This window comes from Pseudomonas sp. T8 (genome assembly GCF_024610635.1).
Classification (GTDB): domain Bacteria; phylum Pseudomonadota; class Gammaproteobacteria; order Pseudomonadales; family Pseudomonadaceae; genus Aquipseudomonas; species Aquipseudomonas chlororaphis_I.
Map to the genome: position 1 here is coordinate 2558416 of NZ_CP102374.1, position 115343 is coordinate 2673758.

91 protein-coding genes (1 of these 91 running past the window's edge) are annotated in these 115343 nt (G+C 62.4%); 40 read left to right on the forward strand and 51 right to left on the reverse strand.

All coding sequences use genetic code 11. The annotated features are described in order from the left end of the window. Positions 1 to 599 carry the 5' portion of an NCS1 family nucleobase:cation symporter-1 gene (locus tag NRG23_RS11445; RefSeq protein WP_016702299.1) on the reverse strand. 850 nt of this gene lie to the left of the window's left edge, so the window shows 599 of its 1449 coding nt (coding positions 1–599); the start codon lies at positions 597 to 599; the stop codon falls past the left edge of the window. 437 nt (positions 600 to 1036) lie between these two features. Then, positions 1037 to 1873, reverse strand: coding sequence for a S1 RNA-binding domain-containing protein (locus NRG23_RS11450; RefSeq protein ID WP_023968236.1), 837 nt, complete (start codon positions 1871 to 1873; stop codon positions 1037 to 1039). Positions 1874 to 2224: 351 nt separating this feature from the next. Here NRG23_RS11450 and NRG23_RS11455 point away from each other — a divergent pair, with 351 nt between their 5' ends. From NRG23_RS11455 to NRG23_RS11475, 5 genes are all read left to right on the forward strand, one after another. Next, positions 2225 to 2413, forward strand: a complete 189-nt coding sequence (locus NRG23_RS11455; protein ID WP_016702300.1) for a hypothetical protein — start codon at positions 2225 to 2227, stop codon at positions 2411 to 2413. 197 nt (positions 2414 to 2610) lie between these two features. Beyond that, the gene (locus tag NRG23_RS11460) at positions 2611 to 3324 is read left to right on the forward strand and encodes a TorF family putative porin (RefSeq protein ID WP_101281979.1); all 714 of its coding nucleotides are present in this window, start codon (positions 2611 to 2613) and stop codon (positions 3322 to 3324) included. Between the two features lie 80 nt (positions 3325 to 3404). Then, positions 3405 to 4274: a DUF6279 family lipoprotein gene (locus NRG23_RS11465; RefSeq protein WP_257374632.1), complete on the forward strand. Its 870-nt coding sequence runs from the start codon at positions 3405 to 3407 to the stop codon at positions 4272 to 4274. A 144-nt stretch (positions 4275 to 4418) separates the two neighbouring features. Continuing rightward, entirely contained in the window at positions 4419 to 5156 is a 738-nt protein-coding gene (locus NRG23_RS11470) for a thioredoxin family protein (RefSeq protein ID WP_257374633.1), read from the forward strand. A 131-nt stretch (positions 5157 to 5287) separates the two neighbouring features. After that, positions 5288 to 6235: a GyrI-like domain-containing protein gene (locus NRG23_RS11475; RefSeq protein WP_124301237.1), complete on the forward strand. Its 948-nt coding sequence runs from the start codon at positions 5288 to 5290 to the stop codon at positions 6233 to 6235. 72 nt (positions 6236 to 6307) lie between these two features. Here the strand turns inward: NRG23_RS11475 and NRG23_RS11480 are convergent, their stop codons facing one another. The 3 genes from NRG23_RS11480 to NRG23_RS11490 are packed head-to-tail and all read right to left on the reverse strand — an operon-like array spanning position 6308 to position 10231. After that, positions 6308 to 7678 (reverse strand): hypothetical protein, encoded by a 1371-nt coding sequence (locus NRG23_RS11480; protein ID WP_257374634.1) that lies wholly within the window; start codon positions 7676 to 7678, stop codon positions 6308 to 6310. After that, a complete protein-coding gene (locus tag NRG23_RS11485; RefSeq protein ID WP_257374635.1) occupies positions 7678 to 9102 on the reverse strand; it encodes a DUF6384 family protein in 1425 nt (474 codons plus the stop codon). Before NRG23_RS11485 ends, NRG23_RS11480 begins: the two co-directional genes overlap by 1 nt. Before the next feature lies 1 nt (position 9103). Further along, a complete protein-coding gene (locus tag NRG23_RS11490) occupies positions 9104 to 10231 on the reverse strand; it encodes a merozoite surface protein 3b (RefSeq protein WP_124339722.1) in 1128 nt (375 codons plus the stop codon). 720 nt (positions 10232 to 10951) lie between these two features. On the opposite strand from NRG23_RS11490, the gene NRG23_RS11495 reads away from it, so the two are divergent. Beyond that, positions 10952 to 11224: a hypothetical protein gene (locus NRG23_RS11495; RefSeq protein ID WP_257374636.1), complete on the forward strand. Its 273-nt coding sequence runs from the start codon at positions 10952 to 10954 to the stop codon at positions 11222 to 11224. 155 nt (positions 11225 to 11379) lie between these two features. On the opposite strand, the gene NRG23_RS11500 is transcribed toward NRG23_RS11495, so the two are convergent. The 8 genes from NRG23_RS11500 to NRG23_RS11535 all read right to left on the reverse strand — a co-directional run bounded on the left by NRG23_RS11500 (position 11380) and on the right by NRG23_RS11535 (position 30770). After that, positions 11380 to 11790: a contact-dependent growth inhibition system immunity protein gene (locus NRG23_RS11500; RefSeq protein ID WP_144241826.1), complete on the reverse strand. Its 411-nt coding sequence runs from the start codon at positions 11788 to 11790 to the stop codon at positions 11380 to 11382. A 68-nt stretch (positions 11791 to 11858) separates the two neighbouring features. Beyond that, positions 11859 to 12497: a hypothetical protein gene (locus NRG23_RS11505; protein WP_038630960.1), complete on the reverse strand. Its 639-nt coding sequence runs from the start codon at positions 12495 to 12497 to the stop codon at positions 11859 to 11861. A gap of 416 nt (positions 12498 to 12913) precedes the next feature. Continuing rightward, positions 12914 to 13102, reverse strand: a complete 189-nt coding sequence (locus NRG23_RS11510; protein WP_100208957.1) for a hypothetical protein — start codon at positions 13100 to 13102, stop codon at positions 12914 to 12916. 506 nt (positions 13103 to 13608) lie between these two features. Continuing rightward, positions 13609 to 13974, reverse strand: coding sequence for a hypothetical protein (locus NRG23_RS11515; protein WP_016702309.1), 366 nt, complete (start codon positions 13972 to 13974; stop codon positions 13609 to 13611). Positions 13975 to 13983: 9 nt separating this feature from the next. Next, on the reverse strand, positions 13984 to 14409 hold the full coding sequence (locus tag NRG23_RS11520) for a hypothetical protein (protein WP_232788608.1): 426 nt from the start codon (positions 14407 to 14409) through the stop codon (positions 13984 to 13986). 5 nt (positions 14410 to 14414) lie between these two features. Continuing rightward, positions 14415 to 27452: a hemagglutinin repeat-containing protein gene (locus NRG23_RS11525; RefSeq protein WP_257374637.1), complete on the reverse strand. Its 13038-nt coding sequence runs from the start codon at positions 27450 to 27452 to the stop codon at positions 14415 to 14417. Between the two features lie 25 nt (positions 27453 to 27477). Beyond that, complete coding sequence (locus NRG23_RS11530; protein ID WP_257374638.1) at positions 27478 to 29184, reverse strand: ShlB/FhaC/HecB family hemolysin secretion/activation protein; 1707 nt, start codon at positions 29182 to 29184, stop codon at positions 27478 to 27480. Between the two features lie 248 nt (positions 29185 to 29432). Next, positions 29433 to 30770 carry a DEAD/DEAH box helicase gene (locus NRG23_RS11535; RefSeq protein WP_009047613.1) on the reverse strand — a complete coding sequence of 446 codons (1338 nt, stop codon included), beginning with the start codon at positions 30768 to 30770 and terminating at the stop codon, positions 29433 to 29435. A gap of 192 nt (positions 30771 to 30962) precedes the next feature. Between NRG23_RS11535 and NRG23_RS11540 the strand changes: the two genes are divergently transcribed. Continuing rightward, entirely contained in the window at positions 30963 to 32261 is a 1299-nt protein-coding gene (locus NRG23_RS11540) for a mechanosensitive ion channel family protein (protein WP_009047612.1), read from the forward strand. A gap of 151 nt (positions 32262 to 32412) precedes the next feature. Here NRG23_RS11540 and NRG23_RS11545 read toward each other — a convergent pair whose 3' ends face one another. Beyond that, positions 32413 to 33285 carry a carboxylate/amino acid/amine transporter gene (locus NRG23_RS11545; protein WP_009047611.1) on the reverse strand — a complete coding sequence of 291 codons (873 nt, stop codon included), beginning with the start codon at positions 33283 to 33285 and terminating at the stop codon, positions 32413 to 32415. An 860-nt stretch (positions 33286 to 34145) separates the two neighbouring features. On the opposite strand from NRG23_RS11545, the gene NRG23_RS11550 reads away from it, so the two are divergent. Further along, positions 34146 to 35351, forward strand: coding sequence for an ISL3 family transposase (locus tag NRG23_RS11550; protein WP_038575043.1), 1206 nt, complete (start codon positions 34146 to 34148; stop codon positions 35349 to 35351). 152 nt (positions 35352 to 35503) lie between these two features. Here the strand turns inward: NRG23_RS11550 and NRG23_RS11555 are convergent, their stop codons facing one another. Together NRG23_RS11555 and NRG23_RS11560 are read right to left on the reverse strand one after the other, a co-directional pair. Next, a complete protein-coding gene (locus NRG23_RS11555; protein ID WP_016704169.1) occupies positions 35504 to 36103 on the reverse strand; it encodes an FMN-dependent NADH-azoreductase in 600 nt (199 codons plus the stop codon). Between the two features lie 149 nt (positions 36104 to 36252). Further along, positions 36253 to 36567 carry a hypothetical protein gene (locus NRG23_RS11560; RefSeq protein ID WP_007920629.1) on the reverse strand — a complete coding sequence of 105 codons (315 nt, stop codon included), beginning with the start codon at positions 36565 to 36567 and terminating at the stop codon, positions 36253 to 36255. Between the two features lie 49 nt (positions 36568 to 36616). On the opposite strand from NRG23_RS11560, the gene NRG23_RS11565 reads away from it, so the two are divergent. The 5 genes from NRG23_RS11565 (at position 36617) to aqpZ (ending at position 42020) form a co-directional block, all read left to right on the forward strand. Next, positions 36617 to 37540 carry a LysR family transcriptional regulator gene (locus NRG23_RS11565; RefSeq protein ID WP_007920628.1) on the forward strand — a complete coding sequence of 308 codons (924 nt, stop codon included), beginning with the start codon at positions 36617 to 36619 and terminating at the stop codon, positions 37538 to 37540. 43 nt (positions 37541 to 37583) lie between these two features. Then, positions 37584 to 38387 (forward strand): alpha/beta fold hydrolase, encoded by an 804-nt coding sequence (locus NRG23_RS11570; protein WP_124301231.1) that lies wholly within the window; start codon positions 37584 to 37586, stop codon positions 38385 to 38387. A gap of 3 nt (positions 38388 to 38390) precedes the next feature. Next, positions 38391 to 38954, forward strand: coding sequence for a peptidylprolyl isomerase A (locus NRG23_RS11575; RefSeq protein WP_007920626.1), 564 nt, complete (start codon positions 38391 to 38393; stop codon positions 38952 to 38954). A 139-nt stretch (positions 38955 to 39093) separates the two neighbouring features. Further along, positions 39094 to 40926, forward strand: a complete 1833-nt coding sequence (locus NRG23_RS11580; RefSeq protein WP_110177413.1) for an ABC transporter ATP-binding protein — start codon at positions 39094 to 39096, stop codon at positions 40924 to 40926. Between the two features lie 395 nt (positions 40927 to 41321). Next, positions 41322 to 42020, forward strand: coding sequence for an aquaporin Z (gene aqpZ / locus NRG23_RS11585; protein WP_009047606.1), 699 nt, complete (start codon positions 41322 to 41324; stop codon positions 42018 to 42020). A 15-nt stretch (positions 42021 to 42035) separates the two neighbouring features. Here aqpZ and NRG23_RS11590 read toward each other — a convergent pair whose 3' ends face one another. Both NRG23_RS11590 and NRG23_RS11595 read right to left on the reverse strand, forming a co-directional pair. Beyond that, positions 42036 to 43160: a GNAT family N-acetyltransferase gene (locus tag NRG23_RS11590; protein WP_257374639.1), complete on the reverse strand. Its 1125-nt coding sequence runs from the start codon at positions 43158 to 43160 to the stop codon at positions 42036 to 42038. Between the two features lie 45 nt (positions 43161 to 43205). Then, positions 43206 to 44093 carry a LysR family transcriptional regulator gene (locus NRG23_RS11595; RefSeq protein ID WP_257374640.1) on the reverse strand — a complete coding sequence of 296 codons (888 nt, stop codon included), beginning with the start codon at positions 44091 to 44093 and terminating at the stop codon, positions 43206 to 43208. Between the two features lie 119 nt (positions 44094 to 44212). On the opposite strand from NRG23_RS11595, the gene NRG23_RS11600 reads away from it, so the two are divergent. The 8 genes from NRG23_RS11600 to mtr all read left to right on the forward strand — a co-directional run bounded on the left by NRG23_RS11600 (position 44213) and on the right by mtr (position 53184). Then, the gene (locus tag NRG23_RS11600) at positions 44213 to 45580 is read left to right on the forward strand and encodes an MFS transporter (RefSeq protein ID WP_028681884.1); all 1368 of its coding nucleotides are present in this window, start codon (positions 44213 to 44215) and stop codon (positions 45578 to 45580) included. Continuing rightward, entirely contained in the window at positions 45561 to 45962 is a 402-nt protein-coding gene (locus tag NRG23_RS11605) for a DUF4440 domain-containing protein (protein WP_257374641.1), read from the forward strand. Before NRG23_RS11600 ends, NRG23_RS11605 begins: the two co-directional genes overlap by 20 nt. Positions 45963 to 45976: 14 nt before the next feature. Continuing rightward, positions 45977 to 46924 carry a flavin reductase family protein gene (locus NRG23_RS11610; protein WP_257374642.1) on the forward strand — a complete coding sequence of 316 codons (948 nt, stop codon included), beginning with the start codon at positions 45977 to 45979 and terminating at the stop codon, positions 46922 to 46924. 13 nt (positions 46925 to 46937) lie between these two features. Beyond that, on the forward strand, positions 46938 to 48239 hold the full coding sequence (locus NRG23_RS11615) for a Rieske 2Fe-2S domain-containing protein (RefSeq protein WP_028681881.1): 1302 nt from the start codon (positions 46938 to 46940) through the stop codon (positions 48237 to 48239). Next, positions 48232 to 48702 (forward strand): aromatic-ring-hydroxylating dioxygenase subunit beta, encoded by a 471-nt coding sequence (locus tag NRG23_RS11620; protein ID WP_009047599.1) that lies wholly within the window; start codon positions 48232 to 48234, stop codon positions 48700 to 48702. The genes NRG23_RS11615 and NRG23_RS11620 overlap by 8 nt, the downstream gene beginning before the upstream one ends. Before the next feature lie 18 nt (positions 48703 to 48720). Continuing rightward, on the forward strand, positions 48721 to 50430 hold the full coding sequence (locus NRG23_RS11625) for an NAD(P)/FAD-dependent oxidoreductase (protein ID WP_257374643.1): 1710 nt from the start codon (positions 48721 to 48723) through the stop codon (positions 50428 to 50430). Positions 50431 to 50466: 36 nt separating this feature from the next. Beyond that, the gene (locus tag NRG23_RS11630; RefSeq protein ID WP_257374644.1) at positions 50467 to 51810 is read left to right on the forward strand and encodes an amidase family protein; all 1344 of its coding nucleotides are present in this window, start codon (positions 50467 to 50469) and stop codon (positions 51808 to 51810) included. A gap of 96 nt (positions 51811 to 51906) precedes the next feature. After that, positions 51907 to 53184, forward strand: a complete 1278-nt coding sequence (gene mtr, locus NRG23_RS11635) for a tryptophan permease (RefSeq protein ID WP_029526995.1) — start codon at positions 51907 to 51909, stop codon at positions 53182 to 53184. Positions 53185 to 53280: 96 nt separating this feature from the next. On the opposite strand, the gene NRG23_RS11640 is transcribed toward mtr, so the two are convergent. The 6 genes from NRG23_RS11640 to aceK all read right to left on the reverse strand — a co-directional run bounded on the left by NRG23_RS11640 (position 53281) and on the right by aceK (position 63462). Next, positions 53281 to 54624, reverse strand: a complete 1344-nt coding sequence (locus NRG23_RS11640; protein WP_028681876.1) for an OprO/OprP family phosphate-selective porin — start codon at positions 54622 to 54624, stop codon at positions 53281 to 53283. 725 nt (positions 54625 to 55349) lie between these two features. Further along, positions 55350 to 55583, reverse strand: coding sequence for an anti-sigma factor (locus NRG23_RS11645; protein WP_009047594.1), 234 nt, complete (start codon positions 55581 to 55583; stop codon positions 55350 to 55352). Continuing rightward, a complete protein-coding gene (locus NRG23_RS11650; protein WP_016702619.1) occupies positions 55577 to 56191 on the reverse strand; it encodes an RNA polymerase sigma factor in 615 nt (204 codons plus the stop codon). The genes NRG23_RS11645 and NRG23_RS11650 overlap by 7 nt, the downstream gene beginning before the upstream one ends. A gap of 100 nt (positions 56192 to 56291) precedes the next feature. Further along, on the reverse strand, positions 56292 to 57413 hold the full coding sequence (locus NRG23_RS11655) for a beta-ketoacyl-ACP synthase III (RefSeq protein ID WP_009047592.1): 1122 nt from the start codon (positions 57411 to 57413) through the stop codon (positions 56292 to 56294). A 336-nt stretch (positions 57414 to 57749) separates the two neighbouring features. After that, a complete protein-coding gene (hrpA, locus tag NRG23_RS11660) occupies positions 57750 to 61643 on the reverse strand; it encodes an ATP-dependent RNA helicase HrpA (protein ID WP_110177401.1) in 3894 nt (1297 codons plus the stop codon). Between the two features lie 97 nt (positions 61644 to 61740). Next, positions 61741 to 63462, reverse strand: a complete 1722-nt coding sequence (gene aceK / locus NRG23_RS11665) for a bifunctional isocitrate dehydrogenase kinase/phosphatase (RefSeq protein WP_009047590.1) — start codon at positions 63460 to 63462, stop codon at positions 61741 to 61743. 198 nt (positions 63463 to 63660) lie between these two features. Here aceK and NRG23_RS11670 point away from each other — a divergent pair, with 198 nt between their 5' ends. Then, positions 63661 to 64575: a DMT family transporter gene (locus tag NRG23_RS11670; protein ID WP_016702617.1), complete on the forward strand. Its 915-nt coding sequence runs from the start codon at positions 63661 to 63663 to the stop codon at positions 64573 to 64575. A 710-nt stretch (positions 64576 to 65285) separates the two neighbouring features. Further along, positions 65286 to 69623, forward strand: coding sequence for an autotransporter domain-containing protein (locus NRG23_RS11675; RefSeq protein WP_257374645.1), 4338 nt, complete (start codon positions 65286 to 65288; stop codon positions 69621 to 69623). Between the two features lie 178 nt (positions 69624 to 69801). Here NRG23_RS11675 and NRG23_RS11680 read toward each other — a convergent pair whose 3' ends face one another. From NRG23_RS11680 to cysK, 4 genes are all read right to left on the reverse strand, one after another. Next, the gene (locus NRG23_RS11680) at positions 69802 to 70188 is read right to left on the reverse strand and encodes a hypothetical protein (RefSeq protein ID WP_009047587.1); all 387 of its coding nucleotides are present in this window, start codon (positions 70186 to 70188) and stop codon (positions 69802 to 69804) included. Positions 70189 to 70421: 233 nt separating this feature from the next. Continuing rightward, positions 70422 to 71285, reverse strand: coding sequence for a DMT family transporter (locus tag NRG23_RS11685; protein WP_103331386.1), 864 nt, complete (start codon positions 71283 to 71285; stop codon positions 70422 to 70424). Positions 71286 to 71631: 346 nt separating this feature from the next. Then, positions 71632 to 72570 carry an aspartyl/asparaginyl beta-hydroxylase domain-containing protein gene (locus tag NRG23_RS11690; protein WP_009047585.1) on the reverse strand — a complete coding sequence of 313 codons (939 nt, stop codon included), beginning with the start codon at positions 72568 to 72570 and terminating at the stop codon, positions 71632 to 71634. Positions 72571 to 72833: 263 nt separating this feature from the next. Further along, positions 72834 to 73808, reverse strand: a complete 975-nt coding sequence (gene cysK / locus NRG23_RS11695; RefSeq protein ID WP_257374646.1) for a cysteine synthase A — start codon at positions 73806 to 73808, stop codon at positions 72834 to 72836. A gap of 133 nt (positions 73809 to 73941) precedes the next feature. Between cysK and NRG23_RS11700 the strand changes: the two genes are divergently transcribed. The 3 genes from NRG23_RS11700 (at position 73942) to NRG23_RS11710 (ending at position 77195) form a co-directional block, all read left to right on the forward strand. Next, positions 73942 to 75015, forward strand: coding sequence for a DUF748 domain-containing protein (locus NRG23_RS11700; protein ID WP_257374647.1), 1074 nt, complete (start codon positions 73942 to 73944; stop codon positions 75013 to 75015). A 143-nt stretch (positions 75016 to 75158) separates the two neighbouring features. Further along, a complete protein-coding gene (locus NRG23_RS11705; RefSeq protein ID WP_016705272.1) occupies positions 75159 to 76004 on the forward strand; it encodes a MoxR family ATPase in 846 nt (281 codons plus the stop codon). A gap of 12 nt (positions 76005 to 76016) precedes the next feature. Then, entirely contained in the window at positions 76017 to 77195 is a 1179-nt protein-coding gene (locus NRG23_RS11710) for a VWA domain-containing protein (protein ID WP_007926886.1), read from the forward strand. A gap of 128 nt (positions 77196 to 77323) precedes the next feature. On the opposite strand, the gene NRG23_RS11715 is transcribed toward NRG23_RS11710, so the two are convergent. From NRG23_RS11715 to NRG23_RS11730, 4 genes are all read right to left on the reverse strand, one after another. Next, a complete protein-coding gene (locus NRG23_RS11715) occupies positions 77324 to 78241 on the reverse strand; it encodes a biotin-dependent carboxyltransferase family protein (RefSeq protein WP_257374648.1) in 918 nt (305 codons plus the stop codon). Next, positions 78238 to 78942, reverse strand: a complete 705-nt coding sequence (locus NRG23_RS11720) for an allophanate hydrolase subunit 1 (RefSeq protein WP_103331390.1) — start codon at positions 78940 to 78942, stop codon at positions 78238 to 78240. The genes NRG23_RS11715 and NRG23_RS11720 overlap by 4 nt, the downstream gene beginning before the upstream one ends. Further along, positions 78939 to 79688, reverse strand: coding sequence for a 5-oxoprolinase subunit PxpA (locus NRG23_RS11725; RefSeq protein ID WP_103331391.1), 750 nt, complete (start codon positions 79686 to 79688; stop codon positions 78939 to 78941). The genes NRG23_RS11720 and NRG23_RS11725 overlap by 4 nt, the downstream gene beginning before the upstream one ends. Before the next feature lie 69 nt (positions 79689 to 79757). Beyond that, positions 79758 to 81044: an MFS transporter gene (locus tag NRG23_RS11730; RefSeq protein WP_103331392.1), complete on the reverse strand. Its 1287-nt coding sequence runs from the start codon at positions 81042 to 81044 to the stop codon at positions 79758 to 79760. Positions 81045 to 81184: 140 nt separating this feature from the next. On the opposite strand from NRG23_RS11730, the gene NRG23_RS11735 reads away from it, so the two are divergent. Next, a complete protein-coding gene (locus tag NRG23_RS11735; RefSeq protein ID WP_257374649.1) occupies positions 81185 to 82099 on the forward strand; it encodes a LysR family transcriptional regulator in 915 nt (304 codons plus the stop codon). 297 nt (positions 82100 to 82396) lie between these two features. On the opposite strand, the gene NRG23_RS11740 is transcribed toward NRG23_RS11735, so the two are convergent. The 3 genes from NRG23_RS11740 to NRG23_RS11750 are packed head-to-tail and all read right to left on the reverse strand — an operon-like array spanning position 82397 to position 84247. Beyond that, positions 82397 to 82939, reverse strand: coding sequence for a DUF2937 family protein (locus NRG23_RS11740; protein WP_009047577.1), 543 nt, complete (start codon positions 82937 to 82939; stop codon positions 82397 to 82399). Between the two features lie 11 nt (positions 82940 to 82950). Then, positions 82951 to 83727 (reverse strand): class II glutamine amidotransferase, encoded by a 777-nt coding sequence (locus tag NRG23_RS11745; protein ID WP_009047576.1) that lies wholly within the window; start codon positions 83725 to 83727, stop codon positions 82951 to 82953. Positions 83728 to 83752: 25 nt separating this feature from the next. Continuing rightward, a complete protein-coding gene (locus NRG23_RS11750) occupies positions 83753 to 84247 on the reverse strand; it encodes a hypothetical protein (protein WP_009047575.1) in 495 nt (164 codons plus the stop codon). 101 nt (positions 84248 to 84348) lie between these two features. On the opposite strand from NRG23_RS11750, the gene NRG23_RS11755 reads away from it, so the two are divergent. Together NRG23_RS11755 and NRG23_RS11760 are read left to right on the forward strand one after the other, a co-directional pair. Beyond that, positions 84349 to 86403: a S9 family peptidase gene (locus tag NRG23_RS11755; RefSeq protein ID WP_257374650.1), complete on the forward strand. Its 2055-nt coding sequence runs from the start codon at positions 84349 to 84351 to the stop codon at positions 86401 to 86403. Between the two features lie 103 nt (positions 86404 to 86506). Beyond that, complete coding sequence (locus NRG23_RS11760) at positions 86507 to 86980, forward strand: cyclic nucleotide-binding domain-containing protein (RefSeq protein ID WP_009047573.1); 474 nt, start codon at positions 86507 to 86509, stop codon at positions 86978 to 86980. On the opposite strand, the gene NRG23_RS11765 is transcribed toward NRG23_RS11760, so the two are convergent. Then, positions 86977 to 87282 (reverse strand): hypothetical protein, encoded by a 306-nt coding sequence (locus tag NRG23_RS11765; protein WP_009047572.1) that lies wholly within the window; start codon positions 87280 to 87282, stop codon positions 86977 to 86979. The two genes, NRG23_RS11760 and NRG23_RS11765, sit on opposite strands and share 4 nt — an antisense overlap. A 75-nt stretch (positions 87283 to 87357) precedes the next feature. Here NRG23_RS11765 and NRG23_RS11770 point away from each other — a divergent pair, with 75 nt between their 5' ends. The 4 genes from NRG23_RS11770 (at position 87358) to NRG23_RS11785 (ending at position 89564) form a co-directional block, all read left to right on the forward strand. Then, positions 87358 to 88044 carry a hypothetical protein gene (locus NRG23_RS11770; protein ID WP_063428882.1) on the forward strand — a complete coding sequence of 229 codons (687 nt, stop codon included), beginning with the start codon at positions 87358 to 87360 and terminating at the stop codon, positions 88042 to 88044. Between the two features lie 49 nt (positions 88045 to 88093). Next, positions 88094 to 88459 carry a YajD family HNH nuclease gene (locus tag NRG23_RS11775; protein WP_009042617.1) on the forward strand — a complete coding sequence of 122 codons (366 nt, stop codon included), beginning with the start codon at positions 88094 to 88096 and terminating at the stop codon, positions 88457 to 88459. 165 nt (positions 88460 to 88624) lie between these two features. After that, positions 88625 to 89092, forward strand: coding sequence for an RNA methyltransferase (locus NRG23_RS11780; RefSeq protein ID WP_007926908.1), 468 nt, complete (start codon positions 88625 to 88627; stop codon positions 89090 to 89092). Positions 89093 to 89192: 100 nt separating this feature from the next. Continuing rightward, positions 89193 to 89564: a DUF2892 domain-containing protein gene (locus NRG23_RS11785; protein ID WP_038630915.1), complete on the forward strand. Its 372-nt coding sequence runs from the start codon at positions 89193 to 89195 to the stop codon at positions 89562 to 89564. A gap of 125 nt (positions 89565 to 89689) precedes the next feature. On the opposite strand, the gene NRG23_RS11790 is transcribed toward NRG23_RS11785, so the two are convergent. Next, complete coding sequence (locus NRG23_RS11790; RefSeq protein WP_257374651.1) at positions 89690 to 90928, reverse strand: hypothetical protein; 1239 nt, start codon at positions 90926 to 90928, stop codon at positions 89690 to 89692. Positions 90929 to 90974: 46 nt separating this feature from the next. Then, entirely contained in the window at positions 90975 to 91424 is a 450-nt protein-coding gene (locus NRG23_RS11795; protein ID WP_007926912.1) for a YcgN family cysteine cluster protein, read from the reverse strand. A gap of 280 nt (positions 91425 to 91704) precedes the next feature. Here NRG23_RS11795 and NRG23_RS11800 point away from each other — a divergent pair, with 280 nt between their 5' ends. Continuing rightward, entirely contained in the window at positions 91705 to 92298 is a 594-nt protein-coding gene (locus NRG23_RS11800) for a nitroreductase family protein (protein ID WP_257374652.1), read from the forward strand. Positions 92299 to 92458: 160 nt separating this feature from the next. On the opposite strand, the gene NRG23_RS11805 is transcribed toward NRG23_RS11800, so the two are convergent. The 5 genes from NRG23_RS11805 to NRG23_RS11825 form a co-directional block, all read right to left on the reverse strand. Then, positions 92459 to 93391, reverse strand: coding sequence for a D-2-hydroxyacid dehydrogenase (locus tag NRG23_RS11805; RefSeq protein WP_028681865.1), 933 nt, complete (start codon positions 93389 to 93391; stop codon positions 92459 to 92461). Positions 93392 to 93518: 127 nt separating this feature from the next. After that, positions 93519 to 93812, reverse strand: coding sequence for a YcgL domain-containing protein (locus NRG23_RS11810; protein WP_009047566.1), 294 nt, complete (start codon positions 93810 to 93812; stop codon positions 93519 to 93521). After that, complete coding sequence (gene rnd / locus NRG23_RS11815) at positions 93809 to 94942, reverse strand: ribonuclease D (RefSeq protein WP_257374653.1); 1134 nt, start codon at positions 94940 to 94942, stop codon at positions 93809 to 93811. Before rnd ends, NRG23_RS11810 begins: the two co-directional genes overlap by 4 nt. Positions 94943 to 95064: 122 nt before the next feature. Beyond that, on the reverse strand, positions 95065 to 95748 hold the full coding sequence (locus NRG23_RS11820) for a class I SAM-dependent methyltransferase (protein WP_101281960.1): 684 nt from the start codon (positions 95746 to 95748) through the stop codon (positions 95065 to 95067). Between the two features lie 84 nt (positions 95749 to 95832). Further along, positions 95833 to 97482 (reverse strand): phosphoethanolamine transferase, encoded by a 1650-nt coding sequence (locus tag NRG23_RS11825; protein WP_009047563.1) that lies wholly within the window; start codon positions 97480 to 97482, stop codon positions 95833 to 95835. A 265-nt stretch (positions 97483 to 97747) separates the two neighbouring features. On the opposite strand from NRG23_RS11825, the gene NRG23_RS11830 reads away from it, so the two are divergent. Beyond that, the gene (locus NRG23_RS11830; RefSeq protein WP_028681863.1) at positions 97748 to 98530 is read left to right on the forward strand and encodes a transporter substrate-binding domain-containing protein; all 783 of its coding nucleotides are present in this window, start codon (positions 97748 to 97750) and stop codon (positions 98528 to 98530) included. On the opposite strand, the gene cynR is transcribed toward NRG23_RS11830, so the two are convergent. Then, positions 98503 to 99393 (reverse strand): transcriptional regulator CynR, encoded by an 891-nt coding sequence (cynR, locus tag NRG23_RS11835; protein ID WP_028681862.1) that lies wholly within the window; start codon positions 99391 to 99393, stop codon positions 98503 to 98505. The genes NRG23_RS11830 and cynR overlap by 28 nt on opposite strands. A gap of 111 nt (positions 99394 to 99504) precedes the next feature. On the opposite strand from cynR, the gene NRG23_RS11840 reads away from it, so the two are divergent. The 5 genes from NRG23_RS11840 to NRG23_RS11860 all read left to right on the forward strand — a co-directional run bounded on the left by NRG23_RS11840 (position 99505) and on the right by NRG23_RS11860 (position 104195). Further along, positions 99505 to 100164, forward strand: a complete 660-nt coding sequence (locus tag NRG23_RS11840) for a carbonic anhydrase (RefSeq protein ID WP_009047560.1) — start codon at positions 99505 to 99507, stop codon at positions 100162 to 100164. A gap of 90 nt (positions 100165 to 100254) precedes the next feature. Further along, positions 100255 to 100725: a cyanase gene (gene cynS / locus NRG23_RS11845; protein WP_009042607.1), complete on the forward strand. Its 471-nt coding sequence runs from the start codon at positions 100255 to 100257 to the stop codon at positions 100723 to 100725. Positions 100726 to 100947: 222 nt separating this feature from the next. Beyond that, positions 100948 to 102132: a cyanate transporter gene (locus NRG23_RS11850; RefSeq protein ID WP_257374654.1), complete on the forward strand. Its 1185-nt coding sequence runs from the start codon at positions 100948 to 100950 to the stop codon at positions 102130 to 102132. A gap of 16 nt (positions 102133 to 102148) precedes the next feature. Further along, on the forward strand, positions 102149 to 103072 hold the full coding sequence (locus tag NRG23_RS11855) for a DMT family transporter (RefSeq protein ID WP_257374655.1): 924 nt from the start codon (positions 102149 to 102151) through the stop codon (positions 103070 to 103072). Positions 103073 to 103256: 184 nt separating this feature from the next. Further along, positions 103257 to 104195: a LysR family transcriptional regulator gene (locus NRG23_RS11860; protein WP_257374656.1), complete on the forward strand. Its 939-nt coding sequence runs from the start codon at positions 103257 to 103259 to the stop codon at positions 104193 to 104195. Between the two features lie 24 nt (positions 104196 to 104219). Here NRG23_RS11860 and NRG23_RS11865 read toward each other — a convergent pair whose 3' ends face one another. The 7 genes from NRG23_RS11865 to NRG23_RS11895 form a co-directional block, all read right to left on the reverse strand. Next, positions 104220 to 104582, reverse strand: coding sequence for a 5-carboxymethyl-2-hydroxymuconate Delta-isomerase (locus NRG23_RS11865; protein WP_009047556.1), 363 nt, complete (start codon positions 104580 to 104582; stop codon positions 104220 to 104222). A gap of 94 nt (positions 104583 to 104676) precedes the next feature. After that, positions 104677 to 105606, reverse strand: a complete 930-nt coding sequence (locus NRG23_RS11870; protein ID WP_009047555.1) for a LysR substrate-binding domain-containing protein — start codon at positions 105604 to 105606, stop codon at positions 104677 to 104679. A gap of 93 nt (positions 105607 to 105699) precedes the next feature. Then, on the reverse strand, positions 105700 to 106872 hold the full coding sequence (locus NRG23_RS11875; protein WP_028681858.1) for a fimbrial protein: 1173 nt from the start codon (positions 106870 to 106872) through the stop codon (positions 105700 to 105702). A 188-nt stretch (positions 106873 to 107060) separates the two neighbouring features. Continuing rightward, on the reverse strand, positions 107061 to 110087 hold the full coding sequence (locus NRG23_RS11880) for a GLUG motif-containing protein (RefSeq protein WP_257374657.1): 3027 nt from the start codon (positions 110085 to 110087) through the stop codon (positions 107061 to 107063). A 73-nt stretch (positions 110088 to 110160) separates the two neighbouring features. Further along, positions 110161 to 111846, reverse strand: coding sequence for a ShlB/FhaC/HecB family hemolysin secretion/activation protein (locus tag NRG23_RS11885; RefSeq protein ID WP_257374658.1), 1686 nt, complete (start codon positions 111844 to 111846; stop codon positions 110161 to 110163). 64 nt (positions 111847 to 111910) lie between these two features. Continuing rightward, on the reverse strand, positions 111911 to 112654 hold the full coding sequence (locus NRG23_RS11890) for a molecular chaperone (RefSeq protein ID WP_371920943.1): 744 nt from the start codon (positions 112652 to 112654) through the stop codon (positions 111911 to 111913). A gap of 35 nt (positions 112655 to 112689) precedes the next feature. Beyond that, the gene (locus tag NRG23_RS11895; RefSeq protein WP_198919886.1) at positions 112690 to 115257 is read right to left on the reverse strand and encodes a fimbria/pilus outer membrane usher protein; all 2568 of its coding nucleotides are present in this window, start codon (positions 115255 to 115257) and stop codon (positions 112690 to 112692) included. Between the last annotated feature and the right edge of the window lie 86 nt (positions 115258 to 115343).

The window sequence follows — 115343 nt, forward strand, 5'->3', positions numbered from 1 at the left end:
CACACGATCCAGCCGGCAAGAAGGAACATCACTGCATAGACCACCGGACCCGCCCAGTCGATAAAGCGCCGGATCGACTCCATGCCGGCCCAGAACACCAGGGCCTGGACCAGCCACAGCGCCAGGAAACCGAACCAGCCCAGGTAGGACAGCCCGGCAAAATGCGGCTCGGCATAGGCCGCCATGGCCGGGAAAAAGCGCAACACCACGATGATCAGGGCGCTGGACGCCAGGTAGGTCTGGATCCCGTACCAGGCCACCGCGATCAGGCCGCGGATCACCGCCGGGATATTCGCCCCGAACACGCCGAACGCCAGCCGGCAGATCACCGGGTACGGCACCGCCGCCTGCTGGCTGGGCCTGGCCACCAGGTTGGCGATCAGTTGCACGATGCAGATCCCCGCCAACAGGGCCACCAGCACTTGCCAGCTGGCCAGCCCGAGGGCGAACAGGCTGGCAGCGAATACATAACCGCCGACGCTGTGCACATCGCTCATCCAGAAGGCGAAGATGTTGTACCAGTTCCACTTCTGCGGCAGCGGCCCCAGGTCCTGGTTGTACAAGCGCGGGCTGTAGCCCTTCGGTAGTTGCTCGGTCATTGCAAGGCTCCTTGTTGGACAGGCTCTGCCCCCGCGATTGACCTTGCGACCACACTGCGTACGGGAGCCGGCATGAGTTGTATACGAAGCGCTACGCAGAATGCGTGCCATACCGGAAAAATCTGTAGGCGAACCGCGCTAATCGCTTGTCCATCAAGGGCTGAGGCTTGGCTACACAAAGATGATCAGCAGGCGGAATCAGAAGTAAGCATGCCCGTTGGCTGTGCATGACTGCCTGATATCAGTGCATCGACAAGGGGTGATCGATTGTATACAGCGCCTTTGCGAGTGTTCGGATACACCGGCCCCGACTCCCGCCTCAAGCAGCCAGAAAAAAGGCAATAAAAAACCGCTGCCGGAACCGGCAGCGGTTGTTCGGTAATGCCCTCGTGGCGCGGTCGTGATCTTCGACCGCACCTACGCCCGGGAGGAACGGATCAGGTCAGCTCAATGCGATCGGCATGAATAACGATCTGGCCATTCTTGTACAAGGCGCCGATGGCCTTCTTGAAGTTGCCCTTGCTGACACCGAACAGTCCACTGATCACCGTTGGATCGCTCTTGTCGCTGACCGGCAGTGTGCCGTTGTTTTCCCGCAACTTGGCGAGGATCTTGGCGTTCAGGCTGCTGGCCAGTTCTTCGCCCACCGGTTGCAGGCTGAGGCTGATCTTGCCATCGGCGCGGATCTCTTTGATGAAGCCCTTTTCCTGTTTGCCCGGACGCAGGAACTTGAACACTTCGTTCTTGTGGATCAGGCCCCAGTGCTTGTTGTTGATAATCGCCTTGAAGCCCATGTCGGTGCTCTCGGCCACCAGCAGATCGACTTCCTGGCCGACCTTGTAGGTCACCGGAGCCTTGTCCAGGTAGCGGTCCAGACGGGCCGTGGCGGTGATGCGACGGGTGTGCTTGTCGAGGTAGACGTGCACCACGCAATACTCGCCGGCGGTCAGTTGGCGCTTTTCCTCGGAGTACGGCAGCAACAGGTCCTTGGGCAGGCCCCAGTCGAGGAACACACCGATGCTGTTAACTTCCACGACTTTAAGACTGGCGAACTCACCGACTTGAACTTTTGGTTTTTCGGTAGTTGCAATTAACTTGTCGGCGCTATCCAGATAAACAAAAACATTCAACCAGTCTTCATCTTCACTGGGAATATCCTTGGGAATATAACGATTGGGCAGCAATATTTCGCCATCCGCCCCGCCGTCCAGATATAAACCGAAGTTAGTGTGTTTAACCACTTGCAAACTGTTGTAGCGCCCGACTAAAGCCATTTCCAATACCCTCATTGCGTGGGCGGCATTCTACCCGTTTTTCCGGGCCTGGTTGGCCCGAGTCGCCGGATAGCAGCGGATATTTTCCTGAATGCCTTGATTTTTATGGCTTTGCGCCAGCAACCGGTTCCGCCCGTCAGGCCAACCGGCAGCGGCTTTTGCCTCAGCGCCGCCGAGCAAGCCTTTCTTTTTACCATTGTCTTTATTTAAAACAGCAGCTTATGGGGATATTCCCGAGATCAACTTAGGATTATTCGAGAGTTTTCCACCGTTATTCCAGGAGGATATTTACCAAGCAATTGTCAAGCATTTCATGTATGATGGCTGGCCAAATTAATTTCCTGAAGGTTAATGGCCGCCATGCGTGTAAAAGCATCCAACAGCAAAGCAAAGCCAGCTCCAGCCGTTGAAACCAGCGAATCGATCAACGATCAGATTGCTGCTTTCCTGAAATCCGGCGGCGAGATCCAGCAAATTGCCAAAGGCGTCAGCGGCCAGACTTTCGGCCCGTCCAAGCAGATCAGCCTGGGCAAGAAGTAATCCCCCCGCAACACCTCCTGGTCCCTATGCGCTTTGAGCCTCAAAGCGCTAGGACTAGAGTTCTGAGTCCTTCCCTCCTGTAAAAATCGACGAACGGCCCTCATCCCCGAGGTTTCGCCGGTATCCTTGCACACCTCTAGATCGAGCATTTCAGCAGGTTTCGCGGTTCCTGCTCCTCGCGTTTCATGGAGTGAAGCATGCTCAAACCCTCTCATGTGCTGCTTGCCAGCCTTCTCGCCAGCCCCTTGGTCCACGGGCAGATCTTCCAGCGCGAACTGGGGGATTTCGACCTCAAGCTCAGCAGCACCCCGAGCCGCAGCATGGCCCAGGGCCTGGTCAAACCCTCAGCCACCGGTTCGTTCCATGGCGGCCTGGACCTGACCCACGACAGTGGCTGGTACATCGGCCAGTGGTCGCCGAGCATGGGCCTGGGCGAGAGCGACCTGGAAGTGGACTCCTACCTGGGCTTCAAGCGCCCCTTCGATAAGACCCTGGGTTATGAAGTGGGGATGATCCAGTACAACTACCCGCAACTGGCCCCGCAGGACAGCCAGGAGTTCTACGGCGGCCTGACGCTGCTGGGCAGCCGCTTCGGCGCCGCGTTCAGCCAGGACCCGGACAAGCGCAACAGCACTCTGTTCGCCGACCTGGGCGGCAACCAGCCTTTCGGCATCGGCGTCAGCATCAAGTACACCACTCATCAGCTGGGCAACCCGGTTTCGGTGAGCAGCGGCTACGTCAGCAGTTTCAACGACTGGTCGATCAAGTTCTCCCGCCCCTGGATGGGCATCGACCTGAAACTGATCTACAGCGACTCCAGCCTCAACGGTAGCGATTGTTCGGCCTATTCTGGACATAACGCGCAATGCGACGGTCTGCTCACCTTCAAGGCCGAGCACTCGTTCTATTGAGCGGCTGAACTGCCGGAAGCGTTCCGGGTTCAGATAAGAAACCCATGCCTTACAACCCCAGGCCTTCGCAAGGACTTGCCATGTCGCGCCGGCTGCAACACCTCACCCAGCTACTGCTGCTAAGCCTGGTGCTGACCTCCTGCAATCGGGTCGGCCTGGCTTACCGCAACCTCGATGTGATCATTCCCTGGACGCTCAACGACTACCTGGAAATGAACCGCGAGCAGAAAATCTGGTTCAACGAGCGCCTCAAGGAACACCTGAGCTGGCATTGCGGCACGCAACTGCCCGGCTACCTGGACTACCTGGACCGCCTGCAGCAGATGGTCGAGCGCAATCAGGTCAACGATGCCGAGCTGCAAGAGTTCACCCGCGAAGCCAAGCAGGCCATTGCCCAGACCGCCCGCGCGATCGCGCCGTCGGCCATCGAGTTGTTGCGAGGCCTGGATGATCAACAGGTCGCGGAAATGAAGGCGGCCTTCGCCAAGGACATGCGCCAACGCCGCAGCAAATACCTCAAGTCACCACTGGAACAACAGATCAGGCTGCGCGCCGAACGCATGGACAAACGCCTGACTACCTGGCTCGGCCCCCTCACGCCCGAGCAGACCCGGCGGGTGGCGGACTGGTCGACGTCCCTCGGCGAACAGAACCAGCTCTGGCTTGCCAACCGGGCCAACTGGCAGGCGCAGTTCAGTGCCGCGCTGGAACAACGCCAGAACAGCGACTTCGACAAACGCATCGAGCGCCTGCTGGTGGATCGCGAAAGCTTCTGGACACCGGCTTATCGCCAGGCCTATGCCAACAGCGAACAGGCGTCGCGCAACCTGCTGGTGGACGTGATGGCCCAAAGCACGCCAACCCAGCGCAAGCATCTGCGCAACAAGCTGCAGAATGTGCGCAATGAATTCGAAGCGTTGAAATGCATGAGGACGGCACGCCAGAAGTAACGCCTGAATAGCCGTCCAGCGAGGTGGGGCTGGCGGGCGACCGTTGGGCGGAACCGTCCGGCGGCTGTCGATTTTCCCGCGGGTGAAACGACTAGCCTGTGTAGGCACTGTCGCCGCGCCACCTTTGCCGCAGGAGAAGACGTCATGCACCTCAACGATCATCCGGTCGTATCCCGGGAACAATGGATACAGGCCCGCAAGCAGCACCTGATTCACGAAAAGGCGTTCACCCGCCAGCGCGACCAGCTCAGCGCCGAGCGGCGCGCCCTGCCCTGGGTGAAAATCGACAAGCCCTACCGCTTCCAGGGCCCCCACGGCGAACTGAGCCTGGCCGACCTGTTCGGCGATCACAGCCAGCTGGTGGTCTACCACTTCATGTTCGCCGAAGGCTGGGACGAAGGTTGCCCGGGTTGCTCCTTTCTCTCCGACCATATCGACGGCGCCAACCAGCACCTGGCCCATCACGACATCGCGCTGGTGGCGGTGTCCCACGCGCCCTTCGCCGAGTTCCAGGCGTTCAAGCGGCGCATGGGTTGGAAGTTCGACTGGGTCTCGTCCGCCGGCTGTGATTTCAACTACGACTTCGGGGTCTGCACCCGGGCCGACGAGGTCGCCGCCGGCACCGCCACCTACAACTATGAAAAGACCGACGGCGCCGAAGAAGAGCTGCCCGGCCTCAGCGTGTTCTACCGCAATGAAGCCGGCGAGATCTTCCACACCTACTCCACCTACGCCCGTGGCCTGGACCTGCTGGTGGGGGCCTACAACTACCTGGACCTGACACCCAAGGGGCGCAATGAAGAGCAGATCATGGACTGGGTCAGGCACCATGATCGTTATGACGACAAACCGGCCGCCAGTTGCTGCCATGGCGGTTCCTGAGCGTTAGACCGAGATCGCGAACAAGCCCGCCCCTGTAGGAGCGAGCTTGCTCGCGATCTCGTCCGTCCTGTCACGACAAAAAAACCGGCCGGCGCAAACCCACCGTCTCGCCCCCGGCTAAACTTGGCTCCATGAGCTCTGCCTATCACAGCCTCCACGAATACACCCTGCGCATGAACCGGGTGCTGGAGCATATCGACCAACACCTGGACCAGCCGCTGGAGCTGGCCGAACTCGCGCAGGTCGCGCATTTTTCGCCCTTTCACTTCCATCGCCTGTTCACCGCCTGGGTCGGCGAAACCCTGGGCGACTACCTGCGCCGACGGCGCCTGGCCTGTGCCGCCTATCAGCTGGCCAGCCATCCGGAATTGAGCATTCTGGAGGTGGCGCTGGAGGTCGGTTTCAGCTCCGGCGAAGCGTTCTCCCGGGCGTTCAAGCAGCACTTTTCGGTCACCCCGAGCACCTGGCGCAGCACCGAACCCAAACGCTGGCACCGCCGCCTCAGCGACGTCCGCGAACGGCGCCTGCGCGAATTGAGCAATCCTGATCAGACGCACATCCCGGCCTTCGACGATCCTGACGCCTTCATCCACCTGAAGGAACTCACGATGAACGTCACCCTCAAGGAACTGCCACCGGTCCGCGTCGCCTACCTGCGCTACATCGGCCCCTACGGGCCAGGCATCGGCACCTTCTGGCGCGACACCGTCGCCCCCTGGATGGTCGAAAACAGCCTGCTGGGCCGTGCGCGCTACGGTATCGGCCACGACGACCCCTACGTCACCCCACCGGAAAAATGCCGCTACGACGCCTGCGTCGAAGTCCCCGTCGACTTCAAGGCCAGCGCCCCCGCCGTCGTCACCACCCTGCTCGGCGGCCTCTACGCCGTCGCCCACTACCAGGGCAAAGGCCCCGACATCGCCGACGCCTGGACCGAACTGTGCCGCGACTGGCTGCCCAAGAGCGGCATGCAATTCGATGCACGGCCAGCGTTCGAACGTTATCCGGTGGACGCGAAATACGACATGAAGACGGGGGAACTGGAATGTGAAATCTGTATTCCGGTGAAGGCGTTGTAAGCCGTAACGAACGGAGAAACGACACGGGGCAGCCAACGCTGCCCCGTTTTTTACGCCTCAGGAATACTCGGCCTAAAGGCTGTCGCTGGTAGAGAACCCACCGCCGCCCGTCGATCGGGAGGAACTGAACGAGCTGCTGGAACTTGAGCTACTGCTTGCGGAATTGCTCGGGCGACTGCTGGAACGGCTGCTCGAACCGCTGCTGGAGCCACTGCTCCAAAAGCTCGGGGCCGGCCTGCTGGCGCGGCGATGGCTCCCCACCTCATTCGCCACCTGGGAGAGGGACAGCGCGCCCTGCATGAACCCGGCAACCAGAGAGTCAAGATTCATACCTGCGGAATAGCTGTAGCTACCGCTGATAGACCCACTCGACTGTAATTCACGCTCAAGCTGCTTGGCTCTTGCATAGTCGCGCTCGGTATCCCTGCACTTCATCTCCAGGAACGGCACGCGCAACCGCAGATCATCGAGCTCAGAACGCAAATCACGCACCCTCTGCACCAGCTCGTCGTCCTGCGGCGTCGTTGTCTGCCCGGCCAAGTGCTCAAGCTTGGCATCACTCATCTCGGCCAATTGCCGGGACAACAGCTCAGCAACCTGGGCAAAGTGCTCGTCCCCCTTGGAGACGAACAGCCCCAGGCGCTCATGAACGGCATTGGCCTGAGCCTTGCCGGCCTCCACGGCCTCGCGCTCCGTCTTCAGGCGCGCTTGCAGCACCGACAACAGGGTGCCGGCCAGGGCTTGCTGATACAGCCGCGCCAGCTCGGCCTCCTGAACGGCCCGATGGCTGTCCCGTTGCCACTGGGCGCCCTCATTGGCTTCCTGCATGGCCAGAAGGCTCTGCTCGATCGCGCTGTTCTGCGGGAAATTGCACAGGCGAGCAATCCACCGATCCAACTCCCGAAAAAACGACCGGCCAACATAACGATCCGTACCGAACCCGCGGCCCTTCAAGTAGAGGTACAGAGGCTCGGTCTGAAAGGCCCGAAGCTTGCCGCGACATTCATCACGCAGCTCCTGGTAAGACGCGGCCGCCTCGTTACAGCGCTCGACAGCCTCCGCGAGGATCGCGGCTTGCTGTTGGTACGCCGGCTCTACCGTCAACTGCCGGTCGACATCGGCAACGAGGGCCTCGATTTCCTGGGAAACCGTCGACATCTCCTGCAGGTGCTTGGCAACCCCGGCCTCCGCCACCGCCAATTGCTCACGCAACTCGGACTCGCTCCGCTCCCGCTGGTCCAGCAAACGCTGAACCTCGTCCGACAGCCGAGCCCCACCGGCCAGCTGAAAGTTGGCAATCTGTGGAAAGACGCCAGCGATCTGCTGCTGCAAGCGCAGTTCCTGCTCGTGGGCATTGGACAACTCGAGCTGGAACCTACGCAGTTCTGCCTCGTATCGCCGAGAGTTCTCGCCAAGGGACGCAATCATGCTGCTCGAGTTCATTACCACTCCAGGATGTAATCAGGTTTGGTTTTGACAGGCCCTTTAACGAAGGTAAAGGTCAGCGAGTTGGCCGCCTTTTTACCCATCAAGCGGTCATCGACATGACCATCCAGAAGCTTGTCATTCTTGGCTGCCTGATAGGTTGCCTGGCTGACGCGCACGCCAAAGATCGAGGCATAACGCCGTTCCCCGCTCTCGATACTGGTGATGGGGACCGGGACCACATTGCCTGAGGCATCGCTCGCCTCGGTCAGCAGATACCAGGTCTTGCCTCCAGTCGGATCATAGTTGCGCTCGATCATCGACTTCTCGCCGGTACGGCTGACCACTTCCAGGGTCAAGGGTGTGGCTGCGACGGTCCGCAGTCGTTCGATCTCCTGTAGGCCACGCTCGGCCGCCGCCGTATCCATATCCTTGACGGCCTGATCGACCTTGGCGAACAAGGGTTGGAACTGCTCGGCATCCACCTTGCTCAAGCCCATCTTGCGCAGGTTGCCCCGGGCCTCTTGCAACTGCGTGAGATAGGGACTGACCACGCTTGTTTGCGTTACCAGCGCATCCAGCTGGTCAAGCGCCGACTGGACCGCCGGCAGGCCTTGGGTGTCGGCCTGATCCAATGCGGAGCGCGCCTTGGTTGCCGCGGCGGCAAGCGCCGGATAGGTCGTGCCGAGCACCGCGAACGACGCAGCCGTCACCTGGGTTTTCAGCTTGGTATCAGCCGCCAGAAGCTGCGTAACCGTGTTCAGCTGAGGCTCTAGCGCCTGCAGGTCGGCAGCCTCCTTCTTCAGGTTTTCAGTCACCGAAACCGCCAGCGCGGCATCCTCGGCCCGGCTCTGTGCGGTGACTTTGGGCGGCAGGGTAACCGGCTGCGCCAGGCGAACCTTCTCCAGTGCCTCATGGACAGGTTTAAGCAGCCGGACCGCGGCCGGCACATTGTTGGCCAACGCCTCCGACTCAAGGCCCGACAGGCGTTTTTCCAGGCGATCCAACTGCACGCCCCGAGCATCGGCCTGGGCCCGTGCCTGATCCACCTGAGTCTGGGTGGCCTGCAGGCGCACCCCGGCAAAAAAATCGGCTACCGGCCGCGCCATGAAAATCGCGCCCAGACTCACGATCGAGAACACCGCCAGGGGCATCAGCCATTGAGCGCGAGTGATATAGACCTGCGCCAAGCATTTCGACCATGGGCCCATCGGCTGGGCCTCGTAGGTCAGTCGAGTGGCGAAGAAACTTCGCACGCCCTCCTCGACCAGAGCATCCTCGACCTCGATCCCCCGGGATCGATAAAACTCGCGAATCCGTTCAGCCACCAACTGACGGTGCCTGGGCAGGTCCAGATGTTTCTGCACCTCGGCCTGGCTGTGCCGCAGCTCATCGATGAGGGCCATGGCCCCCATCTGTTCGGTGAGGGAGACACTGCTCACCTTAGAGTCCCTTTTGCAGGAGTGCGCTGAAACGACGCTTGCTGTCCTCGGTGATCGACTCGATCTCGGCGGCCGCCGCAGAAGACTCTTTGCGCAACTCCTGGATCAGGCTCAGGCTGCTGGCCTGGAAGTCGACCACCGCCTCGGCCAGGGCCTTGACCGAACTGACTTTCAGGTTGGTCCCGTAGCCCGCTTTGAGCGCGGCCTCGAGCTGCTCCCCGCCGACCTTGGCCTGGGCCTCGAGGCTGGAGTTGATGCCGTCGTTCATGGCATTGAGGGTCTGGGTGACCTCGGCCAGCCCGCCGGACGACGTGAAGCCCGCCGCCAGGCCGGTGAGCACGATTTCATTGGTGGCGAAAAAGCTCACCGCGCGCTGATAGAGGCGCTCCTTCACCGAGTGGTACTGGCTCAAGCGCGCAAACACCAGCTCGGCCGCGTTGTAGCCCGCCTTCAGCTGATCGGCGATGTCGGTGATGATCTGGTAGCGCTTGTCCTCGTCCTGCAGATTGCGCAGCGCCACATCCCGCGCCAACTCCAGCTTCACCCGTTCGGTCGCCTCCAGCTCAGCCACCTCAAGCGCCGCGCCAGCATCCGCCAGGGTTTTACGCCCGGCATCGAGCTGCGCCTGAGCCACCTTCTGCACCTCACAGGCATCGACCTCGGCCGTCTTCATGGCCAACCGATAGTCCTGATAAGCCTCCAGGATCAGGGTTTCCAACTGGATCTGCTCATTGGCCGACTTCGCCACCGCCAGATAATTTTTGCGAATGTCCTCGAAGCGATCCGGAATCGACCCACGGCGCATGTTCAGCCAGGCCAGCTGGATACGCTCGGAGAATTGCAGCTTGCCGTCGGCCATCCACTCCATCATCTGCTGCGCGTCGGCCTGGATCGAATCGAAACTGGCGGCGATGTCGGCATACCGGGTACTGATATCCATGCTCTGCAGCTTGTCGCGCACCGAGGCATTAAAGACCGTGGACTGTTGCAGGGTGGCGGCGATATTGGTCACCCGGTTGGCGTCATACACCGCCACCTTGTCCAGCAACGCCAGCACAGGTGCATCCTGGACGGGAAAGTTGATACCGACCGAGCGGAGGGCAGACATGGAGCGTTCGAGGTAGTTCATGAGCGTATTCCCAGTGTGGAGCCTTGGTTCAAAAGCTCCATCATCCTTTGACAGGTGAATAGGCGAAGGGGCTTCCACCCCTCGGAATCGGGTACAGACAGGAGCATCGAAAGCGCCGTGCAAAAGACGATGCCGTCTGGAAGTCTGGAGACTATGCGTGCACATCACGCGCAGGGTGTTGCCCGAGACAGACCGCAGCCGGAACCGCTGAAACAGCCGCCACAGGCCCTGCCGAACGGATATGCGCGCCGAATGGTAACAGAGCTTGGGGCTGAAAGTTCTCGTCTGAGCCCGGTGCCTTTAGCAAAGTGCCAGTATTGCCCGAAACCTTTTGCGGGAAGCCGTACTCTGGAAAACGCACGGGGTGTTTTATTGAGTATTGGAGCTGCCCGCCAAGCCGACAGCTTCCTTCTGGGCTAATCAGAAAAGCCCTACAGCCTGCTGTGCACTCCCCTTATTCCCGCCAACCACAGTGCGATTTACAGTCGGTGGGTCGCCCAGATGGCGACCGGGTTTGGCGACCTGACACCAGAACAAATGCAAAACCTCCCGCTTGCAGGTATTTTTGCATCCGCACGATCGCTCTATGACGGCTGTGCGTGGGAGATCTTCGGGTCTGCCGGCTTTACCTCTGGTGTCGGTTCGCCAACCTGCGTACAGCTGTCACCCTCGTTTGGCGACGATGGGTGACGGTTCGGGCACTCAACCAGAGGTGAACCTATGAATCGATACATGCCGATTACTGGCCACGACTGCAATATTCCCTACCTGCTGATCGACACCCAAGCACCTGTCGATGTGCTTCACGATGCAGCGGCTTATCGCATTCGTGCGGTGACTCAGTTGTTGGAAAACTTTGTGGAACCTGAAAATGCTAGAAGCCACCCTATGGTTCTTCAGGAGTTGACGTTGGTCTGCACTATTCTGTTGCGTGACGGTTGCGATCTTCTAGATGTAACAGGGCGAAAATTAAAAGAGCAGATTTCGGCCTAAACAATAGCGGGCGATCTTAAAGTCGCCCGTTTTCCCTTTCGAGATTTAAGCCATTCAATTGTTAGCCCCCACACCCTTCTTTAAAACTAATCAAACCTTAGCATCACCCGACCTGCGCCTTGGGTTAGACCACACGAACCAAATGGCTAGCCAACTTATTTAATCAATGCCTCTCGCAATTTAACTTCCAACCCCTTAGCCACAAGCAACGTCTCAGGCTCCTCTCCCAACAAATGTTCGCCATCAACAAGAACAGATAAAAGCCTTTGAGCCAAAAGTTTATTATCAAACCAATAGATTGATGGCAAATCATTGATCAAGGCCAGCAACTCCCCATCATCAAAGAAACCTGAGAGCAGGTTCTTAGAAAGAATATCAATAGCAATTGGCAGTAATTCTAATGAGAATAAATCCTGCCTCAAAGCCCGACATAGATCCTCAAGCCCAAGCTTTTCAATAGGTATATCGCGAACGGACAAGTACCACTGAGTCAAGGATGAAGGCTCGCTTTCCGGCTGCCACTTAGAGTCCATACCGGCCGATATTGAACGAAATGTCTTTCTCATATCTTCAGTAGTCCAATAGTACCTTTTGCACAGGAGCCGACCTGACCCTTGCCTCCCACTTACTGGAGTCAACCCTGGACTGTTGGTCTGAAATCATCAATCGTCTTGTTTTTTTCTTTCAACAGAGACATGACGAACTCAGGATCAAAACCCATCAACAATTCGATAGCATCGTAAATCTTCCAACGATGTATTTCTGGATGATCAATGATCGAAACAAGGTGCTGTTTAATAGGAGGTACATACTCCAGGTATCTTTCACGCTTCACGAAAGCAAACGCATCGGCTATTTCAAAAGGTTTGCTGCCCGCCAACGCTATGATTTTCGACAAGGGTGAGTAGACCTGGGTTCTCGCCACCTCTCTTCCCCCCCTGTCAGCCATATTGGCAAAATACATGGTCACGGCCATAAGTATCTGACGATAAGTATCATCGTATCCATGCAGTCTATGAGAATAGATGCCTTCGATAATTTCGGGGCTTTCCATGTTCTTCTCCAAGGCAACCAGGCCTTCATGCCCCCCCCAACTGGTCAATAACTTCGCAGCCAGGAAACGCACCACGTCATTATCTGCGTGACGAAGCAAATCCATCACAGCATCCATTCTTTCCTGCGGAATATCCTCCGGGTCCAAGTCTCCTGCATCAGCTGCATAATCTGCATGCTCCGGAATGCTATTAAGCAGGTCGTTTGTTTTCCGATCCATGACAAATACCTATTTATCGATAAATTTAATATAGCCGGCCGGGACACAGCCCTTGATCAAGCACTCGCCATCACGCGTGGCGTTGCTCAAGCCTGCCTCTGCCCTCATCAATAAAGTCTCATTTCTCGTGTGAAAGGTTGTTCGTGTATTTCTCCCGCATCTGCCCTTGATTGCAACTCGGCCGCGATTTCATGGTTGTTCAAGAACCTGGTATTTGGTAATACACCGGAATCAATATCCTGCTGCAATCGCTTCACGTCGATTTCGATTTGATGCGTACCGTAGTCCTTAGGATTCGAGGCAGCGCTCGGGTCGGTTACGGAGATGTTTTGCGGGGCTTTAGGTAACTAAGAATTTTAGAGTTAAATCATGAAGGGCGTCTGGTGATTACGGCAAGACAAATACAACACCCCAGTTCAAGAGCTGAGGTTGCCCTGCCCTGAAAATACTTGACGAACATATTGGGTTAATCCGACCAAGTCTTCAAAAGAAATAGGGCCAAACTCCGGCTCATATTCAGAAAGATAGTCCTCAGGCGACAAACCCAAAGCCCCAGCCTTAGTCTCTACCTCTTTAATTCGCGCAGGCTCTATCACCCAATTCATGCCAGGAAACGCATGGCGCTCATACCCTGTCAAGACCCAATCTATCAGACCTTTATATAAACTAACCGCCCCCCTCAAAGTAGAAACAATACGATCATCCTCTCTTCCAAATCGAAAGGATACATACGAAGGAAGACTCGAGCGATCCTATCTTTCAAAGTGATCTTTCACCCACACCTCTGGCTTGCGCTGCCTATACTCAAGCGCACTCAAATCATAAAGTACATTCAGCAACTCACCTTCTGCATCTAAAACCCTAACAAGGATCATTATTGCAGCCCTTTAACCTTATCCGATATCAATATTCCATCAGAATTGATATTTCTGATATGTTGCTCCCAATCGTTTTACAGCATCCTTGGTTATTCGCTCGACATACCGCTCCATTGACTGGCGTACCATCTAGCTTGAAAAGCCTACTAATCTGGCCAGCATTTGCCTGCCCCCCTCCAAAAGATTACTTGCATTACATGGTACGGACGGAGGATTGACTCCTTTTGCACCAACTACCCAAAGCGCTTAATCAAATACTCCCTATATCTTTTGGGTGAGGCATCAATCAACCTCGCAACATTTTGTCCACCGACAGAATACACATCAACTACAGCCTCAACAAAGTAATACTGCTCCCCTGGCAACTCGCTCAGAACTTCACTATTCGATTCAACAAAGAAAATCATTTCTTCAAAAGATCGAAGATGGGCAAGGTAGCGAGCGATCTCCTCGTATGCTGATATATACAAATTGCTTTCTATAACTCCCTGAACACCATCAAACCCCTCAAGTATTTCAAGAAGTTCCCCCTCAGAAACAAGACACAAAGAGAGCAACCAATTCACAAAGCCAGCAAATACCTTAGCGCTTGAGTGCATTATTCAAGTCTAAACATCATTACTTACATCTACATTCTCAGAAACACTCACCGATAACACATGAAGAACATTTTTAATTTCATCCGGCAATTCCTGAAACTTTTTAAACCCTTTAGGCCTAGCTATCAGCTTATAACCAGCATCACTCACATCGTAACTAAACAAACCTCTTTTCGCCATTTCCACAAACGACTGCAAATAACGATCACGCTGAGCAGCAGAATTAAATTCCTGCAGATTTCTTTCAACAACTTCAAACTCAAAACCATCAGTCAACGAATAAAAATAATCATAAATAACTTCATATTCAAAAACTGACTTCCTTATCGCTACAGGAACAAATCCTCGGCCTCCACTCGCAAAATGCGCAAGCAGCCCATCTTGGCAGCAAGCAAACCAATCCAAATCATTAGTTTCTAAAAACTCATCATCCATCTCCATCATTCCGCTCCAAAAATATTAGTACAGTTTTCACAACGAGGAACAACCTCTCCCGTTCTTGGACGAATAGCAGGAGTAAATTTAATATCGTTAAGCTTAAGAGCAGGATTACTCAAAAGCAGTTCATTAGCAGCTCTAAACTCAGCACAACGCCCTAGAGTGTTTCCACATGCAGTTTTAACACCCAAGCCTCCCAACTTATCTGCATACATCTGTAATTCAGGTGCAATTTTAGTCGGTACTTTCCCGCTGGACATGGTGACTATTTTTCCTGTCAATGGATCTACGGCACCAATCGCGGTTGGCGGTTTATATTTATCAAACGTCCTGATGTATTGCTCTAATTGTTTACTAGCATCATCTAGGAGCTTAGCTGTTCCTCCTCCCACGCTTGTACCGAAGCTTGCATCATTAGCTGCAGCTTTGCCAGTACCTACAGTTTTCGTTTCCCCAGACACCAAGTCGAGTGCTGCTCCCTTCGCAGCTTCACCACCTGATGATCGAGTTTCAGGAACAGCCGCCTTAACCCCATAGAAACCTGCAAGGGTTGAAGTCACTGCCTGCAGGGTCATCGCCAAGTCATAACGCTGCTCAATTTCCTCTCGACTTCTCCCCGACTCTTTAACGATTGCGGTTATAGCAGAGTCCCGGGTAATGCTCCCAGAATCTAACCCTCTCAATACCCTCTCAACGTTAGCAGCGTCGTTCGGAAACAAATCTTTATAAAGCAGTGAATAGCTAACATTTTGACCATATTGCGCTAACGCACTATTTGCCAACGCAACTAGACGTCCACACTCCGCTCCAGCCTTATTGCCCGCAGTACAAGCTGCACGGATTGCAGAATCTCTATCTTGGTCAAGCTTGTTTATAGCTACTAATTCTTTGACTTCCTCAGATGTAATTGTGCCTTGACGCTCTTTAGCTAATAGATCTTTCTTTTTCTGAGCCTCGCGCACACTAAGATAATTATTCTCAACCGCATTCTTCCCAACCTGAGCCGCCGCCACCGCATTCAGCGCATCCTTGCCCACAGCAGAGCCCGCAATACCCGCCGCCAATGTCGACAACGCGGAGATCGTTTGCTTCTGCTCCGGCGTCAGCTCTTCGTTGCTGACGTCGCCATACAGCTGGCTGCGGATCAACTTCGCCGTGACCTCAGCGGCTACAGCGCCACCTGCCCCTGCCAGTGCCGAGTTACCGCCGGCCCTGGCCAGCACTGCGCCCAGCACCGCGTGAGCCATGAGGTTCGCGGCGGCATCGCCCTCGGTCATTTCCTTCACTGTCCGTGCCAGATACGGCGCCGCTGCCCCCGCAGCGGCCGCTCCGATATTCCCACCTGCAATCCCCTGCACGATGGCCGACACAACCTGGGTGGTGCGCTGGAAGCTGCTTCCCACACCGTAATCTTGCTGGACCTGCTGCCTTACCTGATCGGTTGTCGGGTTGACGATCCCCTTGTCCAGTAACTTTTGCCGCGCCGTTTTCGCCGTGTCGCTATTGGCATCTTCTGCCTCGCGGATTTTGTCTGTAGCGATGGTATTGCCAATGCTTTGCGCCAGCGCCACCGAACTGGTGATCAGCTCCATACGCTCGCGCATGGCCTTTTCATCGGGTTTGTCGAGTTTCTTGTTGGCATTGGCCGTGTCGCGATTGAGGCCAACCAAGTCATTGGCGCCCTCAGGATTGCGCACAATAATCGTGCCCTCGCTGACCGCTGACTGGGTCCGGCTATGGTCCGACTCATTGAGCGCCATGCCCATCGGAGCCCCCAGTGTCGTGCCTCCCGAGCCACTGGAAACACTGGCGCTGGCCGATGTGCTTTTGATTTCGCTGGTGTTCTTGATGTCGCTGAGCAGCAACCGATCAGTGATCAGCAGGTTCTTGTCGGCAGAGGCCTCACTCGCGATGACGGCGCCTTGCAAGATGGTGTTCTTGCCGACATCGATCGTGTAGCCGCCCTTGCCCGCATACAGACCACTCTGGTCAGTGACCCCCTTGTAATCGCTGCTCATGTTGCCGGCGGACATGCTCCCGGACGCCGTGACCATCGAGCCGTAGCAGAACGGCGGTACGCAAATGCTCGCGCCAAAACCAGCGCTGCTTTGCTTGCTCTTCTGCGTCTCGGTGTCCTGCCGTGAAGCGATGTTGAGATTGCCGCCGACATCTGCCTGGATGCTGTCGGCATGTACCTGGGCGCCGGCCAAGGTCGTGTCCTTGCCGCTGTTCAGGACCAGTGCACCGGTTTCCAGCGTGCTGTTGACCTGAGTGACCGAGCTGCCCGAACCCATGCCTTTGGCGATCTGTGCCCCCAGGTCCAGGGTGAAACCGTTTTGCTCACCGATGTTGAAGCTGGCACCGATGCTGGTTTTGTTGTTTTTACTGTCGTTTTTTCTCTCAGTGGTGTTCTGCGCACTTTCCAGGGTGATGTCGTTTTTGGCCACCAGCGTGGTACTGCCTGCCTTCAGGTCGCTGCCCACCACATGGATATCGCCTTGGGTATCAGGTGCCTTACCCGTTGCCACGATAGACAGCTCTTTACCCACATTGAGCGTGCTTTGCTTGGCAGTTTCACTGGTGTATTCGCTGGTGCTCTTGCTGTGGGTATTGGCAAGCTCAGTACCGATTTTGATCAACGAACCATTGCTGGCCGTCCCACCTTGCTTGTCTTTGAAACCGGAACGCTGACCATTGGCATCCGAGGCGTACCCGCCAAGGTTGTAGGCATCCATGGCGACCTGGGCCAGCTTCACGGCCTTGAGGCGCGGGTCATCCGCCTCTTTTGCGGCCTTGACCCCATCACGAATACTCCGTGCAGTATCCACAACGGTGCCGCCGATCACACGCCCCACGGCAAGGCTCTTGGACTTGTCGGTAGAGCTCTGGCTAGCGCTCTCCATACCCGCGGTAATGGTGACATTGGAACCTTTAAGGGCCATATCCTTGGTGCTGACCAAATCACTGGCCACCACCTTCAACTCACGCCCCGCCTCAAGCTTCACACTGCCTTCGCTCGAACCCACGGTACTGCCGGTCAAGGTGGTTTGCGCCGCCTTGCCGGTGTGGTTACTGCTGCTGATCGACAAGTGCTGGTTGCCGGTGATGTCGTCCACGCCCAGGTTGTTGGCGGTGAGCACGCCCATCAGGTCGCGGTTTTTCTGCTTGTGCAACTCGCTACGGGTGAAGGTATTTTCAGCCGCGTCGATGGTCAGGTCATTGCCGGCCTGTACGCTCAGGTCTTTGGTGCTGACCAGCGCGGAACCAGTAACGGTGGCATCGTGCTTGGCAACCACGTCCACGGTGTTGCCGGAAATGATGCTGCCGACCGCCTTGGTCTGGGTTTCCGCCAGTTTGTCCTGGACCTTGCTGGCCTTCAGGCCGCCCCAGCTGCTTTTGCTTTTACTGCTCTCGTGGCGCGCACTGTTGGAGTCGCTGACGGCCAGGATTTGCACATCATTACCCGCCGTCAGCCGGGCAGCACCTTTGTCTGCTGCGACTTCGCTGCCTTTGACCAACAAGTCGTTGCCAGCGATCAACACGCTGTTATTACCCGAGGTGACAGAACTGGCGATGTTGGTAGTACTCGCCACCTCATCCAGCCGACTCTTCTTGCCCGACGAGCTCTTCTTGGTCTTGCTGTAGAAGCTGTAGTTGCTGTCTTCCGCGGACTCCAACGCCAGGTTGCCGCCGGCCACCAGATACGCCTCATCCCCCGCACTCACCCGGCTGGCAATCAGCTCCAGATCCTTGCCGGCACTGAGGGCCACGCTGCCACCCGCGGTCACCGCCGTGGAGACCTGGCTGACCTTGTCGGACTGGCCCTTGTACTTCTTGGAACTGGAGTACGAGTGCTGCTCGTCCGCCGCCGAGGCCAGGGTCAGGTTGCCGGTGGCGGCCATGGCGAGGTTGCGTTTGGCGTCGATCTGGCTGGCGATGGCCGACAGATCGCGGCCGCTGTTGATTGTCAGGTCGCGACCGCTGGTGAGCACCGAGCCGTGCTGGCTGGTGCTGGTGTGCAGGGAGTTGGTCCGAGTCTCGTTGTCCTGCTGTTCGACAGCGGTAAGGTTGGCATCCCGGCCGGCGTTGATGGTGGTGTCGCGCGCGGCTTGCAGCACGCCAGCGGCGTTGTTGAAGTCACGACCGGCCTTGAGCGTCAGGTCGTTGGCGGCTTCGATACGCGCGGCGCTGTCGAGGAAGTCACGCCGCTGTTGCAGATCGCCGCCGCTGTTCTGGTGGCTGGTGACCGTGCGTTCATTGATCAGGTCGCCGTTGAGCGCGCTCAGGTTCACATCGCGACCGGCGATGATACCGCCCGCCTTGTTCACCAGGTTGTTGCCCGCCAGCAGGTCCAGGCGATTGCCGGCTTCGATCAGCCCGCTGTTGACCAGGTCGTTGCCGGCCTTGGCCGAGAGGTTGTTGGTGGCGCGCAGGGTGCCGGCGTTGAGCAGGTCCTTGCCGGCGATCAGGCTGATGTCCTGCCCGGCGATCAGCGCGCCGTTGGCGGCCAGGCGGTTGTTGGCGTGGGCCATGTACAGCACCGGCACCAGCACGTTCTCGCCATTCACCTGATGCGATTCGAGCCAGACGATGTCGTGGGTCAGGGCCGCGACCTGCTCGGAGGTCAGCGAGGTGCCGATCGCCAGGTTGAGCTGCTGCTTGCTCTGCAGCGCGTTATCCATCAGGTACTTGAACAGTTTCTCGTCGGAGTTCTGGCCGTCGATGAAACGTTGGCCGGTGCGGGCGACCACCGCCTGCTGGATCAGCCGTTGTTCGTAGAAACCGTCGCCCAGGCGCTTCCAGCTGTTGTCGGGGTTGTAACCCAGGTTCGACAGCAGGTAGTCCGAGCTCATGAACTGTTTCTGGTTGGTCAGCACCGGGTTGGTTTCAACCAGGTATTTGTGCGCTTGAGGGGGATTGTCGAGCGTCGGGATACCCTGGACCCGCACAATGCTGCCTTGCACCTGTTGCGCTGGGGTACGGCTGTATACCGGCCCCTGAGCAGTCGTTCCACTGTCTATCGGGGTCGTGACGCTAATCGTCGGCAGGCTGGCATCGACGCCAGGCTGCACCGCACCAACCTGCGCCAGCTTGCGCTCAGTCGCCGCCACCGGGGCCAGCGAATCGATCTGGATCGCCCGCGCCTGACTCTGGGCCTGGTTCTGCTCGCGCTCGGCGAATCTCAGGCTGATGCTGCCCATGCTCCAGTCCATCGGTGCCGGGTTGCGCTGGGTCGCCGCGGTGTCGCCGGCTCCTTCGCTGCTCAGGCGGAACAGGCCGTGTTGCCCGACCGGCAACGTGAAGCCTGGCAGGGCCAAGGGGTTGACCTGCTGCTTGGCCAGGTCCGGCGGCAATTGCGAGTTGATGTAGATCGGCGTCGAATACTGACTGCCCGCCGAGGTGTCGCCGGTCTTCTTGCCACCACCGACATAGGCGTAATAACCACGTACCACGCCGTTGTCGATCTTCTCCGAGGCATTGAGCTGGACGCTGGCGCCGGACTGGATAATGGCGTCGAAGTGCTTGCCGTCGCTGCTGTCCAGAGCCTTGGTACCACCACCGGCCAGTTTTCGGGTACCGGTCATCAGGGCGTTGAACCGCGCCAGGTCGGCTTCGAAGGTACTGGAGGGCTTTGCACCATTTTTGGCATTGAAGTCAGCCACCGCGGCGACCGCACCCTGGTACTCATCCACGTGGTTGTATTTGATGGTGGTGGTTTCAATGTCCTGAGGCACCACCCCCTGGTTCTTGATGCTGACGGCATTGATCGCCAGGTTGCCGGAGGAAGCGATAAAGCTGCTTTCGTTGCTCAGTTCCTGGGCACCGATGTTCAGCTGCCCGCCGCTGGAGATACTGGAAGCCGCCGTACTGGCGGTCACCTGCAGGCGATCACGCTCGGTGAGCTGCCAGACCGCATTGCGCCGATTGCCATGTTTCTTGACATGGCATACGCCAAAGGGGCCGCACGGCAGTTCGACGATGCTGGCGTAGTACTTCTCGTGTTCCGAGTAGGTGAGGATGTCCATGACGTTCTTCACGGTCATGGCGCGAATGGTCATGTCGCCCAGGCTTTCGATCGTGCCGGAGCGGTTTTCCAGCAGGCTCGACTGGGCCTGCCCGGCATTGGCGGCCACCAGCAGGCTGCCCATGCTGAAAACGTCGGCATAGCGATTGCTGAAGCTGTTGCCCAGCAACTGCATGTCGCCGCCGCTGAAGATCGAGCTGTGTTCGGCATCGCTGACACCGGAATTGAGCAGCGTCCCGAAATTGAGGGTCAGCGCCCCGGCGCTGCCGAGGGAGCCATAGTTATTGATCGCCCCGGCATTGACCGTCAGCCCCTGGGTGGAGCTCAGGCGTCCGCGATTGGTGAGCACCCCGCCGACATTGATCCGGGTGTTGCCACCACCGGCGATAGTCGCGGAGCCTGGCAGGTCGAGCTGGGCGGCGCCGAAGCTCATGTCGCCCAGGCTGGTCAATCGGCCGTTGCCACCGTAGGCACCGGACAGTTGCAGGCTCAGGCTGCCGTCACTGGCGATCAGGCCATCGTTGGTCCAGTTGCCGCCACCGCCTTCGAAGCTGTCGGAGGCCAGCAGTTGGCCGCTGGCACTCTGGTAGAAGTTGTTGACATTGACCTTCAGACGCCCGGCCTGGATGACGCTGGTGTTGCTCCACGAATCGGCCGCGAGGGTCAGCCCCCCTTGGGTGACCAGGGTGCCGCCCGCCCCGCTGACGTTGGCCATCGAGATATCGAATTGCCCTTTGCCGGAGTGCAGCAGGGTACCGCCGGCATTCTGCAAGCTCGTCGCGTTGAGGCCCAGGTCGGTACTGGCCACTTCGATGCGGCCGTTACGGTTGTCCAGCAAGCCGCCGATCTGGAACAGGCTCTTGCCGCCGCTCCCTGCGGCCCGTAGCTGACCCTGAGCGTTGTCGATACTGGCCGCACGAATAAGCAGCGAGGTGTCACTCTCGATAACCCCCAAACGGTTATTCAATGCACCGCTCAAGCCGAGATCGATGCCTTGACCGGCGACCTGCCCGCCTTTGTCGCCGCCGTTGTCGAACGTAGTCGCAGTGACGCCAAGCTGGCCGCTGGCGTAAAGCCCGCCATTGCGGTTATCGAAGCCGGCGGTGTTGACGATGACATCGCCCTGGCGCGCGGCAATGCGGCCCCCGTTGTTGTTCAGCCCGGCCAAGGCACGCAGGTTCAAGCGCTGGGCTTCGATCACGCCACGCTGGCGTTGGTCGTTCAGGTCATAACCGTTGAGCAGCACGCCACTGATGTGGGTTTCAAGCGCGCCCTTGAGGCTCGACAGCACCCCGCCACGGTTGTCGACGCTGGCCGCGGTAATACTGACCGCGCCGTCCTGACCGATGACCTTGCCGCCCTGGTTGTTGAAGTCGCCGCTGATGTTCAGCGTCAGGCCGTTCTGGCTTTGCACCGCGGCCTTGCTGTTATCGAGGCTGGCAGCCGTCAGCTCAAGACCCGCATCACGGCTGTAAATCAAACCGCCCTGAGCATTCTGGACAGCTCCCGCGACACCCAGCGTGGCTTGCTGATTGGCCGCCACGGTGCCGTGGTCACGGTTGTCCAGGCTGTCGGCATTGAAGGTCAACAGATCCTGGCCGATCAGTTTGCCGCCGCGGTTATCGACGTGGGCCGCGTGCTTGAGTAACAAGGCCCCGTCACTGCTGAGGGTACCCAGGGCGTTGTCCAGGTTACCCGCCACATCCAGGGTCAGGGCACCTTTTGTCGCCAGGCTGCCGCCACTGTTGTCCAGGCTGCCGGCGCGCAGATCGACCGATTGCAACGCACTGAGGTTGCCGGCCTTGTTGTTCAAGGTTGCCGCCTTGAGATCAAGCGTGGCACCGCTGTCGAGCAGACCGCCGCCCGCGTTATTCAGCAGGCCGGCGACCGTGAGCGTCTGGCCGCCGACACTGGAGACCACCCCTTCGCCGCTGTTGTCCAGGCTCGCGGCGCTCAGTTTGAGCGTGCCATTGCTGGCCAGGGCGCCGGCGCCGCTGTTCAGCAGGGCGCCGCTGACATCAACGGCCAGGTTGCCCTCCTTGCTGGAGAGCGTCCCGTGGTTGCGGTTGTCCAGGCTCCCCGCCTCGACGGTCAGGCCCTTGATCCCCGACACCAGGCCATTGGCATTCAGCAACTGGCCGGACACGACACCCAGTGCCGCCTCACTGATCAACTTGCCTTGGCTGTTATCCAGCGTGCGGCCCGTCAGCGTGAAGCCTTGACGACTGGACAATGTCCCCTGCTGGTTCTTCAGGTCCTGCAGTTGCTTGATGCTCAACAAGCCTTTGGCATTCAGCTTGCCGAGGCTGTTGTCGAGATCGCCATTGGCCAGGTCCAGGGTCACCGCGCCGTCGCCCAACAGGCGACCGCCACGCTGCGTCAGCCCCGTGACCTTGAGGTTCATGTCACCCTTGGCCGATACCTCGCCGGCATCGCTCGAGTCCAACTGGTGCGCGGTCAGCTCCAGCGCGCCTTTACTGTTGATCAGCCCGCTGTCCGTGTTGTTCAGCGCCTTGGCCGACAGGTTCAGCCAGTCACCGGCCAGAACGGAACCGTGACGGTTGTTCAAGTCACCGCTGGCGATGCTCAAGCCGTTGATGGCGTTGATCAGCCCCTGGTCCTGGTTGGTCAATGACCCCTGTACCGTCAGTTTCAGCCCGGAACGGCTGGTCAATGCGCCGGCGCTGTTATCCAGGCTGGCGGCCTCTACCTCCAGCGCCGAGGCACCGATCTTGCCCTTGATGGAGCTGAGCGCCTGTTCGACCCGCAGGGTCAATGCCTGGTTGCCGAGCAACTGGCCGCCGTCGTTGTTCAGGCTCTTGGCGTTGAGTTCGTAGGTCGCGTCGCTGGAGATTTCGCCGTTGCGGTTATCGACGTCACTGAGGTTTTTCAGCAGCAGCGCACCCGGTGCGTGAATGAAGCCGCCCTGGTTGTTCAGCCGCCCCCGATCCAGGTCCAGGCTCAGGCTGGTGTTGCTGAACAGACTGCCGCCCTGCTGTTCGAGGCTGCTGACCTTCGCGGTCAGTGCCTTGTCACTGCCGATGCGCCCGGCCGCGTTGGTCAGTTTTGCCGCCGTCAGGTCCAGGGTGTCGCCACTGTCGAGGCTGCCGGCCTGGCTGTTATCGAAGTCACCGGTGGTGACCTGTACCGCGCCCTTGCCGCTGATCACGCCTTTGTGGCTGTTGTCCAGGCTGGCGCTGCGCAACTGCACGCCGCCCTCGCTCACCAGCTTGCCGCCCACGTTGGTCAAGGCGCCACGAGCGCCGAGGTCCAGCGCAGCAGCGCTCATGAGACGACCGTCGCTGTTGTCCAGGGCTGCCGCAGCCACATCAAGGGTGCTCTGGCTATCGATCAGCCCTTGGTTGTTTTGCAGGTCGCCCTTGAGGGTGAGGTCCAGGCCTTGCTGGCTTTTGATTTTCCCACTGCGGTTATCGATACGCCCGCCCGTGATCGTCAGGTCGGCCAGCGCATTGATAAAGCCGGCAGCCTGGTTGATCACCTCATCGACCTTGAGCGTCAGCCTGTCATGGGCCTCGACCAGACCCTGGTCGCTGTTATCCAGCTGCTTGCCTGTCAAGCTCAGACCGGCCTGGGTAGAAAGCTCGCCGCCTCGGTTATCGAGCGTATCGACCTTGAGTTTCAGCGCTTTTGTCGCCCCTACCAGACCGCCTTGGCGGTTATCCAGGCTCGCCCCCGTCAGGTCCAGCGCGCCAGTGGCGATCAACTTGCCGCCCTGGTTGTCCAGGGTGCCGATGTGCGCGGTCACATCCTGTTTGCCGGAGATATCGGCAGCGCGGTTGTCCAGGCTGGCGGCGGTGAGCAGCAACGCGCCGTCGGCAACAACGGTGCCGCGCTGGTTAGCAAAAGCCGTATCGACCTTCAGGTCCAGGTCACCGGTGGTGCTGAGCAGGCCATCCGTGTTGTCCAGGCTGGCGCTGTGGCTGTCGATGGAACTGGCGCTGACCAGGCCCTTCACGTTGTTCAGGGCCTCGGCGATGCGCAGTGTCAGCCCCTGGTCACTGATCAGTTTGGCACCGTTGTTGTCCAGGCTTTGCGCTTTCAGGCTGAAAGCCCGGGCGCTGGAAATCTCACCCTTTTGGTTGTCGACACCCTTCAGGTTCTTGAGCAGCAGGGCTCCCGGCGAATGGATGTAGCCGCTCTGGTTATTGAGCTGTCCGTTGTTCAGGTCCAGGCTCAGGGCGGCCTCGCTGAACAGCTCCCCGTGTTGCTGATCGAGCCCGGTCACGCTGGCCGTGAGGTCCTGTGCGCTGCTGATGCTGCCATCGGCGTTATTGACCTGGGTGGCGATCAGGCCAAGTCTGCTTTCACTGCGCAGGCTTCCACCCTGGCTGTTGTTGAAGGTCGTCGCGGTGATTTGCGTGGCGTGCTTGCCGGACAGCAGGCCCTTCTGGCTGTTATCGAGAGGGCCACTGGCAACAGTCAGGCCCTTCTCGGACTTGATGGAGCCGCCCTGATTGAGCAGTTCGCCACGGCTGGTGATCGACAGGTCTTCCACGCTCTCGATACGGCCGGCGGTGTTCGTCAGTTTGCTGGTGCCCAGGGTCAAGGAGCGGTCGCTGTGGACCCGCCCGCGGGTGTTGTCGAGCCCACCGGCCAGGGTGATCTGCAGCCCGTTGTGGCTGTCGATCTCGCCATCGGTGTTATCCAGGCTCTGGCTGTTCAGCGTCGTGGTGCCCTTGCCCTGGATCAGCCCCTTGCTCTGATTGATAAGACGGGCAACCTTCAGTTGCAGATCGCCACCGACCAGGACTCTGCCGCCGTCACTGTTGTCGAGTTGCTGGCCGGCAATTTCAGTGGTGATTCCGCTGGACAGTTTTCCGGCGCGGTTGTCGATGCCCTGAACCTCGAGTTTCAGCGCTTTTGTCGCCGCGACCAGGCTGTTGTCACGGTTGTCGAGAACACTGCCGATCAGCGTCAGGTTGCCTTGCGCCACCAGGGTGCCGCCCTGCTGTTGGAGGGTGTCGACAGTCGCATGTACGTCGCCTTGGCTGGCGATCCGCCCCAAGGCGTTTTGCACGTTCTGGGCCTTCAGCGTCACCGGGCCAACGGCGCTGAGCAAGCCGCCGCGGTTGTCCAGGTGGGTACCGGTCAGGCCGATCCCTGCCTGGCTGGTGATCACGCCTTTGTCGCGATTGTCGAGTTGGCGCACATCGAGCTGCAGGTGCTTGTCGGCGCGTACCTTGCCCCCGCGGTTGTCCAGCAAAGCCGTGTCCAGGGTCAGGCGATCCTGGCCGGTCAGGCTGCCGCCACGGTTGTCGAGACTGCCAGCCTGCAGGTCCACCACACCCTTGGCGCCCAGGTCTCCTGCGCTCTGGTTATCGAACAGGCCCGCGATCCGCGTGGTCAGGCTGCCATCGCTGGCCAGGCTGCCGGCATGGCGGTTATCCAGGCTGGCGGCGCTGATGCTCACACGCTTGGCGGAACCCAGGACACCGCCCTGGTTGTTCAGGGCGCCGCTCAAACCGATGTTCAATGCCACGTCACCGCTGACCTGACCGTCGCTGTTGTCCAGGCTGTTGGCCGTCAGGGTGGTGATGCCGGCGCTGGAGACTTCGCCATCGTGGTTATTCAGATGGCCCAATGTGGCGCTGAGATTGCCGTCGCCGCTGATCAGGCCCCGGCCGTTGAGCACCTGACCGGCCTTGAGATCGATGCTGCCGCTGCTCAGCACCCGCCCCTTGCTCTGGTTATCCAGGGTCGCGGCGCTGACGTTGGCGCTCTGCCCGGCACTCAAGGTGCCGCCCTGGTTGCTCAGGGTTTGCACAGTGTTGACCGTCAGGTTACGGCTGGCGATCACGCTCTTGCCGCTGTTGTCGAGGTGCTGCGCGCTCAGGCTGACATCGCCATTGGCATTGCGGCTGTTGCCGGTTTCGATCCCGGCTTCGATGATGCCGCTGTTGCTCAGGCGGCCGCCGGCGCTCAGGCTGATGCTGTCGCGCGCAGTCAGGTTTTGTCGGTTATTCAGGTCGCCCTGGGTCCGCACATCGAGCGTGCTACCGGCATGGACCGGACCTTGGGCCTCCAGACTGGCCGCCTTGACCTTGATCGCCGTATTGGCCGAGGCCTGGACCATGCTCAGGTGACCGTTGGCATCGAGCTGGATATCGCCGCCACTGGCGATCAGCTTGCCGTCGAGTTTTACCCCCACGCCCGCTTCAGTTCCCACCAGCTTGATCGCCCCGGCATACATCCCGCCCAGGGCCGAAGAGTCGATCGCCAGTTCCGGCTTGGCGCTGCCGTCGTCGGCGCGGGCGGTGGTGTTCAGGGTGCGGGCGTTGACGTCGTTGCGGCCGGTGACGATGCTCAGGTTTTTCGCCTGGATCTCGGCGTTGATCTTGGCGCTGCGGGTGATGATTTCGAAGCGGTCGACGTTGTTGGCGTTGAGCGTCGCGCCCTCGATGGTCACCTGCCCCTGATCGACCTGATAACGGCTGAGCTGGCCGTTTTCGATCACCGGTTTGCCGGTGGTCAGGGTGGCTTTCGGGGTGTTGATGAAGCCGCAGCCGTTGCAGCTGATGCCATAGGGGTTGGCGACGATCACATGGGCCGACTGCCCCGCCACTTCGGTGTAGCCGCGCAGTTGGCTGGGGCTGCCACCGTTGACTTCGTTGAGGATGGTTTGCGCCGCGACGCCCTTGAGGTTCGGGTTGCCGACGATGATCCCGCCCAGTTGGGTGCTCTGCGTGCGGTCGGTGGCGTTGTTGAGGATCAGCCCCTGCTGGCCGACGTTGTAGTCGTGGAACTGGTTGTGCGACAGGCCGCTGCCATTGGGCGTGGCGATATTGACGATGGGTACGCCGTTGCCCGCTTGCCCCAGGCTGGTGCCCGGCGCGCTGACCACGATGCCTTCCGCCTGGGCCCACAGCGGTTGCCAGAACATGGCGTTGGCCAGGATGAACGCCAGGCCGCGCTTGGGCATGCCCCAGAAGTGCTCGCGGGTTTTCAGGGCAGCAGAAGGCTGGCGGGCCAGGAAAGCGAATTGGCGAACATCCATGTCGAAGGTCTCGAAAAAACGCGAATCAGAGGAGGAAATCCAGGCGGAAGTAGATCGGCGCTTCGCGCTCGCTCAGGACATCCGGGCGTTCAAGGGAATGGGCGAAGGTCACGCTGGTCGCCAGGTGCTGGCCGCGGGCGAACAGCTCCAGGGAGTTGCTCGACATACGCCCGTGCTGCTCACCGTTGTAACGGTCGCCACGGATCACGCCCTGGTCGTAGCCCAGGCTGCTGCCGTACTCGGCGAACACCGGACGCAGCCAGCCGAGGGTCACCGGACGGCTCCAGCGCAGGTCGTTGCGCCAGTAACCGCCGCTGTCGCCGGACAGCGACTGATCCTTGTACCCGCGAATCGACGACTGCCCGCCCAGGCTGGTGCGCTGCGGGCTGAACAGCACGTCTTCGCTGCGCTGGCCGGTCATCAGGCTGCTGAAGCTGAACGACTCGCCCCACAGCTTGAACGGCTGCAGGTAACTGAGGGTGGCGGTGTATTTGCGGTAGCGCGCATTCGGCTCGCCGGGTCCTGGGTGGCCATTGTCCTGGGCGTCGAAGGCACCGATGCCGTGCTGCATGCCCAGGTCGAGGTTGACGAAGGCGCCGCCGATACGCCGGCCGTGGTTGATGCCGAACTGGGCTTCGCTGAGGCGATTGCTGCTCAGGGCCAGCTTGCTGTCTTCGATGAAGTTGTTGGTGCGCAGGTAGGCCAGCCCGGCATTCAGCGAGGTCTTGCTCAGCGCATCGCGCAGGATCACCCGCTCGGCGCGCAGCTGGTGGTTCTGGCTGTCGCCGGTCTGCTTGAAGCTGAAACCATTGGCCTGGGCCTGGGAGCGGTACTCACTCTGGCTGTAGGTGTAACTGAAGTTCCACCAGCCCCAGGGCAGGTTGTAAGAGAGCATGGCGTTGTTGGAGGTGTGCTGGTGGTCGCTCATGGCATCGTGGCCACCGCGCAACATCAGCTGGTCGGCCAGCCCCAGCGGGCTGTCCCAGTCGAAGGTGGTGCCCCACTGCTGCTCGCCGGTGCTGCGCTGGCCGTCGTTGCTGCGCGACAGCCCGGCCCGCCAGGGCTTTTGCGCGGTGTTCTTGACCAGCACTTGGCTGCCGCCGACCTCCTTGCCGGGGGCCAGCTCCATTTGCGCCTGGTTCGACGGCAGGCGGTTGAGCTGGTCCACCAGTTGTTCGATTTCCCGCAGGTTGACCAGCGCGCCGACCTGACCGGGAAAGGCCATGGCCAGCTCCCGCTCGGACAGCTGGCTGTCGGCCGCGCCCTTCAAGCCTTCGAGCCGGCCCTCGACCACCAGCACCTTCAAGTGGCCGCCAGACAGGTCCTGCTGCGGCAGGTAGGCACGGCTGGTCACCAGGCCCTTCTCCAGGTAGTAGTCGGTGATGACCTTGAGCAGCTCATTGAGCTGGCTGACGCCCAGGCACTGACCGATATAGGGCTTGAGCAGGCGCGCCTGCTCGGCGGCGGACAGGCTGTCGGCGCCCTTGAGTTCGATGTCCTGGATCGGGAAACAGCGGGTGTCGGCAGGCGCGGTCGGCGCCGTGGGGGCAGCCTCTTTACCGGGCAGGTCCTTGAGTTCTTCCAGGCGCCGGCGCTGCTCTTCGAGCAGGCGGTCCTGGCGTTCGCGGATCAGGTCGGTGTCACCGGGGGTGGGAGCAGCATGAACGAGGTGTAGCGGAGTCAAGCACAGCAAAGCCAGGCACAACCTCCCCGCGAGGGCGGGTGAGTACATGTTCGATCCCTCGAGACGCATTAGTATCAAAATGATATCAATATGTTAATTGGTCATCATTTTGGCGTCAATCATTCATCCTGCCGGCTGGTGCAGGAGAGAGGCTCTGCAACGAGGGTTCCAGCGAAGAACTCAAGTCGTCGAGGGGCCAGAGCCAGTGAAGGCGCGGCCAAGAAGAAGGCCGACAGCTGATCGCCGGCCAATAAAAAGCCCGGACGGGGTCCGGGCTTTTTGTATGGCGCTACGGCTTATTCGGCAGCCGGTGCTGGCTTGCGGCGCTTGAGCGGCGCCATGCCGTCCTGGCTGACCAGGGCATCGCTTTTCGGCCGGTTGGCGGTCTTGCGTTTGGTCGGGGCCTTGGCCACGGTTTTTTTCTTGTCGCCCTTGGCGTCGGTCTTTTTCTTCTTCACACCCGCGGCCTTGCCGGAGGCCTTGACCTTCTTCGGCCCGCTGTAGGTGCCTTTGACTTCCTTGATGGTGCGGCGCTCGAAGTGCTGCTTGAGGTAGCGCTCGATGCTCGACATCAGGTTCCAGTCGCCATGGCAGATCAGCGAGATGGCCAGGCCGTCATTGCCGGCACGCCCGGTACGGCCGATGCGATGCACGTATTCGTCGCCGCTGCGCGGCATGTCGAAGTTGATCACCAGGTCCAGGCCGTCGACATCCAGGCCGCGGGCGGCGACGTCGGTGGCGACGAGGATTTTCACCCCGCCCTGCTTCAGGCGGTCGATGGCCAGCTTGCGGTCCTTCTGGTCTTTCTCACCGTGCAGGACGAACGCCTTGTACTCCTGGGCCACCAGGCGGCCGTAGATACGGTCGGCCATGGCGCGGGTGTTGGTGAAGACGATGGCCTTCTGGTAGGTCTCGTTGGCCAGCAGCCAGTTGACGATCTGCTCTTTGTGCTGGTTGTGGTCGGCGGTGATGATCTGCTGGCGGGTGGTGTCGTTCAGCTGGCTGACCGCGTTGAGCTGCAGGTGCTCAGGGTTGTTCAGGACCTTGGCGACCATCTCGCGCAGGCCCGAGCCACCGGTGGTGGCGGAGAACAGCATGGTCTGCTGACGGTTCGGGCACTCGTCCACCAGGCGCTGCACGTCGTCGGCAAAGCCCATGTCGAGCATGCGGTCGGCTTCGTCGAGGACCAGCACTTCCACTTCTTTCAAATCGAGGTTGCCGGCGTTCAGTTGCTCGATCAGGCGACCCGGGGTGCCGATCAGGATGTCCGGCACCTTGCGCAGCATCGCGGCCTGGACCTTGAAGTCTTCGCCGCCGGTGATCAGGCCGGCCTTGATGAAGGTGAACTGCGAGAAGCGTTCGACTTCCTTCAGGGTCTGCTGCGCCAGTTCGCGGGTCGGCAGCAGGATCAGGGTCTTGATGCTGACGCGGATCTTCGCCGGGCCGATCAGGCGATTGAGGATCGGCAGGACGAACGCGGCGGTCTTGCCGCTGCCGGTCTGCGCCGTCACCCGCAGGTCACGCCCTTGGAGCGCGAGCGGAATGGCCGCTGCCTGCACAGGCGTTGGCTCGACAAATTTAAGCTCGGCCACGGCTTTGAGCAGGCGTTCGTGCAGGGCGAATTGGGAAAACACGGGTGCTACCTCGAAGATATGCAAAAAAACAGCTGCATAGGGTAACGGTTTCGGGCGCGAAGGCCGAGTTTCTTTCACGCAAACCACGGTAAACAATTGGTTTTTGTCAGCGATTCGTCCTTAACGGTAACTTTCGACGGCTTAAATGTTCTAATCGATCCGTCTCGTCTCATAGAGGAAGCTTCTGACCCCATGGATTTCAAACAGCTCTGGCTCAACGTTCAAGACCTCTGGGGGGCGCTCGATGAGCACCCGCTCCTGCATTCCAGCCTGGCCCTGGTCATCCTGCTGGTGGTGGCGCTGCTCGTCGGACGAGTGGCGCGCTACCTCATCCTGCACGCGGTCAAGCTGCTCGGCCGCCAACCGTCCCTGCACTGGCTCAACGACCTGCGCCAGAACAAGGTGTTCCATCGCCTGGCACAGATGACCCCGTCGCTGGTGGTCCAGTTCGGCCTGCACCTGGTGCCGGAGCTGAGCAAGACCAGCCTGGTGTTCCTCGGCAACCTGGCCCTGGCCTTCACCATCCTGTTCCAGGTACTGGCCATCAGCGCCCTGCTCAACGCCCTGCTGGACATCTACGCCCGCACCGAACATGCGCGCACCCGTTCGATCAAGGGTTACGTGCAACTGGCGAAGATGGTGCTGTTCGTGTTCGGCGCGATCATCATCGTCGCCACCCTGATCGACCGCTCGCCGCTGCTGCTGTTGTCCGGCCTGGGCGCCATGTCGGCGGTGATCCTGTTGGTCTACAAGGACACCCTGCTGTCGTTCGTCGCCAGCGTGCAACTGACCAGCAACGACATGCTGCGGGTCGGCGACTGGATCGAAATGCCCCAGGTCGGCGCCGACGGCGATGTAGTGGATATCACCCTGCACACGGTCAAGGTGCAGAACTTCGACAAGACCATCGTCTCGATCCCCACCTGGCGCCTGATGTCCGAGTCGTTCAAGAACTGGCGCGGCATGCAGCAGTCCGGCGGCCGGCGGATCAAGCGCAGCCTGTACATCGACGCCAGCGGCGTGCGCTTCATCAACGATGAGGAAGAGGTGCGCCTGGGCAAGGTCCACCTGCTCACCGACTACATCAGTCGCAAGCAGGCCGAGCTCAAGAGCTGGAACGAAGCCCAGGGCAATGTCGCCGCCATGTCGGCCAACCGCCGCCGCATGACCAACCTGGGCACCTTCCGCGCCTATGCCCTGGCGTACCTCAAGAGTCATCCGGACATCCAGCCGAACATGACCTGCATGGTCCGCCAGATGCAGACCACCGCCCAGGGCATTCCGCTGGAAATCTACTGCTTCACCCGCACCACGGCGTGGACCGACTACGAGCGCATCCAGGGCGATATCTTCGATTACCTGCTGGCGGTGATGCCGGAGTTCGGCCTGAGCCTGTATCAGCAGCCGAGCGGCAACGACCTGCGCGCCGGCCTGCTGCCGGCGGTGCTGGGCGCCAGTCATATCCCCGAAGTGGAAAAACGCGCGCTGTAATTCCCGCCTGATCGCCCCGTCCCCGGGGCGATCAACCCCTCTATCTGCTCAATCTGTAGGAGCGAAGCTTGCTCGCGATCCGCGCAGCGGCCTGACCTCGCGGTGTCTGTCAGATCACTATCGTGGGCAATCGAGCGTCGACCGGCCGCTCCTACAGGGCAGTGGCAGTAGTCGCGGCTTTTACGCCGCGACGGCTGATCCACACCGCCGCCAGGATCACCAGCGCGCCGAGGAACAGGCGCCCCAGTTCCTCATGCTGATTCCAGATCAACAGATTGATCAGCAGCCCCACCGGCACATGCAGGTTGTTCATCACCGCCAGGGTCGCGCCAGTGACCAGGCAGGCCCCCTTGTTCCACCAGTACAGCCCCAGCGCGGTGGACACCAGCCCGAGAAACAGCAGCACGGCCCATTGCAACGGGGCTTCGGGCAGGAAGTCCGGCTTGCCGAACAGCAGGAAGGCCGGCAATACCACCGCCAGCGCCCCCAGGTAGAAGTAGCCGAAACGCCGGTAATGCGGCAGGTCGCTCGGATGGCGCGCCACCAGGTGCTTGTACAACACCTGCCCGGCGGCGTAGGTGAAGTTGGCCAGTTGCAGCAGCAGAAAGCCCATGAAGAAATCCGGGCTGATGCGGTCGTAGCGGATCACCGCCGCCCCGGCCACCGCCACCAGCGCCGCCAGCAGGCCCCAGGGGTTGAAGCGCCGGTTCAGCGCGTCCTCGATCAGGGTCACATGCAGCGGCGTGAGGATGGTGAACAGCAGCACCTCCGGCACCGTCAGCACGCGAAAACTCAGGTACAGGCAGACGTAGGTCACGCCGAACTGCAAGGCGCCGATCAGCAGCATGCCGCGCATGAACGCCGGCTCCACCTGGCGCCAGCGGGTCAACGGGATGAACACCAGCCCGGCCAGCAACACCCGGACCAGCACCGCGAAATAACTGTCGACATGCCCGGCCAGGTATTCGCCGATCAGGCTGAAGGAAAACGCCTGGATCAGCGTGACAAAAAGTAGATAGCCCATTGCTCGCCTCGTCTTGAAGGGAGGCGACGATAGCGGTTTTGCCCCACCCGACGCAAAGCGGTGTATCAGAAATACCGCGGTGCCTGATTTGGCGACGGCTGCGCCGTCGGTCGCAGCCTCGCTGACGCTCGACAGCGGCTACGGGGCAACGGTTGCAGCCGATGGCCCAGTCACTCGCCTCCCCGCTTTTGTAGCCGCTGCCGAGCCCTGGCGAGGCTGCGATCGGCTGCATAGCAGCCGCGAACCCGGCAACCGCGGTGTATCAGAAATACCGCGGTACCTGGTTTGGCGACGGCTGCGCCGTCGAGCGCAGCCTCGCTGATGCTCGACAGCGGCTACGGGGCAACGATTGCAGCTGATGGCCCGGTCACTCGCCTCCCCGCTTTTGTAGCCGCTGCCGAGCCCTGGCGAGGCTGCGATCGGCTGCATAGCAGCCGCGAACCCGGCAACCGCGGTGTATCAGAAATATCGCGGTGCCTGGTTTGGCGACGGCTGCGCCGTCGGTCGCAGCCTCGCTGACGCTCGACAGCGGCTACGGGCCAACGATTGCAGCCGATAGCCCGGTCACTCGCCTCCCCGCTTTTGTAGCCGCTGCCGAGCCCTGGCGAGGCTGCGATCGGCTGCATAGCAGCCGCGAACCCGGCAACCGCGGTATATCAGAAATATCGCGGGGCCTGGTTTGGCGACGGCTGCGCCGTCGATCGCAGCCTCGCCAAGGCTCGGCAGCGGCTACAACGGACGTGACAAATCGCGGGCAAAAAAAAGGTTCTTCACGGAATTCCGGGAAACACAGAAACAAGAACGCCGATTTGATTGATGATGTTCGTGCGAGCAAACACATCTAAAAAACCGGCGTTCTTATGCACGATATTAATACTTTCCTTCCTTTTTGGGAGGGCTTTTCTGTCGTCACGATCAAGCCTGATGGCGATGCCCTACAGATCGATCTGACGCCCCACACCACCCGACTCCCTTCCTGTGGTGGATGCCAAAAGCCCTGTTCAACCACTCACGAGTATTGCGAGCGAGTCGTTCGTGATTTGCCCATTCTCGGCCGTGCAGTGCGCCTCAGCGTTTTGCTCAGACGTGTTGGCTGTCGTGACTGCGGCAAACGCATGGAGACTGTCAGTTGGCTGGATCGCTATGCCCGTATGACGCGCCGCTTGGCCGATGCGGTGATTCAAGCCTGCGAGCGCCTTCCCACGTTACACGTGGCTCAACTGTTTGGGTTGCATTGGGACACCGTTCGGCTGCTAGAGCGTCGCGCCCTGCAAACGGCATTGAGCGATCTGCCGAAGGCGCAACCACGGCGTCTGGTGATGGACGAGTTCGCTCTGTTCAAGGGCCATCGTTACGCCAGTGTGGTGCTGGATGCGGATACACGACGAGTGCTGTGGATCGGCGAAGGCCGCAGCCGTGCGGCGGTCAGGCCGTTCTTCGAAGAGTTGGGACCAGAGGGTTGCGCCCGAATCGAAGCGGTGGCGATGGACATGAACACCGCTTTTGACCTGGAGGTTCGCCGGCACTGCCCCAAAGCGCGCGTGGTCTACGACCTCTTCCATGTGGTGGCCAAATATGGCCGAGAGGTGATTGATCGGGTCCGCGTTGACGAGGCTAATCGGCTACGCCACGACAAGCCTGCTCGTAAGGTCATCAAGCAAGCGCGATGGCTACTGCTACGCAATCCACAGAATCTGAAAACGCCGGAACAACAGGTTCACTTGCAGGATTTGCTGGCGGCCAACCAAGCGTTGATGACGGTCTACTTGATGAAGGCTGAACTCAAAACGCTCTGGACGCCGAATACCGCTTGGAGCTGGAGATCGGCCTGGAAGCAATGGTTGCGCCATGCTCATGAAAGCGAAATACCGGCACTGATCCAGTTCGCCAAACGGCTAAAGAGTTACTGGCGGGGCATCGTCAGCCGCGTTCGCTGGCCGATGCACACCGGTCAGCTGGAAGGAATAAACAATCGCATAAAGGTCATCAAACGAATGGCGTACGGTTACCGGGATAGCGAATTCTTTTTCATGAAGATCAAGAGCGTCTTTCCCGGTATTCCGTGAAGAACCAAAAAAAAGCCCGATCTCGCAAAGCGTTCAATCGGGCAGGAGCACTCAGGAGCAACAAGTGCAAAGGGAGGTTCGATGCGCACACAAACTTGAAGGGGAGCGCAGGGCCTACTAGACCACTGCGCGATTATCTGGCGATTAACGGATTAAGCGACCTGGGCCAGTTTGGCGTTGGCCTGGTTCAGGCCCTTCTCCTGGAAGTCGCCGCCCAGGTTCATGCCTTCGGCGTGAATGAACTCGACGTCGTGGATGCCGATGAAGCCCATCACCTGGCGCAGGTAGGGTTCCTGGTGATCCGCGGTGCTGCCGGCGTAGATGCCGCCACGGGCGGTCAGCACGTAGGCACGCTTGCCGTTGAGCAGGCCCTGGGGACCGGTTGCGGTGTACTTGAAGGTCACGCCGGCACGCAGCACGTGGTCCAGCCAGGCTTTGAGGGTGCTCGGGATGGCGAAGTTGTACATCGGCGCGGCCATCACCAGCACGTCGGCGGCCAGCAGTTCGTCGGTCAGTTCGTTGGAACGCTGCAGCGAGGCCTCTTCGCTCTCGTTGCGCTGCTCGGCGGGTTTCATCCAGCCGCCCAGCAGGTTGCTGTCCAGGTGCGGCACCGGGGTTACCGCCAGGTCACGCACGGTGATCTGGTCGCCCGGGTGGGCCGCCTGCCATTGCTTGATGAAGGTCTGGGTCAGCTGGCGGGAAACGGAATCCTGCTGACGGGCACTGCTTTCGATGATCAGAACGCGGGACATGGGATGTAGCCTCCATCGGGAATGCTGTAGGTCGATGGAGCGCAGATTAAACAGAGTCATATCGATGAAAAAGCGCAAATAACTGCTATAACCAATCAATAAATTCGTTTATAAGCGGAGCAGGTCGCGCACCCTGCTCCGCTTTGCGCTTACTTGGCGGTACAGGTCAGGTCGATGCGCAGCTTGATGATGCTGCGGTTGAACTTGGCCGTGGCGTTCTTGAACTTGCCGGCCGCCACTTCCACCTTGCGCGTGCGCGGGGCTTCGGGGCCGTTGCGGAAGACCACCGTGCAGGCGGCGTCGGTGGTGCCGTAGTTGTTCACCTGGATCGAACCGATGTCAGCATCGGTGTCGTAGGCGGTGTAGTCGATGCTCACGCCTTCGAGGTGTTTCTTCACGTCGATGGGATAGGCGAACGCACTGAGCGGCAGCAGGGCCAGCAACACACAACAGAATTTTCTCATTCGGCAGTCTCCAATAAGGAGCGCCAGCTTAGGACAAGAGGAGCTCCTCATGAAAGCGCCCCGCGTTACCCTCGATCAATGGCGAACACTGCAGGCCGTGGTCGATCACGGCGGCTTCGCCCAGGCCGCCGAGGCGCTGCACCGTTCGCAATCGTCTGTCAGCTACACCGTGGCGCGCATGCAGGACCAACTGGGCGTGCCGCTGCTGCGTATCGACGGGCGCAAGGCCGTACTCACCGAGGCCGGCGGCGTATTGCTGCGCCGCTCGCGGCAACTGGTGAAACAGGCCAGCCAACTGGAAGACCTGGCCCACCACATGGAACAGGGCTGGGAAGCCGAAGTACGCCTAGTGGTGGACGCCGCCTACCCCAGCGCGCGCCTGGTCCGCGCCCTGACCGCCTTCATGCCGCAAAGCCGCGGCTGCCGGGTGCGCCTGCGCGAGGAAGTGCTGTCCGGGGTCGAAGAGGTGCTGCTCGAAGGCGTGGCCGACCTGGCCATCAGCGGCTTCAACATCTCCGGCTACCTGGGCACGGAAATGAGCTCGGTGGAATTCGTCGCCGTGGCCCACCCGGAACACGCCCTGCACCGCCTGAACCGCGAGCTGAATTTCCAGGACCTGGAAAGCCAACTGCAGGTGGTGATCCGCGACTCCGGCCGCCAGCAGCCGCGGGACGTCGGCTGGCTCGGCGCCGAACAGCGCTGGACCGTCGGCAGCCTGGCCACCGCCGCCACCTTCGTCGGCAGCGGCCTGGGCTTTGCCTGGCTGCCGCGCCACATGATCGAACGCGAACTCCGGGAGGGCCTGCTCAAGGTGCTACCGTTGGACCAGGGCGGCAGCCGGCACCCGACCTTCTACCTGTATTCGAACAAGGACAAGCCCCTGGGCCCGGCCACGCAGATCCTCGTCGAGCTGCTGCGCACCTTCGACACCGCGCCGCTGGACGCGCCGTTCGCCGCCCCGGAACAAGCCTGAACCGACACTTGAACCCTCCACGCGCCTGAACAGGAATTCAGCCATGGCCTATTTCGAACACGAAGGATGCACCCTGCACTACGAGGAATACGGCCATGGCGAACCGCTGGTGCTGGTTCACGGGCTCGGCTCCAGCACCCGGGACTGGGAAAAGCAGATCGCCGAGCTGTCCGCCCATTACCGCCTGATCCTCCCCGACGTGCGTGGCCATGGCCGTTCCGACAAGCCCCGCGGGCCCTACAGCATCGCCGGTTTCAGCGCCGACCTGGTCGCCCTGCTGGAGCACCTGAACCTGTCGCGGGTGCATCTGGCGGGGCTGTCCATGGGCGGCATGATCGCCTTCCAGCTCGCGGTGGATCAGCCCGGGCTGCTGAAAAGCCTGTGCATCGTCAACAGCGCGCCCGAGGTGAAGATCCGCAGCGCCAACGACGCCTGGCAGTGGTTCAAGCGCTGGAGCCTGATGCGCCTGCTCAGCCTCGAAGCCATCGGCACCGCCCTGGCCGGCAAACTGTTCCCCAAGCCGGAGCAGGCCGAGCTGCGGCAAAAGATGGCCGAGCGCTGGGCAAAAAACGACAAACGTGCTTATCTCGCAAGCTTCGATGCCATCGTTGGCTGGGGGGTCCAGGAACGACTTTCGCAAGTCGCCTGTCCAACCCTGGTCATCAGCGCCGACCGTGACTACACCCCGGTCGCACTGAAAGAAAGCTATGTGAAACTGCTGCCCGACGGGCGCCTGGTGGTGATCGCCGATTCGCGTCACGCCACGCCGCTGGACCAGCCGCAACGCTTCAACCAAACCCTGCTCGAGTTTTTAACCGCAGTCGACACCACCACCCAGGATCACTGACCCATGCTGAAAAAAATCGCCCTCGTCGCCGGCTCCGTTCTGTTCGCTGCCAACCTGATGGCCGCCCAGCCGGCCAAGGCGCCTCACGTCCTGTTGGACACCAGCTTCGGCAAGATCGAAGTCGAACTGGACCCGGTCAAGGCCCCGATCTCCAGCAAGAACTTCCTCGACTACGTCGACAGTGGCTTCTACACCAACACCATCTTTCACCGGGTGATCCCGGGCTTCATGGTCCAGGGCGGCGGCTTCACCCCGCAGATGGTGCAGAAGGAAACCCGCGACCCAATCAAGAACGAAGCCAGCAACGGCCTGCATAACGTACGTGGCACCCTGTCCATGGCCCGCACCTCGAACCCGAACTCGGCCACCAGCCAGTTCTTCATCAACGTTGCCGACAACGCCTTCCTCGATCCGGGCCGCGATGCCGGTTACGCGGTGTTCGCCAAAGTGGTGAGCGGCATGGACGTGGTCGACCAGATCGTCAACTCGCAGACCACCACCAAACAAGGCATGCAGAACGTGCCGATCGACCCCGTGCTAATCAAGTCGGCCAAGCGCATCGACTAAGGCCCTGTACGGAAAGTGGCTACACCCGCCGACTTTTCGTACAGAGCCCAAGGCTCAGCCGGGAGTCCCGGCGCAGCGCTGACACGGCGCTGCGCCTGCTTACTGATAAGGAGAGCCCGCCACGCGGGCGTCAGATCCCATGCTCTATCGTCGTTTTGAACAGCTGATCGATATTTTCCGCGACGCTCCCACTGCCGCTCCCCCCAACCGCGTACTGCCCTTCTACCTCTATTACATCAAGCAAGTCTGGCCGAGCTTCGTCGCCCTGCTGGTGGTCGGCCTGTTCGTCGCGCTGATCGAGGTGTCGCTGTTCAGCTACCTGAGCACGATCATCGACCTGGCCCAGGGCACGCCCAATGTCGAGATCTTCAAGACCCACGGCCTCGAGCTGGCCTGGATGGCGGTGGTCGCGCTGATCTTCCGTCCGCTGTTCGTCGCCCTGCACGACCTGCTGGTGCACCAGACCATCAGCCCGGGCATGACCAGCCTGATTCGCTGGCAGAACCACAGCTATGTGCTCAAGCAGAGCCTGAACTTCTTCCAGAACGACTTCGCCGGGCGCATCGCCCAGCGCATCATGCAGACCGGCAACTCGCTGCGCGACTCGGCGGTGCAGGCGGTGGACGCGCTGTGGCACGTGCTGATCTATGCGGTCAGCTCCCTGGTGCTATTCGCCGAGGCCGACTGGCACCTGATGATCCCGTTGCTGATCTGGATCGCCAGCTACATCGGCGCGCTCTGGTACTTCGTGCCGCGGGTCAAGGAACGTTCGGTGATTTCCTCGGACGCCAACTCCAAGCTGGTCGGCAGGATCGTCGACGGCTACACCAACATCACCACCCTCAAGCTGTTCGCCCACACCCACTTCGAGCAGAACTACGCGCGCGAAGCCATCGGCGAGCAGACCGAGAAAAGCCAGCTGGCCGGGCGGGTCATCACCAGCATGGACGTGGTGATCACCGCCATGAACGGCCTGCTGATCGTCTCCACCACGGGCCTGGCCCTGTGGCTGTGGACCCAGTCGCTGATCTCGGTCGGCGCCATCGCCCTGGCCACCGGCCTGGTGATCCGCATCGTCAACATGTCCGGCTGGATCATGTGGGTGGTCAACGGCATCTTCGAGAACATCGGCATGGTCCAGGACGGCCTGCAGACCATCGCCCAGCCCATCAGCGTCAGCGATCGCGAGCAGGCGCCGCGCCTGGCGGTGGCCAGCGGCGAAGTGCGTTTCGAGCATGTGGATTTCCACTACGGGAAAAAGACCGGGGTCATCAGCGACCTCAACCTGACCATCCGGCCCGGGGAAAAGATCGGCCTGATCGGCCCGTCCGGCGCCGGCAAGTCGACCCTGGTCAACCTGTTGCTGCGGCTCTATGACCTGGAGAGCGGGCGCATCCTGATCGACAACCAGAACATCGCCGACGTGACCCAGGAAAGCCTGCGCGAACGGATCGGCATGATCACCCAGGACACCTCGCTGCTGCACCGTTCGATCCGCGACAACCTGCTGTACGGCAAGCCCGACGCTACCGACGAGGAGCTCTGGGAAGCGGTGCGCAAGGCCCGCGCCGATGAGTTCATCCCGCTGCTCTCCGACGCCCAGGGCCGCACCGGCTTCGATGCCCATGTCGGCGAGCGCGGGGTGAAACTCTCCGGCGGCCAGCGCCAGCGCATCGCCATTGCCCGGGTGCTGCTCAAGGATGCGCCGATCCTGATCATGGATGAGGCCACCTCGGCCCTGGACTCGGAAGTCGAGGCGGCGATCCAGGAAAGCCTGGAGACCCTGATGCAGGGCAAGACCGTGATCGCCATCGCCCACCGGCTCTCGACCATCGCCCGCATGGACCGCCTGGTGGTCCTGGAAAAAGGCCGCATCGCCGAGACCGGCAGCCATGCCGAGCTGCTGGCCCACGGTGGCCTGTATGCGCGCCTGTGGCAGCACCAGACCGGAGGCTTTGTCGGTATCGACTGACCTGTAGCCCTGTAGCCGCTGCCGAGCCTGCGAGGCTGCGAGGCTGCGATCGGCTTGGGCGGCATTCCGACGAAGCAGTCGCAAACCGGCGAATGCGCTCCTTCAGGCAGATCACGGTTGCAAGATTTACGACCGCTGCGCGGCCGATCGCAGCCTTCGGCAGCGGCTACAAGGGGGCGGCTACTTCAATCACTACCCGCCCATCGCAGGCTGCGCCGGCGTCTACAGAAAAACGCCAGGACCCTTTACATCGGGCCCTGGCGTTTTTTTTCGCACTGGATTTGTAAAAAAAGCCTGCTGTACTGAGCCTAGGTTCTGGACCAGGGCCTGCGGCCAGCCTGCACGGCCGCATCACGGCTTTATCGCATCGATAGTCGACCTAAAAGGATAACTTCATGTCTCTGTTCAAACGTTCAGTCACTGAGTTGTTAGGTACCTTCTGGCTGGTATTGGGTGGTTGTGGCAGCGCCGTACTGGCGGCCGCGTTCCCAGAGGTCGGCATCGGCCTGCTCGGCGTGGCGCTGGCCTTCGGTCTTACCGTCCTGACCATGGCCTTCGCCATCGGCCATATCTCCGGCTGTCATCTCAACCCCGCGGTGTCCGTCGGCCTGGTGGTCGGCGGGCGTTTTCCGCTCAAGGAACTGCCCGCCTATGTCATCGCACAAGTGCTAGGCGGGGTGATCGCCGCGGCGCTGCTGTACTTCATCGCCAGCGGCAAACCGGGCTTCGAGCTGGCCAGCGGGCTGGCTTCCAACGGTTATGGCGAACATTCGCCGGGAGGCTATTCACTGGCCGCGGGTTTTGTCAGCGAGCTGGTGATGACCGGGATGTTCGTGGTGATCATCCTCGGCGCCACCGATAAACGCGCGCCGGTGGGCTTCGCGCCAATCGCCATCGGCCTGGCGCTGACGCTGATCCACCTGATCTCGATCCCGGTGACCAACACCTCGGTCAACCCGGCGCGCAGCACCGGGCCGGCCTTGATCGTCGGAGGCTGGGCGATCCAGCAACTGTGGCTGTTCTGGCTGGCGCCGATTCTCGGCGCGGTGGTCGGCGGTGGTATCTATCGCTGGCTGGGCAAGGAAGACAGCTGAAAACCACCTCGAGGGTCACGCCTGCCGATACGGCAGCGCGGCCCTCGCCTCTTCGGCGTAAGCCAGCACGCCCGCCCGCTCCTGATGGAGAAAATCCTCCACCGCCGCTTTCAAGCCGGGGTGGCGCAGGTAGTGCCAGGACCGGGTGATCACCGGCTCGAACCCCCGAATCAACTTGTGCTCGCCCTGGGCACCGGCGTCGAAACGCTGCATGCCCTGGGCGATCGCATAGTCCATGCCCTGGTAGAAACAGGTTTCGAAATGCAGGCGATCGAACTCCGCCAGGCAACCCCAGTAACGCCCGTAGAAACTGTCGCCACCGATCAGGCTGAAGGCCATGGCCACCGGCCTGGCGTTCTGCTTGGCCAGCACCACGCGGATGGCCTCGGGCATGCGTTCGGCCAGCAGGCTGAAAAAAGCCCGGGTCAGGTAGGGTGACTGGCGCCGCACCGCATAGGTGTTGGCGTAACAGGCGTAGACAAAATCCCACTGCGCTTCGCTGAGCTGCCGGCCTTCGAGCCACTCGAACTCGATGCCTTGCCCCGCCACCTGTTCGCGCTCCTTGCGCATCTGTTTGCGCTTGCGCGAGCTGAGGTTATCGAGAAAATCCTGAAAGTCCCGATAACCACGGTTCTGCCAGTGGAACTGGCAACCCAGGCGCTGCAGCCAGCCGTCCTGCCCGGCCAGGGCGGCATCGGTAAAGGCATCGGTGAAGTTGATGTGGGCGCTGGAAAGCCCTTCGATCTCCAGGTAACCGGGCAGGCTTTGCAGCAGTTCGAGGCCGTCTTCCAGGCTCGCCGCCAGCAGCCGCGCGCCGCTGACCGGGCTGAAGGGCACGGCGCTCAGCAGCTTGGGGTAATACTCGATGCCAGCCCGGGCGCAGGCGTCGGCCCAGCCATGGTCGAACACGTACTCACCGTAGGAATGCCACTTGCGGTAGCTGGGCAACGCCGCGATCAGGCGCCCGTCTTGCACATGCAGCAGGTGCTCGGCCTGCCAGCCGGAACGCGGGCCGAGGCTGCCGCTGTCTTCCAGCGTGCTGAGAAAGGCGTGGCGCAGAAACGGCTGGCCGTCACTGAGCAGGCCGTCCCATTGCTGCGGATCGACGGCGGCCAGGCTGGTCAAGGATTGCAACGGCATTGGGTTCCCCACAAGTGATGCCACGAACGCGCCGAGTATCGCCGATCACTGCCCCAGGTGCAGCAACAGGAAATCGATGAACGCCCGCGACTTGTGCGGCAGGTGCGAGCTGTTGGGAAACACCACGTTCACCGACTGCGAAGGCAAGGCGTAATCGGGCAGCAGGCGCACCAGCCGGCCGCTCGCCAGGTCGTCCTCGACCACCCAGCCGGGCAGTACCGACACCCCCAGGGACGACAGGGTCATGGCGCGAATGGCGGTGGAAGAATTGGACTCGAAATGATTGGGCCCGCTGACCTCGACCTGGCCCAGTTGCGGGTGGTTCAGGGTCCAGTTGGTCGGCCCTTGCAGGTTGCTGTTGGCGATCCACGGCACGCTGTTCAGGTCCAGGGGCTCGACCACCGGATGGCGCACCAGAAAGTCCGGGCTGGCCACCAGGACGATGTCGTAGTCGGCCAGCTTGCGGCTCTTGAAAGCCGAGTCGGCGAGGTTGCCCAGGCGGATCACCAGGTCGAGTTTTTCCGCCACCAGATCATTCAACGAAGAGTTGAAGTTATAACAAAGACGGATCTCCGGATAACGTTCGGTGAACTTGGAAATGATCGGCAGTATATAGCGCTCGCCATACTCGCTAGTTGAACTGAACCGCAACTTACCGGAAATACGATTATGCCCATGCAGGACATTTTCGAAGGCATTGTCGATATCCGCGACAATGCCCTTGAACTCGTTATAAAAGTCCTGGCCTATTTCCGTCAGGGATATATTGCGGGTATTACGGATCAACAGGGTCGCCGACAAAACTTCCTCGAGCGCCTTGACATGCAGGCTGGCCATGGCTTTGCTGATGCACAGGTAATTGGCCGCCTTGGTATAGGAACCGAAATCGACAACCGCCAGGAATGTCTGGACGCGATTTAGATGCGTGTGCATGTTATAGCTCACTGTTTTTGTAAATCATTGTTAAATCCCATCAAACAATGTTTCAAGTATAGGCGTATCGACACCCTCGGTCTATCGCTCCTATGATCCCGCCGCAAAAGGGAGATCATATGACTTATCGCTACAAAGTGGCTCTTATATTCCTCATCGGATTCTTTATCGACTGTATAAACATATTCATGTCGGCCGTGGCTTTACCGAGTATTGCCCATGACATGCACGTCTCGACTTCATCCGTGGCCTGGGTGGCCAATGCTTATATTCTCGGCCTGACCCTGATCATTCCGGTAAGCACCTGGCTGGCCGGACGATTCGGCAGCCGCGAAACCCTCACCGCCTCGATGCTGGTGTTCAGCACCGCCGTATGGATGTGCGGGATGGCCGGCAGCTTCCATGAGCTGGTGATCTGGCGCTTCGTCCAGGGCATCGGCGGCGGCTTGCTGATCCCGGTGGGCCAGGCCCTGACCTTCAACCTGTTCCAGGGCCCGCAGCGGGCCAAGATCTCCACCCTGGTGATGGCCGTCGCCCTGATCGCCCCGGCCATCTCGCCGACCATCGGCGGCGTGATCGTCGACAGCAGCTCCTGGCGCTGGGTGTTCCACAGCAACATTCCGTTCTCGCTGATCGCCGCCGCCCTGTCCTGGTTGTGGATCAAGGAAGCCCGTCCCGCCAGACTGGCGCGCCCGGACATCAAGGGTCTGCTGCTGGTCAGCGCGGCCCTGGGCAGCCTGCTGATGGGCATGTCGCTGTACGGCGGCGACTACCCGCCGCTGGCCGCCCTGAGCTGCCTGATGCTGGGGGTCACCTGCGTGGTGCTGTATGTCCTGCACTACCGCCGCTGCGACAACGCCATCGTCGAGTTGAGCCTGCTCAAGAGCAAGAAGCTCAGCACCTCAATCTTCATCTACTACGCGATTCCCGGGGTGTTCACCGGGGTCAACCTGCTGAGCATCTTCTTCCTGCAGAACAGCCTGCACTTCAGCGCCAAGCTGACCGGCATGTTCATGATCCTCTACGCCGGCGGTGCCTTCATCGCCATGCTGGTCTGCGGCCGGGTCTACAACCGCTTCGGCGCCCGGCGCCTGTTCACCCTCGGCATGCTCCTGCACAGCGCCGGCATCGCCACCCTGTACCTGGTCGACAGCGCCGCCGACCTGCCGATCATCGTCATCGCCTACTGCCTGATGGGCATCGGCGGCGGCATCGGCGCCAACACCGCGCAAACCACTTCGCTGATGGACTTCGAAGGTGCCGATACCCACAAGGGCAGCGTGATCTGGAACATCAACCGGCAGATGTCCTTCAGCATCGGCGCCGCGCTGTTCCTGATGATCTACAACCTGCTGCTCGCCAGCCTGGCGTCTACCCCGGCCTATCACCTGACCTTCGTCATCGCGGCGGTGATGGGTCTGTTACCCCTGTTGCAGATGAGCAACCTGACCACGCAAAAGGAATGTCATGCACAACACAATCGTTGAACAGGCCAAACACAGCATTCATGCGATCCACGAGCTGATCCACGCGGTCTTCACCGACCAGGACGGCAACGGCGCCGCCGCCATCGACCGCCTGCTGCCGGCCTTCGCCGAACACTTCAGCATGGTCACCACCGCGGGCGCCATCGTCAGCCGCGAGCAGGTCGAACAGATGTTCCGCGGCGCCGTCGGTGCCCGCCCCGGCCTGGAGATCCTCGTCAGCGACCTGCACACCGTCTGGCACGAAGGCCACAGCGCGGCGATCCGCTACAAGGAAACCCATCGCCTGGAGCAGAAGGAAACCTCACGCCTCTCGGTGGTGGTGATCCGGATCCATGAGCACTCGGCCCAGTGGCTGTACCTGCATGAAACACCGTTAAGCTGACAGCGAGTCACCCCATGAATTACCAGATCACCCAGTGCCTGATGCTCTCGCCAAGCATCAAGGAAATCACTCTGGCGCCTCTTGTGCCGACCCCCTGCGAGGCCACCGCCGGGGCCCACTTCAAATGGTGGATTCCCCAACTCGAGCAATGGCGTCACTACTCCCGGGTCGAGCTGGCCGAACATGAGCTGCCCCTGGGCAGCCTGGTGTTCGCCATTCGCCTGAACCCCGACTCGCCCAGCAGCGCTTATATCCGCCAGCTGAGCGTCGGCGACCAGGTGCGGCTCGACGGTCCGTTCAATGCCTTCGACTACCAGCTGGACGACAGCGACGGCGCCGACATCGCCCTCGCCGGCGGCATCGGCATCACGCCGTTGACCGGCATCCTCGGGCATCTGCGAGCCCGGCAGCGCCCGGCGCGGCTGCACTATTTCGCCAAGAGCGCGGACGACGCGGCCTACGCCGCACAGATGCGCGAGCTGTTGCAGGACAGCCTGAGCCTGCACTGCTCCGACTCGGCCGAGGGGCGCCCGTCGGTGGCCGCGGTGCTGGGCCAGTTGCAGCCCCGGGATCGCCTGTATGTGTGCGGCCCGCAAGCCATGCTCAACGATGTATTCAGCCATGCCCAGAGCTTGGGCTTTCCTCGCGAACGCATCCACTTCGAAATCTTCAACACCACCCTGGCGGAAGACGAACCCGGCTTCGCCGTGCATGCCGCGGACTCCGGCATCGACCTGCGGGTGCAGCCCGGCCAGTCCCTGCTCGACGCCCTCGAAGAGGCCGGCCTGGAGCCGCTCTACGACTGCCGTCGCGGCGAATGCGGGGTGTGCGAGCTGGACGTGCTGGAAGGTGAAGTCGATCACCGCGATTTCATCATGAGCCCGCAGCAGGCCGCCTGCTGCAACAAGATCTACCCCTGCGTATCCCGGGCCAAAGGCCCAAGCCTGAAACTGGTCATCTAAAGAGAGAACCTCGTTGGACAACTACTTCAACGGCAAGGAAGTGCATCGCACGCTGTTCCTTGATCCGTCGCTCTTCGAGCGAGAACAACAACAGGTGTTCGCCGCCAGCTGGTGCTACCTGGGCCATGAAAGCCTGGTGCCGGAAACCGGCGACTTCTTCACCGGCGACATCGCCGGCCAACCGCTGGCCATGGTCCGGCAGAAAAACGGCGAGATCGTCGTGCTGCACAACCGCTGCCCGCACAAGGGCGTGAAAGTGCTGGCCGAGCCGCAAGGCAATGTCGGGCGCTTTATCCGCTGCCCCTATCACGCCTGGACCTTCAAGACCGACGGCCAGTTGCTGAGCATCCCGGTGAAAAAGGAATACGACGACTGCGACCTCAGCAGCTGCGCCGCCCACAAGGGCATGCAGCCGGTGGCCGCGGTGGAGAACTACCGGGGCTTTGTGTTCGTGCGCCTGAAGGAACAGGGCGTCGGCTTTAGCGAGTTCTTCGGCGACTCGCTGTCGACCCTGGACAACATGGTCATGCGCTCGCCCCAGGGGCAGTTGCGCGCCATCGGCCAGCCCCTGCTGCACCGCCATCGCTGCAACTGGAAGATGGTGGTCGACAACCAGACCGACACCTGTCATCCGATGGTCGCCCACGAATCCTCGGCCGGCGAAGCCATTCGCCTGTGGAAGGAAACCGGGCATGACGGCCAGCCGCCGATGGCCGTTGAACTGTTCTCGCCGTTCATGGCGTCCTACGAGTTCTTCAGCGCCATGGGCATCCGCACCTGGCCCAACGGCCATGGCCATACCGGCGTCAGCAACTCGATCCACAAGGCCTATTCCAGCATCCCCGGTTACTGGGAGCTGATGGTCGAGAGCTACGGCGAAACCCAGGCCGCGGCGATCCTCGACGATACCCGGCACAACACCGTGTATTTCCCCAACCTGATGGTCAAGGGGCCAATCCAGACCCTGCGGGTGATCCGCCCGGTCTCGGCCAGCGAGACCGTGGTCGAGTCATGGATCTTCGAGCTGGTGGGCGCGCCGGTGCAGCTGCTGGAAAGAACCGTGCAGTACAACAACCTGATCAACTCGCCGTGCTCGATGGTCGCCCACGACGACGTGGAAATGTACGAACGGGCCATGGACGGGCTGCGCAGCCAGGCCAACGACTGGGTGAACGTCGCCCGCCTGTTCGAACCGGGCGAATCCCATGAGCAGACCCAGGTGGTGTCCGGCACCAGCGAACGGGCCATGCGCAACTTCTACAACACCTGGCAGCAGCTGATGCAGGCCCCAGACGGATCGACCGCCCATGGATAACTCGCCCCTCGAACAGCTGATCTACCAAGAGATCGCGCTTCTCGACCAACAGGATTTCGACGCCTGGCAACAGCTGCTGTGCGACGACTTCCACTACTGGATTCCGCTGCGCCACGATCAACCCTGCCCGTTGCGCGAATCCTCCCTGCTGTATGAGGACCGTTTCCTCACCACCCTGCGCATCAACCGCCTGGCCAGCGCCCGCAATTTCTCGCAGCAGCCCAAGAGCCGCAGCCTGCACATTGCCCAGCGGCCGGCGATCAGCCTCGACCCGGACGGCCTCAGCGCCCGTTGCCTGACCCCCATGCTGTATTGCGAGGCCCGTGGCGACAGCGAATGGCATTACCCGGTGACCGTGGAGCACCAACTGCTGTGCCTCGCCGGCCAGTGGAAAATCCAGCGCAAGAAAGTCCTCCTGCTCAATCCGTCCCGCGCGTTTGAAAGCCTGCAGCTCATCATCTGATTTCCGAGACCCTTACCTGTGAACTCCTCCCACTCCGGTTTCGAAGAAACCCAAGGCACCCGCTCGTTCCCCAACATCGACCTGTTGTACGACTATGGGCAGTTCCTGCACCGTGCCACCCAGGCCATCGGTCACCTGCCGCCGGCGATCGCCGACAAGCACATCGGCATCGTCGGCGCCGGCCTCAGCGGCCTGATCGCGGCCTATGAACTGCTGCGCGCCGGCGCCACCCGCATCACCCTGTTCGAAGCCTCGAAAGACCACCTCGGCGGGCGTTTCCTGACCCAGTGCTTCGACGAAACCCAACCGCAGTTCATCGCCGAGATGGGCGCCATGCGTTTCCCGCCGAGCGAAGTCGGCCTGTTCCATTATCTGGACCGCTTCGGCATCGGCACCACCGAGGCCTTCCCCGACCCTGGCGTGGTCGACACTGAAATCCACTACCGCGGCGAAACCCACCACTGGCCGGCCGGGGAAAATCCACCGCCGATCTTCAACACCGTGCACCGCGGCTGGAACGCCTTTCTCAAGGAGGGCGTGCGCCTGGACGACGGCACCTTCCTGGCGCCGCCGCTGCTGCTCACCGATCTGCTGGAAAAGCAGCAATACGCCGAAGTGCAGCCGGAGTGGCAACGCTACCTGGACTGCTTTGGCGATCACTCTTTCTACTCGGCCATGGTGCAGATCTTCACCTCGAAAAACCCACCGGGCGGCAAGCGCTGGCGCAAGCCGGAAGACTTCCACCTGTTCGGTTCCCTGGGCATCGGCTCGGGTGGTTTCCAGTCGGTGTACCGGGCCTCGTTCACCGAGATCCTGCGCCTGGTGATCAACGCCTTCGAAGTCAACCAGCGGCTGGTGCCCAACGGCATTTCCACGCTCTGGGAGCGGATCGCCGACGAGGAATTCCATGGCATCGCCCTGCGCGACCGGATCTGCCGCACCCGCATCGAATCCATCAGCAAGGGCGCCGACGGGCAGATCCTGCTGCAGGGCTGCAACGGTGAAACCTATGGCTGCGACCGGGTGATCACCACCGCCACCACCCGCGCCCTGCAAGTCAACATGCGCCTGACCCAGGCCGAGCAGTTCGTCAATCGCGATGTGGCCCGGGCGATCAACGAAACCCACATGGTCGGCTCGTCCAAGCTGTTCATCCTGACCCGCGACAAGTTCTGGCTCAAACATGGCCTGGCGCAGAACATCCAGACCGACACCCTGGTCAAGGGCGTCTACTGCCTGGACTACGCCCCGCAGGATCCCGACTCCTGGGGTGTGGTGCTGATCAGTTACACCTGGGAAGACGACTCGCACAAAATGGTTTCGATGACCGACAAGGTCCAGCGCTGCAAGCGCCTGGTGGACGAACTGGCGATGAGCTCGCCGGAGTTCGCCCGCCACCTGGTGCCGCTGGACGGCGACTACCAGCGTTACGTGCTGGAGTACGACTGGCTCACCGACAAGCAGGCCCTGGGCGCCTTCAAGCTGAATTTCCCGGGCGACGACCTGTACTCCCAGCGCCTGTTCTATCAGTTCAAGACCGCCCTCGACCCGCAGCAGGACACCGGCCTGTACCTGGCCGGCTGCGGCAGTTCGTTTACCGGCGGCTGGGCCGAAGGCGCGGTGCAGACCGCCCTGAACAGCGCCTGCGCGGTGATCGCCAGCCTCGGTGGCGAACTGCTGGAAGGCAATCCGCTGTTCGATCTGCAATCGCACTTCCGCTATTGCTGAGCCCAGGCCCCCACCGACTTTCGTTGAGACTTTTTCATGTACAGCCAGCTTTCGATCGAAGCGCTCGTTGACGGGTTTCGCCAGGGCAAGCTCTGCCTGGACTCCTGGCACCGCGCGCTGCTCGAGCAATACGCCGACGCCGGGCACCTGAACAGCTTCATCAGCTTCGCCCCGCAGGCGTTCAGCGGCGACACCGGCACGCCGGAGCAGCGCCAGGCGCCGCTCTACGGCATCCCGGTTTCGTTCAAGGACAACATCAATGCCAGCGGCCTGCCGACCACCGCCGGCACGCCCGGCCTGGCCGACTACCACCCAGCCGCGGACGCCGGCATCGTCCAGCGCTTCAAGGCGCTGGGCGCGCGGGTCGCCGGCAAGAACAACATGCACGAGCTGTCGTTCGGCGTGACCTCGGCCAACCTGAGCTACGGCGCGGTGGTCAATCCGCGCCACCTGCAACACAGCGCCGGCGGCAGCAGCGGCGGTTGTGCCGCGGCGGTGGCCGCCGGCCTGGTGCCCTGCGCGGTGGGCACCGACACCGGCGGCTCGGTGCGAATTCCCGCGGCCTTCTGCGGCGTGGTGGGTTTCCGCCCGAGCACCGGGGTCTACCCTGGCGACGGCATTGTCCCGGTGTCCCAGACCAAGGACTCGCCGGGCCTGCTGACCCGCAGCCTGGAAGACGCGCTGTTCGTGCACCGGCAGCTGACCGGTGCTTCCTGCACCGCGCCGATCGAGCCCAAGCGCCTGCGCATCGGCATTCCCCAGCAGTTCTTCTGGTCCGAGCTGGAGACCAAGGTCCACAGCGATTGCCGCGCGGCGATCGATTGCCTGGCCGATCAGGGCGTGGAGATGGTGCCGGTAGACGACCGCCTGATCGGCGAGATCAACGAAAGCATCCAGTTCCCGCTGCCGATCTTCGAGTTCTTCATCGACTTCCCGCGCTTCCTGCTGAAGGCCGGCTGCGGCGAGCGGTTCCTCGAGATCCTGGCGCAGATCCGCGACCCACAGATCAAGAAGACCCTTATGGCGCAGTTGGAGAGCCCGGCCATTTCCTATGAGGACTACGTGCAGGCCTTGATGAGCAAGATCCGCCTGGATCGCGAATACGCCGGGCTGTTCCAGCAGCACCGGCTCGACCTGATCGCCTACCCGACCGTCAGCTGCACCGCGCCGCTGCTGAGCGACAGCGGCGCTCAGGAGCATTTCGAGCGTTTCGTACGCAACACCGATCCGGCCAGCAACCTGGCGGCGCCGAGTGTCAGCGTACCGGTGGCCGCCGCCGGCAGCCTGCCGGTCGGGCTGTCGTTCGACGCCTTGCCCGGGCAGGACGACCGGCTGCTGCACATGGCGCAGCAACTGAGCCGCCTGCTGGCTCTGCGCTGAGTCGCCGCCCGGGTGTGCGGGAGCCGGCCTGCCGGTTTCCCGCTGCCCGAGGCGCCCCTCGCTACCTCCAATAACAATTTCATTGCAGGCCTTGCCATGCGCGGTACGTCCATTGCTTCATCCCCTTCAACCTCCCATCGCACGGTCGCCGAACGCCGGCCCTCGGTCATCGGCGGCGCCATGATCATCGGCGGCACCATTGTCGGAGCCGGCATGTTCTCGCTGCCGGTGATGATGTCGGGGCTGTGGTTCCAAGGCTCCCTCGCGGTGCTGGTGCTGTCGTGGTTCTGCACCCTGCACTCGGGGCTGATGATCCTCGAAGCCAACCTCAACTACCGGCCGGGGGCGAGTTTCTCGACCATCACCCGCGACCTGATCGGCCGGCGCTGGAGCCTGTTCAACGGCGCCACCCTGGTGTTCGTCCTGTACATCCTGACCTATGCCTATATCTCGGCCAGCGGCTCGGTGATCCGCCACACCGCCCACACCCTGGGCCTGGAGATTTCCTCGCGCAACGGCGGCCTGCTGTTCGCCCTGGCGGTGGCCCTGGTGGTCTGGCTCAGCACCGCGGCGGTCAGCCGCATCACCACCCTGGTGTTCGGCGCCAAGATCCTTGCCTTCTTCCTGACCTTCGGCGGCCTGCTCGGCCATGTGCAGCCACAGGTTTTGCTCGATCGCGGCAACCCGCAACCGGACTACCTGCCCTATCTGTTCATGACCCTGCCGTTCTGCCTGACCTCCTTCGGCTTTCACGGCAACGTGCCGAGCCTGATGAAGCACTACGGCAAGGACCCGCAGCGCATCCGCAACTGCCTGCTGATCGGCACCCTGATCGCCCTGGTCCTGTACACGGTGTGGATGCTCTGCACCATGGGCACCCTGCCCCGCGATCAGTTCAAGGACATCGCCCGCCAGGGCGGCACCATCGATGTATTGATCAGCGCCCTGGGCGGCATGCTCAACAGCGCCCGGGTCGACCTGCTGCTGACCCTGTTCTCCAACTTTGCCGTGGCCTGTTCGTTCCTCGGCGTCACCCTCGGCTTGTTCGACTACATCGCCGATTCCCTGGGCTTCGACGACAGCCCCCGGGGCCGCCTGAAAAGCGCGCTGGTCACCTTCGCCCCGCCGATCGGCTGCGCGCTGATCTGGCCGGAAGGCTTCATTCTCGCCATCGGCTTCGCCGGCCTGGCGGCGACCGTCTGGGCAGTGATCACCCCGGCCCTGCTCGCCCATGCCTCGCGCAAACGCTTCGCCAGCCCGCTGTACCGGGTCTGGGGTGGCACGCCGATGATCGTCCTGGTGCTGCTGTTCGGCCTGGCCAATGCCCTGGCCCACCTGCTGTTCAGCTTCGACCTGCTGCCGGTCTGGCGTTAGCCGGGAGCCGGGCAAAAAAAACCCCGCCGGAGCGGGGCTGAAACGAAAGGAGCTTTAACGGATGAGAAAGAGCTCTTTACAGCAAGTGCATCGACATCAGAACACGTACTGCGCGCGAACGATGAAGCCGTCGCCGTCGTCGTCGCCGGTACGCTTGGCCGGTGTACCACCGCTGGCGGCCGTGGCGTTGGTGACCTTGTCGGTCTTGGCCTTGACGTAGGTGGCAGAGATTTTCACTGCTTCGTTGGCGTACCAGTTCACACCCAGGTTGTGCACCTTGACTTCGGCATCGCCGACGTCGCGGGTCAGGCTGGCGGTGGTGATGTTGTCGTCTTCGACGGTCATGCTGTCGTAACGATAGAACAGTTCCCAGGCGCCGAAGGCTTTGTTGGCCGGCTTGATGGCGTCGAACTTGCCAACCTTGTAGCCGCGGGATTCGCCGGTCAGGGTGTAGGCGCCCTGCACGTAGAAACCGTGGCCCTTGATGTCTTCGTAGGCGTTGGAATCAGCCTTGGTCTTGCGGGTGATGTATTCACCCTGGATCGAGGCCGGGCCCATGGCGAACGCGGCTTCCAGACCCAGCGCGGTGTCGCGGTCGAAGGAACCGGCCGGCGAAGTCGAGCTGCCGCCCAGCACCGGACGGTTGCCGTTGGTACCGGCATCGTTACCACCCAGAGTCTCGACGCCACGCATGCCCATGCGGGTGCGATAACGGGAATCGAAAGCGGTGTCGGAGACATCGCGCGAAGCCACGTTCACACCGAAGTGCAGGACGTTGCCGGCATCGTGCATCGGGGCGAAGACGAAGCGACCGTTGACCTGCTTGACGCTGTCGCCGTCGGTGTCGTCGGTGTCCTTGCTGAACACGCCGGCCGAGGCATAGAAGGAGTCGGCGAAGGTGCTGGAAGCTTGCAGGCCCATGCCGTTCTGGTGGGTGTTGGCCCAGTCGACCATGTCGTAGGCGATGTTACGTTCCGGCGCGGTGACCCACTTGGAGCTGGTGGCTTTTTCCAGGCCGAAGTCCGGGTCGAAGCGACCAACCTTGATCGACACCGGCTTGAAGCCGTTGTAAGCCAGCGAGGCTTCGTCGAAGTAGCCGTTATCGGAGTCGCCGGTGTTGTGGGAGAAGTCGTAGTTGATGGTGTAGGCCCAGTCGGTGTACAGCACGCCGGACAGTTCGAGGAACGCGCGACGGAAGTAAGCGGCGTCGGCGGTGTCACCGTTCTTGGTGTAGACACCGTCGAAGCGGCTGTAGTCGGCTTGCAGGCGACCACCGAGCTTGAAGCTGAACTCTTTGTCTGTGGTGGCGACCTCAAGGCCGCCCTTGGTCTTGACTACGATATCGGCGCCATCGGTGGTGACGGTGCCAGCGAAAGCCTGGGCGGTAACTGCCAGGGCCAGGGCGCTGGCGGCAAAACCGGCGAAGTGCTTACGGATCATCGAAGATTTCCCCTAATTGGTGGTCTGTAGCGCTGGAAAAAACACGCGAGTCAGGCCCGCTTGTGTTGGGAGGGAATCTTGGCGGCGGGTTATTTCAGGGGAGTTGCTGATAGATAAAGATTTGATGACAGCGGAACTTTTTTACTTCCAAACGAAATAAGGCAAAAAGCCTGTACTAGAGCCTTGGGCGGGGGATTTTGGAAAAAGCGGGATCCAATGTAGCCGCTACCACAGGCTGCGATCGACCCGGGCCGTGTTCGGAGAACGGCCGCGGCGACTTCAAGATCGCTGAAGGCCTTCGGCCTTATCGCAGCCTGCGGCAGCGGCTACAGGAGTTGGTATGTCTTGCAGGCGTTGGTGTAGCCGCTGGCGAAGCCTGCGATCGACCCGGGCCGCGTTCGGAGAACGGCCGCGGCGACTTCAAGATCGCTGAAGGCCTTCGGCCTTATCGCAGCCTGCGGCAGCGGCTACAGGAGTTGGTATGTCTTGCAGGCGTTGGTGTAGCCGCTGGCGAAGCCTGCGGTCGACCCGGGTCGCGTTCGGAGAACGGCCGCGGCGACTTCAAGATCGCTGAAGGCCTTCGGCCTTATCGCAGCCTGCGGCAGCGGCTACAGGAATTGGTATGCCTTGCAGGCGTTGGTGTAGCCGCTGGCGAAGCCTGCGATCGAGCGCGAAGCGGTCGCGCTCTTGAGGCTTCAGCGGCTACGGGAGGATGGTCGGGTGAATCAGGCGTTGCGCTTGCGCTCGGCGGCCAGGCGTTCGGCCAGCGCATCAACATCGGCGACAGGCGCTTCGGGCATCTTGCGCAGGGTGGCCTGCATCAGGCGCATCTGCCGCAGGAAGCGCCGGCAATTGGGGCAGAACAACAGGTGATGGCGCTGGATCAGGCGCTGGCGAAAGCTCAGCTGACCATCGAGATAGTCGCTGGAGCGTGCCACTTGTTCCTTGCAGGTCAGCATTGGCCGGTCTCCTCGAAGTGCTCCACCGTGGCAAAAATCTTCAGCCGCGCCCGGTGCAGCAGCACCCGGACATTGGAGAGGGAAATGTCCAGAAGATTACAAATCTCCTCCAACTCCAGGCCCTGGCGCTCGCGCAGGGTCAACACGCTGCCTTGCAGTTCCGACAGGCTCAGCAAGGTGTGTTCCAGGCACTCGCGCAGCTCGGCCTCGGTGAGCAGGGCTTCCGGGGTGTCGGCGTGCCAGGCGAACGGCGCCACCAGCCAGTGACCGTCAGCGGAAGAAAAACGCTCGTCGCCGATGGTGCCATGGGGGGACGGCAAGTCATCCAGCAGGACTTCCCGGCGGTTCTGTTTGTAGCGACTTTTCGCCGAGTTGGCGGTAATGGTCAACAGCCAGGTCTTGAGGCTGGAGCGCCCCTGGAAACCGGCCAGGTTGCGCACCACCGACAGCCAGGCATCCTGCACCACTTCGTCGGCGTGGCGCTGGCCGACAATGGCGTAGGCCACGGCGCGCATCGCGCTCTGGTAGGTGCCGACCAGTTCCTTGTAGGCCTTTTGCTCGCCGGCCAACAGGCGTTCAAGCAGTTGCGTGTCGTCAGCTGCGGACATTCATGCCTCGTAATCGGAATCAGGGATCGCAGCCGCCCAGCGCCGCCGGCCTATGCAGGAGCCGACGGCCAGCGCTCAGCGGCTGCGATCCATAAGACTGTCAACGCTTGCGCAGAAGCACACTGCCAATCGAATAACCGGCGCCGAACGAGCTGAGCACCGCCAGCGAGCCGCTGGGCAGGTCGTCCTGGTTCTTGTGGAAAGCGATCACCGAACCGGCCGAACTGGTGTTGGCGTAGGTGTCGAGAATCACCGGCGCTTCCTCTTCGGTGGCTTCGCGGCCCAGCAGTTTCTTGACGATCAGGTGGTTCATGCTGAGGTTGGCCTGGTGCAGCCAGAAACGCTTCACGTCGCTGACGTTCAGCTGGTTTTCCTGCAGGTGCTCGGCGATCAGTTCCGCCACCATCGGGCAGACATCGCGGAACACCTTGCGGCCTTCCTGCACGAAGAGTTTGTCCGGCGCGCCGATGCCCTCTTCCGCGGCGCGGTTGAGGAAGCCGAAGTTGTTGCGGATGTTGTTGGAGAACTTGGTCAGCAGCTTGGTGCTGATGATGTCGAACTGGTACGGCGAGGTGGCCAGGTCAGCCCGTTCGATGATCACCGCGGTGGCCGCGTCGCCGAAGATGAAGTGGCTGTCGCGGTCACGGAAGTTCAGGTGGCCGGTGCAGACTTCCGGGTTGACCATCAGGATCGCCCGGGCCTGGCCCAGTTGCACGCTGTTGCAGGCGGCCTGGATGCCGAAGGTGGCCGAGGAGCAGGCCACGTTCATGTCGAAACCGAAACCGGCGATGCCCAGGGCTTCCTGGACTTCGATGGCGATGGCCGGGTAGGCGCGCTGCAGGTTGGAGCAGGCGACAATCACCCCGTCGATGTCCGCGGCGGTCCTGCCAGCGCGTTGCAGGGCCTGTTCGGCGGCGCCGATGGCCATCTGGCAGAGCACCGACCATTCGTCGTTGGAACGCTCGGGCAGACGCGGGGTCATGCGCTGCGGATCGAGGATGCCGTCCTTGTCCATGACAAAGCGGCTTTTGATGCCGGAGGCCTTCTCGATGAAGGCCGCGCTGGATTCGGTCAGGGCCTGAACGTCGCCGCGCTCGATCGCTTGCGCGTTGTCGGCGTTGAACTGATGCACGTAGGTGTTGAAAGACTCCACCAGCTCTTCGTTGGAGATGCTGTTGGCCGGGGTGTACAGGCCAGTGCCGCTGATGACGACGTTATGCACGGTCGTTCCTCTATTCTGTTCAGGCAGAAGGTATTGGCACCGTCGTACCAAACCGTAAATGGTCTATCCCGACTGGCGGAATAGGACCTGACATCGCTTTATTCCGCTTTGCCCGGGCGGCGAACGCTCAAAACCGCGGGGCCGGCATTTATAACGGCGAAGTTTGCCATAAACGCCGGCGTTTGGCCCTATCGGCAAGCGTAATCGCCGCCATCACAGATCGCTGTAGCCGCTGCCGCAGGCTGCGATCGACCTCGAAGAGGGCGTGCTCCCTGAGATCGCGGGAAGGTCGTTCGGACCTTATCGCAGCCTGCGGCAGCGGCTACAGGCGTCGTATCAGGCTTCCACCTGGCTCCACTGCTTGTTCAGGCGCTTGTCGGAAATCGGCGCCTTGGTGCCCAGTTGCTGGGCGAACAGCGACACCCGGTATTCCTCCAGCCACCAGCGGTACAGCTCCAGCTGCGGGTCGCGCTTGCCTTCCTGGGCATGTTTGCCGGCGCGGGCCTGGTACTGGTTCCACAGGCCGGCCAGTTCGGTACTCCAGACCCGGTCCTTCTGCACCTGGCTGCCGAGTTTCTCGAAACGCAGCTCGACGGCCTTGAGGTAACGCGGCAGCTCCTTGAGCCATTGCGCCGGGGTCTCGCGGACAAAACCCGGATACACCAGGTGGCTTAGCTGCGACTTGATGTCGTTCAGCGCCACCGCCTGGGCCAGGTCGATCCTGCCCTTGAAGCGCTTTTGCAGGCTGTGCCAGAGCTTGAGGATATCCAGGGTCAGGCGCGCCAGGCGCTCGGCGTGCTCGGTCCAGCTGCCGCGCTTGCGTTCGGCCAGCGACGCCAGGCCGGCGCCATCCCGGGGCAGGCTGTCCTCGCCGTCCAGCACGCAGCTGTCGAGGCTGGCCAGCAGGATGTCCTCCACCAGGGCGTCGACGCGCCCCAACTCGCGATACAGCAGGCCCAGCTCGGTCAGCCCCGGCAGCTTGTTGCGCAGGAACTTGGCCGGCTCGGCCAGCTGTTGCAGCAACAGGCGCTGCAAGGCGCGGCGATGCTGGAACTCGGCTTCGGCCGGAGTGGAGAAACGCCCCTCCTTAACCGTGCCCCCCTCTTCTACCAGCGCCGGATACACCGTCATCGACAGCCCGGCGATCTTCTGCTGGGTCTTTTCCGCCACCGCGGCGAACACCTTGGCCTCTACCGGCTGCTGGCTTTTCGCGGTTTGCGGCACCGCCAGGGCAGCCTGGCTGGCTTCGGCGAAACGCGCGGTCAGCTCGGCCAGGTCGCGGCCTTCGCCGAGGAACTTGCCCTGGGCGTCGACGATTTCCAGGTTCATCCGCAGGTGGCTTTCCACCTGTTGCGCCGACTCGGCCCAGGCCTCGTCGCTGACCCGTGCCCCGGTCATGCGCAGCAGCTCGCGACCCAGCGCCTGGGGCAGCGAGCCCTGGGCGAAATCGATACGCGCCAGGGCCGCCTTGACGAAGTCCGGCACCGGCACGAAGTTCTTGCGCAACGCCTTGGGCAGGTTGCGCACCAGGGCGATGCACTTGGCTTCCACCAGCCCCGGCACCAGCCATTCCAGACGCTCGGCGGGCAAGGCCGGCAGCAACGGCGCCGGCACCCGCAGGGTCACGCCGTCCCGTGGATGGTTGGGCTCGAAGTGGTAACTCAGGGCCAGTTCCAAATCGCCGATCTGCAAGGTGTCCGGGTACTGCATGGCGGTGACTTCGCTGGCCTCGCGGGCCAACACGTCTTCCTCACGCATGATCAGCAGCTGCGGGTCTTTCTGGCTGTGCACCCGGTACCAGCTGTCGAAGGTCGCGGTCTGGTGGATCTCCGCCGGCAGGCGCGCGTCGTAGAAGGCGAACAGGGTTTCCTCGTCGGCGAGGATGTCGCGGCGCCGGGCCTTGGCTTCCAGTTCGTCGAGCTGTTCCAGCAAGCGCGTGTTGGCGCTCAGGCACTTGGCTTTCGACTGGATCTCGCCACGCACCAGGCCTTCGCGGATAAACAGTTCGCGCGACACCACCGGGTCCACCGGGCCGTAATGCACAGGGCGGCGACCGACCACGATCAGGCCGAACAGGGTGATCTGCTCGTAGGCCACCACCTGCCCGCGCTTCTTCTCCCAATGCGGTTCGAAGTGGTTCTTCTTGATCAGGTGCCCGGCCAGCGGCTCGATCCAGTCCGGTTCGATCTTCGCCACCATGCGCGCGTAGAGCTTGGTGGTTTCCACCAGCTCGGCGGTCATCAGCCACTGCGGACGCTTCTTGCCAAGACCCGACGACGGATGCACCCAGAAGCGCCGCTGACGGGCACCGAGGTAGTCGCCCTCCTCGGTCTTCTGGCCGATCTGGCTCAGCAGGCCGACCAGTACCGCCTTGTGCAGCTTGGGATAGTCGGCCGGCTCTTTGTTCAGGCTCAGCTGCAGGTCGCGGCAGATCAGGCTCAGCTGGCGATGAGAGTCGCGCCACTCGCGCAGGCGCAAGTAGTTGAGGAAATTCTTGCGGCACCAGTTACGCAGCGGGCTGGCGGTCAGCGCCTGGCGCTGCTCTTCGAAGCCGCGCCACAGATTGACCAGCCCGGCGAAATCCGAGTCGGCGTCCTTCCATTGCGCGTGGGCCTGGTCGGCCGCCTGCTGGCGCTCCGGCGGCCGCTCGCGCGGGTCCTGGATCGACATGGCGCTGGCGACGATCAGCACTTCCTGCAGGCTGCCCAGCTTCGCCGCTTCCAGCAGCATGCGGCCCATGCGCGGGTCCACCGGCAGCCGCGCCAGCTGGCGACCCAGCGGCGTCAGCTGACTGTTGCGGTCCACCGCCGAGAGTTCTTGCAGCAGGTTGAAACCGTCGCTGATGGCCTTGCCATCCGGCGGCTCGATAAAGGGGAACGCGGTGATTTCACCGAGGCGCAGATGGAGCATCTGCAGGATCACCGCCGCCAGGTTAGTGCGCAGGATCTCCGGGTCGGTGAATTCCGGACGGCCGTTGAAATCTTCTTCGCTGTACAGGCGCACGCAGATGCCCGGCTCGACCCGGCCGCAGCGGCCTTTACGCTGGTTGGCGCTGGCCTGGGAAATCGCCTCGATGGGCAGGCGCTGGACCTTGGCCCGGTAGCTGTAGCGGCTGATGCGCGCGGTGCCGCTGTCGATCACGTAGCGGATGCCCGGCACGGTCAACGAGGTCTCGGCGACGTTGGTCGCCAGTACCACCCTGCGGCCCGGGTGCGACTGGAAAATCCGCTGCTGCTCGGCCGGCGACAGGCGCGCATACAACGGCAGGATTTCGGTGTGCTTGAGCTGGGCCTTGCGCAGCATCTCGGCGGCGTCGCGAATCTCCCGCTCGCCCGGCAGGAACACCAGCACGTCACCCGGGCTGCGGCGTTCACTGCGCTCATGGGCGGCGATTTCGTCGAGGGTGGCGAGGATCGCCTGGTCCACCGTCAGGTCGTCCTCGACCCGGTTGCCCTCTTCGTCCTGCTCCAGGGTCAGCGGGCGGTACCAGGTTTCCACCGGGAAGGTACGGCCGGAGACCTCGACGATCGGTGCATCGTCGAAATGCTTGGAGAAGCGCTCCAGGTCGATGGTCGCCGAAGTGATGATGACCTTGAGATCCGGACGCCGCGGCAGCAGGGTCTTCAGGTAGCCCAGCAGGAAGTCGATGTTCAGGCTGCGCTCGTGGGCTTCGTCGACGATGATCGTGTCGTAGCGTTCCAGGTAGCGGTCGTTCTGGGTTTCCGCCAGCAGGATGCCGTCGGTCATCAGCTTGATCAGGGTGTTCGAGTCGCTCTGGTCCTCGAAGCGCACCTGGTAACCCACCAGGGCACCTAGCGGCGTCGCCAGCTCTTCGGCGACCCGGCTGGCCACGCTGCGCGCGGCGATCCGCCGAGGCTGGGTATGACCGATCAGGCCGTGCTGGCCGCGACCGATTTCCAGGCAGATCTTCGGCAGCTGGGTGGTTTTACCCGAGCCGGTTTCGCCGGCGATGATCAGCACCTGGTGCTTTTGCAGCGCCGCCTTGATCTCGTCGCGCTTGGCGGCGATCGGCAGGCTGTCGTCGTAGCGAATCGACGGCACGCTGGCGCGCCGCGCCGCCACCTGGGCGCAGGACGCCTGCATGCGTTCGACCCACTGCCCAAGCTTGGCCTCGTCGGGTTTCTTGCGCAGCTCAAGCAGCTGCCGGCGCAATCGGTGGCGGTCGGCGAGCATGGCTTGGTCGAGGTTTTTCAGCAGTTGGTCGGTCATAAAGGCAGCTACAAGCTTCAAGCGAAAAGCCGCAAGATTAACGCAGCTTTACGCTTTTAGCTTGCCGCTTGTAACTTGCCTCTTGCCGCTGCTCCCTCTATTCGTTGTCCCGGTCCTTGCGCCGGTACGGGAACACATCGATCACCTTGCCGGCGCGAATGGCGTCCTGCAGGCCTTTCCAGTAATCGGCGTTGTACAGCTCGCCGTGCAGCTGGTCGAACAGCTTGCGCTGCCCGGCGTCGGCGAACAGGAACGGCGGGAATTCCTCGGGGAACACGTCCAGCGGGCCGATGGAATACCAGGGCTCGGACGCCATCTCGTCCTCCGGGGTGCGCGGCGCCGGGATGTGGCGGAAGTTGGCTTCGGTGAGAAAGCAGATCTCGTCGTAGTCGTAGAACACCACCCGGCCATGGCGGGTGACGCCGAAGTTCTTCAGCAGCATGTCGCCGGGGAAGATATTCGCTGCGGCCAGTTGCTTGATCGCCAGGCCGTAGTCGTCCAGTGCCTCGCGCACCTGGGCCGGGTTGGCGTGGTCCAGGTAGAGGTTGAGCGGGGTCATGCGCCGCTCGGTCCAGCAGTGGCGGATCAGCACCGTATCGCCCTCCACCGACACCGTCGACGGCGCCACTTCCAGCAACTCCGCCAGGCACGCCGGATCGAACTTGCCCAGGGGAAAGCGGAAGTCGGCGAACTCCTGGGTATCGGCCATGCGCCCGACCCGGTCGACGCTTTTCACCAGGCGGTACTTCTCGATCACCGTGGCGCGGTCGACGTTTTTCGACGGCGAGAAGCGGTCCTTGATGATCTTGAACACGGTGTTGAAGCCCGGCAAGGTGAACACGCTCATGACCATGCCGCGCACGCCCGGGGCCATGATGAACTGGTCGTCGGTGTTGGCCAGGTGGTTGATCAGCGCCCGGTAGAACTCGGACTTGCCGTGCTTGTAGAACCCGATGGAGGTGTACAGCTCGGCGATGTGCTTGCCCGGCAGGATGCGCTTGAGGAAACCGATGAACTCCGCCGGCACCGGCACGTCGACCATGAAATAGGAACGGGTGAAGGAAAAGATGATCGACACCTCGGCTTCGTCGGTGATCAGCGCGTCGATCTGGATGCCCCGCCCTTCACGATGCAGCAACGGAATCACCAGCGGCCACTGCTCGTCGTGGGTGTAGATGCGCCCCACCAGGTAAGCGCCCTTGTTGCGGTACAGCACCGAGGAAAACAGCTCCACCGCCAGTTCCGGGTCCTTGCACACCCAGTCCGGCAGGTTCTCCCGCAGCTGCGACTCCAGGCGCCGCAGGTCGCCGGACAGGTCGGCATAGGCCTCGCTGAAGCGGTAGTCGACGAAGATCTGTTCGAGCATCGTCGACAGATGTCCTTGCGGCCGGTAGGTGCGGGTCTGCGCGGCCCGGGCGCGGCGCAGGCTCGGCCGCGTGGTGTGGATGAACATGCAGCCGTCGCTGATCAGGTCGTGGCTGAACAGGCCGCAGAAGGCCGAGTTGTACCAGGTCTCGGACAGCTCATCGTCGAAGCGCAGGTCGATCAGGCTGATATAGGCGCTTTTCACCAGCGGCCACTGATTGACGTCGAGCAGGGTCTCCAGGTCGAACGTCGTGCGCAGGCGCTGCACGGTCTCGCCGACCTTTTCCTCGTACAGGTTGATCCGCGCCGCCGAGGCGGTCTGTGCCTCCTGCCACTGCGCCTGTTCGAAGCGGGCCCGGGCACCGTCGGTGATCTGGCGAAAGTGCTCGCGGTAATCGTCGAAGCCATCGAGGATCGTTCGAGCGATATCGGCGGCGGGCCATTTCTGCGGCATGGTGAGACCTCTGCGGGAATTCGGAAAGGCCTGAGCTTAGCCAGTGAACCGGGTGCAGGAGAAGTGCAATTTTTCCGTAGCGAGAAGGATCCCGCCCATTCGACCGCAAGATAGCGATTGCTCGCGTCCCGTCTCTCGGCAACACTCTCGCCCTGCCGAAAAAAGGGCCGTTGCAGGGGCCGCCAAAGGAGTTGCGCCGTGAGACTTGTCGATACCCTGCGTTTGTTGTCCCTGGCCGCGATCTGGGGCGCGAGTTTTCTGTTCATGCGCATCATCGCTCCAGTGATCGGCAGCATTCCCACGGCCTTCTTTCGCGTCTCCATCGCCGCCACCGGCCTGCTGGTGATCCTCGCGCTGATGCGCATCAGTTGGGACTTCCAGGGCAAGTTCAAGACCGTGCTGCTGCTTGGCGTGATCAACTCCGGTATCCCCGCCACCATGTATTCGGTGGCGGCCCTGGTGTTGCCGGCCGGTTATTCGGCGATCTTCAATGCCACCACGCCCTTGATGGGCGTGCTGATCGGCGGGCTGTTCTTCCACGAGAAACTGACCCCGACAAAAATCGCCGGGGTCAGCCTGGGCCTGTTCGGCGTGGGCATCCTGACCCGCGCCGGCCCCATGACATTCGACCTGGAACTGCTGCTGGGCGCGCTGGCCTGCCTGCTCGCCACCACCTGCTACGGCTTCGCCGGCTTCCTCGCGCGGCGCTGGCTGGACCAGGCCGGCGGCCTCGACAGTCGCCTCTCGGCCCTGGGCAGCATGCTCGGCGCCAGCCTGTTCCTGCTGCCGATCTTCGCCTACAGCACCATCAGCCAGCCGCCCGCCAGCTGGGGCGGCTGGAGCGTCTGGCTGTCGTTGCTGGGCCTGGGGCTGGCCTGCACCGCCTTTGCCTACATCCTGTATTTCCGCCTGCTGAGCTCGATCGGCCCGGTCAAGTCGATGACCGTGACCTTCATGATCCCGCCGTTCGGGGTGCTGTGGGGCGCGTTGCTGCTAGACGAGCCGCTGTCCATGGCCCACTTGTATGGCGGCGTGCTGATCGCTGCGGCCTTGTGGCTGGTACTCAAACCGGGAGCCCGGGTCGCCTCGCCCCAGGAACTGGCGGATCGCTGATCGCGTCGATTCCCCGGCATTGCGAGCGGTCCTGAAACATGGGCGCGCTCGCCACTTGCACAACAGTCTCGATCAGGCTTGAGCAGAATCGAACTGCATATCGGACACCGTAACTTCCGCCCTTCGGCAAAAAAACTTAAAACAATAAAAAACCATCGTCTTCTAAAAAACAAATACTGCCCTCTCAATAAAAACATCCCCTCAAGCAAAAAATCATTACCCCGCCGTCTTTATGTTTTACCCCCTTCTTTTGCCCCTCGTCCAAACCCCATAAAACTTGAACAAAATTCGCAAAAAAAGCCCGCACCAGACAGTTCCACTGATAACAACAACGAACTAACCACAACCAACAAAGATTATTCTCGACCACCATAAAGATATTTCTGAAAAGTTTAAAAAAAGTTCCCAACCTCTCTCCCCACGTATATTCCCGCCTCCTTCTTTATTAAGTTACCGGCCCGCTCACAACTTTCCGGACAACTTGATCAGTTATTCAACGCTTATGAACAGATCACTCAGGCCGCACTGTTACAGCACCGGTCCTATTGCACTTCATAGCCAGAAAACTCCTCTGCCGGCCGGGAAGCGCCTCGCGCCTCTGTGCAGCCATCGAACGCTTTCACCCCTCGGCGCACGCCGCTGATCCCTAGCGCACCCGACGCCGTTTCCACTCCTCCGACCACACAGGCACAGCCTTGGAAAAGAAGACCATGACACCCCACAGTTTCAGACCCTCCAGCACCGCGCTCGCCGTCGCCCTGGCGTTGAGCACCTTCGCCCCGGCCGTACTCGCCACGACGAACTGGACCGGAGACGCCCATCACTTTGCCTATGACGAGGACGGCAACGCCTATCGCGTCAACGACAGCAACGCCTGGGAAAACAGCGGTAACTGGAGCAACGGCGCTCCCGCCAGCAATGAGGCGGTCAATATCGATCGACCGCTCCCCGGGCTGAGCAACCAGGTCGCGCAACTGGACAGCGCCCGAACGGTCGGCAGCCTGAACGTTGGCACCGCCAACAACGGCCTGGGCCAATTGAATGTCGGCGGCAGCGGCAAGCTGAATGTCGCTGACGGCTTCACCCTGGGCACCGTACAGGGCGCCACGGGCAAGGCCACCTTCAACAACGGCGCGACCTTGAACACCGGCGGCGACCTGATCGTCGGCAAAGGCGGCTCCGCCGACCTGAACCTCAAAAGCGGCTCCCGAGCCCACTCCCAGGGCGACACCCTGATCGGCTCCGAGCGTGGCGCAACCGGCACCCTCATCGCCGACGGCGGGTCAACCCTGACCAGCGATAAGCGCCTGGTGGTCGGCGGCGCCGGCAACGGCACCCTGCTGGTCAAGAACGGCAGCCAGGTCAACAGCCAGGACAGCATCATCGCTGCCGACCTGGGTTCCACTGGCACCGCCAGCGTCGATGGCGCGGGCAGCCTCTGGAAAACCCTCGGCGACATGACCGTGGGCCAGTCGGGCAACGGCTCGCTGTCGCTCACCAACGGCGCCAAGGTACAGACCGCTGGCAACACCGTGATCGCTGCGCAAAAAGGCTCAAGCGGTAAGGTCAGCGTCGACAACGGCACGCTGTCCACCGACAAGACCCTGATCGTCGGCGGCGCCGGCAATGGCGTCCTGGACGTCAAGAACGGCGGTCAGGTCAACAGCCAGGACAGCATCATCGCTGCCGACCTGGGCTCCACTGGCAGCGCCAGCCTCGATGGCGCGGGCAGCCTCTGGAAAAGCCTGGGCGACATGATCGTGGGCCAGTCGGGTAACGGCTCGCTGTCGCTGACCAACGGCGCCAAGGTGCAGACCGCTGGCAACACCGTGATCGCTGCGCAAAAAGGCTCAAGCGGTAAGGTCAGCGTCGACAACGGCACGCTGTCCACCGACAAGACCCTGATCGTCGGCGGCGCCGGCAATGGCGTCCTGGACGTCAAGAACGGCGGTCAGGTCAACAGCCAGGACAGCATCATCGCTGCCGACCTGGGCTCCACTGGCAGCGCCAGCCTCGATGGCGCGGGCAGCCTCTGGAAAAGCCTGGGCGACATGATCGTGGGCCAGTCGGGTAACGGCTCGCTGTCGCTGACCAACGGCGCCAAGGTGCAGACCGCTGGCAACACCGTCATCGCTGCCAAAAAAGGCTCAAGCGGTACGGTCAGCGTCGACAACGGTACGCTCTCCACCGACAAGACCCTGATCGTCGGCGGCGCCGGCAATGGCGTCCTGGACGTCAAGAACGGTGGTCAGGTCAACAGCCAGGACAGCATCATCGCTGCCGATCTGGGTTCGAATGGCAGCGCCAGCCTCGATGGCGCGGGTAGCCTCTGGAAAAGCCTGGGTGACATGATCGTGGGCCAGTCGGGCAATGGCTCGCTGTCGCTCACCAACGGCGCCAAGGTGCAGAACGGTGGCAACACCGTCCTCGGTGCACAAAAAGGCTCGAATGGTTCGGTCAGCGTCGACAACAGCTCGCTCTCCACCGACAAGACCCTGATCGTCGGCGGCGCCGGCAACGGTGCCCTGGACATCAAGAATGGCGGCCAGGTAACCAGCCAGGACGGCATCATCGGTGCCAACCAGGGCGCCAATGGCAGCGCCAGCGTCGATGGCACGGGCAGCCTGTGGGAAACCCTCGGCGACATGATCGTGGGCCAGAGCGGCAACGCCAGCCTGGTACTCGCCAACCAGGGCGTGGCCAAAGTCGGCGGTGGCACCCTGCGGATCGCCAACGACAGCAGCTCCAACGCTGCGCTTTATGTGGGCGCGACCAGCGACAAGGCCGCCGACGCCAAGGGCGCAGGCCATCTGGAAGCCAAACGCGTGGTCTTCGGTCAAGGCCAGGGCCTGGTCCAGTTCAACCACAGCGACCGCAACTACCAGTTCGATGCCGGCTTCGAAGGTAAGGGCCGCGTCAATCACATCGCCGGGCAGACCGTGTTCAACGGTGACTCCAGCGGCTTCACCGGCCAGTTGAATGTCAAGGGCGGCGAACTGCTGCTGAACAACCGCATGGCCGGGCAAGTGCAGGTCGACAAGAACGCCAGCCTGCACATCGGCGCCTTCAACGGCAGCCAAGGCGAAGTGCTCAGCGATATCGGCAACGATGGCCAGGTCGTGTTCGACCGCAACAACCAGTACCAGTACGACCACGTCATCTACGGCAGCGGCTCGGTCGAGCAGCGCGGCACGGGCAGCACCGTGCTCACCGGCGAAAACACCTACAAGGGCGGCACGCTGATCAGCAACGGCACCCTGCAACTGGGGGCCGGCGCGAACGGCGGCAACAGCGGCTCGATCCTCGGCGACGTGCAGATCGACGCACCCGGCAGCCTGGTGTTCAACCGTGCCAACGCCTACACCTTCGGTGGCGCCCTTTCCGGCACCGGTACGCTCTATAAGCGCGGTGCCGGGCGCACCGAACTGAGCGGCGACAGCTCCGCCTTCCACGGCCGCAGCTACGTCGATTCGGGCATCCTGGCCGTCAATGGCAAGCTCGGCGGCTCGACCGACGTGTATGACGGCGCCACCCTGGCGGGCAACGGCCAGGTCGGCAACGTCACCCTGCACAAAGGCGCGACCATCGCCCCCGGCAACTCCATCGGCACTCTGAGCCTGACCGGCGATCTCGACCAGCACAGCGGTTCGACCTTCCATGCCGAACTGCTGAGCACCGGGGCCAACGACCGGCTGCTGGTGAACGGCGCGGCGCGGCTTGAGGACGGCAGCATCATCAACGCGGACAAACTCGACAGCAAACGCTACGAGCTGGACCGTCGTTATCTGGTGCTCGCGACCCAGCAGGGCCTGAGCGGTCGTTACAAGCTGACGGGCGATACCTGGGTCTCGACCTTCTATGACCTGGTGGACAACTACGACAGCCACAATGCCTACCTGGATGTGCAGCAGACTCGCCTGTTCCAGGAAGCCGCCTTCACCCCTAACCAGCGGGCCACGGCCACTGCGGCACAAAGCCTGAAAGGCTCTGCCGTGCCAGCGCTGACGCCACCGGTGCACAACAAACTGTTCGAGGCCATCGCCTATCTGCCCGATGACCACCAGGCACGCGATGCCTTCGATCAACTGTCCGGCGAGTTCCACAACTCCACCCGTTCGGCACTGATCCAGGACAGCCGCCTGGTGCGCGACGCGGCGAACAGCCGTCTGCGTTCGGCGACTGTCGCCCAGCCGGCTGACACCGCGAGCGACGCACACTCCGGCCTGACCCCGTGGATCACCACGCTGGGCAACTGGGGCGAGGTCAAGGGTGACAGCAATACCGCCACCCTGCGCAGCGACACCAAGGGCTTCCTGACGGGTGTCGATACCGCGGTTGGTGACAGCGGCCATGTCGGCGTGCTGACCGGCTACAGCCGTACCGACCTGAAGAGCTCGTCACGCGACTCCTCGAGCGACAACGACAACATCCATCTGGGCGTCTATGGCGGAACACAGGTCAGCGGGTTCGACCTGCGCGGCGGCATGGCGTACACCTGGAGCCGGATCGACGCCAAGCGTTCGGTGAACTTCGCCGGCTACAGCGACCATCTGAAGTCCAAGCACGACGCCAATACCCTGCAAGCCTTCGGTGAGCTGGGCCGGCGCTTCGACCTCAGCCCTTCGGTACAGCTGGAACCCTTCGCCAACCTGGCCTATGTGCAGGTCAAGAGCGAAGGCTTCAAGGAAGATGGCGGCCCTGCGGCCCTGCGCGCCAAGCACGCGTCGGACGAGCAGACGTTCTCCACCCTGGGTCTGCGCGCCAGCGCCGACAAGCAGCTGGATAACGGCAAGTTGCTGACCGTGTTCGGCAGCGCCGGCTGGAAACACGCCCTGGCCGGCATGACGCCATCCAACACCTACCGTTTCGACGGCAGCGATGCGTTCCGCACCGAAGGCGCGGCTTACTCGCGCAACAGCGCAGTGGTCGAAGCCGGAGTGGAAACCCGGGTGACTCCCGAGCTGAGCCTGGGCGCCGCCTACAGCGGGCAACTGGGCAGCGGTGCCAGCGAACACGGCCTGAGCCTGAACGCCAGCTACCGCTTCTGACCCCGCCCTGATCACGCAGCGGCGGCCCCGCCGCTGCGTATTGTGGATTGACCGGCAAGGTGCACTTGCCGGTCTTTTTTTGCCTTTCGTCAAGGCATGCCTCCAGCAACAACGGGGGCATCCGTGACGGCCATTCAATACCCGGCGCTCTAGCGCCGGGCATTGGGCTATACCTGCGTCATGGCGACGTCAGGGTAATCAGGTAGGTCCCCGAGTTCACCGGTTTGCCTGCCCCATCGACCAGCGCATAGTGCTGATCGTAGTAGCGCCCGTCCTTGCCGCTGTCCGTCACCAGTTTGACGTTGACCGGCGACTGGCCGACGGCCGTCACCGTGCTCGACGGACCGACCCCGTGCACCCGGATGTCGTTACCCCGCGACAGTTGTGGGCACTGGCGCAGGCTCAATACGGCCCCGCCATTGGCAGTCGAGCTTGGCGTGCAAGGTTCCTCGACGATGCTGCCGTGAAAATAGATCGTTCCCTGGATGCTTTGAGGGGCTGCGGAACAGATTCCACTCAAACCTAGAAACATGCCGACACCTGCCAAAACCAGCTTGCTACTCATTCTGACTATCTCCATTGGGCCTGAAGAGTATGTCGTCAGTGTAGAAGGAATCTTTAATTTTTAAGGTTTGTCTTATTCCCAAAGCCTTAATAAATAGGGTAAAAGCGAACGCAATTTAATATCAATAAGCCACCATTGCTATCGGCCAGTCCTGGCCAATCTGAAGGGTGCGCCCCAGACAAAAAAAGGCGCAGCTTCGATCAAGTCGAAAGCTGCGCCCGGCACTTTCTGAATCAGCTGTTTTTGCGGAACACGAACACCAGCCCGACGATGATCAACAGCATGCCGAACACGCTCAGCAGCGCCAGTCGATTACCGAAGAACAGGTAGTCCATCACGGCCGTCACCGCCGGCACCAGGTAGAACAGGCTGGTGACATTCACCAGGTTGCCGCGAGCGATCAGCCGGTACAGCAGCAGGGTCGCCAGCACCGAGACCACCAGTCCCATCCACAGCGCCGGGACAATAAAGCCGACGCTGCGCTCGAAGTGAAACGACTGGAACGGCACGAACAGCGCGCACAGCAACAGCCCGGCCAGGTATTGCACCGGCAGGGTGCCCAGCGGGTTGTCACTGATGCGTTTCTGCATGATCGAGCCCAGGGTCATGCTCACCAGGGCCAGCAGGCCGAAGAGCATCCCGGCCAGCGACATGCCTGCCAGGCCAATGCCCTGGTAGACCACCATGATCAACCCGGCCAGGCCCAGCGCCAGGCCGAACATCCTGCTCCAGGAACGCTGACGCTCCATGATCACCACGGTGAGGATGGGCTGCACCCCCATGATGGTGGCCATCACGCCGGGGGTGACTTTCAGGTCCAGGGCCAGCAGGTAGAAGATCTGGTACGCCCCCAGCAACACCAGCCCGGTGGCCACCGCGTACAGCATCGGCTTGCGCCCGCGGGGCAAACGCAGCTTGAGCAAGGGAATCAACAGCACCAGGCCGCACAGGGCGATGGCGAAACGAAACAACAGGAAGGCAAAGGGCGAGGCATGGGCCAGCCCCCATTTGGAGAAAATCGCCCCACTGCTCCAGAGCAGGACGAACAGGCTCGTGGAAGCCGCCGCGAGCGCGGACTTTTTTGCTATGAACAACATGAATACCACCTGTAATCAGGCAAATGGCCAACTCAGCCGAGGCTGAAATTCAGTAGTTTTTTTCTGGCGGGCGCGGGCAACAGCAGAGGTTGCTGATCAGCCCCGTACGACAACGCCCGGCGGTGATACGACGGCGCACACCGGCGTGCTACTGACAGGTGGGGGGTAATGACTGATCTGCACAGGCTGCGGGTTCCCGCACGGCACGACGCCAGCGTTGACCGCTGAATCGACTACCGCGTTGATGAGGGAATGAGGCATGTGCTGATCTTTCTGAAGAGGAAGGTGAGTCTTCTGATACACCGGGCGCCGACTATAACCAGCGCCCGATATTCATTGCAACGCCTTATCCGAACAGCCAGTAGCCCAGGGCGGTCAGGACCACCACCGCCAGCACCGGACGCAGGACGCGGTAGAGCTTCGGATTGCGGCGTTTCCATTGCTTGACCACACCACTGATGCGGTCGCTGAAACGCTTGCTCCAGGCATAGGCCTGGTTGATCCCGCCGACGCGCTCGTCGTCGAGGTTCTGCGGCGCGGTGGCACGCCCCAGCCAGCCGCTGATCCAGCGGTTGATGCGGGTCATCAGCGAGTTGCTCAGTGGACGCTCGATGTCGCAGAACAGGATGACCCGAGTCTTGTCGGTCTCGTTCTTCACCCAATGCACGTAGGTTTCGTCGAACATCACGTCTTCGCCATCGCGCCAGGCGTAGACCTGGCCGTCGACGAAGATCCGGCAGTCGTCGGAGTTCGGCGTGGACAGGCCCAGGTGATAACGCAGGGAACCGGCGAACGGATCACGGTGTGGGTTCAGGTGGCTGCCACCGGGCAGCAGGGCAAACATCGCGCCCTTGACGTTGGGAATACGACTGACCAGTTCAACGGTCTTCGGGCACAGCATTTCGGCCGATGGCAGCGGTTTGTCGTACCACTTGAGGTAGAAACGCTTCCATCCCTTCTTGAAGAACGAACCGAAACCGGCGTCGTTATTCTTCTCGGCGGCGCGGATGTAACCCTCGTCGAACAGGTGCATGGCCTCGTCGCGGATCACTTCCCAGTTGTCCTTGAGCACATCCAGCTCGGGGAACTTGCTGCGGTCCAGGTAAGGCTTGGAAGGCACGCCGGAAAACAGGTACATCAAGGCGTTATAAGGAGCGAACAGTGCCGAATGGTTGACGAACTGACGCAGCACCGGCAGTCGAGCCTTACCGCGTAAATGCACGTAGAGAGTACTGCCGATGAATAGCAGCAACACCGCGGACTTGGCGGCAAACGAAAGGCTCATGCAATATCTCCTTGAAATAATTACCAGCGGGGCAGCATTCATCCGACATGGCAGCCGGCCATCATAAACACTCCTGGCCCCTGGAAAAACCCGCACAAACCAACAAACAGTGTTAACAGTCGTGCAATAAAACGCTAATTAACATAAGTCACCTGAACGCCAGCTGATGCAGGTCAGCACAATTGTGCTGTGCCCTGCACGCCGCAGCCGCCGTACCTTCGATCGCCGGCCAGCCGGCTCCGGCGATCACCTTCCCTTGTGTCTTACTGCTGGTTCTCCTGCTCGGTGAACAGGTCGCTGAACAGCATGCTCGACAGGTAACGCTCACCCGAATCCGGCAGCACCACCACTATGGTCTTGCCCTGCATCTCGGGGGTTTCTGCCAGGCGCACCGCCACCGCCATCGCCGCGCCGGAGGAAATGCCACAGAGGATCCCCTCCTCCTGCATCAGGCGCAGGGCCATGGCCTTGGATTCCTCGTCGCTCACCAGCTCGACCCGGTCGACCACCGACAGGTCGAGGTTGCTCGGCACAAAACCGGCACCGATGCCCTGGATCTTGTGCGGGCTGGGCTTGATCTCTTCGCCGGCCAGTTTCTGGGTGATCACCGGCGACACGCTCGGCTCCACCGCCACCGACAGGATAGGTTTGCCCTGGGTCTTCTTGATGTAGCGGGAAACCCCGGTGATGGTGCCGCCAGTGCCGACGCCGGCCACCAGCACGTCCACGGCGCCATCGGTGTCATTCCAGATTTCCGGACCGGTGGTTTTCTCGTGGATCGCCGGGTTGGCCGGGTTATCGAACTGCTGCGGCATGAAATATTTTTCAGGGTCGCTGGCAAGGATTTCCGCGGCCTTCTCGATCGCGCCTTTCATGCCCTTGGCCGGCTCGGTCAACACCAGCTCGGCCCCCAGGGCCTTGAGCACCTTGCGCCGCTCGATGCTCATCGACGCCGGCATGGTCAGGACCAGCCTGTAGCCACGGGCCGCGGCGACGAATGCCAGGCCGATGCCGGTATTGCCCGAGGTCGGCTCGATGATGGTCATGCCCGGCTTGAGTTTGCCGCTGCTTTCCGCGTCCCAGATCATGTTCGCGCCGATCCGGCACTTCACCGAATAACCCGGGTTGCGCCCTTCGATCTTGGCCAGGATGGTGACGCCGCGGGGCGCGATGCGGTTGATCTGCACCAGCGGCGTATTGCCAATGGAATGGGCGTTGTCGACGAAAATGCGGCTCATGGCTGGGTCCTTGTACAGCGTGAAAGGAAGTGTCCAAGGGTATGCCTCGCACCCATGAGCGTCCAGTCGGGACGAACGACTGCAATGCCGGGGAGTCAATCGCTATAAGGCACATGGCTGGAGACTCATGCTCATGAAACGTCGCTACAGTTGGCCACTGTGGACCCTCGCCGGGGTGCTGGTGCTGCTGGTTGCCCTGCACATCGCCCTGCCCTATCTGGTGCGTGACTACCTCAATGACCGGCTCGCCAACATGGGCGACTACCGCGGCCAGATCGCCGATGTCGACCTGGCCCTGTGGCGCGGTGCGTACCGGATCAACGGCCTGAAAATCGTCAAGGTCGACGGCAAGGTGCCGGTGCCGTTCGTCAATGCTCCGCTGCTCGATCTGTCGGTGAGCTGGCACTCCCTGTGGTACGACCATGCAGTGGTGGCCGAAGTGCAATTCGTCGGGCCACAGGTCAACTTCGTCGACGGCTCCAACAAAAAGAATTCGCAAACCGGCGAAGGCACCGACTGGCGGGCCCAGCTGAACAAGCTGCTGCCCATCACCCTCAACGAAGTACAAGTCAGCGACGGCAAGATCAGTTTCCGTAACTTCAACTCCAAACCGCCGGTGAACATGAGCGCCACCCAGGTCAACGCCAGCGCCTACAACCTGACCAACGTGGTCGACACCCAGGGCAAACGTGACGCCCGCCTCGAAGGCAAGGCCATGCTGCTGGACCATGCGCCCCTGGAAACCAACGCCACCTTCGACCCGCTGAGCGACTTCCAGGACTTCGCGTTCCGCCTGCGTGTGCAGGACATCGAACTCAAGCGCTTGAACGACTTCGCCGGCGCCTATGGCAAATTCGACTTCAACGCCGGCCACGGTGACCTGGTGATCGAAGCCGAGGCCAACAAGGGCCAGCTCACCGGCTATATAAAGCCGCTGTTGCGCGATGTCGATGTGTTCAACTGGCGGCAGGATGTCGAGAACAAGGACAAGGGGATATTCCGCTCGATCTGGGAAGCCCTGGTGGGGGGCAGCGAAACCGTGCTGAAAAACCAGGGGAAAAACCAGTTCGCCACCCGGGTTGAACTCAAAGGCAGCGTACATCAGCGTGATGTCAGCGCATTCCAGGCTTTTTTACAGATTTTACGCAATGGTTTCATCGAGGCCTTCAATGCCCAGTATGAGCGCCCCAAGCCATCCACTGACTGAGTCACCATGTGACGCCCCATTCAGAGACTGAATAGGGCGTCTGCGTTCACAGTCGACCGGGCGCCGCGCTATAGTCGGCCATTCGTGTTTTATTCTTCCGACCTGCTCGATGCACGTCGGCGTTACCGTTCGAGGAATTGCAGATGAAGTTCGAAGGCACCAGCGCGTACGTCGCCACCGATGACCTGAAGCTGGCAGTCAATGCCGCCATCACCCTGGAGCGGCCGCTGCTGGTCAAGGGCGAACCAGGCACCGGCAAGACCATGCTCGCCGAGCAACTGGCCGAGTCCTTCGGTGCCAAGCTGATCACCTGGCACATCAAGTCCACCACCAAGGCTCACCAGGGCCTGTACGAGTACGACGCGGTGAGCCGCCTGCGCGATTCGCAGTTGGGCGTGGACAAGGTGCATGACATCCGCAACTACCTGAAGAAAGGCAAGCTGTGGGAGGCCTTCGAATCCGAGGAGCGGGTGATCCTGCTGATCGACGAAATCGACAAGGCCGACATCGAGTTCCCCAACGACCTGTTGCAGGAACTCGACAAGATGGAGTTCTACGTCTACGAAATCGACGAGACCATCAAGGCCAAGCAGCGCCCGATCATCATCATTACCTCCAACAACGAGAAAGAGCTGCCGGACGCCTTCCTGCGCCGCTGCTTCTTCCACTACATCGCCTTCCCCGACCGCACCACCCTGCAGAAAATCGTCGACGTGCACTACCCGGACATCAAGAAGGACCTGGTCAGCGAAGCGCTGGACGTGTTCTTCGACGTGCGCAAGGTGCCGGGCCTGAAGAAGAAGCCTTCGACCTCCGAGCTGGTGGACTGGCTCAAGCTGCTGATGGCCGACAACATCGGCGAAGCGGTGCTGCGCGAACGCGATCCGACCAAGGCCATCCCGCCACTGGCCGGCGCCCTGGTGAAGAACGAGCAGGACGTACAATTGCTGGAACGCCTGGCGTTCATGAGCCGTCGCGGCACCCGCTGAGAGGGCATTGTCATGCTGCTCAACCTGTTCAATGAAATGCGTGCCGCCAAGGTTCCGGTGTCGGTGCGCGAGCTGCTCGACCTGATCAACGCGCTCAAGCAGCGCGTGACCTTCGCCGACATGGACGAGTTCTATTACCTGTCCCGGGCGATCCTGGTGAAGGACGAGCGGCACTTCGACAAGTTCGACCGCGCGTTCGGCGCCTACTTCAACGGCCTGGAAAAACTCGACGACCACCTGCAGGCGCTGATCCCTGAGGATTGGCTGCGCAAGGAGTTCGAGCGCTCGCTGAGCGATGAGGAACGGGCGCAGATCCAGTCCCTCGGCGGCCTGGACAAGCTGATCGAAGAGTTCAAGAAACGCCTGGAAGAACAGAAGGAACGCCACGCCGGCGGCAACAAGTGGATCGGCACCGGCGGCACCAGCCCCTTCGGCTCCGGCGGCTTCAACCCGGAAGGCATCCGCGTCGGCGACGCCGGCAAGCGCCAGGGCAAGGCGGTCAAGGTCTGGGACCAGCGCGAATACAAGAACCTCGACGACTCGGTGGAACTGGGCACCCGCAACATCAAGGTGGCCCTGCGCCGTCTGCGCAAGTTCGCCCGCCAGGGCGCGGCGGACGAGCTGGACATCGATGGCACCATCGACCACACCGCCCGCGACGCCGGCCTGCTGAACATCCAGATGCGCCCGGAGCGGCGCAACAGCATCAAGCTGCTGTTGCTGTTCGATATCGGTGGCTCGATGGATGCCCACGTGAAGATCTGCGAGGAGCTGTTCTCGGCCTGCAAGACCGAGTTCAAGCACCTGGAGTACTACTACTTCCACAACTTCATCTATGAGTCGGTGTGGAAGAACAACCTGCGCCGCGGCTCGGAACGCACCTCGACCCAGGACGTGCTGCACAAGTACGGCGCCGACTACAAAGTGATCTTCGTCGGCGACGCCGCCATGGCGCCTTACGAAATCACCCAGGCCGGCGGCAGCGTCGAGCACTGGAACGAAGAAGCCGGCTACGTGTGGATGCAGCGCTTCATGGAGAAGTACAAGAAGCTCATCTGGATCAACCCCTACCCGAAAGACACCTGGGGCTATACCGCCTCGACCAACATCGTGCGCGAGCTGATCGAAGACCAGATGTACCCGCTGACCTTGCGCGGCCTGGAAGAAGGGATGCGGTTTCTCTCCAAATAGGATCCCGTCCAACGCGATCCCTGTAGCCGCTGCCGCAGGCTGCGATCGGCTGCGAAGCAGACGCGCTCTTGAGTCCGCTTGAAGGCCCTTCGGGCCTTATCGCAGCCTGCGGCAGCGGCTACATCGGTTCAGACAAACCGCCGTAAAAACTCGATCTGCTGCCGATACGCCGTCTCCTGCACCACCGGCATCAGGCGCACCTCGCTGCCCGGCAGGCATTGCGCCAGCCGCGCCAGCGCCAGGGGCGTCAAGGCTCCCAGCCGTGGATACCCGCCAATGGTCTGCCGGTCGTTGAGCAGGACAATCGGCTGGCCGTCCGGCGGCACCTGGATCGCCCCCAGGGGAATACCCTCGGAGATCATCGGCGCCCCTTGATAGCGCAGCTGCGGCCCCAGCAGACGCATGCCCATGCGATCGGCGCGGCTGTCCAGGGTCCAGGCGCTGTTGAAGGCATCGAACAGGCTCTGCCCGCTGAACTGGCCGATCTGCGCCCCGAGAATCACCTCCAGCGGCGCCTTCGATTGCAGGTCCGGCAGTTGCTTGCCCGACAGTTCCTTGAGGTTCACCCCTGCCCCGGAATACTCCAGCCGCGCGCCCTCGGCCAGCGGCCGGCCGAAACCGTCGAGCCCGCCCAGTTCCTCGCGGACCACGCTGGCGCAACTGCCCAGCACCTTGGGCGCATTGAAACCGCCGGGCGCCGCCAGATAGGCCCGCGCGCCCAGGTACGGCTGGGTGAAACGCAGCCGCTGGCCTTTTTGCAGGATAAAACTGCGCCCCGGGCTGAGCGGACGCTCATCGATACAGGCCCCCAGGTCGGCCCCCGCCAGCGCCAGCAGGCACAGCTCCTCGGCGACCATGCTGAAGCCGCCCAGGGTGATCTCGATCACCGGCGCATCCAAAACGTTGCCCAGCAGCCAGTTGGCCCAGGACATCGACACCCAGTCCAGCGCGCCACCCTGGGTCACGCCCAGGTGCCGCACGCCAAAGCGACCGGCGTCCTGCAACAGGCACAGCGGTGTGCTGGCTTCGATCGTCAGGCGGCTCATGCCGGCACCTCCAGTGGCGTGTCGTCGCCGCCCAGGCGGATGAATTCGGCGTGTTCCACCGCGGCGAAACGCACGCTGTCGCCCGGTTGCATCAGGCTGTAGCCGTCGCGCTCGCGATCGAACAGCCGGCTTGGTGTGCGCCCGATCAGGTTCCAGCCACCCGGCGACACCACCGGATAAGCCGCGGTCTGCCGCTCGGCAATCCCCACGCTACCGGCCGCCACGCGCTTGCGCGGCGTATCCAGGCGCGGCGCGGCCAGCACTTCGTCCACCAGCCCCATAAAGGCGAAACCCGGCGCAAACCCCAGGGCGAACACCTGGTATTCACGCTCACTGTGGCAACGGATCACCTCGCTCACCGACAGGCCGCTGCGTCGCGACAACAGGCTCAGCTCGGGGCCAACGCTGAGGTCGTACCAGACCGGCAGCACATGGCGCTGGCCACCGGTGCGCGAGTCCGGAGTCAGGTCGGTCAGCGCCACATCGATCAGCTCCCGGGCCTGGGACGGGCTCAAGGCCCGCAGGTCGTAGTGCACCATCAGCGTGGTGTAGGACGGCACCAGGTCGATCAACTGCCCGCCGAAGGCTGCCCGCAGGCGCTCGCTGGCGGCGAGCATCCACGGCATGTTGGCCTCGGCGATGGCATCGAACAGGCGCACCATCAGGCAATCGATGGCCACCACTTCAAGGCGTATTTTCATGCTGGCAACTGCGCAAGGGCCGCGCGGATACGCTGCACGGCGGCCACCGAACTGGCGTTGTCGCCGTGCACGCACAGGGTATTGGCCTGCAGGTGCAAGGCGCTGCCGTCGCTGGCCAGCAGCGCGTTGCCACGGGCGATGGTCAGGGCCTGGGCAATGATCTTTTCCGGGTCGTGATGCACCGCCCCCGGCAGTTGCCGCGACACCAGATGGCCGGCGTTGTCGTAGGCGCGGTCGGCGAAGGCTTCGAACCACAGGGTCACGCCGAACTCGTCGCCCAGGGCCTGGGCCGCGCTGTTGTCACGGGTGGCCATCAGCATCAACGGCAGCTGCCGGTCGTAGGCGGCCACCGCCTGGATCACCGCGCGCAGCTGCGCTGGGTTGGCCATCATGTCGTTGTACATGGCGCCATGGGGTTTGACGTAGCTCACCCGGCTGCCCTGGGCCCGGCAGATACCGTCGAGGGCGCCGATCTGGTAATGCAGCAGGTCCTGCAGTTCCTGGGCGCCGTAGGCCATGGAACGGCGGCCGAAACCGGCCAGGTCCTGGTACGCAGGGTGCGCGCCGATGCGCACGCCATTGGCCAGGGCCAGGCTGACGGTCTTGCGCATGATGCTCGGGTCGCCGGCATGGAAACCGCAGGCGATGTTGGCGCAATCGATGAACGGCATCACCTCGGCATCCAGGCCCATGGTCCAGTTGCCAAAGCTTTCGCCGATGTCGCAATTCAATAACAGGCGGCTCACGGTCAGTGCTCCTGTAGCGTTTGTCGTTTTGGCTGCGGGGATCGCGGTGGGATGCCCACAGATTATCAGTTAGCGCGCTTCGAGTTGCTTGCCACGGGTTTCCGGCAGGCTCAGGGCCGCCAGCACCACGATGCCGTAGGACACGGCGGCGAAAGTGCCGATGGCCGCGCCCAGTGGAATGTGCTGGCTGAGCAGGCCGATCAGCAGCGGGAACAAGGCTGCCAGCGCCCGGCCGCTGTTGTAGCAGAAGCCCTGGCCCGAACCGCGGATCCGCGTGGGGAACAGCTCGGTCAGGAAGGCGCCCATGCCGCTGAAGATCCCCGAGGCGAAGAAGCCCAGGGGGAAGCCCAGCCACAGCATCACTGCGTTGCTCACCGGCATTTGCGTGTACAGCAGGACGATGGTGAAGGAGCCGGCGGCGAACAGGATGAAGTTCTTCTTGCGCCCGAGAATATCGGTCAGATAGGCGCTGATCACATAGCCCACATAGGAGCCGAAGATCACCATGGCCAGGTAGCCGCCGGTGCTCAGCACGCTCAAGCCCCGCTCGGTCTTGAGGAAGGTCGGCAGCCAGAACGTGATGGCGTAGTAGCCGCCCTGGGCGCCGGCCGCGAGCAGCGATGCGCGCAGGGTGGTGCTGAGAATGCCGGGGGCGAAAATCTCGTAGAAACGCGAGGGGTTGTCAGGCACTTCCCGGGCCCGGGTTTGCCGGTAGACCTCCGGGTCCTTGACCAGGCGACGGACGAAGATCACGAAGATCGCCGGCAGGATGCCCAGCAGGAACAGGGCGCGCCAGGCTTCTTCCGGCGGCAGCAGGGAATACATCAGCGCATACAGCAGTGCCGTGATGCCCCAGCCCAAGGCCCAGCCGGACTGCACCATGCCCACCGCCTTGCCGCGGTTTTCCGCGCGGATCACCTCGCCGATCAGCACCGCGCCGGCGGTCCACTCGCCGCCGAAACCGAAGCCCATCAGGGTCCGGGCGATCAGCAACTGCTCGTAGTTCTGCGCCAGGCCACAGAGGAAGGTGAAGAAGGCGAACCAGAGCACGGTCAGTTGCAGGGTGCGCACCCGGCCGATGCGATCGGACAGGATGCCGGCGATCCAGCCGCCCAGGGCGGAGGCCAGCAAGGTGCTGGTGTGGATCAGGCCGGCCTCGGCGGAGCTGATGCCCCACAGCGCAATCAGGGTCGGGATGACGAAGCTGAGCATCTGGGTGTCCATGCCATCCAGGCCGTAACCGGCCTTGCAGCTCCAGAACGTGCGGCGTTCCTGCTGGTTGATGTCGCGGTACCAGTCGAAGGGGCCGGCGCGGCCTTTGGCCTTGCTGGCGGCGAGCGTGTCGGGCGCACTCATGGCAAATCTCCACCTTGGTTTTATTGGTATTGTTCTGGGCCCCGACGACGCTTATCGTGAGACGCAGCGATTTTTGGCGCCCGCGCCCTGCCCCGTCCAACTAATAAAAACCGCCTCCAGACATAAGAAAAGTTGATCGCATGAACCTCAAGTTCCTTGAAACCTTTGTCTGGGTGGCGCGCCTGAAAAGCTTTCGCCTGACCGCCGACAAACTCTTCACCACCCAGGCGTCGATCTCCAGCCGCATCGCCGTGCTCGAGGGCGAACTCGGGGTCAAGCTGTTCCTGCGCGACTCGCGCGGTGTGAGCCTGACCCCGGAAGGCCTCAAGGTGCTCGACTATGCCGAGCAGATGATGGACACCATGCAGGCGCTCAAGCAGTCGATCGAGACCCGTTCGAGCAAGGTCGGGCGGATTCGCATCGGCGTCATGGACACGGTGATCCACACCTGGCTCAGCCCCCTGGTGGCGCGGATGATGGACAGCTATCCCCAGGTGGAAATCGAGCTGGTGGCCGACACCTCGCTGAACCTCTGCGACCAGTTGCAGAAAGGCTTTCTCGACCTGGTGCTGCAAACCGACCTGCTGCGCCAGGAATCCATTCGCAGCCTGGAACTGGCCAGCCACCCGATGGGCTGGATAGTCGCCAGCCACTCGATCTACAACCGCGAGTACGCCAACCTGGCCGAGCTGGCCCGGGAACGCATCATCACCTACTCGAAGAACTCCCTGCCGCACCAGGAAGTGCTGATCCTGATGCAGGCCAACGGCGTGAGCGCGCCACGGCTCAACTGCGTGAACTCGGTGTCGGCCATCACTCGCCTGTTGCGCGACGGTTTCGGCATCGGCGCCTTGCCGCCGGTACTGGTCAGCGAAGAGCTGGCGCGCGGCGAACTGACCCTGCTGACCATCGACCAGCGCCCGCCGAACCTGCAGGTGGTGGTGTCGTGGCGGGTGGGTGTCGAACTGGTGGAAGAGGTGGTGGTGCTGTGCCAGCAGGTGCTGGAGCAATATGCGCGCAAGGTGGGGCCGGACTATATCGTGCTGACGGGCTGATCCACCGCGAAGGCCTTTGCAGCCGCTGCCGAAGGCTGCGATTGCGGGCGCAGCCTGCGTGAATCGGCTCGATGAGGGGTTGTGGGCCAGCCATCTTTGCGGTTGCTGCGCAACCGATCGCAGCCTGCGGCAGCGGCTACAGGGATCGCGGCGTCCGTGTAGCCGCTGCCGAGCCTGCGAGGCTGCGAACGGCAACGCAGTTGCCGCACAACCTGCATCCGCGATCTGCCTGGAAAAACGCGTCGGCTGGTTTACGACGGCTGCGCCGTCGATCGCAGCCTGCGGCAGCGGCTACGGTCACAACCCCTTCAGGTCACGCTCTTCGATCGGCCGGCTCTGGCGCAGGCGCTTGCCGCCGAGCACCACCCAGTCGATCAAGCGATACAGGCATTCCAGGCCGAACGACAGCAGCAAGGCGCCACTCATGGCCCAGATCATCGCCTCCGGGGTCAGCAGGATCTGGTAGCTGTAGCCGTTCCAGGTTTCCTTGCGGATATCCGGGTCGGCGGCCAGCACCACTTGCAACAGGCGGATGTACCAGGGGCCCTGCATGGCCTGGAACTGCTTGTCCAGGGCGCGCTGGCGAACGAGCAGATTGCCCAGGCTGTCGGCATCGCTGCGGAACACCGGATCGTCGCTGGCCCGATAGTGGGCGACCAGCGCCTGCAGATCGCCCTTGAAGAACTGGTTGGCGGTGCCCTGGAACCCCTGAAGGCTGGCCTGGGCCTCGATCAGGTGAGCCTCGACACGCTTGGCGTAATCGCTGATGAACCCCGGCACCTGGACGCCGACCAACAGGCCGGCCGCAAACAACACCAGCCGCAGATAACTGAGCAACATAGGGGATGTCCTTATTCGGTCTGGCCGTGCAGCACGCATTCGCCGCGCCGCCACAGGCTCCATTGGCCCGGCTCGTAGCGAGTCCAGGTTTCATTTTCGGTCAGGGGTTCGGTGGCGATCACCGTCACCACGTCGTTGGGCGTGGTTTCCGCCTGAAAGTCGACGATCACGTCGACGTCCTTCAGGCGGGCCGGGCCAAAGGGCGCACGGCGGGTGATCTGCGCCAGCTTGGTCGAGCAGTAGCAGAACAGCCAGTCGCCATCGCTGAGCAGGCAGTTGAACACGCCCTTGCTGCGATATTCGGCGCAGGCGGCCACCAGCGATGGCAGCAGCTCCTCGACTTCCACCGGCTCGGGAAAGGCTTCGCGCACCCGGTTGAGCAGATCGCAGAAGGCCGCTTCGCTGTCGGTATCGCCCACCGGACGATAGAAGCTGACGGCCGGCTGGAAATCCGCCAGCTGGCCGTTGTGGGCGAAACACCAGTTGCGCCCCCACAGCTCGCGCACGAACGGATGGGTATTGGACAGGCAGACCTTGCCGACGTTGGCCTGGCGAATGTGGCCGATCACCACTTCGCTCTTGATCGGGTAGCGCTGCACCAGGTTGGCCACTTCCGACTCGCTGCTCGCCGCCGGGTCCTGGAACAGGCGCAGGCCACGGCCCTCGTAGAACGCGATGCCCCAGCCGTCGCGATGCGGACCGGTGCGCCCGCCGCGCTGCATCAGCCCGGTAAAGCTGAACACGATATCGGTCGGTACATTGGCGCTCATGCCCAATAACTCACACATGCTCGGACTCTCGCTTCAATGCGTGTTACAGACGCGGCTCGATCCGCGAACGCTGGGGGTTGCTGGGCACTGGCGGGCGGCCATAACGATCGTCGCCGGCGCCGCCGAAAGGCTGGTCGTCCGGCTCTTCGGCGCGGGCCGCGGCCTTGGCGGCCTCGGCCTGTTCCTTGCGGGCCTTGGAGGCGCGCTCGATCGGCCAGCGGATCAGCACGAACACCAGGTAGATGCCGAAGGCGATGACGCCGTACATGAACAGGTCGGAAACCGCGCGCCAGGCGTTGTTGCCGACCTTGAACAGCATGTCCAGGGCAGTGATGGCCACGGCCGGGGCGAACATCTCCTTGGCCGGGTCGACCACGGTCGGGCTGAACAGCAGCACCGCCACCAGCACGCGCAGCGGTTCGCGCAGCCAGCGCCACATCCAGCGGGTCAGGCGCATCCACACCAGCAGGCAGCCCAAGGCGGCGAAGGCGTAAAGCCCCCAAGCGATCAGATAGTCGTTCTCGGTCATGGTGTCCATGGCAAGGCAGGCAAAGAGGCGCTTATGATAACGGCTTTTCGCATGTCAGGCTGCACCGCCGTCTGCCGCGCCCTTAATTGTCACCGCCCCGAGAGCCCTTCATGCCCGTATCCGCCCACGTCACCAGCGCCCCGATCGCCCGCAAGGCCGAAGGCCCGGACCCGTACGCCTGGCTCCAGGAGCGCGACACCGACGCCGTGCTCGATTACCTGAAGGCCGAAAACAGCTACCAGGAAGCCGCCCTCGCCGACCAGGCGGCGCTGCGCGAAACCCTGTTCCAGGAAATCAAGGGACGGATCCTCGAGACCGACCTCTCGCTGCCTTCGCCCTGGGGCCCGTACCTGTATTACACCCGCACCACCGCCGGCGACGAATACGCCCGGCACTACCGCTGCCCGCGCCCGGCCGACGACAGCCTGAGCGTCGACGAAAGCCAGGAACAACTGCTGCTGGATCCGAACGAGCTGGCCAAGGGTGGATTCTTCTCCCTCGGCGCCTTCAGCATCAGCCCCGACCACCAGCGCCTGGCCTACAGCCTCGATACCAGCGGCGAAGAGGTCTACACCCTGTTCGTCAAGGAACTGTCCAACGGCAAGGTCAGCGAGCTGGCGTTCACCGATTGCGACGGCAGCATGACCTGGGCCAACGACAGCCTGACCCTGTTCTTCGGCGAGCTGGACGACACCCATCGCCCGCACAAGCTGTTCCGCTATCGCCTGGACGGCACCGCCGCCGAAGAGGTGTTCCATGAGCCGGACGGGCGTTTCTTCCTCCATTGCTACCGCTCAAGCTCGGAGAAACAGCTGCTGCTGTCCCTGGGCAGCAAGACCACCAGCGAGGTCTGGGTACTCGACGCCGCGCAGCCGCAGCACGCCTTCACCTGCCTGGCGCCGCGGGTCGAGCACCATGAGTACGACGTCGACCACGGCCTGCTCGACGGCCAGTGGACCTGGTTTATCCGCAGCAACCGCGACGGCATCAACTTCGCCCTCTACCAGGCGCCGGACCTGGGCACGGTGCCAGGCCAGGCCGACTGGCAGAACCTGATCCCCCACAGCGACAGCGTGATGCTCGAAGGCCTGAGCCTGAACGACTCGGCCATGACCCTGAGCCTGCGCGAAGGCGGCCTGCCGATCATCGAGGTGCACCCCGAGGGCCTGCCGGCCTATCGCGTGCAACTGCCGGATGCGGCCTACAGCCTGCATGTGCAGAACAGCCTGGAGTTCGTCAGCCAGCGCATCCGCCTGCGCTACGAAGCGCTGAATCGCCCGGCGCAGATCCGCCAGCTGGAACTGGCCGGCGGCGAACAGAAAGTGCTCAAGGAAACCCCGGTGCTGGGCGTCTTCGACCCGGATGCCTATGTCAGCCAGCGCCTGTGGGCGACCGCCGCCGATGGCACCCAGGTGCCGATCAGCCTGGTGATCAAGCGCGAGGCCCTGGGCCGGCCGGCACCGCTGTACCTCTATGGCTACGGCGCCTACGGCGAAAGCCTCGACCCGTGGTTTTCCCATTCGCGCCTGAGCCTGCTGGAGCGCGGCGTGGCCTTCGCCATCGCCCACGTGCGTGGCGGCGGCGAACTGGGCGAAGCCTGGTACCGCGCCGGCAAGCAGGAACACAAGCAGAACACCTTCAGCGACTTCATCGCCTGCGCCGAACACCTGATCGCCCAGGGCCTGACCACTTCCGGGCAACTGGCCATCAGCGGCGGCAGCGCCGGCGGCCTGTTGATCGGCGCGGTGCTCAACCAGCGTCCGGAGCTGTTCAAGGCGGCGATCGCCGAGGTGCCGTTCGTCGATGTGCTCAACACCATGCTCGACCCCGAGCTGCCACTGACCGTCACCGAGTACGACGAATGGGGCAACCCCGAGGAGCCGGAGGTCTACGCCCGGATCAAGGCCTACGCGCCCTACGAGAATGTCGAGGCCAAGGCCTATCCGGCGACCCTGGTGATCGCCGGCTACAACGACAGCCGGGTGCAGTACTGGGAAGCGGCCAAGTGGGTGGCCCGGCTGCGCGCCACCAAGACCGACGACAACCTGCTGCTGCTCAAGACCGAGCTGGGCGCCGGCCACGGCGGCATGAGCGGGCGTTACCAGGGATTGCGTGACGTAGCGCTCGAATATGCATTTGTTTTCAAGATTCTGGGCATTGCCTGAGGAACTCCGGCCGACGCTCCTGTCTTAACACAGGAGCGCCGGCCCCAGGCCATACTGCACCTGCCCGGGACCGCAACAGACACAAGAAAAAGACCGTGACGACATGCCAGAACCCACCTTGTTGAACAACGAAATCCGCGACTGGCTGATGGACTGCGGATTGTTCGATCAGCTCTTGCCGGCCGACTTCAATGCCGCCGCCGGTTACTTCAGCATCAGCAGCATCGCCCAGGGCCAGGAGATCTTCCGCGAAGGCGATGCCGGCAGCTTCATGTGCATCATCCATTCCGGCCAGGTGGCCGTGCAGAAGACCAACAGCGAAGGCGTGCGGGTGACCATCGCCACCCTGCGCAGCGGTCGTGCCTTTGGCGAGATGGCGGTGCTCGATGGCGAGCGGCGTTCGGCCACCTGCGTGGCCGCCAGCGATTGCCGGCTGCTCAACCTGGGCAAGGACTCGCTGGAAAAAATGCTCAACGAGGCGCCGAAGATCGCCGCCAAGATCATCCGCGCCCTCGCCGTGTCACTGTCCAAGCGCCTGCGCATGGCCGACGGGCAGCTGCTGTCGCAACAGGTCTAGCCACCCGGCGTCTTGGTTTTCGTCCCGTTCTGCTCCAACCCTGGCAAGGTCTGATCCTTCGGCGGCTTGGGCATGTCGATCGGCGGCAGCAAGGGCGCACCGCCATGGGCCGTGGCCTTGGGGGTGCTGGGGGGCGTGATCTGCGGATAAGGGGTCGGGGTCGCGGTGCCGGGCGAGCCGGCGGCGGGAACCGGAGTCACGGGCACCGCCTGCAGTTCCTCGGCGTGCACGGCGCTCATCGCGAGCGCCGCACTTAGCAAGAGCGCTGTGCGGGCAATGACCGTTAGAATAGTGCGCTTCATCAATGGCTCCATCGCTATTGTCAGCCCTCAGGCTACTCCCAACCGGGCCGGTTTGCCTTCCTCATTGAGACCCTCATGAAACGTTTCGTTCTGCTGGACACCACCCCGATTCCCGAAAATGGCGGTGCCTTGTGCCTGTTCGAATACGGCGAGGATTTTGTCATCAAGATCCAGGGCGGCGACGGCGGGCAACTGATGAACACGCGCATGCACGGCTCCGAAGACGCCCTGGCGGAAATCCCCTGCCGCAAGGTCGCCGGGCGGCCGAATTCGCGGGTGCTGATCGGCGGCCTGGGCATGGGTTTCACCCTCGCCTCGGCCCTCAAGCACCTGGGCAAGGGCGCCGAAGTGGTGGTCGCCGAGCTGGTGCCGGGGGTGGTGGAATGGAACCGCGGGCCGCTGGGGGAAAAATCCGGCCGACCGCTGCTCGACCCGCGCACGGTGATCCGCATGGAAGACGTGGCCAAGGTGCTGCAGGCCGAGCCCCAGGGGTTCGACGCGATCATGCTCGACGTCGACAACGGCCCCGAAGGCCTGACCCAGAAAGCCAACAGCTGGCTGTACTCCGCCGCCGGGCTGGCGGCCTGCGCCCGGGCCCTGCGCCCCAAGGGCGTGCTGGCCGTGTGGTCGGCCAGCGCCGACAAGCAGTATTCCGACAAGCTGCGCAAGGCCGGCTTCAAGGCGGAGGAAGTGCAGGTCTTCGCCCATGGCAACAAGGGCACCCGCCACACCATCTGGATTGCCGAGAAGCTCAAGGCCTGAGCTAAACTTGGCTCATTACCGTCATTAGTCTTTGCATAAAGGTGAACCCATGAGTTCGACCAACACGTCCAAGCTCGACCGCATCCTCGCCGACGCCCAACGCGACCGCGAGATGGGCTACCGCGACAAGGCCCTGAAGATGTACCCGCACGTCTGTGGGCGCTGCGCCCGCGAGTTCTCCGGCAAGCGCCTGAGCGAGCTGACCGTGCACCACCGCGACCACAACCACGACAACAACCCGCAGGACGGTTCCAACTGGGAACTGCTGTGCCTGTACTGCCACGACAACGAACACTCGCGCTACACCGACCAGCAGTACTTCGGCGAAGGCTCCCTGAGCACGCCGAAAGTCGCCAAGGCCACCCACAACCCCTTCGCCGCGCTGGCGGGGTTGATGAAGAAAGACGAAGAGTAACCTTCGTCCTCTGCGGTCCAACTGGACCGGCCTCTCGCGGGCAAGCGGCGCACCGGCAGACACTGATCCTGCATGAGCGCCACTTGCCCGCGATGCATTTGCCGGATCCAACCGCCGGCCGACAATCCCCGTATAATCGCGATTTTTCTCGAAGGCACCCCGCTCGTGGCAAACAAAAGGTACAGCTGCATTGGTTTGTATAACCCCAAGTCACCGGAGAACGTCGGTTCGGTGATGCGCGCCGCCGGCTGCTATGGCGTCGCGTCGGTGTTCTACACCGGCAAGCGCTATGAACGGGCCCGCGACTTCGTCACCGACACCAAGAAAGTCCACCAGGACATCCCGCTGATCGGCATCGACGACCTGAAGAAGATCCTGCCCCTGGGCTGCGTGCCGGTGGCGGTGGAACTGGTGGAAGGCGCCCGCTCGCTGCCCGAGTACACCCACCCGGATCGCGCGCTGTACATCTTCGGCCCGGAAGACGGCTCCCTGGACAAGGACATCCGCGACTGGTGCGAAGACGTGGTCTACATCCCGACCACCGGTTGCATGAACCTCGCCGCCACCGTCAACGTGGTGCTCTACGACCGCCTGGCCAAGGGCAACAACACCCGCTCCGGTCCTAAGTTTTAAGCGCTGTTCTGAGCGCTGTTCCGAGTTCGCGGCACATTCGATGGAACAAGCGACGCGCCAGCGCAGTCAGCTTTATATCCATCCCCCCTGGAGACAGATCATGAGCGACAGCAAACAACTGGAACCCATCGCAACCACCCCTTTCCAGAGCCCGGCGGAGCAGAACGTACAAGGCTGGGAGCGCATCGGCTCGCTGGCCGGCGGCGTGGTGATGGTCGGCAAGGGCCTGCGCCGTGGCGGCGTGTTCGGCCTGATCCAGGTGGCCATCGGCGGGGTCGCCCTGGCCCGTGGCATCACCGGCCACAGCTCGGCGAAAAGCCTGCTGGAGAAAAGCCGCCAGGACATGCAGAACGTGCGGGCGAAGATCGAGCGCGCCGGCGCGGAGCTGAAAACCCTCAAGGCCAATACCGAGGCGGCGAAGCGTACCGCGACAGGCAACGATTCGCTGAAATCGCCCAAGGCCGGGGTCTGATAGTCGGACGCGAAACTCGTGTTGAATGACAGGACGCTATCGCGAGCAAGCTTCGCTCCTACAAAAGCTGTGCTGCCCTGTAGGAGCGAAGCTTGCTCGCGATGACCGCAAAGCGGTCGATTCCACTAGCGCAACAAATCGCTGTCGAGCACCTTCGACGAGCCGTCCAGCACCGTCTCGCTGAGCTGGATAAACTCCTTGGTGCTGACACGCTCCAGATGCATCACCGCCCGAGTCACGTCATCCAGCGAACGCTTGTTGCGGGTCTTCAGGCGGATCTCCCGATCCAGCTCCTGCAACAGCAGCACGGCCCTGGCCACCACCGACGCGTCCACCTGCTCGCCGCGCAGGCTGCCGACGCCGTGGCCGCTCTTGGCCAGCCGAGTCTCCAGGGCCTGATAACGCTCGTCGCTCATGCCGCCGGCGCGGCGCATCAATTCGATGGCGTAGTACTCCGCCAGCCCTTCGCCGATCCAGTCGCTGCACTCGCTGTCGTTGATCCGGGCAAAGGCCTGGATCACCTCGCGCAACAGCGGGCTGGTGCCGCTCTCGCTGACCAGCGGCAGGCGGCTGTGCAAGAACAGCGAATCGTGTCCGGCCAGGCTGCCGCGCCACATCGGGTCGGCCGCGCCGACGATCAGCAACTTGCTTGGGTGGCGGGGAAAGGTCGCCTGGATCTGCGGCCAGACGAAGGTCAGCAGGGTCAGCACATCCATGCGTCGCATGCCCTGCCCTTGCGGCGAGGCCACTGTGACTTCGGTTTCCCCCAGCCGGGTACGGCGGCTGCCCAGGGCGCCGGCCAGCATCCAGCCGGTGGGCCGGTCGAACAGGCGCGCGGGGTTATCGATACGGAAACGGTTCTTGCCGATCCGCGGCCAGGCGGTCTCCACGCTTTTCCAGCCCGCGGGCAACTCGAACTCCAGGCGCGACACCAACTCGATGCCGTCCTGCTGGTCGAGCTTCGCCGCCGGCACCAGCGTGTCGCCACGCAACAAGGCCCAGTGCGGGGTCATGCGGCTGTCGAAGCTGTCTTTCTTCAGGCTGTGGCTGATCCGCACCCGGTAGCTGAGGCTGGCCTTGCCGCTGGCCGGGCGCCATATGCCACGCTGCAGCGCGGAAGGCTTGGCCGCGTCGGACTGCCATTGGCCATCGGCCTTGAAGTTGCTGTAATCGCCATGCTTGCCCAGGTTGAAATCCAGGCTGCGCACCGCCGCGCCGTCCGCCAGGGTCAGGCGCACTTCCGCCTGGTCGCTCTGCGGCAACAGACGCACGTGGTAATCCAGATCGACTTTCTTCGCCGCCCACCCCGGCGCACTGAGCACCAGCAGCCAGCCGGCCAGCGCCAGCCTTGCCCCCACAGCCATACACACTCCTTCGTGAAACAACCTTGAACGCGAGCGCGGCGTACCTTCAGCCGGCGCGGAAAATCAGGTGATCTTCCCAGTCCTCTTCGGCCACGCTGCCTTCGGCGAGCATGCGTCCGGATTGGGAAATACGCTCGTGGTGCACCGCATCGCGGTCACCGCACACCAGATGGTGCCAGAGCGGCAGGTCCTTGCCTTCGCTGACCAGGCGATAACCGCAGGTCGGCGGCAGCCATTTGAACTCATCGGCCTTGCCCGGGGTGAGCTGGATGCAATCCGGCACCGAGGCGCGGCGGTTGGCGTAGTCGCTGCACTGGCAGGTCTTCAGGTCCAGCAGTTTGCAGGCGATGCGGGTGTAGTAGACGCTGTTGTCTTCTTCATCCTCGAGCTTCTGCAGGCAGCACAGGCCACAACCATCGCACAACGACTCCCACTCCTCCTGATCGAGTTGTTCGAGGGTTTTGCGGATCCAGAAGGGTTCAACTTTGGCGGCCATGGCTCAGGTAATCGGTATCGGACAGGGAAAAGGCCGCCAGTCTAGTGCCCAAGGCCGCGCGGGCCAAGCGCTGGCGACTGTCGGTAAGGCACTACTTGTCAGGCCGCATGCGGCGCAGTAGCTTTGCCTGTCGGACAGGCCCACACGTCCGCGTGCCATAAACGCTCGACCGCGTCGCACCCGGTGAATCGCAAAGGGTCAGGAAACCCCATCGCCCAGCTCAACTGCGCTCGCCGGTTTACCTACATTTCATTCTCAAACGTAGCCAGGAATCTCTTTCATGAGCGCCAATCCCCGCGTTGCCGAGTACGCCATTCACCCACAGTTCACCGATCGCTGGTCGCCGCGCGCCTTCACCGGCGAGGCCATTCCCGAGGAAACCCTGCTGAGCTTCTTCGAAGCCGCGCGCTGGGCGCCGTCGGCCTACAACTCGCAGCCGTGGCGCTTCCTGTATGCGCGCCGCGACACGCCGAACTGGGAACGTTTCCTCGGCCTGCTCAACGAGTTCAACCGTGGCTGGGCGCAGCACGCCTCGGCGCTGGTGATCGTGATCTCGAAAACCACCTTCACCGCGCCCGGCGCCAGCGAAGAAACCCCGGCCCTGTGGCACACCTTCGACACCGGCTCGGCCTGGGGTCATCTGGCGCTGCAAGCCAGCATCAGCGGCTGGCACACCCACGGCATGGCCGGGTTCGACCAGGAGCTGACCCGCAAGGAGCTGAAGATTCCAGAAGGTTATGCCCTGCATGCCGCCGTGGCCGTCGGCAAGCTGGGTGACAAGGCGAGCCTCGCCGAATACCTGCAGGCCCGCGAAGAGCCAAGCCCGCGTCACCCGCTGAGCGAAACCGCGGCCGAAGGCGACTTCAGCCTGTAAGCCTGCTGCAATCCCTGTAGCCGCTGCCGCAGGCTGCGATAAGGCCCGAAGGGCCTTCCGAGGCCCTCAAGAGCACGTCTCCTTCGGAGCCGATCGCAGCCTGTGGCAGCGGCGACAGGGTCCACGCAAAAGGCGGCATCAGCCCCCTCTGCGCAGCGCCTCAATACCCCCGCGCGAAATCCACTTCGCCACGCAACGCCGCATTGGCCTGATAGGCCTGCAGGTTGTCGATGAATAGCTGCGCCATCAGGGTCGGCGAAGTCGGCGCCGAGCTGTGGCCGGTCAGCAGCAGGCCCCAGGCAGTCCAGAACGGATGGCGCTGCGGCAACGGCTCCTGACGGCAGACATCGATCACCGCCCCCGCCAGATGCCCTTCCTTCAGGGCCTCCACCAGATCCGCATCGACCACCGCGACGCCGCGACCGACGTTGATGAACAGGCCGGTCGGCTTGAATTGCTTGAACAGCGCCGCGTCGTACAGGTCATGGGTGTGCGGGGTGTTGGGCAGCAGGTTGATCACATAATCCACCTCGCCGACCAAACGTCCCAGGTCCGCCAAGGCCGCCACTTCGATAAACGGCGCCTGCTCCCGGGCTTCGCTGGCGATGCCGTACAGCTCGACGCCGAATGGCAGCAGGAACTGCGCCACGCTCTGGCCGATATCGCCCGCGCCGACGATCAGCACCTTGCGCCCGGCCAGGCTCTGGCCCGTGCGGTTATCCCACTTGCGCTCGACCTGGCTGACCAGGCGCGCGAGGACTTCGCGCTCGTGGCCGAGCATGTAGGTGAGCACGTATTCGGCCATGACCTGGCCGAAGATCCCCACGGCGCGGGTCAGCCGGTAATGACGCGGCAGGCCGTCGGCGAGCAGCGGCGTGATGCCGGCCCAGGTCGATTGCAGCCACTGCGGCTGGTGGCCCTGGCGCAACAAGGTGGCCAGCAGGTCCGGCTGGCCGAGCCAGACCGGACAGTCCGCGGCCAGCTTCGACAATTCGGCGGAATCGCCGCTGGTGAGCACTTCCAGGTCAGGTGCCAGCTGACGCAACAAACGGGCATAAATAGCGTGATCGTGTTCGGCAATCAGAACGCGCATGGTTCAAACCTTACAAAACGGTGCAGGCGGCCGCCGACGGAGTATCGCTCCATCGATCGCGACAGCCGCCAGATAGAGTCAGTTCCATTTTCAACGATGCCCTGGACAGGGCATCTACAGGTGTCCGTCAGACCGGATCATTACGGCGCAACAGCTCTTCGGGCAGGTGCTCGATGTACTCGTCCTCGGCCGGTGGCATCTGCAGGTGGTAACCCTGCTTCTCGAGGTTCTCCAGCACCTGGTGAATGTCCTCGCGCGACAGCTTGCGCTCCGGGCTCAGCACCAGGTCGAAGGCGTGCTGCGGCTTGCCGAACGCCAGCAGCAGGTTTTCCGGCACGCGCTCCAGGGCATCGCTCTTGAGCACGTAGAGGTACATCTCGTTCTTGCGCGGGCTTTTGTAGATCGAGCAGATACGTTTCATGGCTGTTCTCCGGCGGTGGCCAGACTGTCGAGCAGCGCCTGGCCCATCAATTCGCGGCGCCAGCCACGCAGCGAATCGGGCAATTGGTAGGGTCCGTTGGGGAAGCCGCTCTTGAGCAGGCTTTCCAGGGTTTTCTTGCGCAGCATCAGTTCCGGGGCGATGCCCAGGCGCTCGGCTTCGGCCTGGCCCACGGCGCGCAGGCGCTTGAGCAGAGGCGAGGCGTCCATCGGCAAGGGCTCGGGCACCACCGGCGGCCACTGGTCGGGGCTGACGCTGGCGGCACGCTTGATCAGGCCCAGCAGGAACTCGCCGTCCTGGCGCACGGTGCGCGGGTGCATGTCTTCGATTTTCGCCAGGGCGCCAAGGCTGTCCGGCTGGCTCTTGGCCAACGGCCACAGCGAGTGCTCGCGCACGATCCGGTTGCGCGGCAAGTCCCGCGCCCGCGCCTCGCACTCGCGCCAGGCGCAGAGTTCACGCAGGACTGCCAGCTGCGCGCGGGACAGTTTCCAGGCCAGCTTGGCCTCGCGGTAGACCTCGTAGGGGTCGACTTCGCGGCGCAGGTTGGCCACCAGCTCGGCGCCGTCTTCCAGCACCCAGTTGTATTTGTCCTCGGACAGTTTCGGCCGCAGCTGAGTGAAAACCTCGGCTAGGTGCACGGCGTCTTCGGCGGCGTAGCTGACCTGGGTTTCCGAGAGCGGACGCTGCAGCCAGTCGGAACGAGTCTCGCCCTTGGGCAACTCGATGCCCAGCACTTCCTGGACCAGCCGCGAGTAACCCATGGAGAACCCCAGGTTCAGGTAGGCGGCCGCCAGTTGCGTGTCGAACAACGGCGCCGGCAGGCTGCCGGTCAGGCGCAGCAGGACTTCGAGGTCCTCGCTGCAGGCGTGCACCACCTTGACCACCGCGCTGTTCTCCAGCAAGGCCGCCAGCGGCTGCCAGTCGTCGATGGTCAAGGGGTCGATGAGGTAAGCACGCTGGCCATCGCCAACCTGCAACAGGCCGGCGATCGGATAAAAGGTGTCGACCCGCATGAATTCGGTGTCGAGGGCGACGAATGGCAGCTTCTGCCACTCGGTGCAGAATTGACCGAGGCTATCGTTGTCGCGAATCCAGTGAATATCGATGGCCACACGGCTCTCCCTTGAAGAATGGCGCGCAGTATATATCGCCCTCGGCGATTTCTGAGCATTCACTCGACAAGAGCCTGCGCGAAATCGGCACCCGGCCACAAGAATAATCCGCCCGCCGTCGGCTAACCCTGTTTGCGCAGTACGTAAACCCGCCAGGCGGCACAGCCGGGAATGAAATCCTGGTGGCTGAGCACTTCGAATCCCGCGTCCTTGAACTCGGCCTCGACCCGCGCCCGGCTGGTCTGCCCCCATGGTTCAGGCTGCAGTTGCCGGGTGTGATCGCCCAGCAGCCGGTCCTGCAGCCCCTTGAGACGACTGTCGATGCGCACCGCGAGGATCACCGAGTCGCGGCTGACCCGATGGAATTCGTCCAGCAACGCCAGGCGCGCCTCGCTGCTGGCGATATGCGGGAACAGTTGCAGGCAGACGATGCAGTCCACCGCGTTGGCCGACAGGCCGATGCTGAACGACGAACTCTGGAAGGTTCTGACCCGCCTGAGCAGGCCGGCCGGGTGGTGGGTCTGGGCGTGGTTGAGCATGTCCTGGGACGGGTCCGCCGCCAGGATCACCCGATTACCGTGTTCGCCCAGCACCGGCCAGAAGCGCCCCGCGCCACAGGCCAGGTCGAGAATCAGCCCCGGCTCGCCCGCCACCTTCAGCGCGTGGCGGACCAGCCATTCGTCGCGCCACAGCGACAGGCGCCGCCCCAGCCCGAGCGGACGTTCGTCGCCACAGACGCGCGCATGCGCCTGGTCATAGCGCCTGGCGAACTCGAGCTCGAGGGGGGATGGAGGGTGCGCGGACATGAATCTGCTGGCTCTTGTAGGTCTTGGATGAAAAACAGGTTACCGCCCCGATCGTGAAAAAAAGGTCGAACGCCGATCAAGGCTTCATTGCCGCGCCAGCACGCCATCGACCACGCTGCCCCGGCAGCCGGCGAACAGGTCCAGGTCGGGCTGGTAGACCTGGCTGTCGACCTCCAGCAGGCCAAGCATCGAATGGAACAGATTGTCCTGGCTCAGCGGTTTTTCCCGGCTCAGTTGCAGGCAATGGGTGTCCACCGAGAACGCCTTCTGATAGCTGTCCGAGAACCAGGCCAGCATCGCCACGTGTTTTTGCTGCGACGGCGCGAGCATGTAGGGCGTGCCATGCAGGAACAGGTTGTATTCGCCCAGTGACTCGCCGTGGTCCGACAGGTAGAGCATGGCGGTATCGACTTTGTCCTGATTGCTGCGCAGCAGGTCGATCAGGGTCGCCAGCACGTGGTCGGTGTACAGCAACGTATTGTCGTAGCCGTTGACGATGCTCTCGCGGCTGCAATTGTTCAGGGCATTGCTCTGGCACACCGGGGTGAAGCGCTCGTATTCCTTGGGGTAGCGCTTGAAGTATTCCGGCCCGTGGCTGCCCATCTGGTGCAGGACCAGCACGGTGTCCTTGTCCAGGCTATCGATGAAATGCTGCAGGCCCTGGAGCAGGATCTCGTCGCGGCATTCGCTGTTGGCACAGAGCACCGGGTCCTTGAGGTTGCTGACATCGTCCAGGGTCACCCGGTCGCAGGTGCCCTTGCAGCCGGACTGGTTGTCCCGCCAGATCACCTCGAGCCCGGCACGCTTGAGCACGTCCAGCAGCCCTTCTTCGTTCTTCGCCTTGCTGGCGTCGTAGTTCTTGCGCCCCATGTTGGAGAACATGCAGGGCACCGAGACCGCAGTCTCGGTGCCACAGGACGACACGTCGGTGAAAGCGATCAGGCCGTTTTCCTGGCTGAGTTTCGGCGTGGTGTCGCGCTCGTAGCCCAGCACGCCGAAGTTCTCGGCCCGGGCACTCTCGCCGACCACCAGCACCGTCAGCGACTTGCGCGCGTGGTTTTGCCAGGTCGGATTGCGCTGGGCATCTTCACCGATCTTGACGAAGGGCTGGCGCGCCGAGACCACTTGCTCACGCAGGTAACCGAAGGAAGCGCCCACGTAGTTGCTCGGCACGATCATCAGGCGCAATTCATGGTGATTGCGAAACAGCGAGGCCAGCCCCTGATAGTTGGCCAGGGCGACCCCGCCAATGGCCGCCGCGCAAATAAAGGAAACCAGCAACTTGCTGAATAACTCGCGGTGCCAGCGTCGATAATTAATCGGGGTTTTCCACAATAACCAGGAAGGCAATACGCCCAGCAACAGTATATAAACAAGCAACTTCAGCGAGAGTAAGTCACGCACTTCCGTTGCATTGGTTTCGGCAAAGTTGCGAAACATTCCGGCATCTATCAGCACTCCGTACTGGTTCATGAAATAAGCTACGCCGGCACTGACCATAAACAACAGAACCAGCACCGGCTTAAGTACTCGGCGAAACGCCAGCCAGGTCAGAATGAGGTTGAAGGCGCAGAAGATCATCACCCCGAAGGCCACGCGCATGGCGATACCACGGGCGTCCGAGGCGGTAATGCTAAACAGGTGCTGCCAGAGCACAAAGTTGCAGCCCAGTAATAAAAAGGCGCAGGCAATCAGCGTCACCCATTCAGGACGCAGGGGTTTGATGTTTAGCATGATGATCGGCGTGTTCCTTGAAAGAAGTGCGTCGTCAACATGCCCGTTATTCAATGACTGCCCACGACAGCACGAACTTTAGGTAGCCGACCATCAACGTTTCGTGAAAAAGAAGCCAACAAATAGTTGGCATAGCCCTTTGCCAAAACTTTTTCGGCGAAAACAATCCGCAACGCCCTGGCAAGCGATGCGCCTTGCCCCGTTCGAGCCCGGCGCAAATAATGAGCCGCCCTCGGCCACTCCCTCGTCATCAAGGATCGACCGCATGAAAGCACGCCTCCTGCTCTGCTCGCTGCTGACCCTCAGCGCCCCGGCATTTGCCGCACCCAACGCCTCGCACCTGGACCAGGTCATCGAACGTGGCCACCTGAACGTCTGCACCACCGGCGACTACAAGCCCTACACCTACCTGCGCGCGGACGGTGCCTACGAAGGCATCGATATCTCGATGGCGCAGTCCCTGGCGCAAAGCCTGGGAGTCGAGGTGAAGTGGGTGAAGACCACCTGGAAAAGCCTGATGCCGGACTTCCTGGCGAACCAGTGCGACATCGCCGTGGGCGGTATTTCCGTGTCCCTTGAGCGGCAGAAGAAAGCCTTCTTCAGCGACACCCTGGGCGTCGACGGGAAGATCCCCCTGGTGCGTTGCGCCGACAAGCAGCGCTACCAGACCGTCGAGCAGATCAACCAGCCTTCGGTGCGCCTGATCGAGCCGCCGGGCGGCACCAACGAAGTCTTCGCCCGGGCCCACCTGCCCAAGGCCAGCCTGACCCTGTTTCCTGACAACGTGACCATCTTCGAGCAACTGCTGGAGAACAAGGCCGACGTGATGATCACCGACGCTTCCGAAGCGCGCTTCCAGCAGAAGCTCAAGCCGGGGTTGTGCGCGGTGAACCCCGAGCGGTACCTGCAATACAGTGAAAAAGCCTTCCTCCTGCCACGGGACGACGTCGCCTGGAAAAGCTACGTCGACCAGTGGCTGCACCTGAGCAAGGCCACCGGCTTCTACACCGGCGTGGTCAATCAGTGGCTGGCGGCGCCCACGCCCTGAGTCGTCAGCAGCTCGCGAAAAGCCTGGCACGCGGCGCTGCGATAGGCGCCCTTGCGCCCCAGCAACGCCACGCTGCGGGGCGCCAGGGCCGGTTGCAGGAGCACCGGGCGCAGGCCCGGCTGTTCCTGGGTGATGGCCAGCGGCAGGATGGTCGCCAGTTGCCCGCGGCGGACGATCTCGACAATGGCGCCGATGGAGTTGGCTTCGATGGCGATGCGCGGCGTGATCCCCTGCTCGCGGCAATAACGATCGATATGCTGGCGGGTGGCGAAATCACCGCTGAGCAACACCAGCGGCTGCCGCTCCAGCTCGGCCGCCGTCAGCTGCCGCGGTCGCTCGGGTTGTTGCTCGCGGCTCACCATCAGGCTCAGGCTCTCCTCGAACAACCGCTGGCTGTCGATGTCCGGCAGGTGCTGCCCGGCAAAGGCGATGCCCAGGTCCAGGCGATCTTCGGCCAGGGCCGCTTCCAGCCGGTCCTGGGTCATTTCTTCGAGGCTCAGGGCGATTCCCGGATAACGCTGGTTGAAACGGGTCAGCAGCGGCCCCGCCAGGTACGTGATGAAAGTCGGGGTCATGCCCAGGCGCAACGATCCGCGCTGCAGATCCTGCACGTCATGCATCGCTCGCTTGGCCGCCTCCAGCTCCTGCAGGGCCCGCCGCGCATAACGCACATAGGCCTCGCCGGCGTCGGTCAGGCGCACGGTGCGCCCCGAGCGATCGAACAGCGGCGCGCCGAGGCTGTCCTCCAGCTGCTTGATCTGTTGCGACAGCGTCGGCTGCGACACGTGCAAGGCTTCGGCGGCGCGGGTGAAGTTGCGGTGCTCGGCGACGGCCAGCAAGTAACGGATATGGCGTAGCAGCATGCTGGACCCCAAACTATAGGCAGTACTTATGGAGAGCATAACAAGCCGGTCTTGGACGCTATAGCTGAAATTTTCCATCCTTGCGCCATCAGCGATGCAAGGAGAACCACCATGCAGCACATCATCGACGGCTTCCTCAAGTTCCAGCGCGAAGCCTTTCCCAAACGCAGCGAGCTGTTCAAGCAACTGGCCACCACCCAGAACCCGGGCACCCTGTTCGTCACCTGCTCCGACAGCCGGGTGGTGCCGGAACTGCTGACCCAGCAGGAACCGGGCGATCTGTTCGTGATCCGCAACGCCGGCAATATCGTGCCCTCCTACGGGCCGGAACCGGGCGGCGTGTCGGCCACCGTGGAATACGCAGTGGCCGTGCTCGGGGTCAGCGACATCGTGATCTGCGGGCATTCGGACTGCGGCGCCATGACCGCCATTTCCACCTGCAAATGCCTGGACCACCTGCCCGCCGTGGCCAGCTGGCTGCGCCATGCCGAGTCGGCCAAGGTGGTCAATGCCGCCCGCAGCCATGCCTCGGACGAGGCACGCCTGGATGCCCTGGTGCGGGAAAACGTAATCGCCCAGCTGGCTAACCTGAAGACGCATCCGGCGGTCGCCCTGGCCCTGGAACAGGGCCGGCTGAACCTGCACGGCTGGGTCTACGACATCGCCAGCGGCGACATTGCCGCGCTGGATGGCCCGAGCCAGGGCTTCGTGTCCCTGGCCGAACACCCCGACACCTGCGCCTTGGTCGGCAAACCGCGACACGCGGCTTGAGCGCTGCCTTTCTTAACAGCTTCTTTTCAACAGCTTCTGTTCAACAACTCGTTCAACAACCGCTTCACCATCCCCAAAGAGGAACTCCACATGCTGCAATCCCAATTCGCCCAAGCCCCACGCCTGGCCCTGGCCGACACCATCATCGATGCCAAGGCGCGCAAGAACCTGTCGTGGCAACAGCTCACCGACGGCACCGGCCTGAGCCTGGCTTTCGTCACCGCCGCCCTGCTCGGCCAGCACGCCTTGCCAGCCGCGGCCGCCGACCTGGTCTGCAGCAAACTCGACCTGGACCAGGACGCCAGCCGCCTGCTGCAAAGCATCCCGTCGCGCGGCAGCATCCCCGGCGGCATCCCCACCGACCCGACCGTGTACCGCTTCTATGAAATGCTCCAGGTCTACGGTTCGACCCTCAAGGCACTGGTCCACGAGCAGTTCGGCGACGGCATCATCAGCGCCATCAACTTCAAGCTCGACATCAAGAAAGTCGAAGACCCGGAAGGCGGTTCCCGCGCGGTGATCACCCTGGATGGCAAGTACCTGCCGACCAAGCCGTTCTGATCCCCGCCCCTGTAGGAGCGAGCTTGCTCGCGATAGCTGCGCAGCAGCGGTGTATCCGACGCTGCGCGTTATCGTTGCGGATTGATCGCGAGCACGCTCGCTCCTACAGGGATATGCATCCACGGCAGTATTTAGTTTTTAAATACTGTCGCTGACTTTCTGATTTGCCGGCCTTGCGCCGGCCATCGCCTAATCAGCGCCTGAATTGTTCAAGGCCTGGTTATGGAAAACGTTCGTGCAACAACCCGTCCCGCCTTCTGGCTGATGCTCAGCGTGATTCTGGTGGCCTTGAACCTGCGGCCGTCGATGGCCGCTGTCGGCCCTTTGCTGTCCGGCATCCGTGGCGATATCGCCCTGAGCTTCAGCGGCGCCGCGCTGCTGACCATGCTGCCGGTCATGGCCATGGGCCTGGCGATGTTCTTCGGCGTGCGCATCGGCCAGCGCCTGGGCGAGCACCGCAGCGTGGTGGTTTCGCTGCTGGTCATTGGCCTGGCCACCCTGTCACGGTTGTTCCTCGATTCGGCCGCCGAGCTGATCCTCAGCGCCGTGCTCGCCGGCCTCGGCATCGCCCTGATCCAGGCGCTGATGCCGGCGCTGATCAAGTCGCGCTTTCCCGACAATGTCTCGCTGTTCATGGGTCTGTACGTCACCTCGATCATGGGCGGTGCGGCGGTCGCGGCGTCCTTCGCCCCGCTGGTGATGAGCCGCACCGGCAGCTGGCGCCTGGGCCTGGCGATCTGGGCGGCGCTGGCGGTCCTGGCGCTGCTGTTCTGGTACGCGCAACAGGCGGCCATGCCGAAACTGCCGGGCGCCGCGACCCACCACGAAACCTTTGCCGGCAACCGCCGCGCCTGGCTGCTGGCAATCTTCTTCGGCCTGGGCACGGCGTCCTACACCTGTGTCCTGGCGTGGCTGGCCCCCTACTACGTGGAACAAGGCTGGAGCGAACAGAACGCCGGCCTGCTGCTGGGTTTTCTCACCGCCATGGAAGTGGTCTCGGGCCTGGTGACGCCGGCCATCGCCAACCGCAGCCAGGACCGCCGCCTGGTGCTGGTGGCGTTGCTGGTGCTGATCATCGCCGGCTTCTGCGGGCTGATTCTCAGCCCGCAGCACCTGAGCCTGCTCTGGCCGTGCCTGCTCGGCCTGGGTATCGGCGGCTTGTTTCCCATGAGCCTGATCGTGTCCCTCGACCACCTGGACAATCCGCGCCGCGCCGGTGGCCTGACCGCCTTCGTGCAGGGCATCGGCTACCTGATCGCCGGCCTGTCGCCGCTGCTCGCCGGGATCATCCGCGACCGCCTGGGCAGTTTCGAATGGGCCTGGTGGTCGCTGACCGCGATCATGGCGCTGATGATCCTGATGGTCCTGCGCTTCGATCCGCGGCACTACCACCGCCACTTCCAATGACCCGGGACACGCTCCGATGAAACCCGCCAGCTTCCTCAACGCCCATCTCGGCATGCTGCTGTGGGCGGTACTGATCGCCGCCTCGTTCTTCGCCGCGGCCCAGGTCAGCCAGGCCGTCGACCCGCTGTTGCTGACGGGCCTGCGCCTGCTGCTGTCGGCCCTGATGTTCGTGCCGTCGCTGTGGCTCAACGGCGCGTTCCGGATCACCCGCGCCGGGTTGCGGGCGCATGCGCTGCTGGGCCTGTTGCTGGCGATCTACTTCGCCTCGCTGTTCGAAGCGCTGCGGCATACCTCGGCGGTCAACACCGGCATCCTGTTTGCCCTGGTGCCGCTGCTGACCCTGCTGTTCGAGGGTGTCCTGCTGAGCGGCGACCCTGCGAAAAACCGCCTGTTGCCGATGCTGCTGGCGGCCGCCGGGGCCATGCTGCTGACCTTCAAGGGCGGCGCCGAGGGCATGCCGTCGCTCTACGCGGTCGGCGTCTATGGGGTCGGCGTCTATGGGGTCGGCTGCCTGGCCATGGCCGGTTATTCGCCACTGAGCCAACGGCTGAAAGCCACCAGCCTGAAAGATCGCAGCCCGGCCGCCATGACCTTCTGGAACATGCTGTTCGGCGCGCTGTTCCTGTTCGCCTTCTGCCTGCCCGGTGGCGCCTGGCGCAGCGCCGTCCTGCTCACTCTCGACGACGGCCTGTGGCTGCTGTACCTGGCTTTGTTCGCCACCCTGGCGACCTTCTGGCTGCTACACCGGGCCATCGGGGTGATCGCGCCGGCCACGGTGATTTCCTACATCTACCTGAGCACCCTGTTCATCACCCTCTTCCATTGGTTCGGGCTGGGCCGGCAACCCTTGCCGAGCGAGCTGCTCGGCGCGCTGCTGGTGGGCCTGGGCATGTTCGCGCTGATCCTCGGCAGCCGCCGGCCGGCACCGGCGCTCGGCTGAACGCACAAAGCACAGGGACAAGCCGCTACGCGCTGCGCCACACTGCGCAGGTCGTGTTCTCGGAATTAATTGTCCCCTTGCTGTCCATGAAACCCCGGGGCAAGGATTCAATTAGGACGATCGTTCCGTTAGCATCAGGCGAGTTTGCGCACGACCGCGCGAGGTGCTTAACGAGACGGAACTGATGCTGAACAGTAACTTGCTTAGAAAGCTCGATATGCAGGACCTGATGGTGTTCGTCGCCGTGTACGAGCAAAGCAGCGTGACCGGGGTCTCGGAAACCCTGTGCGTGAGTCAGTCGACCGTCAGTTACTGCCTGAAAAAACTGCGCACCGGCTTCGAGGACGAGCTGTTCATCAACACCCGCACCGGCATGCGTCCGACCTACAAAGCCACCACCATGTACAGCCACGTGCTGAAGATTCTCGAGAGCATCAACCTGTGCCACTCCGGGGTCCAGGCCTTCGACCCGACCCGCCAGGCCGTCACCTTCAACATCTGCGCGCCGGAATATTTCGAACTGCTGATCCTGCCCCGCCTGCTCAAGGGCTTCGACTTCGCCAACCTGCCGGTGTCGGTCAATGTGCACAAGCTGGAAACCGACATCCCCGCCGATGAGCTGCGCGACGGCAGCCTGGACCTGGTGATCTGCTTCGGCCCGAACTTTCACCACAACCACCCCGACCTCAAGTCGCAGGTGCTGCTCGAGGATGACCTGGTGTGTGTCTTCGACAAGCGCGCGACGCCGCCGCTGGAGCCGCGTTTCAGCCTGCAGTCGTTCGTCGAGCGCCGGCATGTCTACCCCACGCCCTGGACCTCGACCACCAACATGGTCGACGGCTGGCTGGCCCGCCAGGCCCACCGGCGGCAGATCGTCGCGCGCTCCAACAGCTACAGCGCGGCGCTGAAGATGATCACCGGCACCGACTTCATCCTGACTCTGCCGCGGCGCATCCAGGCGCTGCTGACCAACGACGCGGTGTTCAGCCATTGCGAAGCGCCCAACGGCCTGCCGGGCTTTACCCTGGACATGCAATGGAGCGCGCACACCGACCAGGACAGCGCCAACACCTGGTTCCGCGAGCAGGTGGTCAAGGTCTGCGCGCAGCAGGGCCTATTGTAGGTTCAGGCCCTGCCGCATTCCGGCTCAGTGACCGATGCTGAGCTTGCCGTAGGAGTCGCGGTCGATATCGAGGATCTCCACCGCCAGTTGCAACTCGACGCCGGCCGGCCACTCGCAGAGTTCCTGCAGCACCGTCAGCAGGCTTTGCGAAAGCTGCTTCTTGATCTGTGGCGAACGCCCGCTGAGCAACGACAGCTTCACATGCACGAACCCCCGCTCGCCGAGACCGGTGCCGACGCGAAACGTCTCGACCTTGCGCGCGCGGCTCTTGATGTCGTATTCAGCGAACTGCCCGGACGCCACCAACGCGTGGTTGAACCGCAGCAGGGCCTTGTCGGCATCCAGTTGCGGCAGGTTGGCGGTGTATTCCATATACAGATGAGGCATGGCAGAGCTCCCTGAAAGGTGGCGTGAAAAAGGCGCTCCATACTACACGCCCCGCGACGGCCTGCCTGAAATCATCGACCCAGGGATAGGAAGCTCAACGGGCCTTGAGCGGCGCCTGGTCGCGGTCGCTCATGAACGCCTCCAGCCGCGAACGCAACCAGCGCTCGGCCGGGTCGGTATCGACATGGCTGAGCCAGACCATGGACAGGTCCAGGGTCGGGGTCTTGAACGGGAACGGCTCCTGGAACAATTGCCCCGACGCCGCCATGGCCGCCGCCGCGTAGTCCGGCAGGCTGGCGATCATGTCGGTCCCCGCCAGCAACGCCGGCAGCGCACTGTATTGCGGCACCGACAACACCACCTGGCGCTGCCGGCCGATCTCGGCCAGCCACTCATCGGCAAAACCGCTGACATTGGCTGTGTGCGACACCAGCACGTGCGGGCGGGAACAGTATTCGTCGAGGGTCAGCGGCGTGTCGCTGGCATCGGCGCGCAGCACGCTGGGCTGGATATGCCGCAGCAGCTTGCGCTTGGCGTTGGCCGGCAGCCCACGGGTCTGGCTGATGCCCACGGTGATGTCGCCGGCGGCCAGCAGGTCCGGGATCCGCCAGTAGTCCGCGTGCTGCACCACGAACACCACCTTCGGCGCTTCCTGGCGCAAGGCCCGCAACAGCGGCGGCAACAGGCCGAACTCGACGTCGTCGGACAGGCCGATGCGAAAGGTCATGGTGCTGCTGGCGGGATCGAAATCATGGGTCAGGCTCAAGGCCGAGGACAAGGCATCCAGCGCCGGCGACAGGTGCTGGATCAGCTCCTCGGCGCGGGCGGTCGGCTCCATCCGGTGGCCCACGCGAATGAACAGCGGATCGTTGAAGATCGCGCGCAAGCGATTGAGCGCCGAGCTGATGGTCGGCTGGCCGAGAAACAGCTTCTCCGCCGCCCGGGTCACATTGCGCTCGAGCATCAGGGTTTCGAACACCACCATCAGGTTGATATCGGCCTTGCGCAGTTCGTTGCGATTCATCCGTGTGCTCCATCCCCAGGTCGGAGCCCAGTGTAGAAAGGCCCCGCAATGGCGTCCATCGTCATCGAAGGGCCTTCATTCAAGCCTGAATGGCTAAGGGAAGGTAAAGGTGAACTCCGCCGCGCCATCGGCATCGCCGACCTTGACTTCGGCATCGCTGCCGGTGCGGATGTAGCCGGCCCGCAGCGGGATGATCGCGCTGTCGCCCACCCGTTGCATGTCGTAGAGGGTGCCGTCGTACTTGATCCGCTGCTGGTTCAGGTCGTTGATCATGATGATGCCGAAGCCCTTGGCGCTGTTGGGCGAAGCCGTCAGGTTGAGCACCGAGGGGTCGGTGTGACCGGCGACCTTGTCGGTGAAAGTGATTTGTGGCTTGGCATTCAACGCGCACTGGCTCAGCTCGATGCGAAACGGCACCGGCGACGAGGTGGAACCCACCTTGGGAAAGTCCGCCAGGGAGAAACGCCCGAGCTTCACCGGGATGGTCTTGTACGACTCCACCTCGCATTTGTTGGGAATAATGGGCCCGGGCCCGCCACCCATATTGATGATGGCGGGCCCCATCAACGGGTAGGGTTTGCGGCAGATGCCGATGGGTATGTTGTCGTTCGGGATGCTGACCTCTTCGCCCAGGCTAGCCACACCCTTGAGCAAGTCGACCGCATACAGCGTCAGCCGCGAGCTGCCATCCACCTGCTTGACGATCAACTCGCCGCTGGGTAACTGGCTGGGGGGAACCGTCAGGATCAGAGACTGTATGTAGTTGGTCACCATCACCGAGCGCTGGTTCTGGCCAGCGCCGGGGTCAAACATGACCTGGTTCTTTTCCTGCGCGACGGGTTTGTTAGTCTGGGAAATCTCCCTGAGCACTCCGTCCGAGGAGTTCACGGCAATCTTGAAACCGATGCCACTGATATTGGTTGGCGCAATGCCATCGGGCAATGGCGTGCCCGCGCTCCAGTGCCCGGCAGATACCAGCTCATGGGCCTTGTTGCCGGTGCCGCCGCCATATTTGTAGTTGGTGATCAGGGCCACCGGTCGTTGCCACAGGACGGCGCCTACCGGGGTGGCGCTGGTCAATGCCGTCACTTCCACCCAGGGCAGGCCGGCGTTGTTACTGAACGAGCAGTCGATCGCCTGGCTTTCCACCATGTCAGCCTGTGCCGTCGCACCGATCAAGCCCGGGAGCAGGCACGCCAATGCCTGGACAGTACGGTAAAGCCGACGCCTGCGGCAGCCAGGCCTGAACGCCAATGGGTGGATCATGGGGGGCATTCTCCATGTTCTGCTTGAGCGCGGCCGTGTTGGCCGACCGGCCTTGGTTGTGCATGGACGACCCGCGTCGCGGGGCATCCGGAAAGAGGTAATGGATCCTGAAAAAGCCGATACGCCATGCCGCGGCATGGCGTATCGAGAACCCGCGATACCTGGGTATCAGCGGGTCGTGCTGCTGGTTACTGAATGACCCCGTAGTTGAGGCCGGCCAGAGGTACCTGGGCCGCTTCACCCGATACCGAGTTGAACCTCATCTCGCCGTAGTTGACGCCCACCAGACCGCCGTAGGTCTGGCCGATACGAGGATTGAAGTTGATCTTGCCGGTGGCCACCGATTGACGAACGTTGCCCATGTTCAATCCGACCAGACCGCCCAGGTTGGCGTAGTAACCACCACTCACCGTGCCCAGGGCCAGGGAGTTGAGGATCTGGCCATGGTTCTGCCCTACCAGCCCGCCGACACTGCTGCGTTGGTCACCAAAGACCGGGCCCTTGGCCGTGGCGGTTTCGATGTTGGCGCCCTGGGTGCGACCGTTGGTGCCCACCAGGCCACCCACGAAGCTGTTGGTCCCACCCCTGACTTCGCCACTGGCTTCGACCGAACTCAGATCGCCGTCGTTGTTGCCGATCAATCCGCCGACATGGCTGTTGGTGCCCGCCATGACCTTGCCACGGGCCACGCCGTGACTCACGGTACCGCGATAGTTGTTGCCGATCAGGCCGCCGGTGCTGCTGTTGGCGCCGGCGGTGACATTGCCCAGAGCCTCGGCGGTGTCGATCTGGCCGTAGTAGTTCTGGCCGACCAGGCCGCCCACGTTGGCGCCCGAGTTGTCATAGACTGCACCGGTGGCCTTGACGTCGTTCAGGGTGCTGTTCTGGTTGTAGCCGACCAGACCGCCTGCCGAGGCACTGCCGTAGCCAGTCACCGCGCCGCTGGCGCTGGACTCCCTGATCGCACTGTTGGTGTTGAACCCGACCAGGCCGCCGATGTTGCTGGCGGCATTACCCCGCACCGCTGCCGAGGAGCTCGAGCGCTCGAGCGTGCCATTCTGGTTGTAGCCGACCAGACCGCCAATGTTCAGGCCGCCGTAGCTGCTGGTGATGGTGCCGCTGCTCGAAGAGTCAGCGATATAGCCACCCTTGTTGCTGCCCACCAGCCCGCCCACGCTACCTGTGGTATTGCGCTGCATGTAACCCGAAATATTGACGTTAGTCGTGCTGTTGGTGATGCTGCCGACTCCGGCCAGGCCGATAATGTTTTCACCGACAAGCCCACCGATCGAAGAGGTGTAGGTGTTGCCGGTCACGTAGGAGGTAGGCCCCACCGACGCACGATCGATAGCGCCACCCGCGTTGAGACCGACCAGGCCGCCCACGACGTTGGTGTTCGCCGCGCTGGCGTTGACGCGCAGGCCAGTGGCGCTGATGTTGGTCAGCGTGCCGCTGTTGAGTCCTACCAGGCCACCGATATTGCTGAAACCGGTCCCCGAGGTAGTGCCATTGACGGTCATGCTGGCCAGCTTCAGGTTGCTGATGCTGCCCGAGTTGGCGGCAAACAGACCGACGTTAGGCCCGGTATTGGTCACCGTGAAACCGCTGACGGTGTTGCCCAGGCCATCGAAAACGCCAGAGAACTGGCTATTGCCGCCAATGGACTTGAAGGCGCCGTAACCCTTGATATTGGTACCCAGGACATACAGGCCGTTGAGGTTGTTATTGACCGCCTGCAACTGCGCGGTGTTCTGGATGACGCCATATTGCGAGCCATTGGAGTCGAACGCCGCGCCCGTACCGGACAGGGTCACTGTTGCGTTCTGCCCCAGGGCATAGCCATCGCCATGGTTCAGCCCGAGGCTACCGTTGGCCCCGCTGAGGGTCACGTTGCCATTGAGCCGGACCCTTTTCTCGGCGTTCATTTCGACCCGGGCATTGGCTCCGGTGGCGGTCAGCCCGCCATTGAGTTCAATATCGCCCTTGGAAGACAGCTTCAGCCGATTGCCGCTGTTCCAGGTGACAGGACCGCCCACCACCACATCGCCGGAACTGCTGGCCAGCTCGATATTGGTGGTCGCCAGATTGCTCGACAGGGTATCGGCGTAGGCCGTATCGCTGCCCGATGCCGCGGTCGGGTTGACCTTGACGGTGTTCGACGTGATCTTCCAGTTGCCTGTCTGGCCGTTGCTGGCCTGGGTATTGACCCGGCTCGCCAGTTGCACCTCGGTGTTCGCGCCCTTGGTCTCGATCAAGCCGCCGTTGCCCACGGTACCGATAGCACTGGCGGTCATGGAGCCAGCCACCAGCACCTTGCCCACATCGCCACCGTCGAGGGTGATCTTGCCGGCGTTGCCGCGCAGAGTATTGGCCTCGATGGAGCCCTGGTTGTTGACCACGGTCTGCAACATGTCGCTCGCGCTCTTGGCGGTCATCAGCACCTGGCCGCCGTCGGCCTTGAGCAGGCCGCCGTTTTTCACCAGGGCATCCACTGCGGCACCCTCGACTTGCAGGTTGAGCAGGTTGTTGCCGTCGAAGTTCAGGGTGAACTTGTCCCCCGCGCCCAGCGCCACCCGGCCCATTTGCGCCTGGATCACCCCATCGTTGCGCACGTTGGCCCCCAGCAGCGCGACGTTGCCGCCCTGGGCGGCAATGATGTCGCCGTTGTTGATGATCTGCGCCGGCGAGCTGCCCGAGAACGTGTAGTTGCCGGCCTCAAAGTCTTTATTGTCAATGTCCCGAGTCGAAGCCACCAGGCCACCCACGTTGACCTGGGCACCCTGGCCGAACACTACGCCGTTGGGGTTGACCAGAAACACCTGGCCATTGGCATTGATCTGGCCCTGGATATCACTGGCATTGGTACCGACGACGCGGTTCAGTGCAACCGAGTTTTTAGTGGGCTGGTGGAAGGAGACCTTCTCGCCCTTTTTGACGCTGAAGTCGTTCCAGTTGGTGATCAGCTTTTCACTTTTCTGGTTGATCGACATTTCCTTGCCATCGTTGAAGGTCAGGATATTGGCTTCCCCGGAGACATGGGTATTTCCCGTCGGCAGGGCGAATGCCGACGACATGGCGCCCACTCCCAGCAGGCTGACAGCCGCCACGACCATGCCCTTGCGCGCACCCGACTTGCGCCGGCGACGTGCCCCTTCATGAGCCACATTCCAGCACGCCAGGGCCTGGTTCCAAACCAGTGCATACATCTTGTTCACGATGCTTCCTCTTCTTTAAAAAACGCTCTGCAAACCATTTGCAGGGCGACACCACTCCTGCTACGAGCAGGTACTAGAAATATTGCGTCGCGTTCATCCAGACCTGGGGGCGGCGCTCCGGCTTATCCCGGGTCTTGCCGTTGTCATGCAACGGCCAGGCGAGTGTCAGGTTGACTTGCTGCGAAGGCCCCACCCAGTTGGCGCCGATACCGGTCGCGGTGATCCGGCGGGTGTTGTTCTCGGAGGTCCAGGGCTGGCGGTTGACCTTGACCGTGCCGCTGTCGGCGAAGGCGCTGAGCTGCCAGCGCGGCGCCAGGGCATAGCGCAGTTCGGCGCTGGCCTGCCAACCCTGGTCGCCGCTGCCGGCGCCCACCGGATAGCCGCGCACACCGTAGGGGCCGCCAAGGCCGAGCTTTTCCGAGCTGTCCAGGTTGTCGTTGGCCCATTGCGCACTTAGCCGGGTGTAGAGCTGGAAGCGATCGCTCAGGCGCTGCAGGCGCGCCGCATTGAGATTGAGCTTGGCGAACTCGCCCGAGGTGCCCGCGGTGCGGCCATCCTGGACTTCTTCCTCATGGTCGCCGAAACGCAACCGCCCGCTGCCGTAGGACAGATCGAAGAAGTTCTGGCCGCCCCCGAAAAAACGGTCCTGGCTGTTGCCACTGAGGCTCAGGGTCCACAGGTCGATCTGTTTGCGACTGCTGAATTCGACCAGGTCGATATCGTCACGCAACCGCTTGTCTTCGTATTGCAGTTGCGCAGTGAGGTCGAAGGTGCGGCTACGCACCAGCGGCTGGGCGACGAAGAAACTGCGGAAGCTGGCGACACCGTGGTAATCCAGTACCTCGAAGTTCCTGCCCAGGCGGTAGCTCATTTCCGAGTACGCCCCGCCGATGCGGGTCGACCAGGGGCCGACCGGCAACTGGTAGGTCGCGCGGAAATAACGCTGCGACTCGTCGCTGCGCATCGCGCGCAGGCTCAGCTGGTCGCCAAGACGCAAGGGGTTGTTGAGGTTGAGGCTGCCCCCCAGGCGGTATTCGCCGGTGTAATAACCGCCGAAGTTGTCCGCCTCCAGGGTGCCGTTCAACAGTGGCCCGGATTCGGTATCGACCACCAGGTCGGTGGTCCCGTATTCCTGGCCAGGACGCAGGGTACCTCGGGCCTGGACCCCGGGCAGGTCGCTCAACAGCAAGAGACTGCGTTCCAGGTCCGCGTCGTATACCGCCTCGCCGCTGTTCAGCGACGACAGCGGCGCCCGCACCACTTGATCCAGGGCGCGCGAACGGTTCTGCACTTCGATGCGCCCGTAACGCCCCTCGACCACAGCGATCCGCACCAGGCCGTTTTCAATGTCCTGGGGTGGCAGGAAAGCGCGGGCCAATACATAACCCTGCTTCTGGTAATAGTCGGTAATCCGCTGTGCAGCTCCACGCAAACCAGCCAGGTCCAACTCCTTGTCGTGCAGGTCGGCCAGCAGTGCCTGCAAGCGCTCGGTGGTGAAAACCTGGTTGCCCTCGATGGCAAACGTCTTGACCTGCAGCCGGATTCCGGAGGTGTCCGGGGCTGCCGGCGCGGCGGGTGTCTCGGCCTTGGGCAGGTCCAACTCCAGCTCCGAAGGAGCAGGCTGCGCCGGCTGGACCGACTCGATGTCACGCATCGCCTGGCCGGCGTTGGGCACCTGCAAAGCCAGGGCGATATCGGGTACTGCCAGTGGCAGCAGCGCCGCCAGGACCAAACACGACCCGCGCCACCCCGGACTCATGCCCACAGGCGCTCGGCCACTGCCGCATGACGACGTACTCGTCACGAATCTGCCCATCGCAAAACTACTGTTGTAACCGCGCACTTCCACTCAGCGTCTCCCCGCTGTCTACCGCCACCTGGTAACGAACGACCGTCGCGCTGGCGACGGCTGCCTTTTTTGCTGCGGGCAGGGCGATACGGGTCGTGCCGAAAGGCTCGAGCGTGATCCCCTGCCAACTGATCGATTGAGTCCCGCTGCCCAGCTCCAACTGCGAGATGGACACGTAGTAAGGCGCCCGACTGGTGGCCAGCAGCGCCATCTGCCCGTCCGGCCCCGGGGTCTTGTCGAGGCTCCAGAGCACCTGCCCGATTGCCTCGTTCGCCTTGCCGGCAAGGCCCGCAGGGCGGTACAGCAGCTTCATGCGCATGCGATAGGCCAGGCGCAGCACATTGCTGTCGGTGGTCGTCACCGGCGGCACTTCGAGGAAGTTGATCCAGAACACCGACTCGCGATCGCCGGGCAAGGGTTCGCCGGTGTAACGCACCACCAGGGCGCTGCGCTGTTGTGGGTCGAGCCGTGAAATCGGTGGCGACAGGACGAACGGCACCGTCAGGCGACTCGGGTCGGTGTGCGTATCCCCCCGGTCCAGCCAGGCTTGCAGGAGGATCGGCGCATCGCCGGTGTTGCCGACCCTGACCGTCAACGCCGAGGCATTGGCCGGGTAGATGAAGCGCGTGCCGGTAATGGCCAGCGCCGCCTGGGCGTCGACGCACAGCGACATCAGCAACCAGGCCGACAGCAGGCCGCCACGGATCCGCCGAGCCATGGCCGAGGAGCGGCGCAAGCCGCATGCCCGTTGCATCAGCCGTTCCTCGCCTGGGCGGGTGCCCCGCCAGCGTCGGGAGGTACCGGGCGGCATGGCAGGTCGAACACCTCATAACCCTTCGCCTCGACAGTCTTGGCAGGCGCCGCATCGCGCTCGGGCAGGCGGTAGTCGATCAGGCATTGCTGCCCGGGCTGGTCACCCCATTCGACGCGGATCGAACCCTGGTTCTTTTCGCTGCGCAGCACCAGGCGACTGCCCTGGCCGACCGCGCCCATTTCCACCCCGCTCTCGGCATCGGTGGCGATCGCGGCAAACGGCAGGAGCGCACCATTGGGTTGCAGGCTGTTGATCAGGAACGAGCGCGCCTTGCGGGTCGGGTACGACAGCATCACCACGGCCCCCGCCACCGGCGCGGTGTTGCGCGAGCTCACCTGCAGCTCGACGTCGTCGGGCATGCCCTGCGGGTCGATATCCACGGTGTTGAGCTGGAAAGGCGTCAGGCTGGGCACCACTGCGTAACCGCTGCCATTCACCCGCGCGCCGCTGTAGCCAACGCCTGCGCCCTTGGCATGAGGCGCGTAGACCAGGCCGCTGGTCTCGCTCAGGGTCTGGGCAAACGTCAGCCCTCCGGGGTGCAGGATCATGCCGCCGGAAGCGCCGATGGACGCCTGGCGGTAATCGCTGCCCTGGGAAAAACTGGAACTCAAGGCCACCTGGGGCAAGGAATAATTGAGACTGGCGTTGTGGCTGGTTTCCCGTTGCTTGTCATCACGGGAAACGGCCACGGCATAGGAGGCTTTGCCCGCGTCGTCCACTGTTCCGGAAACGCCGCTGGTCAAATGGGTTCCCGTGCTCTGGTCGTGACTGACGAAGTTATTGAGCACCGTTGCGCCCCGGGTCTCACGGCCCAGCGGGATCGTAAGGGTCAAACTCAAGGTCGTATTGCTACTGACTGCCCGACGCCCTGAAGACCGGTTCTGTCCCAAGGTGCGCTGTACGGTGAAGGAATAGCTGTTGCCCCGCCACTGATTGCTATAACCCGTGGAAAAACTCAGGGTCTTGCCTTGTCTATTCCAGTAATTGAGCGCCGAACCACTGGCATAGAAATGCCCGCCAGTGGCCTTCAACTGCTGGCTGATATTCACATCCAGCCGGTCACGCATTCGGGAGAAGGCTTCCACCCGTTCGCCGTCCTCGACGAAGTCCTGCAACGCGACCGCGTCATGCAGTCCCAAATAACCACGGGTCGAGTAGCGATAAGCCAGTAACGAGAAGTTGGTACCGCTATTGGGCAGGTTCTTGCTATAGGAAAGACGCAGGCTCGTCCCCTTCAGACGACCCCTTCTCGGTACGTTGGTTTTGGCCTGGGTCACATCGAAGGCAAAGCCCCCCACATCGGTATTGAGCGCGCTCCCCATCAGTACCGACATATAACTGCCCGTGACAGTACTGCCGATGTATCCGGTAATGTCGTTATCCAGACCGTGCTGGGCTGTCCCTTGCAGCACATACTGGTTACTGCCGCGCAGCCCGGGATCGATGATCTGGCCGGCGGTGAAGCTGTATCGGGAGTTTCCAGGGCGCAGTAATTGAACAGTCGTGGCGAAGGGCACGGTAAAGCTGCTGCTCTTCCCGTTGGCCTCGGTCACAGTGACGTTCAAGTCGCCGCCGAAGCTGGCGGCTTGAAGATCGCTGATTTCGAACGGTCCCGGCGCAACGGACGTTTCCGAGATCAAGTAACCACGTTGATAAATAGAGACCTTGGCGTTCGAGCTGGCCGTCCCCCGGACAACAGGCGCATAAAAACGCTCGTTGTCGGGCAGCATCCGGTCATCGCTGGTCAGTTGGGCGCCGCGAAACGATACGGAGTCGAACAGATCGGCATTGGTGACGCTTTCGCCCACCAGCAACTGTGAGCGCCATGCCGGCAATTCGGTCTGGCCGTAGATGGAGCCACGCTGATAACGGCTACCCGCTTCCGGAGACCAGGTCAGGGTGCCGTTATGCCGCAAGCGCACCGACCCCATATTGAGCCCCATGTTCAGACCGGCGTAAGCGTCGGTCTGGGTTCGGCCGTTATTCTGTGCACTGAACAGGTTGGTGTTGTAGTTGAGCAGCCCTGCAGAAATGCCGCGATCCCAATTCGCCGGATCGACATAGGTTTTCGACCGGCCTTTCTGCAGGAAATATTGCGGGACCGAAAGATCGATCGTCAGCTTCTTGAGATCGATCTTCGTGGTGAGACCAGGAATGTAGCGAGCCAGGTCGGCGCAGTAGGTGCCCTCCGGCATGCTTTCGGCGGAAGGTTGCGCCGAAGCCTTGTCCAGATCGATACCGGCACGGACCAGCAACGAACGCTCATAACAGGGCTGGCCCCCTTGCGGCCCATGGGTGTCGCGAAACTCGATGTTCTGCGTGGCACGCCACTGGCCATTTACCAGCAGGTCGATGCGGTAATTGCCCGGAATGAGAAATCCCTGGCGCTCAAAGCGGCTGGTATCGATGGGGGCACCTTCGGTCTGAAACAACATCTGCGAATCGAATACCACGCCCTGCCCCGCAGGCTCGGCAGTGGAAGTTTCGGCCCATGTTTCAGTCGCCATGACAATCGCCGCCGTAGAAACAAGACCTAGAAAAAACCGAACTGGGCTCCAACCGTACGAAACTAACGCACAAGCAAAAACAGCCA

What these genes read in the sequence shown, in the direction of transcription:
- NRG23_RS11450 (WP_023968236.1), bottom strand. Translation starts at nt 1,873, where the DNA reads ATGGCTTTAGTCGGGCGCTACAACAGTTTGCAAGTGGTTAAACACACT.
- NRG23_RS11455 (WP_016702300.1), top strand. Translation starts at nt 2,225, where the DNA reads ATGGCCGCCATGCGTGTAAAAGCATCCAACAGCAAAGCAAAGCCAGCT.
- NRG23_RS11460 (WP_101281979.1), top strand. Translation starts at nt 2,611, where the DNA reads ATGCTCAAACCCTCTCATGTGCTGCTTGCCAGCCTTCTCGCCAGCCCC.
- NRG23_RS11465 (WP_257374632.1), top strand. Translation starts at nt 3,405, where the DNA reads ATGTCGCGCCGGCTGCAACACCTCACCCAGCTACTGCTGCTAAGCCTG.
- NRG23_RS11470 (WP_257374633.1), top strand. Translation starts at nt 4,419, where the DNA reads ATGCACCTCAACGATCATCCGGTCGTATCCCGGGAACAATGGATACAG.
- NRG23_RS11475 (WP_124301237.1), top strand. Translation starts at nt 5,288, where the DNA reads ATGAGCTCTGCCTATCACAGCCTCCACGAATACACCCTGCGCATGAAC.
- NRG23_RS11480 (WP_257374634.1), bottom strand. Translation starts at nt 7,678, where the DNA reads ATGAACTCGAGCAGCATGATTGCGTCCCTTGGCGAGAACTCTCGGCGA.
- NRG23_RS11490 (WP_124339722.1), bottom strand. Translation starts at nt 10,231, where the DNA reads ATGAACTACCTCGAACGCTCCATGTCTGCCCTCCGCTCGGTCGGTATC.
- NRG23_RS11495 (WP_257374636.1), top strand. Translation starts at nt 10,952, where the DNA reads ATGAATCGATACATGCCGATTACTGGCCACGACTGCAATATTCCCTAC.
- NRG23_RS11500 (WP_144241826.1), bottom strand. Translation starts at nt 11,790, where the DNA reads ATGAGAAAGACATTTCGTTCAATATCGGCCGGTATGGACTCTAAGTGG.
- NRG23_RS11505 (WP_038630960.1), bottom strand. Translation starts at nt 12,497, where the DNA reads ATGGATCGGAAAACAAACGACCTGCTTAATAGCATTCCGGAGCATGCA.
- NRG23_RS11510 (WP_100208957.1), bottom strand. Translation starts at nt 13,102, where the DNA reads ATGAATTGGGTGATAGAGCCTGCGCGAATTAAAGAGGTAGAGACTAAG.
- NRG23_RS11515 (WP_016702309.1), bottom strand. Translation starts at nt 13,974, where the DNA reads ATGCACTCAAGCGCTAAGGTATTTGCTGGCTTTGTGAATTGGTTGCTC.
- NRG23_RS11520 (WP_232788608.1), bottom strand. Translation starts at nt 14,409, where the DNA reads ATGGATGATGAGTTTTTAGAAACTAATGATTTGGATTGGTTTGCTTGC.
- NRG23_RS11525 (WP_257374637.1), bottom strand. Translation starts at nt 27,452, where the DNA reads ATGGATGTTCGCCAATTCGCTTTCCTGGCCCGCCAGCCTTCTGCTGCC.
- NRG23_RS11530 (WP_257374638.1), bottom strand. Translation starts at nt 29,184, where the DNA reads ATGTACTCACCCGCCCTCGCGGGGAGGTTGTGCCTGGCTTTGCTGTGC.
- NRG23_RS11540 (WP_009047612.1), top strand. Translation starts at nt 30,963, where the DNA reads ATGGATTTCAAACAGCTCTGGCTCAACGTTCAAGACCTCTGGGGGGCG.
- NRG23_RS11545 (WP_009047611.1), bottom strand. Translation starts at nt 33,285, where the DNA reads ATGGGCTATCTACTTTTTGTCACGCTGATCCAGGCGTTTTCCTTCAGC.
- NRG23_RS11550 (WP_038575043.1), top strand. Translation starts at nt 34,146, where the DNA reads ATGCACGATATTAATACTTTCCTTCCTTTTTGGGAGGGCTTTTCTGTC.
- NRG23_RS11555 (WP_016704169.1), bottom strand. Translation starts at nt 36,103, where the DNA reads ATGTCCCGCGTTCTGATCATCGAAAGCAGTGCCCGTCAGCAGGATTCC.
- NRG23_RS11560 (WP_007920629.1), bottom strand. Translation starts at nt 36,567, where the DNA reads ATGAGAAAATTCTGTTGTGTGTTGCTGGCCCTGCTGCCGCTCAGTGCG.
- NRG23_RS11565 (WP_007920628.1), top strand. Translation starts at nt 36,617, where the DNA reads ATGAAAGCGCCCCGCGTTACCCTCGATCAATGGCGAACACTGCAGGCC.
- NRG23_RS11570 (WP_124301231.1), top strand. Translation starts at nt 37,584, where the DNA reads ATGGCCTATTTCGAACACGAAGGATGCACCCTGCACTACGAGGAATAC.
- NRG23_RS11575 (WP_007920626.1), top strand. Translation starts at nt 38,391, where the DNA reads ATGCTGAAAAAAATCGCCCTCGTCGCCGGCTCCGTTCTGTTCGCTGCC.
- NRG23_RS11580 (WP_110177413.1), top strand. Translation starts at nt 39,094, where the DNA reads ATGCTCTATCGTCGTTTTGAACAGCTGATCGATATTTTCCGCGACGCT.
- aqpZ (WP_009047606.1), top strand. Translation starts at nt 41,322, where the DNA reads ATGTCTCTGTTCAAACGTTCAGTCACTGAGTTGTTAGGTACCTTCTGG.
- NRG23_RS11590 (WP_257374639.1), bottom strand. Translation starts at nt 43,160, where the DNA reads ATGCCGTTGCAATCCTTGACCAGCCTGGCCGCCGTCGATCCGCAGCAA.
- NRG23_RS11595 (WP_257374640.1), bottom strand. Translation starts at nt 44,093, where the DNA reads ATGCACACGCATCTAAATCGCGTCCAGACATTCCTGGCGGTTGTCGAT.
- NRG23_RS11600 (WP_028681884.1), top strand. Translation starts at nt 44,213, where the DNA reads ATGACTTATCGCTACAAAGTGGCTCTTATATTCCTCATCGGATTCTTT.
- NRG23_RS11605 (WP_257374641.1), top strand. Translation starts at nt 45,561, where the DNA reads ATGCACAACACAATCGTTGAACAGGCCAAACACAGCATTCATGCGATC.
- NRG23_RS11610 (WP_257374642.1), top strand. Translation starts at nt 45,977, where the DNA reads ATGAATTACCAGATCACCCAGTGCCTGATGCTCTCGCCAAGCATCAAG.
- NRG23_RS11620 (WP_009047599.1), top strand. Translation starts at nt 48,232, where the DNA reads ATGGATAACTCGCCCCTCGAACAGCTGATCTACCAAGAGATCGCGCTT.
- NRG23_RS11630 (WP_257374644.1), top strand. Translation starts at nt 50,467, where the DNA reads ATGTACAGCCAGCTTTCGATCGAAGCGCTCGTTGACGGGTTTCGCCAG.
- mtr (WP_029526995.1), top strand. Translation starts at nt 51,907, where the DNA reads ATGCGCGGTACGTCCATTGCTTCATCCCCTTCAACCTCCCATCGCACG.
- NRG23_RS11640 (WP_028681876.1), bottom strand. Translation starts at nt 54,624, where the DNA reads ATGATCCGTAAGCACTTCGCCGGTTTTGCCGCCAGCGCCCTGGCCCTG.
- NRG23_RS11645 (WP_009047594.1), bottom strand. Translation starts at nt 55,583, where the DNA reads ATGCTGACCTGCAAGGAACAAGTGGCACGCTCCAGCGACTATCTCGAT.
- NRG23_RS11650 (WP_016702619.1), bottom strand. Translation starts at nt 56,191, where the DNA reads ATGTCCGCAGCTGACGACACGCAACTGCTTGAACGCCTGTTGGCCGGC.
- hrpA (WP_110177401.1), bottom strand. Translation starts at nt 61,643, where the DNA reads ATGACCGACCAACTGCTGAAAAACCTCGACCAAGCCATGCTCGCCGAC.
- aceK (WP_009047590.1), bottom strand. Translation starts at nt 63,462, where the DNA reads ATGCCGCAGAAATGGCCCGCCGCCGATATCGCTCGAACGATCCTCGAT.
- NRG23_RS11675 (WP_257374645.1), top strand. Translation starts at nt 65,286, where the DNA reads ATGACACCCCACAGTTTCAGACCCTCCAGCACCGCGCTCGCCGTCGCC.
- NRG23_RS11680 (WP_009047587.1), bottom strand. Translation starts at nt 70,188, where the DNA reads ATGAGTAGCAAGCTGGTTTTGGCAGGTGTCGGCATGTTTCTAGGTTTG.
- NRG23_RS11685 (WP_103331386.1), bottom strand. Translation starts at nt 71,285, where the DNA reads ATGTTGTTCATAGCAAAAAAGTCCGCGCTCGCGGCGGCTTCCACGAGC.
- NRG23_RS11690 (WP_009047585.1), bottom strand. Translation starts at nt 72,570, where the DNA reads ATGAGCCTTTCGTTTGCCGCCAAGTCCGCGGTGTTGCTGCTATTCATC.
- cysK (WP_257374646.1), bottom strand. Translation starts at nt 73,808, where the DNA reads ATGAGCCGCATTTTCGTCGACAACGCCCATTCCATTGGCAATACGCCG.
- NRG23_RS11700 (WP_257374647.1), top strand. Translation starts at nt 73,942, where the DNA reads ATGAAACGTCGCTACAGTTGGCCACTGTGGACCCTCGCCGGGGTGCTG.
- NRG23_RS11705 (WP_016705272.1), top strand. Translation starts at nt 75,159, where the DNA reads ATGAAGTTCGAAGGCACCAGCGCGTACGTCGCCACCGATGACCTGAAG.
- NRG23_RS11710 (WP_007926886.1), top strand. Translation starts at nt 76,017, where the DNA reads ATGCTGCTCAACCTGTTCAATGAAATGCGTGCCGCCAAGGTTCCGGTG.
- NRG23_RS11715 (WP_257374648.1), bottom strand. Translation starts at nt 78,241, where the DNA reads ATGAGCCGCCTGACGATCGAAGCCAGCACACCGCTGTGCCTGTTGCAG.
- NRG23_RS11720 (WP_103331390.1), bottom strand. Translation starts at nt 78,942, where the DNA reads ATGAAAATACGCCTTGAAGTGGTGGCCATCGATTGCCTGATGGTGCGC.
- NRG23_RS11730 (WP_103331392.1), bottom strand. Translation starts at nt 81,044, where the DNA reads ATGAGTGCGCCCGACACGCTCGCCGCCAGCAAGGCCAAAGGCCGCGCC.
- NRG23_RS11735 (WP_257374649.1), top strand. Translation starts at nt 81,185, where the DNA reads ATGAACCTCAAGTTCCTTGAAACCTTTGTCTGGGTGGCGCGCCTGAAA.
- NRG23_RS11740 (WP_009047577.1), bottom strand. Translation starts at nt 82,939, where the DNA reads ATGTTGCTCAGTTATCTGCGGCTGGTGTTGTTTGCGGCCGGCCTGTTG.
- NRG23_RS11745 (WP_009047576.1), bottom strand. Translation starts at nt 83,727, where the DNA reads ATGTGTGAGTTATTGGGCATGAGCGCCAATGTACCGACCGATATCGTG.
- NRG23_RS11750 (WP_009047575.1), bottom strand. Translation starts at nt 84,247, where the DNA reads ATGGACACCATGACCGAGAACGACTATCTGATCGCTTGGGGGCTTTAC.
- NRG23_RS11755 (WP_257374650.1), top strand. Translation starts at nt 84,349, where the DNA reads ATGCCCGTATCCGCCCACGTCACCAGCGCCCCGATCGCCCGCAAGGCC.
- NRG23_RS11760 (WP_009047573.1), top strand. Translation starts at nt 86,507, where the DNA reads ATGCCAGAACCCACCTTGTTGAACAACGAAATCCGCGACTGGCTGATG.
- NRG23_RS11765 (WP_009047572.1), bottom strand. Translation starts at nt 87,282, where the DNA reads ATGAAGCGCACTATTCTAACGGTCATTGCCCGCACAGCGCTCTTGCTA.
- NRG23_RS11770 (WP_063428882.1), top strand. Translation starts at nt 87,358, where the DNA reads ATGAAACGTTTCGTTCTGCTGGACACCACCCCGATTCCCGAAAATGGC.
- NRG23_RS11775 (WP_009042617.1), top strand. Translation starts at nt 88,094, where the DNA reads ATGAGTTCGACCAACACGTCCAAGCTCGACCGCATCCTCGCCGACGCC.
- NRG23_RS11785 (WP_038630915.1), top strand. Translation starts at nt 89,193, where the DNA reads ATGAGCGACAGCAAACAACTGGAACCCATCGCAACCACCCCTTTCCAG.
- NRG23_RS11790 (WP_257374651.1), bottom strand. Translation starts at nt 90,928, where the DNA reads ATGGCTGTGGGGGCAAGGCTGGCGCTGGCCGGCTGGCTGCTGGTGCTC.
- NRG23_RS11795 (WP_007926912.1), bottom strand. Translation starts at nt 91,424, where the DNA reads ATGGCCGCCAAAGTTGAACCCTTCTGGATCCGCAAAACCCTCGAACAA.
- NRG23_RS11800 (WP_257374652.1), top strand. Translation starts at nt 91,705, where the DNA reads ATGAGCGCCAATCCCCGCGTTGCCGAGTACGCCATTCACCCACAGTTC.
- NRG23_RS11805 (WP_028681865.1), bottom strand. Translation starts at nt 93,391, where the DNA reads ATGCGCGTTCTGATTGCCGAACACGATCACGCTATTTATGCCCGTTTG.
- NRG23_RS11810 (WP_009047566.1), bottom strand. Translation starts at nt 93,812, where the DNA reads ATGAAACGTATCTGCTCGATCTACAAAAGCCCGCGCAAGAACGAGATG.
- NRG23_RS11820 (WP_101281960.1), bottom strand. Translation starts at nt 95,748, where the DNA reads ATGTCCGCGCACCCTCCATCCCCCCTCGAGCTCGAGTTCGCCAGGCGC.
- NRG23_RS11825 (WP_009047563.1), bottom strand. Translation starts at nt 97,482, where the DNA reads ATGCTAAACATCAAACCCCTGCGTCCTGAATGGGTGACGCTGATTGCC.
- NRG23_RS11830 (WP_028681863.1), top strand. Translation starts at nt 97,748, where the DNA reads ATGAAAGCACGCCTCCTGCTCTGCTCGCTGCTGACCCTCAGCGCCCCG.
- cynR (WP_028681862.1), bottom strand. Translation starts at nt 99,393, where the DNA reads ATGCTGCTACGCCATATCCGTTACTTGCTGGCCGTCGCCGAGCACCGC.
- NRG23_RS11840 (WP_009047560.1), top strand. Translation starts at nt 99,505, where the DNA reads ATGCAGCACATCATCGACGGCTTCCTCAAGTTCCAGCGCGAAGCCTTT.
- cynS (WP_009042607.1), top strand. Translation starts at nt 100,255, where the DNA reads ATGCTGCAATCCCAATTCGCCCAAGCCCCACGCCTGGCCCTGGCCGAC.
- NRG23_RS11850 (WP_257374654.1), top strand. Translation starts at nt 100,948, where the DNA reads ATGGAAAACGTTCGTGCAACAACCCGTCCCGCCTTCTGGCTGATGCTC.
- NRG23_RS11855 (WP_257374655.1), top strand. Translation starts at nt 102,149, where the DNA reads ATGAAACCCGCCAGCTTCCTCAACGCCCATCTCGGCATGCTGCTGTGG.
- NRG23_RS11860 (WP_257374656.1), top strand. Translation starts at nt 103,257, where the DNA reads ATGCTGAACAGTAACTTGCTTAGAAAGCTCGATATGCAGGACCTGATG.
- NRG23_RS11865 (WP_009047556.1), bottom strand. Translation starts at nt 104,582, where the DNA reads ATGCCTCATCTGTATATGGAATACACCGCCAACCTGCCGCAACTGGAT.
- NRG23_RS11870 (WP_009047555.1), bottom strand. Translation starts at nt 105,606, where the DNA reads ATGAATCGCAACGAACTGCGCAAGGCCGATATCAACCTGATGGTGGTG.
- NRG23_RS11875 (WP_028681858.1), bottom strand. Translation starts at nt 106,872, where the DNA reads ATGATCCACCCATTGGCGTTCAGGCCTGGCTGCCGCAGGCGTCGGCTT.
- NRG23_RS11885 (WP_257374658.1), bottom strand. Translation starts at nt 111,846, where the DNA reads ATGAGTCCGGGGTGGCGCGGGTCGTGTTTGGTCCTGGCGGCGCTGCTG.
- NRG23_RS11890 (WP_371920943.1), bottom strand. Translation starts at nt 112,654, where the DNA reads ATGGCTCGGCGGATCCGTGGCGGCCTGCTGTCGGCCTGGTTGCTGATG.
- NRG23_RS11895 (WP_198919886.1), bottom strand. Translation starts at nt 115,257, where the DNA reads ATGGCGACTGAAACATGGGCCGAAACTTCCACTGCCGAGCCTGCGGGG.